The following is a 113,632-nucleotide window of genomic DNA, read 5'->3' as shown; positions in this document are numbered from 1 at the left end:
GGTGCTGGACCGACCCGTCGGCCGGCTGTCCGGAGGGCAGAAGCGCCGCGTCGAGCTGGCGCGGATCCTCTTCGCCGGTCACGGCCCGGAGGACACCCTGCTCCTCGACGAGCCGACCAACCATCTGGACGCCGACTCGATCGGCTGGCTGCGCGGCTTCCTGACCGCGCACCGGGGCGGACTGGTGCTGATCAGCCACGACGTCCAGTTCCTCACCGACACCGTCAACCGCGTCTTCCACCTCGACCCGGGGCGCGCCGCTCTCGACGTCCACAACACCGGCTGGCGCGCCTACCTCGCCCAGCGGGACGCGGACGAGCGCCGCCGAGTGCGCGAGCGCGCCAACGCCGAGCGGAAGGCGTCCGCGCTGCACGCGCAGGCGGAACGCATGAAGTCCCGGGTGGCGACGGCGACGACGGCCCGCAGCATGGCGCGCAGGGCCGACCGCATGCTCGCGGGGCTCGACCCGGCGCGGCAGGCCGAGCGGGTCGCCCGCATCCGGCTGCCCGAGCCCGCGCCCTGCGGCCGTACGCCGCTGGGCGCCGTCTCGCTCACCAAGGCGTACGGGGAACGCCCCGTGCTCGGCGGGGTGGACCTGGCGGTCGACCGGGGCAGCAGGCTGGTCGTCCTCGGGCTCAACGGAGCCGGGAAGACGACGCTGCTGCGGCTGCTTGCCGGGGCGGAGACGCCCGACGCGGGGCGGGTCGTGCGGGGGCACGGGCTGCGCCTCGGGTACTTCGCCCAGGAGCACGAGACCCTCGAGCCGGGCCGTACGGTCCGGGAGAACCTCGCGGGGGCGGCGCCGCACCTGACGGACGGTGAGGTGCGGGCGGTGCTCGGCGCCTTCCTCTTCCGGGGCGACGAGGCCGACAAGCCGGCCGGGGTGCTCTCCGGCGGCGAGAAGACCCGGCTGGCTCTGGCCGCGCTCGTCCACTCCGGCGCGAACGTCCTGCTGCTGGACGAGCCCACGAACAACCTGGACCCCGCCTCCCGGGACGAGGTCCTGGCGGCCGTGGGCACCTACCCGGGCGCGATCGTCATGGTCACGCACGACGAAGGCGCCATCCACGCGCTGCGCCCGGAGCGGGTCCTGCTGCTCCCGGACGCGGACGAGGACCTGTGGAGCGAGGAGTACCGGGAGCTCGTCACCCTGGCGTGAGGAGGCCGGGGCCCGGGACGTGGGACCCGGACCCTGACCTGTGTGTCAGGGTCCGGTCCGGGGTGCGGGAGGGACACCCCTGAGGCCCCGGCTCCCCCTGCCCGCCTAATGTGGCGTCATGATCGTCAATGCGCAGACCCACGTACGGATCGCCCGCCCCTCGCGGGACCTCGCCGCCGCCGAGCGGTTCTACGTCGACGGGCTCGGCCTCGCCGTGCAGTGGCGCTCCCCCGTGCGCGAGCCCGGCAAGCACGACCTGCTCATGGTCGGCCCGGCCGGCGGCGGCTGGCACTTCGAGCTGACGCGCGACCCCGACAGCCCGGTGGAGCCCGCCCCGACCGTCGAGGACCTGTTCGTCGTCTACCTCGGCGCGCCCGTCGAGGAGGAGCAGGTCGAGCGGCTGGTCGAGGCGGGCGGTACGCGGATACCCGCGCACAACCCGTACTGGGACGAGTACGGCGTCACCGTCGCCGACCCCGACGGCTACCCGCTCGTCCTCTGCTCCCGCACCTGGGGCTGACGCCTCAGCGGGGGTCTTCCCGGTCGGGCTGACGCACGGCCCGCAGGACCACGAACTTCGCGTCGCTCGCGACGAGCTCGCTGTTCCCGAAGATGCGGCGGAGGGTCACGTGGTAGCCGAGGTGCCGGTTGCCGATGATCCACAGCTCGCCGCCCGGCCGCAGTGCGCGCCGCGCGTCGGTGAACATCCGGCGGGCGGTGCGGTCGGTGGTGGCCTGGTGACTGTGGAACGGCGGGTTGTTGAGGACGAGGTCGACCGAGCCTGCGGGCAGGTCGCTGAGCCCGTCGCCGACGAGGAACTCGACCTTGCGGTCGTCGCCCACGTGGGCTCGGAAGTTCTCCCGGGCGGAGGCCACCGCCTGGTACGACTCGTCGGCGAGGACCAGCTCCGCCTCGGGCTCGGCGAGGGCGATGGCGAGGCCGACGACGCCGTTGCCGCAGCCGAGGTCGGCGACCCGGGCCCGGCCGAAGCCGCCGGGGAGGTTGGCGAGGAGGAAGCGCGTGCCGATGTCGAGGCGGTCGGCGCAGAACACACCGGCGTGGTTGGTGACGGTGAGCCCGGGAAGGCCGGGCGCGGGGGTGTCGGCCGGGAGGTCGTACCGGTAGGGCCAGGGGTTCCGGCCGGGCTTGAGGGCCGGGTCGGGGGTGGTGTGGATCAGTCGGGCCTTCTTCACCGCGAGTGAGGTGCGGGTGGGGCCGAGGATCCGCTCGAAGAGCTTGAGGGTGGAGGTGTGGATCTCCTTGACCATGCCGGCGCCGACGATCACGGTGCCTTCGTGGACGGCGGGCGCGATCCGGTGCAGCTGGTCCTCCAGGAGCGCGAGGCTCTTGGGGACGCGGACGAGGAGCACGTCGATCCGCTCGGGCGGCGGGTCCTGCGTCGTCAGCAGCCGGACGGCCCCCGGGGCGGCGCCGGCGCGCGCGAGGTTCGCGCGGGTGGCCCGGCCGCCGAGGTACGAGTCGGTGATCTGGACGAGTTCGGCGGGGCCGGCGGCCTGCAGGGCGGTGGCGAGGGCTCCCCAGCGGTCGCCGAGGACGGCGACGCGGCCGGACAGGTCGGTACCGCTCTCGGCCAGGTGGCCCAGGAGATATTCGTCGGCCGCGTCCCAGGCGCGCAGCTGCTCGCGCGGGTCCTCGGGGAAGCGGGTCAGCGTGAAGGCGCCCCATGACGTGCTCAAACGGTTCATCGTGCTCTCAGGCTAGCCGGTCGCGGCCTGCTTCCCCGCCGGATGCCTGCCGTCGTGCCCGCCGGATGCCACACGGGCACCCCCGGGTGCCGGTCGGTCGGGGAGGCGAGGCCGTCGTTCAGCGCAGGGCCGCGTCGAGCTGGAGGTGCCAGAGGCCGGGGCGGCCGGTGAGGGTGACGGTGGAGAGCGGGCGGACGTCGACGTTCCAGTACGTGGAGGGCGGCGCCTTCAGCGCGTACACGAGGGCGGCCCGGACGACGGAGGGTTCGGCGACGGCGACGATGGAGCAGTCCTCGGCGGGGCGGGTGTCGAGCCAGTTCCCTATCCGGGTGATGAAGGCGAGGAGTGGCTCGCCGCCGTGCGGGGCGGTGCGGGCGTCGGTGAGCCAGGCGTCGACGGCGGACGGTTCAAGGGCGGCGACCTCGGCCAGGGTGAGGCCGCGCCAGCGGCCCATGTCGCACTCGCGCAGCGCGGGCTGGGCCAGGGGCGCGTAGCCGAGGGCGGTGCCGGTGGCACGGCTGCGCGGGGTCGGGGAGCAGTAGCGCAGTTCCGCCGCGCCGAGCGGGATGAGCGCGGGCGCGGCGACCTGCACCTCGTACCAGCCGGCCTCGTCGAGCGGCCGGTCGTCGTCGAAGCGTTCGGCGAGCAGGGAGGAGCTGCGTGCCGCCGCGACGAGCGTCACCCGAAGACTCATGGCCGCGATCGTGAGGCCGGTGGCCTCCCAGGTCAAGGGGTCGATTCCCGGGACCGGAGAGGCGCCGGGTCACTGCTGTCCGAGAGCCATCCACTTGTCCGGATTCTGCAGTGGCGTGAAACCTACCTTCTCGTAGACGCCGTGCGCGTCGGCCGTGGCGAGCATGATGCGGCGCAGTCCGTGCGGGGCGAGGTGGTCGCGGACGGCGACGACGAGGGCCGTGCCGAGGCCGGTGCCGCGGGCCGCCGGTTCGACGTAGACGTCGCAGAGCCAGGCGAAGGTGGCGTAGTCGGTGACGACACGCGCGTACGCCGCCATCTCCCCGGTCTCCGCGTCATAGGCGCCGAAGTTGAGCGATCCCGCGATGGCCGCGTCCTGTTTCTCCCGAGGTCGGCCGAGGGCCCAGTAGGCGTCCGTGGAGAGCCAGTGGTGGACGCGGGCCGCGTCGACGCGCGCGGGGTCGGCTGAGATCTCGTACGCCCCGTGCATGACGGGGGCGCCGGAGGGGGCGGAGGCGGGGCCGGAGTTCATGGCCGCAGGGTTCCAGGTGCCGCGGGATCGTGTCAGGTGAATTTGCCGCGCACGGCCGGCGCGGTGCGGCCCGGTCCGGGCCCTCGCCCGGACCGGGGCTCGCTCAGGTGGCGAGCTCGTCGACGGCCGTCCGCAGGCGGCGCACCCCTTCCGCGATCTCGATGGGGCCCGCCACACCCGCGAAACTCAGCCGGATGTGGCCCGCGGGGGGTTCGGCGCAGAAGTAGGGGCGGCCGGGGGCGACGGCGACGCCGGTGCGCAGGGCGGTGGCGAGGAGCGAGGCCTCGGGCAGGGTGTCGGGGAGGCGCAGCCAGAGGTGGTAGCCGCCGGAGGGGACGCGGGGCAGGGCGAATTCGGGGAGGTGGAGGGCGACGGCGCCGGTCATGACCTCCCGGCGGTTCCTGAGCTCCTGGGAGACGGCCCGGAGGTGGCGGGGCCAGGCCGGGGAGCCGACGAGTTCGAGCGCGGCCTCCTGGAGAGGGCGGGGGACGAAGAAGCTGTCGACGACCTGGATGGCGCGCAGGCGTTCCAGGACGGGGCCGCGGGCGGCGAGGGCGCCGACGCGCAGATTGGGCGAGGTGGGCTTGGTGAGCGAGCAGACGTGGACGACGACGCCGTCGGGGTCCTCGGCGGCGAGGGTCGCGGGGAGCGGGCCCGCGCCCTCGTGGACGAGCCGGCGGGCGAAGTCGTCCTCGACGACGAAGGCACCGGCGGCCCGGGCGATGCGGACGACCTCCCGGCGACGGTCCGGGGCGAGCGCGGTGCCGGTCGGGTTCTGGAAGAGCGGCTGGCAGACGAAGACCCGGGCCCCGGTGGCGCGGAAGGCGGCTTCGAGGAGATCGGGGCGGACCCCGTCGGCGTCGCACGGTACGGGGACGGGCCGGAGTCCGGCGGCGCGGGCCACGGCGAGCATGCCCGGGTAGGTGGGCGACTCGACGAGGACGGGGGTGCCGGGCGGGGCGAGGGCACGCAGCGCGGTGGTGATGGCGGACTGGCCGCCCGCGGTGATCAGCACCTCGGCGGCGGTGACACTCCCGCCGATCTCGCGGGCGAACCACTCGCGCAGCTCGGGCAGACCGTCCGTGGGCGGTCGCCCCCAGGCACCGGGGCGTCGTCCGGCGCGGGCGAGGGCGGCGGCGAGGGCCCGTTCGGGCTGGAGGGAGTGGTGGAGGTATCCGCCGTTGAACTCGATCACTCCGGGCGGCGGCGCGGAGAGGGTGACGAGGACGCCGGAGGCGTCGACGGCCCGGGGGACGAGCTCGGTGGCGGTGTCGGCGCTGAGCGCGAGCTCCTGCCAGGAGGTGTCCCCGGCGACCGGGGTGGCGCGCGGCTCGGCACGGAAGGCGCCCGCGCCGGGGCGGGTGACGACGAGGCCCTCGGCGGCGAGCTGGGCGAGGGCTCGGGTGACGGTGACCGGAGAGACGCGGTAGCGCTCGACAAGCGCCCGGCTCGACGGCAGCTTTCCACCTGGAGAGTAGCGGTCGAGCTCCGCTTTCAGAGATTCCGCCAGTTCCGCGACACTGCTACGCTCATGCATGAGAGCACAGGATAGCGCTACCAAGCCCAGCACGATAGCGGTCAGCACCACCTCGACCGTGACTGCCACCGCGGTCACCGGCGGCGCGGTCACCGGCGCCACCGCGCGGCCGGCCTCCGGATCGCAGGCGCCCGCCCCCCGGACCCGTGGGACCCTGCTCGCCCTCCTCGGCGTGGTCTCCTTCTCCCTGACGTTCCCGTCGACCGTCTGGGGCCTGGAGAGCTTCGGGCCCTGGTCCCTGGTGGCCTTCCGCTCCACGCTCGCCGCTCTCATCGCAGGCGTCTTCCTCCTCGCCGGCCGGGTGCCGCTGCCGGAGCGCCGCCACTGGGCCGGTCTGGCCGTCGTCGCCGGCGGTGTCGTCATCGGCTTCCCGCTCCTGACCACGCTGGCCCTGCAGACCTCCACCACCTCGCACGCCGCAGTCGTCGTGGGCCTGCTGCCGCTCACCACGGCCACGCTCGCCGCGATCCGGACCGGGCGACGCCCGTCCCGTACCTTCTGGCTCGCCGCGGTCTCCGGGGCCGTCGTGGTGATCGGCTTCACCCTCCAGCAGAGCGGCGGCGCCGTGTCCACGGGCGACGTCTACCTCTTCGGGGCGCTGCTCGTGTGCGCCGCCGGCTACACGGAGGGCGGCCGGCTCGCGTCGCTCATGCCGGGCTGGCAGGTCATCGGCTGGGCCCTGGTCCTCTGCCTGCCGCTGATGGCCGTCGCCTCGGCGGTCACGCTGTCGATCGAGCCGGTCCACCTCAACGCCCACGGCGTCATCGGCCTGGTGTGGGTCGCCGCCGGTTCCACCTTCTTCGGCCTGTACGTCTGGTACCGGGGCATGGCGGAGATCGGCATCCCCAAGGCCAGCCAGCTCCAGCTCTCGCAGCCGCTCCTCACCCTGATCTGGTCGGTCTTCCTGCTCGGCGAGTCGCTGCCCCTGGCCGCCCCGCTCGCCGCCGTGGGCGTCCTCGTCTGCATCGCGGTCACCCAGCGGGCGAAGAGCTGACGCGACGAATCGGGGTGGCGCGGGTCACAATGGCAGACAGAGAGCCCGAACAGGACTAGCGCGTTCGCGAGGAGGTCACCCCGATGCAGGCGAGCGTGGGCGACAAGCTGCTGGTGCACGGCCGTACCGTCGGTCATCACGACCGTACGGCCGAGGTTCTGCAGGTGCTGGGGGAGAACGGCACTCCCCCGTACCGCGTGAAATTCGACGACGACGGTCACGAGGCCCTGATGTCGCCGGGCCCCGACACCGTCGTGCGTCACCGCCCCGAGGCGGGAGCCGGCTGAGCCCTCCCCTTCGGCGGACGGACCCTGGTCGGGTAGTGATCGGCCACCACGGTGGCCATCGCCCCGGCCCGGTCCTCGGCGACCTCCTTCGCCGCGAAGAAGCAGTGCCCGCCGACCGACCCGTACGTGGTGGCGAGCTCCAGATGGCGTGACAGCTCCCCCGGGTCCTGCCAGGCCTCAGGCTGGGCGGGATCGCCCGCCTTGTAGAGCGCCTCGCCGACGTACAGACCGACGCCGGTCCCCCGGACGACCGCGTCCCACCAGGGCAGCAGCTTCGCGTAGTCGGCCGCGGGCAGGCCGATGTTCCAGTAGAGCTGCGGCACGACGTGGTCGATCCAGCCCTCCCGGATCCACTTGCGCGTGTCGGCGTACAGGTCGTCGTACGTCTGGACTCCGGCAAGGGTGTCCGAGCCCTCCGGGTCGGTGGCGATGTTCCGCCACACGCCGAAGGGGCTCACCCCGAAGGCCACGTGCTTCTTGACCTCCTTGATCCGGGCCGCCATCTCGGAGACCAGCAGATCGGTGTTGTTCCGCCGCCAGGACGCCTTGTCGGGGAAGTCCGCCCCGTACCGCGCGTAGGCCTCGTCGTCGGCGAAGACCTGCCCGGCCACCGGGTACGGGTAGAAGTAGTCGTCCCAGTGCACGGCGTCGACGTCGTAGCGGCGCACCGCGTCCAGCATCGCGTCCTGCACGAAGCGGCGGACCTCGGGCAGACCGGGGTTGTAGTAGAGCTTGCCGCCGTAGGGCAGCACCCATTCCGGTCGGAGGCGGGCCGGATGGTCCGCGGCGAGCCGGGCGGGATCCGTGTGGTTCGCCACACGGTACGGGTTGAACCAGGCGTGCAGTTCGAGCCCTCGTGCATGGGCCTCCTCGACGGCCGTGCCCAGCGGGTCCCAGCCCGGGTCGCGGCCCTGCGTACCGGTCAGACACTGCGCCCACGGCTCGTGCGGCGAGGGCCACAGGGCGTCGGCGGCCGGCCGGACCTGGAGGACCACCACGTTGAGCCGGCGCTCGACGGCCTTGTCGAGGTGGGCGAGGAGTTCGGCGCGCTGTTCCTCGGCGGTCAGGCCCGACCGGGAGGGCCAGTCGCGGTTGGCGACGGTGGCCACCCACACGCCCCGGAAGTCACGCCGGCGGTGCGGTCCCTTCCGGGCCGGGGACCCGGTGGCGGTGGCTCTGCCGGTCCCGTCGGAGGCGGAGGCTCCGGCGGTCTCGCCGGTCCCTCCCTCCGACGCTCCCGTCACCGCGAGCGCCGCCCCGGTGGCGCCGGCCACGAACCCTCTTCTGCCGATAGGCCGCACTTGTACCCCTCCGCTGTCGGATACGTCACACCCACCCGGACAGCATGCCCGCCCCGGACGATCGATCATCGGTTAATGAGCGGTAACGTCGTGGGGGTCGAGGCGGACGCACCGGAATCACACGGGGCCCGCCGCCAGAGAAGAGCGAAAGGCACGAGGTGACGGACTCCATGGCCGACATTGAGCGCGTCGGAGTGGTGGGCTGCGGCCAGATGGGCGCGGGCATCGCAGAGGTGTGTGCCCGCAGCGGCCTTGAGGTGAAGGTCGCCGAGACCACCGGCGAGGCGCTGGAGCTCGGCCGCACGCGGCTCTACAACTCGCTGTCGAAGGCCGCCGAACGCGGCAAGATCAGCGAGGAGGAGCGGGACGCGACGCTCGCGCGCCTCAGCTTCACCACCGACCTGGGCGAGTTCGCCGACCGCGACCTCGTGATCGAGGCGGTCGTCGAGAACGAGCAGATCAAGACCGAGATCTTCCAGGTGCTCGACCAGGTGATGACCCGGCCCGACGCCATCCTGGCCTCGAACACCTCCTCCATCCCGCTCGTCAAGCTGGCCGTGGCGACCTCCCGCCCCGACCACGTCATCGGCATCCACTTCTTCAACCCGGCCCCGGTGCAGAAGCTGGTGGAGCTGATCCCGGCCCTCACCACCTCCGAGGGCACGATCAGCCGTGCGCAGGCCTTCGCCGAGAAGGCGCTCGGCAAGCACGCGATCCGCGCGCAGGACCGCTCGGGCTTCGTCGTCAACGCCCTGCTCGTGCCGTACCTGCTCTCCGCGATCCGGATGTTCGAGTCGGGCATCGCGAGCCGCGAGGACATCGACAACGGCATGGAGTTCGGCTGCGCCCACCCGATGGGCCCGCTGAAGCTCTCCGACCTCATCGGTCTGGACACGATCGCCTCGATCGCCGACTCGATGTACGCCGAGTTCAAGGAGCCGCTGTACGCCGCTCCCCCGCTGCTCCAGCGCATGGTGGACGCGGGCCGGCTCGGCCGGAAGACGGGCTCGGGCTTCTACCCGTACGCCTGACCTCCGCCTCCCCCCGGAACCCCGGACGGCCCGTACACACGCACAGGTACGGGCCGTCCGGCACATCTCCGGGCCGCGGCCTCAGCCGAGGCGCAGATGGTGGAGCATCAGCAGCCCTGCGGCCATGTTGGCCGCCGGGATCTCACCGCGGGCGATCATGTCGGGGACCCGTTTGAGCGGGATCCAGGCCCGCCGCGAGGACTCGAACGCGTCCTCCGGCGGACCGGTGTACGTGGCCCGCTCCGCCCAGTAGAGGTGGTGGCGGGCGTCGGTGAGGCCGTTCGACGGCTCGACGGTGAGGAGATGGCGCAGCGGCCCCGGCCGCCAGCCGGTCTCCTCCTCCATCTCGCGGGCGGCGGCGGTCTCGACGTCCTCCCCGTCCTCGACGACACCGGCGGCCAGTTCCCAGCCCCAGCTGTCGGTGATGAAGCGATGGCGCCAGAGCATCAGGACTTCGTCGGCCTCGTTGACGGCGGTCGCGACGGCGACCGGGCGGAGCCGGATCAGATAGTGGTCGAGGTGGCGGCCGTCCGGGAGTTCGACGTCCGCGAGGTTCACCTGGAACCAGCGATTCTCATAGACAGAGCGTTCGCTCAGTTTCGTCCACTGCACGTTCTTGCCACCTTCCGACTGGTCGGTGCTTGTTTGGTGGCAATATCGCAGCAGTCGACGGTCTACAGGGGAACGCGCAGAGCCCCGTCGATGAGAGCCGCCGCTTCCAGGGCGTCGCCCCCGCCGCTCGCGAGGAGATGCTCCCGCACCTGCCGCAGGCGGTCCCGCAGCCGCCGCGACTCCATGCCCCGGGCCCGCTCGGTCATCTCCACCGCCGTCCGCGCGGCCCCGTCGACCTCGCCGCGCCGCAGCTCGATCTGGCACAGCATGGCCAGCCGGTGCACCCGGCCCCGGTCGTGCGAGGGTGTCAGGACCGCCGCCGAGGCGTGCTCGTGGGCCGCCGGGAGGTCACCCAGACTGAGCAGGGCCTCCGCGACCTGCACGTTGACCAGCCCCGGCTGGACGTACCCCGTCTCGGCGGGCTCCGCGCCCGGGCTGATCCGCTCCGCCTCCGCCTCCGCACGCCGGATGCAGGCCAGCGCGGCCGCGCCGTCGCCCAGATGCGCGTACGCCTTCGCCTGCATCGCCGTCAGATCGGCGGCGAGCGCCGGGGTGATCTGGCGGCCGGCGGCCCGCAGCGCCGCCTCCGCGAAGGCCACCGCCTGCCGGTACTCCCCCATGAACAGCGACTGGTTGACCAGGAGCGCGATGACATAGGCGCCGAGCCCCCGGTCCCCACTGGCCTTCGCGAGCCGCAGTGCCTGATGGAAGTAGCGCTGGGCGAGACCGTGCGCGTCCGCGTCGTACGCACAGATTCCGGCCACCGCCACCAGACCGCCGGTGGCCCGGTGCAGCCGTCGGCCGAGCGCGTCGCTGTACGCGCCGCGCAGCAGGGGCGCGGTCTCGGTGGTGAGGAAGCCGACGATCCTGGCGCGGGTCGCGATGCCCCCCGCCTTGCGGTACATCTGCTCGTAGTGGGACCGGGCGGCGCTCAGTACGGCGATGTCGGCGGCGGAGACCGCGGTCCCCCGGCCGTCGCGGGAGACGTCCACGTCCTCCGGCGGGTTCTCCCACTCCCACACCGGCATCACCGCGGGTGTACCCGTCAGGGCGTGCGCGCCGACTATGTGCGGGCGCTGCTGCTCGTCGGAGCGCCACAGGGCGGCCGCGCGCTCGACGAAGCCGGAGAGCGGCGTACCGAAGGCAGGCGGTGCTCCGCCCGGCACTCCGAGGCCGATGTCGTCCAGGGTCACCTGGCGGTGCAGCCGGGCGGCGAGCACCTCGCAGATAAGGTCGGGCACCTGGCCGCGCGGCCGCTGGCCCTTCAACCAGCGGGCCACGGCCGTGTGTTCGTAACGCAGGGGGATCCCCCTGGCCCGGCCGGCCCGGTTCACCCGGGCGGCGAGCCCGGCGTGGGAGACGCCCGCTTCGTCGAGCAGGGCGTCGAGCAGGGTGTTGGGCTGCATGCCCCCTCCGGTCGTTCGGTGGACTCAGCCTAGGGCTGTCGGACGTGACCTGTGGCCGAAACCGTACGGGGGGATTTCGCACGGGGTGTGAACGAAGTACCCGTTCTTCCGGTCCGCGTACTCTGCCCGGCCCGGCCCCGCACCGCTTGACTGTGCTTCTCGCCGCAAGGCGACGACCGGGCCGCCGGCTCCCCCTCGTACAGTGCGGCCGCCCGGTCCGCGTCGCCCGCCCCGCTGATCTGCCCGACACTCCGTGGCGGGGCGGGCGACGCCCGTTCCGGCCCCTTCGCTCAACAGTGGGAGGAGGGGGCGGGCCGGGGGCGGCGCAGCCCGGGTTCGGCGGGCTGCGCCGGCACCCGGACACGGTCGTTGCGTACGACGAGGAGCGCGATGTCGTCCGCGAGCCGGCCGCCCGTGTGGTCGAGGAGGGCCGCGTGGAGCCGGCGGACCAGCGCCGCGGGTGCCTCACCGGCCAGCCGTACCAGGGCGTCGTCGAGGGCGAAGAAGCGGCCGCGGTGATCACGGGCCTCCTCCGCGCCGTCGGTGTACAGCACCATCGTCTCGCCGGGAAGCAGCCGGGAACCGGCGTACGGCACGAGCGCGCCGGGCAGCGGAAGGACGCCGAGCGGTGGCAGCGGGTCGCCGAGCGGCAGCAGCTCCACCCGCCGTCCGATGCGGTACGGGCCGGGGTGACCGCAGTTGAGCACGGCCAGCCGCCCGTCGGCCGCGACCTCCAGGAGCAGCAGGGTCACGAACTCCTCGGCCGCCGGATGTTCCGGCTCCACCCCGCTCCGCGCCGGGTGCTCGTCACGCGCCCGCTCCCGCAGATGCCGCTCGAGGGCTCGCTCCAACCTCCGCAGGACACCGCCGAGTTCGGGCTCGTCATGGGCGGCCTCACGGAAACTCCCCAGCACGGCCACCACGGCCCCGAGCGCGGCGAGCCCATGCCCCCGCACGTCCCCGACGACGATCCGCACGCCGTACGGAGTGGCCACCGCCTCGTACAGGTCCCCGCCCACGGACGCGCCCCGCGAGGCCGACAACTGCCCGGCGGCCAGCGCCAGTCCGTCGAGCCTGGCGGGCGGCGGCCGCAGCAGCACCTGCTGCGTGGCGTCGGCGACGGCCCGCACCCGGGCCAGCTCACGTGCGAGGCCCCGCCGGACACCGAGGACGAGCCCGGTGCCGACGGTGAGGAAGACGACGCTGGTGGCGATCCGCATGGGCAGCCCCGGCTGCCGGGCCAGCGGACAGCCGAACTTCCACACCACGGCCACCGCGCCCCAGGCGGTGGGAAGAGCGAGCGGGGCCAGCCGGCGGAGCCGGGAGCCAGCGGAGACCAACGACCTGGAACGGATCATGCACGGCCCTTCCCGAGCCACCGACAGCGCCCGAAGGCCCTGCGGCCCACAGGTCCGCCCCTGCGGCCGCGTCGATTCTGCCGACCGTACGGCCCACGGGGGAACACCCCCCGGCGATCTCACCCGAAGGAGTGAGCACCCCCGGCGCGCCGCCCTTCGCCAGCCCTCCGCCACGCGCACGCGCGGCCGAATACCGGTCCGGCGTACGCACCGAGGGCCGGTGGGCGGCCGCGCGAGCGAGATGAGGTGCGCGGGCATAGCCTGAAGAAAGAAGAAGTCTTGATGAGGCCCCGTGATCGTCACATGTGAGGCCGCTCATGATGAAGCTCCGCAACCCCTCCCGTGTCCTGGCCACGTCGGTCGCCCTGACCGCCGCGCTCGTGTGCGGATCGCCGGCCACCGCGGCACCGGCCCCGGCCTATGCCGCCGAAGGGACGACCGGGCAGCCCGGTCAGGTGGTACTGCCCCAGGTCCAGGTGTCCGAGGTCGGCACCAGCGAGCAGGACCAGCGACTCACGTTCCACGCCAACACCATGCCCCGGGTGTTCCGCTCCCACGCCGTGTCGACCGAGGTCCCGCAGAATGTGGTGGCCGCCTACGACCTCCAGCGGTGGAACGGCTCCCAATGGGTCACCGTCGCCCACCAGATGGCCGAGGGTCAGCTCATCCCCGGCGAGAGCGAGATCCCGCTCGCCATGGTCTGGATGCAACCGCCCACGAGCGAGGGCAGGTACCGGATCACGTTCAGCTTCGGCTGGAGCCTGTCGAGCGCACCCGATCGCGCTCTGGGCGGGCAGAGTTGGACGTCCAGCACGGCGGACGACCTCACGTGCGGCGGAATCCTCCGGGCGTGCGACGCCCGCTCCGGACACCTCGTGATCGGTCCGCCCGCCCCCTAGACCGAACCGGGCGTGCGCGTGGGGAACCCTTCGGAGGGAGGCCTCGTGTTCCGCTCACTCCGCATCATCGCCGCCGTCGTTGCAGCCCTGCTCTGCGCGCTCATCCTGGGCGGCGCCGCTCCCTGGCCTCCACCGACCCCGGTCTGGATGAGGAACCTCGACGACGTCCTGAACCGGAGCAAGAGCCTCGTGGAGACGTACCGCCCCGGAGAGACGGCCGCGCTGACCGAGCTGAAGTCGAAGCTGGACGAACTCCTGGAGGCGGTCCCCGCCCAGCCGTCGGAGGAGGTCACGGCGGCCATCGTCCGAGGACGGCAACTGGCGGAGCGGATGGAAGCGATCAACGTGTGGTCGACCTTGGACGACGACGCCGCCGCGGTGACGTACGCCGCTGTCGTCCCCCTCGAGAACACCGATCTCGAGACACGGATCGCACTGCAGCTCGACATGAGGAAGGCGGCGAGAGGGGTCATCGAGGACGTGGTGTGCGGCGAGGTGTGGACCCTGCTCTCGAACGACCAGAAGGAGCGGCTCGGCATCCCCGTCGAGAGCCACGACCACCTGAACAGCACGCTGGAGGCCATCGACGGACAGGCCCGGTCGGTCCTGGCCGAGAACTGGTATCCCGCGTCCCTGGACCGGGCCATCAAGTGGCAGACGTACGCGAAGGGCATGCAGGAGAAGGCCTTCGCGATGGTCGGCTTCCTGGAGGGCGGCCAGATCGACGCGACGGACACCCGCGCCTTCTACTACTACTTCCACTACTGCGCGAAGCCCCCGCGCTGAGGTGCCCCGGCAACGACGGAGGGCCGCCCCGGGATCCCCGGGGCGGCCCTCCTCTCGCGTGCGCTACGGCGCTCAGGCGCCGCGCAGGACGGCGCCCGTGCGCTCGGAGGCCAGGGCGACGGCCGCGTCGCGGGCCGCGGTGGCCTCGTCGACCGTGAGGGTGCGGTCCGTGGCGCGGAACTTCAGCGCGTACGCCAGGGACTTGGTGCCCTCGTCCAGCTGGTCGCCCGTGTAGACGTCGAACAGACGGACGGACTCGAGGAGTTCGCCCGCGCCCTCGCGGAGCGCGGTCTCGACCTCGGAGGCCGGGACCTCGGCGGCGACGACCAGGGCGACGTCCTGGGTGGCGACCGGGAAGGAGGAGATACGGGGAGCCTTCAGGGGGCCCTCGTTCGCCTTCTCCAGGAGGTCCAGGTCGATCTCCATGGCGCAGCTGCGGGCCGGGAGGCCGAAGGCCTTCACGACGCGCGGGTGGAGCTCGCCGGCGTGGCCGACGAGGACCTTCTCGCCGTCCACCTCGACGTGGAACGCGGCGCAGCGGCCCGGGTGCCACGGGGCGTGCTGGTCGGCGCTGATGATCAGCTCGACCCCGGCCTCGGCGGCCACGGTCCGGCCGGCCTCGATCGCGTCCGCCCAGTCGGCCGGACGGCCCTTGCCCCACCAGCCGGCCTGCTCGCGCGCACCGGCGAGGACGACGGCGGCGCGGCGCGGCTGCGCGGGCAGCGCGGCGTTGACCTCGGCGACCTCCTCGTCGGTGGGACGGCGGTCGACGGGCAGCCGGACGGCGATGCCGGGCTGCCCCTCGGGCCGGAAGACGAGACCGGTCTCGAAGAGCGCCAGGTCGTGGCTGCCGCGGCTGTCGTTGCGACGGAGCGCGCCGAGCAGGCCCGGGAGCAGCGTCGTACGGAGCGCGGGCTCCTCGTCCGAGAGCGGGTTGACCAGGGTCACGAGCCGGCGACGGGCGTCGTCCGCGTCGAGACCGAGGTTGTCGAGGGCCTGCGCGCCGATGAACGGGTAGTTCAGCGCCTCGACGTAACCGGCGCCGGCCAGGGCGCGGCCCACGCGGCGGTGGGTGCGCTGGCGCTCGGTGAGGCCGCGGCCGGCCGGGGGCTTCGGCAGCGTGGAGGGCAGGTTCTCGTAGCCCTCCAGGCGGATGACCTCTTCGGCGAGGTCGTTCGGCTCGTTGAGGTCGGGGCGCCACGAGGGCACGGTGACGACGAGCTCGTCCTGGCCGTAGACGTCGCAGCCGACCTCCTGGAGGCGGCGGACGACGGTCTCCCGGCCGTAGTCGACGCCCGCGACCTTGTCCGGGTGGTTCGCCGGCATGGCGATCGTGCGCGGCGCGGACGGGGCGCTGATCTCGGTGACGCCGGCCTCGGCCGTACCGCCCGCGAGCAGCACGAGGAGGTCGACGGTGCGCTGCGCGGCAGCGGCGGCGGCCTGCGGGTCGACACCGCGCTCGAAGCGCTTGGACGCCTCGGAGGACAGCTTGTGCCGGCGGGCCGTGCGCGCGATCGAGATCGCGTCGAAGTGCGCGGCCTCGATGACGACCTCGGAGGTGCCAGTGACGAGACCGGTCTCCGGGTCGGTCACCGGATCGGCGATCTCCGTGTTGGCACCGCCCATGACGCCCGCGATGCCGATGGGACCGCGGTTGTCGGTGATGACGAGGTCCGCCGCGTCCAGGACGCGCACGGTGCCGTCGAGGGTGGTGATCTTCTCGCCGGCCTCGGCGCGGCGCACCCCGACGGGGCCGTCGAGCCGGTTCCGGTCGTAGGCGTGCAGCGGCTGGCCGAGCTCCAGCATCACGTAGTTGGTGACGTCCACGGCCAGCGAGATCGGGCGCATGCCGGCCTTCTGCAGGCGGCGCTGCAGCCAGATCGGGGAGCGTGCCTCGGGCGCGAGGCCGACGACGGTCCGCGCGGTGAAGCGGTCGCAGCCGATCGGGTCGGAGACCTGGACCGGGTAGCCGTACGCGTTCGGCGCGGGCACGTCGAGGAGCGCCGGGTCGCGCAGCGGCAGGCCGTACGCGGTGGCGGTCTCGCGGGCGACGCCGCGCATCGAGAGGCAGTAGCCGCGGTCCGGGGTGACGGCGATGTCGAGGACCTCGTCGTACAGCTCCAGGAGGACCGTGGCGTCGATGCCGATCTCATACTCCGGCGGGAGCACGATGATGCCGTGCGTGCCGTCGTCGCCCATGCCCAGCTCGTCGCCGGAGCAGATCATGCCGCGGGACACCCGGCCGTACGTCTTGCGCTCGGCGATCCGGAAGTCACCGGGGAGGACGGCGCCGGGCAGCGCCACGACGACCTTGTCGCCCACGGCGAAGTTCCGGGCGCCGCAGATGATCTCCTGGGGCTCGCCGGTGCCGTTGGCCTGGCCGACGTCGACGGTGCAGAAGCGGATGGGCTTCTTGAACTCCGTCAGTTCCTCGATGGTCAGGACCTTGCCGACCACGAGGGGACCGGTCAGGCCGGTGCCGAGCTGCTCGACGGTCTCGACCTCGAGGCCCGCCGAAATGAGTTTGGCCTGGACGTCGCGGCCGGTCTCCGTCGCCGGCAGGTCGACGTACTCCCGCAGCCAAGAAAGCGGGACCCGCATCAGATCTCCATCCCGAACGGTCGGGTGAAACGGACGTCACCCTCGACCATGTCTCGCATGTCGTCGACGTTGTGGCGGAACATCAGCATCCGCTCGATGCCGAACCCGAAGGCGAATCCGCTGTACTTCTCGGGGTCCACACCGCAGGCGACGAGCACCTTCGGGTTGACCATGCCGCAGCCGCCGAGCTCGATCCAGCCCTCGCTGCCGCAGGTGCGGCAGGGACGGTCCGGGTTGCCGACGGACTCGCCGCGACAGACGTAGCAGAGCATGTCCATCTCGGCGGACGGCTCGGTGAAGGGGAAGAAGTTCGGGCGGAGCCGGGTCTTCATGTCCGGGCCGAAGAGCGCCTGGACCATGTGGTCCAGGGTGCCCTTGAGGTCGGCCATGGTGAGGCCCTCGTCGACGGCGAGCAGCTCGATCTGGTGGAAGACCGGGGTGTGCGTGGCGTCGAGCTCGTCGGTGCGGTAGACGCGGCCGGGGCACACCACGTAGACCGGGGGCTCCCGGTCGATGAGGGTGCGGGCCTGGACCGGCGAGGTGTGCGTGCGCAGGACGACGCCGGACTCGTCGCCCGTGGTGCCTTCCGGCCCCTGGACGAAGAACGTGTCCTGCATCTGGCGCGCCGGGTGGTCCGGGACGAAGTTGAGGGCGTCGAAGTTGAACCACTCCGCCTCGACCTCGGGGCCCTCGGCGACCTCGTATCCCATGGAGACGAAGACGTCCGCGACGCGCTCCATGAGCGTCGTCAGCGGGTGCCGGGCGCCGGCCGGGACACGGTCGTACGGCAGGGTGACGTCGACGGCCTCCTCGACGAGGACGCGGGCGTCCCGCTCGGCCTCCAGCTCGGTCTGGCGGGCGGCGAGCGCCTTGGAGACGACGCCGCGGGCCTGGCCCACGATCTTTCCGGCGGCGGCCTTGGCCTGCGGGGGCAGCGCGCCGATCTCGCGGTTGGCGAGCGCCAGCGGCGAGGTGCCACCGGTGTGCGCGGTCTTCGCGTGCGCGAGCGCGTCGAGGTCGCCGGCGGCCGCGAAGGCGGCGAGCGCCTCGTCCCGCATGCGCTCGATCTCTTCCGGTTTCAAGGCCTCGACCTCGACCGGGTCGTACGACTTATTCGGTGCCGACATCTCTTCCCGTGCTTCCGTTTGGCTGGCTGGGCGCGGCCCCGCTCGACGACAAGGGCGCAAACGTGCCAAAGGTCGAGTCTAACGGGGCGCTCGGACGGTAATGAGCCCGTGGGCAGGCCGGGCGGCGTCGGATCTCGTCAGATGAGATGGGCCGGGGTGCCTACGGGCAGGGTAAATCGGAACTCGGCCCCGCCGCGGGGGCCCCGTCCGACGGTGATGGTCCCGCCGTGGGCCTCGACGATGCCCTTGACGATGTAGAGGCCGAGGCCGGTGCCGCCGCGTTTGCTGCCCCGCCAGAAGCGGGTGAAGACACGGCTCATCGACGCTTCGGGGATGCCGGGGCCCTCGTCGCTCACGGTGACCTCCGTCCCCTCTTCTTCTCCGTCGTCACCCGCCGAGCGGGGTGCCACCTCGATGGTGACGGTTCCGTCGCCGTGGCGCACCGCGTTTTCCAGGAGGTTGCCGAGGATCTGGTCGATCTTGTCGGGGTCGGCCCACAGCGCGGGCAGGTCCGGCCTGATCCGTACGAAGAAACGGTCCGGGGACTGGCCGCCGGTGGTGTGGACCTGGATGTGGCGGCCGATGGCGGCGGCGAGGTCGACGGGCTGGCGGCGCACCTCCAGCCGGCCGGAGTCGATCCGCGAGATGTCGAGGAGTTCGGCGATGAGGCGCTTGATGCGGCCCGCGTCGGCGTCGACGGTCTCCAGCATGAGCCGCTTCTGCTCGTCGGTGAACCGCTCCCACTTGTCGAGGAGGGTCGCGGTGAAGCCCTTGACGGAGGTGAGCGGGGAGCGCAGCTCGTGGGCGACGGTGGCAATGAGCTCGGCGTGGCTGCGCTCGGTGCGGCGGCGGGCGTCGGTGCCGCGCAGGGAGACCACGACGCGGCGGACGGGGCCGGTGGGGTGCTCGCGGACGTACCGGGCGGAGACGAGGACCTCGCGGCCGCCGGGGAGGAGGAGATTGCGCTCGGGCTGGCCGCGGCGGGTGGCGAGTCCGCCGTACGGGTCGGTCAGCGCCCACCAGCGGCGCCCCTTGAGGTCCTCCAGGGGGAGCGCCTCGTCGAGGGGGAGGCCGAGGGCCCGGTCGGCGGGTACGGCGGTGATGCGGCCCGCTGCGGCGTTGAAGCAGACGACCCTGCCGGTCTCATCGGCGATGACGAGGCCGTCGGGCAGGTCGTCGGGCAGGACCCCGGCGAAGGTGACGTCGCCGGCGGAGACGGCGGAGGCTGTGCCGTCCGCGGGTGTCCGGGCGGTTCCGGGCTGCTCCGGGGCGTGCGGCTCGGCGCTCCGTGCCTGTGCGGGACTGTCCGTGCCGACCGTCATCCCCGTATCCCACCCCTCCGTGTAGCGCAGTGGGCCCCCGAGTGCGTCACTCTACTGGGCACGGACGCCGGAATGGACCCCTCAGGCGGAGGTTCGGGGGCGCTGGGCACGGGCGGAGGCGTACAGGCAGACGGCTGCCGCGGTGGCGAGGTTGAGGCTCTCGGCCTTGCCGTGGATGGGGACGCGTACGACGGCGTCGGCGAGGGCCCTGGTCTCCTCGGGCAGTCCCCAGGCCTCGTTGCCGAAGATCCAGGCGGTGGGCCCGCCCATGGTGCCGGCGTCCAGCTCGTCGTCGAGGTCGTCCTGGCCCGCTCCGTCGGCGGCGAGGATCCGTACGCCCGCGCTCTTCAGCCCGGCGACGGCCTGCTCCACGGGGACGCCGACGGCGACCGGCAGGTGGAAGAGGGAGCCGACGGAGGCGCGGACGGACTTGGGGTTGTAGAGATCGACGGAGGCGTCGGTGAGGACGACGGCGTCGGCGCCGGCGGCGTCGGCGCAGCGCAGCACGGTGCCGGCGTTCCCGGGGTCGCGGACGTGTGCGAGGACGGCGACCAGCTTGGGCCGGGCGGCGACGATCTCCTCGAAGGGCGAGTCCAGGAAGCGGCAGACGCCGACGATGCCCTGCGGGGTGACGGTCTGGGAGACCTCGGCGAGGACGGCGTCGGACGCGTGGTGGACGCGGGCGCCGGAGGCGAGGGCGGCCTCGATGATCGGGGCGTACCGCTCGGCGGCCTCGACGGTGGTGAAGAGCTCGACGAGGGTGGGTTCCCCGCCTGCGCCGCGATGCTCGACGGCCTCCCGGACGGCCTGCGGGCCCTCGGCGATGAAGAGGCGGTCCTTGCCCCGGAAGTTGCGCTTGGCGAGCCGCCGGGCGGCGACGACGCGCGGGGAACGCGGGGAGATCAGCTCGGGGGTGACCATGAGGTGCGGCGGTTCTCTCTATCGAGGGGGACGGCGACTTCGGGGGCCGACGCACCCGGACCCGCAGGCGCGAGCGCCTGCGGGTCCGGGCAGAGGTACTGCGGCCTGGAAGATCAGGCGGCGGCCTTCGGGGCGTTGACGTCGGCCGGCAGAGCCTTCTGCGCGACCTCGACCAGCGCGGCGAACGCGTTGGCGTCGTTGACGGCCAGCTCGGCGAGGATCTTGCGGTCCACCTCGATGTTGGCGGCCTTCAGACCCTGGATGAGGCGGTTGTACGTCATGCCGTTCAGACGGGCAGCCGCGTTGATGCGCTGGATCCACAGCTGCCGGAAGTCGCCCTTGCGCTTCTTGCGGTCGTTGTAGTTGTAGACCAGCGAGTGGGTGACCTGCTCCTTGGCCTTGCGGTACAGGCGCGAACGCTGACCGCGGTAGCCGGAGGCCGCCTCGAGGATCGCCCGGCGCTTCTTGTGGGCGTTGACTGCCCGCTTGACGCGTGCCACTTGTTAACTCCTTGTAGCGGGGTCGTGGTTGGACTCACACGACCCGAAAAACGAATGGGTCCCGGTCTGACCGGATGGCCCTCGTGACCGAGGGCGCGAGACGATCTGTCAGATGCCCAGCATCTTCTTGATGGTCTTGGTGTCACCCGGGGCCATCTCCGCGGTGCCGGTGAGGCGACGCGTCAGCTTGGACGACTTGTGCTCGAGCAGGTGGCGCTTGCCGGCGCGCTCGCGCAGGATCTTGCCGGAGCCGGTGACCTTGAAGCGCTTCTTGGCACCGGAGTGCGTCTTGTTCTTCGGCATAGCGCCGTATCTCCTCGTCAGTGGCGCTCCCCCGGTGCGGACACCGGACTGCCGGGAGCGTCAATTCTTGGTTTTGGTGGTTCCGGGCGGGCCCGGGGCTGCCTGGATGGCAGCCCGTGGGTCACGCCTCGGGGTTCTCGACCGGAGCGTCGGCCTGAGCCTCGGCGACCGGAGCGTCGGTGGCCGGAGCCTCCTCGACCGGAGCGTCGGACGCCTCGTCGGCGGCGACACCCTGGCGCTCGGCCTTGCGCGCGGCCTGGGCCTCACGCGCCTCGGCCATGGCCTCGGTCTTCTTCTTGTGCGGGCCGAGAACCATGATCATGTTCCGGCCGTCCTGCTTCGGGTTGGACTCGATGAAGCCAAGCTCCTCGACGTCCGACGCCAGCCGCTGAAGCAGCCGGAAACCAAGCTCGGGGCGGGACTGCTCACGACCACGGAACATGATCGTGATCTTGACCTTGTCGCCCTGCTTGAGGAACCGGACGACGTGACCCTTCTTGGTGTCGTAGTCGTGCGGGTCGATCTTCGGCCGGAGCTTCATCTCCTTGATGACCGTGTGCGCCTGGTTCTTGCGCGCCTCACGGGCCTTCATGGCCGACTCGTACTTGAACTTCCCGTAGTCCATGAGCTTGCACACGGGCGGACGGGCGTTCGCCGCGACCTCGACCAGGTCGAGGTCGTACTCCTGTGCGAGCTCCAGGGCCTTGGCAAGCGGAACAATCCCGACCTGCTCGCCGCTGGGTCCGACAAGTCGCACCTCGGGAACGCGAATCCTGTCGTTGATGCGGGGCTCGGCGCTGATGGATCCTCCTCGGTAGCACCACGCGACCGCCTGGCGGACGGACGCGCAACGTCTGTTCACTGAGACCAACCGACCCGGCACATGAAAAACGCCCCGGACGGGACACAGGCGGGGCTCCACGGAAATACCGGAGCACCGCCGCGGTCAACCGCGGGGCGCAAACTCGGGCGGTTCCATCGTCCGTACGGAACGATGGGCACCACCTGACCGGTGACCCGCCACCCGCGAGGGTGGTCAGGTGGGAGTACGGAGCCTCCACTTGTGGGCCGGGCACACAAGTGTCCGGCCGGTCGTTACACAAGGTTAGCAGGACCCGGCGGTCTCCGCTAACCGAGGACCGGCCTATCGTATGAGGCATGAGCGAGACCCCCCAGAACGAGTCCGCGGACTCCCCCGAAAACCCCGACTTCGACGCCATGACCCGCGACATCGCGGAGGTCCCGGCCGTCGAGGTGATCGTGACGGTCGCCGTCAACCTGATGAGCGCCGCCGCGGTGAAGCTCGGGCTCACCGAGGAGGGCGACAAGTACAAGGACCTCGACGAGGCCCGCAAGCTGGTGCACGCGCTCGCGGGCCTGCTGGACGCCGGTGCGACGGAGGTCTCCTCCTTCCACGCCGCTCCCCTGCGGGACGGCCTGAAGTCCCTCCAGCTCGCCTTCCGCGAGGCGTCCCTGATCCCGGACGAGCCGGGTCAGGGGCCGGGCGAGAAGTACACGGGTCCCGTGTACGGCTGAGTCGCCCCGTACGTCTTACTTCTTCACGTAGAAGGGCTCGCCCGGAGGCGTGGCCGAGGCCGGCAGGAGTGCCAGGTCGAGGCCGCGCACCAGGCGGGCCCTCAGTGTTTCGTCGGCGGCCAGGGCGCGGGCCACGCGCTGGGCGGCCTCCGCCGGGGCGGCGTCCCCGGCGAGGACCAGGGCGAGGGTGCCGTCGGCGCTGCCGGGGCCCAGGTGGGCGCGGAGGACGGAGGGCTCGGCCGCGACCGCGGCCCGTACGGCCTCGCGGACGGCCGGGTCGTCGAGCGGGTCGGCGCTGGCGCGGCCCTCGGCGAGGGCGAGCAGCGCCGGTCCCGTCAGCTGGTACGGGACGGGGCCCGCGAGGTCCAGGACGACGGTGTCGGCCTTCTCGTGCGCCGCGGCCTGGAGCGCCTGGTGGAGCGGGACGGCCACGGGCCGGGCCTCGGGGTCCCACAGGGCGAGCGAGGCGAGCGAGGTGAAGGCGGGCAGGGCCCGGCGGTCGCCGGCGGTGAGGGTGGGGACCGCCATGTCGCTGGTCTTCTCGCGGCGCAGGCCGTTCTCGTCGGTCTCCACCTCGCCGAGGACGGCGACCACGGGGACGAGGAGCCGGGCGCCCTTGAGCGCTTCGAGGACCGGGCCGTGCGCGGTCCTGTCCTCCGCCCAGGCCGCGAGGGCCGCGGCGAGCCGCGGGTCGGCGGTGCCGTCGTCGTCGGAGAAACCGGGGTCCGGGATGTTCTTGAGCGCCACGCACCGAGCCTAACCGGCGGCGTGAGGCTCACCGGCCGCCGGGTGGTGGTGGGTGGGTGGTGGGTGGGTGGTGAGCGGTGGGTGGGTGCGGTGACCGTGCCTCGGGCGGGCCTGGTGTGTCAGCGGGTGCGCTTCGAGCGTCCGAGGGCGAAGGCGGTCAGGAGCAGCAGGGCGCCGAGTCCGCCGGCGACGGGGGCCAGCAGGCCGAGGGGGCGGCTCTCCTCGACGGGGGCTGTCGGGCCTGGGCCGAAGTACGGCCGCCGGTAGCCGGTGGTGGCGTTCTTGGGGTCGCCGCCCTTGCGCTTGGCCCCCGCCTCGATGGCGGCGGCCGGGTCGACCGTCCCGTACCCCTTGGCATCGCTGCGGCCGCCCTTGGGGCGGTTGCGGGCGGTGTCGACGAGCAGCTGCTTGATCTGCGCCGGGGTGAGGTCGGGGTGGGCGGATCTGACGAGGGCGACGGCGCCGGAGACGAACGCGGCGGCGGCGCTGGTGCCCCAGCCCTCGTAGTAGCGGCGGTCGGGGTCGGCGATGACGATGTCGACGCCGGGGGCGCTGACCGTGGCGTACCAGCGGCGGGTGGAGAAGGAGGCTCGGGTGCCGTAGCGGTCGACGGCGGTCACGGCGATGACGCCGGGGTAGGCGGCGGGGTACGAGATGTGGTCGCCCTTCTCGCCGCCGTTGCCGGCGGAGGCGACGACGGAGACGCCCTTGGCGAGGGCGTACTGGACGGCGGCGTCCTCGCCGGCGTCCGGGTGGGCGGACTTGGAGTCGTCCCCGAGGGAGAGGTTGATGACGTCGGCGCCGTGGTCGGCGGCCCAGCGGATGCCCTCGGCGAGGGCGGTGCCTCGGGTCTTGCGGGCCTTGTCGCGGGCCTTGTCGCTGCTTTCCAGGATGACCCGGACGGGCAGGATCTCGACGTCGGGGGCGATGCCGAGGACGCCGCTCTCGTTGCCGGGGCCGTGGCCGTGCCCGGCGATGATGCCGGCCATGGCGGTGCCGTGGCGGGCCCAGGCGCGGTCGCCCTCGGAGGCGCCGAAGCCGATGAGGTCGCGGCCGGGGAGGACGGAGCCGGCCAGGTCGGGGTGGTCGGCGTCGACGCCCGTGTCGAGGACGGCGACGGTGATGCCCTTGCCCTTGGTGGTGCGCCAGGCCTCCGTGGTGTGCATGGCCTCCAGGCCCCACTGGCGGGCCCGGATGGTGTCGGCGTGGGCGGGGGCGGTGGTCGCGGGCAGGACGGAGAAGGCGGCGGCGAGGAGCACGACGGCGGTCGCGCGGACGGGTCCTGAGGCGCCCGGCCGGGCGAGGGACGTCGGCCGGGTGGGGGAGGTCGGCCGGGTGGGGGTGGGGCTGGTCACCGGGCGTTCTCCTTCTCCTTGACGGTCGCCGCGACGGCCTTGCGCAGCAGTGCTTCGAAGCGCGCGGTGATGCCCTTGGCCTCGTGGCCGAGGCCGGACTGGGCGGTGGCGTCGGTACGGCCACGGGCCATGGCCCGGTCGGCGGGCTGCGGGCGGTCCATGGCGCGGCCGTCGGCGAAGCCGGAGACGGCGGTGACGACGACGGGGAGGTCGGCGGGGGCGCTCAGCCACCAGCTGGCGCGCTGCCGGGCGCCGAAGCGGGCCGCGACGGTGGAGGGGCCGGAGAGCGCCGGGGGGACGTCCTCGCCCAGACGGGCGGTGAGGCCGCCGCCCTGTCCGAGGGCGCGCTGCGCTTCGGGATCGGCGCGGGTGAAGACGAGGCTGACGGTGATCACGCTGCTGGCGGTGGCGTCGGTGTACGTGGCGCGCAGGACGCTCTCGCAGCCGAGCGGCGTGAGGGTGGCGAGCAGGCCCTTGGCGAGGACGGCCTTGGAGCAGGCCGTGTCCGGGGCGACGACGATCCGGGTCCAGGTGCGGGCGGCGGCGCCGGGGCCCGCGCCGGGGCCGGGGAGGGTGCGGGGGAAGAGGGTGTCGACGGGGGCGTTGTGCCAGAGGTCCTTCGCCTCGGTGTACCCGGCGGGTTCGGCCGGCCGCGAGGGTTCGGCGGAGGCCAGCCATATCCCGGCGAGGGCCCCGCCGATGAGCCCGCCGCCGAGGACGACGCAGGCCGTGACCGCGAGCACGCGCCCGGTGCGGCGCGGGCGTACGGGGCGCAGCCGGGTGGTGGTCTCGACGGGTGCCTCGGGCGGCAGGGTGGCGGCGAGCCCGTAGCCGTACGTGGGCGCGGTCGCGCGCGTGGGCGGCGACGCGGGCACGGTCGCGCGCGTGGGCGGCGACGCGGGCACGGTCGCGCGCGTGGGCGGCGACGCGGGCACGGTCGCGCGCGTGGGCCGTTGTGTGCCGGAGGTGTCGCGGATCGGGCGGAGCCGGGTGGTCGTCTCGACCTCCGGCAGGTCGCCCGCCCCGTTCGGCGCCGACCGGGCGCGGGCGGTCCCGGGCGCCTGACGGGGCGACAGCGGTGCGTTCTCCTGCGGGAGGGGCGCGGAGACCACCGTCCGGCCGGATGCCCCGGCCCCCGGTCCGGCGGCAGGCGGGGACGCGGGCGGCGCCGGCAGGGGCACGGCCTGCGGCTGCGGCTGCGGCTGCGGCTGCGACGGCGACGGCGTGGCACCGGCGGCCTTGGCCGGCCGGGGCGCGGCGGGGGCGGCTGCGGACGTCGCCGTGGGCCGCTCTGCGGTGCCGTGGGCGGTCGGCGCGGGGGCAGGTGCCGGTGCGTTCCCCTGCGCGGGGCGCTCGGAAGTCTCCCCGGTCGTCGCTGCCGTGACGCGCGGCGCGGGGGCCGGGGCGGCCGACGGCGGCGTCGGCAGGTTCGGTGGGAGGAGGGCGTCGGTGATGCGGGACGTGGGGCGTGGGTGTTCTGCGGTCATCCCCGTCCCCCGGCGCTCGTGTCGACAATGCCCGTCACTCTACGGGCTGTTCCGCTGCATGGAGGAACCGGGCGGACCGAGGTCGGGGGCTACCCACCCGTATAGCTGTCTGGCAAGCTCGGGCCATGACTCCCCGCGCCGCCGACCGGGCCCGTTACGACCGTGCCACCGCTCACCTCGACGCGCCCGTGGCGATCGTCGATCTGGAGGCCTTCGACGACAACGCGGCGGATCTCGTCCGCCGGGCCGCCGGCAAGCCGATCCGCGTCGCGAGCAAGTCCGTGCGCTGCCGCGCGCTCCTTGAGCGGGTGCTCGCGCGGGAGGGGTTCGCCGGGATCATGTCGTTCACGCTCGACGAGTCGCTGTGGCTGGCGCGTGCCGGGTTCGACGACGTGCTGCTCGCCTATCCGTCGGCGGACCGCGCCGGATTCGCCGAGCTCGCGCGGGACCCCAAGCTCGCCGCCGCCGTGACGGTGATGGTCGACGACGTGGCCCAGCTCGATCTGATCGACGCCTCCCGCGCGGGCGGGGCGGAGGAGGTCCGGGTCTGCCTGGAGCTGGACACCGCGCTCCACCTCCTCGGCGGGCGGGTCCGGATCGGAGCCCGGCGCTCGCCGCTGCGCACCCCCGCCGACCTGGCCGAGGTGGCCCGCTCCGTGGTGCGGCGTCCGGGCTTCCGGCTGGTCGGGATCATGGCGTACGAGGGGCACGTCGCCGGTGTCGGCGACTCGGTCGCGGGTCGGCCGCTGCGCTCGCGGGCGATCCGGCTGATGCAGTCCGCCGCCCGCCGGGAGCTGGCGGAGCGCCGCGCGGCCGTCGTCCGGGCCGTCCGGGCGATCGCCCCGGACCTGGAGTTCGTGAACGGCGGCGGCACCGGCAGTGTGCAGTACACGGCCGCCGAGGACGCGGTGACGGAGATCGCGGCCGGTTCGGGGCTCTTCGTGCCGCGCCTCTTCGACAACTACACCTCCTTCGACGGACGCCCGGCCGCGCTCTTCGCGCAGCCCGTCGTCCGCCGTCCCGGTGTGGGCGTGGTGACCGTGCTCGGCGGTGGCTATCCCGCGTCCGGGGTGGCGGGCCCGGACCGGCTGCCCGTGCCGTATCTGCCGGAGGGGCTCCGGTACGACCCGCAGGAGGGTCCGGGCGAGGTCCAGACCCCGCTGCTCGGTTCGCCGGCCGACGACCTGCGGATCGGCGACAAGGTGTGGTTCCGGCACGCGAAGGCCGGCGAGCTGTGCGAGCGGTTCGATCAGCTCCGGCTGGTCGAGGGCGACCGGATCACGGCCTCCGTGCCGACGTACCGGGGCGAAGGGCAGACCTTCCTCTAGCGGCTCTCAGAAGACGGTGTCCCGCTGGTCCGGGATCACCGTGCCGTCCGGGCGGCGGACCGGTTCCGCCGTGCCGTCGCCCGCCGTGTAGCCCGTCGTGGCGCAGGGGTACGGGGTGGCCTTCCGCCCCTTCGGCTCGATGAACATGGGGTTGACGAGCCAGCGGCCGTCGCCGTTCTCGTACGCCCGGCACATGACCTCGTTCTTGTTGCGGTTGAGGACCAGGCGCAGTCCGGTCGCGTCCCGCAGGAACGAGACGTCCGTGTCGGAGTCCCCGGCGGCGAACACCTGCCGCCGCGAGGCCGGCTGTACGCGCTCGGCGGCGGGTCCGCGCACGCCGAGGATCTCCTGGTTGATCCAGCAGCGTTTGCCGTCGATGTACGTGATCATCTCGTCCTCGCCGTCCCGGACCGTGCCGCAGCCCTTGAGGTGGGCGGTGAGCCTGCCGTGCTCGGTGGTGTTGCGGATGCCGAGGGTGTGGGAGGGGTCGACGCCGACGCCCTTCGCCCAGACGTCGACGACGGGTTCGGGCGAGGCGGAGACGACCCAGACGTCGAAGCCGGCGCGCCGGAGGGTGCCGATCAGGTCGCGCTGCTGCTCGTAGTAGCGGACCCAGCCGGTGACCCGGGCGGTACCGACCTGCTGGGTGGCGCCCTGCGGGGCGGCGAGGTTCTCGGCGCGTGCGGCGGCGGCGAAGGACTCGACCTGGCGGGTGGTCCAGCCGCGCAGGAGCTGGGCGAGCCAGGCGTACTGCGGCTCCATGCGGCGGTGGTCGTGGCCGGCGAAGGCGGCCTTCCCGCCGGTGGTGGAGCCCGCGCCGTAGACGGAGAGGAGTTCGTCGGCGCAGCGGGTGTCCGTGGAGGTGGGGAGGGTGCCGCGGACGCCGGTGGGACAGGCGTCGCCGAGGGCGGTGGCGGCCTCGGGGGTGAGGTGGCGGCTGGTGGTGGACCAGTCGCCGCCGCGGGGCGGGCGTATGCGGTCGTTGCGCAGCAGCCAGTAGAAGGTGGCGTCGCCGACGTCGTTCTTGATGACGGTGTTGTCCCAGTCGAAGACCGCGACGGGCTTCTTCCCGGTTCCCTTCCGGGCCCCTCTGTCGTCGCAGTGGTCGGCGATCAGGGCGTCGATGCGCGCCTTGTTGTCGCCGTACCAGCCTGCGGAGGTCATCAGGGTGGGGCATCCGGCGGGCCCGGCATGGACCTCGGCCTGGACGTCGGCCCGGGCCTGGCCCGCGGAGGCGAGGCCGGTCGCGGCGAGGGCCAGTGCGGCGGCGGCCGCGGACGTACGGAGTCGGTGGTTCATGATCACTCTCCAGATCGGTACGCCGAACAGCCGGGCGCCTTGCGACGCCCGGCTGCCGGGTGGGGATGTGGGGGGGTGTGGGGGGTGTGGCGGCGGTCTAGAGGGGCGTCACGTACGCGCCCGAGATTCCTCCGTCGACGAGGAAGTCGCTGGCGTTGACGAAGGAGGAGTCGTCGCTGGCGAGGAACGCCACGGCGGCGGCGATCTCCTCGGCCTCGGCGAAGCGGCCGACCGGGATGTGCACGAGGCGGCGCGCGGCGCGCTCCGGGTCCTTGGCGAACAGCTCCTGGAGGAGCGGGGTGTTGACCGGCCCCGGGCAGAGGGCGTTGACACGGATGCCCTCGCGGGCGAACTGGACGCCCAGCTCGCGGGACATGGCGAGGACGCCGCCCTTGGAGGCCGTGTACGAGATCTGGCTGGTGGCCGCGCCCATGATCGCGACGAAGGAGGCGGTGTTGATGATGGAGCCCCGGCCCTGGCGGCGCATGTACGGGAGGGCGGCCTTGCAGCACAGGAAGACGGAGGTGAGGTTGACGTCCTGGACGCGCTTCCAGGCCTCCAGGCCGGTGTCCAGGATGGAGTCGTCGTCGGGCGGGGAGATGCCGGCGTTGTTGAAGGCGATGTCGACGGAGCCGTAGGTCTCGAAGGCGGTACGGAAGAGCGCCTCGACCTCCTCCGGGTCCGTGACGTCGACCTTCACGAAGGTGCCGCCGACGGCCTCGGCCGCGGCCTTGCCGGCCGTCTCGTCGATGTCTCCGCAGACGACGTTGGCACCCTCGGAGGCGAGCCGCCGGGCGGTGGCGAGTCCGATGCCGCTGCCGGCTCCGGTGATGACGGCGGTACGGCCGACCAGGCGGCGGCAGATGATCTCGTTGCTCACAGTGCGGGACCCTCCGTGCTGATGAAGACGTTCTTGGTTTCGGTGAAGGCGGTCAGGGCGTCGGGGCCCAGTTCGCGGCCGAGGCCGGACTGCCGGTAGCCGCCGAACGGGGTCCAGTAGCGGACGCTGGAGTGGGAGTTGACGGAGAGGTTGCCGGCGCGGACGGCGCGGGAGGCGCGCAGGGCGCGGCCGACGTCCCGGGTCCAGATCGAGCCGGAGAGGCCGTACTCGGTGGCGTTGGCGAGCCGGATCGCGTCGGCCTCGTCCTCGAAGGGCAGGACGACGGCGACCGGGCCGAAGATCTCCTCGACGGCGCAGGGGGCGTCCTCGGGCACGTCGGTGAGGACGGTCGGCGGGAACCAGAAGCCGGGGCCCTCCGGGGCCTTGCCGCGGATCCCCTTGAGGTCCTCGGTGACGTAGGAGCGGACGCGGTCGAGCTGGGCGCGGGAGATGAGGGGGCCCATCTGGGTGCGCTCGTCGAGCGGATCGCCGACGACGATCTCCTCGATCGCCGGGGTGAGGAGCTCCAGGAAGCGGTCGTACGCGCTCCGCTGCACGAGGATGCGAGTGCGGGCGCAGCAGTCCTGGCCGCTGTTGTCGAGGAAGGCCATCGGCGCCGCGGCGGCGGCCGCCTCGATGTCCGCGTCGGCGAAGACGATGTTGGGGCTCTTGCCGCCGAGTTCGAGAGTGAGCCGCTTCACCTGGTCGGCACACTTGGCCATGATCGACTTGCCGACCCGGGTGGAGCCGGTGAAGACGATCTTCGCGATGCCGGGGTGCTCGACGAGGGCGTTGCCCGCGACCGGTCCCGTGCCGGGGAGGACCTGGAAGAGGCCTTCGGGCAGGCCCGCCTCCAGGGCGAGTTCGGCGAGGCGGAGCGCGGTGAGGGGGGTGGTCTCGGCGGGCTTGAGGAGCACCGCGTTGCCGGCGGCGAGGGCGGGTGCGGTGGCCCAGGCGGCGATCGGCATGGGGAAGTTCCAGGGCGCGATCACGCCGACGACCCCGAGGGGTTCGAGGATCGTGACGTCGAGGCCGCCGGCCACCGGGATCTGGCGGCCGTTGAGGCGCTCCACTCCCCCGGCGGCGAAGTCGAGCAGGTCGCGGACGTTGCCGGCCTCCCAGCGGGCGTTGCCGATGGTGTGGCCGGCCTCGGCGACCTCCAGGTGGGCGAGTTCCTCGATGTGTTCGTCGACGACGGCGGCGAAGCGGCGGAGCAGCCGGGCCCGGTCGGCGGGCGCGGCGGCGGCCCAGCCGCGCTGGGCGGCGGTGGCGCGGGCGACGGCGGCGTCGACGTCGGCCGGGGTGGCGGCGGGGACGGTGGCGACCAGCTCCTCCGTCGCCGGGTTCAGTACCTGGAGCAACTCGTTCCTTTCTCTGCTCACTTCTCGACTCACTGACTCAGAGGCGTTCGAAGGAGCGGCGCAGCTCCCAGTCGGTCACCGCGGCGTCGAAGGCGTCGAGCTCGACGCGGGCCATGTTGCGGTAGTGGGCGACGACCTCGTCGCCGAAGGCGGCCTTGGCGATCTCGCTGGTCTCCCAGAGTTCGGCGGCCTCGCGCAACGTGGTGGGGACGTGCGCGTACTCGGCGGTGTAGGCGTTCCCGGTGCAGGGCGGCGGCAGTTCGAGGCGCTGCTCGATCCCGTACAGGCCGGCGGCGACCAGGCCTGCGACGGCGAGGTAGGGATTGACGTCGCCGCCGGGGAGGCGGTTCTCGAAGCGGGTGGAGCGGCCGTGGCCGACGATCCGCAGCGAGCAGGTGCGGTTGTCGTGCCCCCAGGCGACGGCGGTGGGCGCGAAGGAGCCGGGCTGGAACCGCTTGTAGGAGTTGATGTTGGGGGCGTAGAGGAGGGAGAAGTCGCGGAGGGCGGCGAGCTGTCCGGCGAGGAAGTGCCGCATGGTCTCGGACATGCCGTGGTCGTCGTCGCCCGCCATCACGTTCTCTCCGTCGGCGTTCTGGAGGGAGAGGTGGATGTGGCAGGAGTTGCCCTCGCGCTCGTTGTACTTCGCCATGAAGGTGAGGGAGTAGCCCTCCTGGGCGGCGATCTCCTTGGCGCCCGTCTTGTAGACGGCGTGCCGGTCGCAGGTGACGAGGGCCTCGTCGTACTTGAAGGCGATCTCGTGCTGGCCGGGGTTGCACTCGCCCTTGGCGGACTCGACGGTGAGTCCGGCGCCGGTCATCTCGTTGCGGATGCGGCGCAGGAGGGGTTCGATGCGACCGGTGCCGAGGACGGAGTAGTCGATGTTGTACTGGTTGACGGGGGTGAGGCCGCGGTAGTTCGCGTCCCAGGCCTGCTCGTAGCTGTCCTTGAAGACGATGAACTCCAGCTCGGTGCCGACGTGGGCGGTGAAGCCGTGTTCGGCGAGGCGCTCCAGCTGGCGGCGCAGGATCTGGCGGGGGGCGGCGACGACCGGGGTGCCGTCGGCCCAGGCGAGGTCGGCCGTCACCATGGCGGTGGCCTCGTTCCAGGGGAGGCGACGGAGGGTGGTGAGGTCGGGGTGCATCGCGAAGTCGCCGTAGCCGCGGTCCCAGGAGGACATCTCGTAGCCGTCGACGGTGTTCATCTCGGTGTCGACGGCCAGAAGATAGTTGCAGCCCTCGGTGCCGTGGCCGAGGACGTCGTCCAGGAAGAACTGCGCGGCGAACCGCTTGCCCTGGAGCCGTCCCTGCATGTCGGGGAAGGCCAGGACGACGGTGTCGATCTCGCCGCTCTCGACGAGGGAGCGCAGCTCCTCGACGGTGAGCGGGGGTGTGCGGTCTGCCACGGGATTGCTCCTCCTTCGGCCTGCCGGGAGCCATAAGGTATTGCTGAAGACCATTGCTTGGGAAGTCCTTGAGAAAGGGAAAAGAGGAACGTGGCCAGTACGAGTGAACCGGCGGACCGGCTGACGCCCGTGCTGCGACCGGTGCGGGCGGGCAACGGCTTCGAGGAGGCGCTGCAGCAGATCCTCCAGGTGGTGAGGCTCGGTCTCGTGCCGGACGGGGAGCGGCTGCCCGCCGAGCGGGAGCTGGCCGACCGGATGGGGATCAGCCGCGTGACCCTGCGCGAGGTCCTCAAGGTCCTCCAGGAGCAGGGGCTCGTGGAGAGCCGGCGCGGCCGATACGGCGGAACGTTCGTGCTGCCCCGCGTCCAGACCGCCGACGAGGACGAGCTCCGCCGCCGGATCGCCTCGGTCGACATGGAGGACACCCTGCGCTTCCGTGAGGTCCTGGAGGTGGGGGCCGCCGGGCTCTGCGCGGCCCACGGGCTCGACGCGGCGGGCGCCGAGCGGCTGCGGGCCGCCGTGGCGGCGACCCATGACGCGCCGCTGGCCGAATACCGCCGCCAGGACACCCTGCTCCACCTCACGCTCGCCGAGCTCTCCGGCTCGCCGACGCTGACCGCCCAGTACGCCGCCGTACGGGCGACGGTGAACGACCTCCTGGACTGCATCCCCCTGCTCGTACGCAATCTGGAGCACTCCCAGCACCAGCACACCGCACTGGTGGAGGCGGTCCTCGACGGGGACGCGGACGCGGCGCGCGAGGTGATGCGGGAGCACTGCGCGGGCACGGCGGCGCTGCTGCGGGGATTCCTGACATGAGACGGGCGCGCCCGGGTACGTAACCCGAAAGTAACGCACGGGGGTTGCGCTCCCCCGTCGGCCACCGCAAAGGTATGGCTCCAATCCATTGGGCCCGTTGCGGGGAGCTGACGCTGCCATGACGCTCGAAGACACCACCGGCACACCCGGGGGCACCACCCCGCCGAAGGACGACTATCTGGAGCGGCGCGCGCTGCGCCGCGGCAGCGCCGGCTGGCTGCTGCTCACCGGCCTCGGCGTCGCCTACGTCGTCTCCGGGGACTTCTCCGGCTGGAACATCGGCCTGTCGAAGGGCGGCTTCGGCGGGCTCGCCGTCGCCATGGTCCTCATGGGCGCGATGTACGCCTGTCTGGTCTTCGCTCTCGCCGAGCTCTCCGCCATCCTGCCCACGGCGGGCGGCGGCTACGGCTTCGCCCGCCGGGCGCTCGGCACCTGGGGCGGTTTCCTCACCGGCACGGCGATCCTCATCGAGTACGTCCTCGCCCCCGCCGCGATCTCCATCTTCATCGGCGACTACGTCGAGTCCCTCGGTCTCTTCGGCCTGGAGTCCGGCTGGCCGGTCTACCTCGTCTGCTTCGCCCTCTTCATCGGGATCCACCTGTGGGGCGTGGGCGAGGCACTGCGCTTCAGCCTGATCGTGACGGCCATCGCGGTCGCGGCGCTCGTCGTCTTCGCCCTCGGCGCGTTCACCGACTTCCACGTCGACGGCCTGAACGACATCCCGGTCGACGACGAGGCCTTCGGGTCGAACTCCTGGCTGCCCTTCGGACTGCTCGGGATCTGGGCCGCGTTCCCCTTCGGCATGTGGTTCTTCCTCGGCGTGGAGGGCGTGCCGCTCGCCGCCGAGGAGGCGAAGGACCCGGTCCGCTCGATGCCGAAGGCGCTCGCGATCTCGATGGGGATCCTGGTGCTCCTCGCCGTCGTGACCTTCCTCGCCGCCAGCGGCGCGCGCGGCTCGGCCGCCGTCCAGGACGCGGGCAACCCGCTCGTCGTGGCCCTCCAGGGCGACGGGGAGCCGACGGCCCTCAGCCGCTTCGTGAACTACGCGGGCCTCGCGGGCCTCGTCGCCTCCTTCTTCTCGCTCATCTACGCCGGATCACGCCAGCTCTTCGCGCTCTCCCGGGCCGGCTACCTGCCCCGGTTCCTCTCCCTCACCAGCCGCCGCAAGTCCCCGTACCTGGGGCTGCTCATCCCGGGCGCGATCGGCTTCGCGCTCGCCGCCGGCACCGGCGACGGGGCGCGGATGCTGAACATCGCGGTCTTCGGCGCCACCATCTCGTACGCCCTCATGGCGCTCTCGCACATCGTGCTGCGGCGCCGCGAGCCGGGGCTGCACCGTCCGTACCGGACGCCCGGCGGGATCGTGACCTCGTCCGTCGCCTTCGTCCTGGCGCTCTCGGCGCTCGTCGCGACCTTCCTGGTGGACCGGACGGCGGCCTTCATGGCGCTCGGGGTGTACGTGATCGCTCTCGCCTACTTCGCGTTCTACAGTCGGCACCATCTGGTGGCCGGCGCGCCGGAGGAGGAGTTCGCGGCGCTCGCCGCGGCGGAGGCCGAACTCGCACGCGACTGATCCACCGGGTCACCGACGTCCGTACCGCTACGCGCCTTTCGGAGGAAGCACGTGTCCAAGCCGCTCATCGGCGTGACCACCTACCTGGACCAGGCCCGCTGGGGGGTGTGGGACATGCAGGCCGCGCTGCTGCCCGCGCAGTACCCACGGCTCGTCCGGGAGAGCGGGGGGCTCGCCGTGATGCTGCCGCCGGACGATCCGGCCGCCGCGGCGGAGGTCCTGGCCCGGCTCGACGGGCTGGTCGTCGCGGGCGGGGCGGACGTCGAGCCCGTACGGTACGGAGCCGAGCCCGACCCCCGCACCGGCCCGCCGGCGCGCGCCCGGGACTCCTGGGAGCTGGCCCTGATCGACGCGGCCCTGTCCTCCGGCACGCCGCTGCTCGGGATCTGCCGGGGGATGCAGCTGCTGAACGTGGCGCTCGGCGGGACGCTGGTCCAGCACCTCGACGGACACGTGGAGGCGGTCGGCGTGATCGGCCGCCACGCGGTCAAGCCGGTGCCGGGCACGCGCTACGCCTCCCTCGTGCCCGAGCTGGCCGAGGTGCCGACCTACCACCACCAGGCCGTGGACCGGCTGGGCACGGGGCTCGCGGTCTCGGCCCACGCCGAGGACGGCACGGTGGAGGCGGTGGAACTGGCCGCCCCCGCCTGGGCTCTCGGCGTGCAGTGGCATCCGGAGATGGGCGAGGACCTGCGCGTGATGCGCGGGCTCGTCGAGGCGGCGGGGGCTCCACGGGGCTGAGCGGCGTTCCGCCGCGCTGAGCTCGGCGGAACGCCGCTCAGCCCGGGGGTGCGGTGAGCCGGGGGCCGGACCAGCTCAGCCCGCCGGTGCGGTGAGCCGGGTCCAGGTGGACGGGCCGGCCGTGCAGGGGCCGCCGTCGTGGACCAGCAGGCGTCGCTCCGCCGGGTCGACCGCGACCGTCGCCAGGGTCGCCCACCTGCCGCCCAGGGTCCCCTCGGCGGGGGCGTGGCAGCAGACCTCGGCACCGTCGTCGCGGTGGGCGGCGAGCAGGCCCACGAGCGCGTCGGAGCCGAGCGGGCCGGCGTGCTCGCGGACGCGCGCGGTGAGGAGACGGTGGCGGTCGTACGTCTCCGGCTCCCGCCGCCCGCGCAGTTCGCCTGCGGCGAGGTCCGGATCGAGGAAGTGGTTCGTACGGACCAGCCAGCCCCGGTCGTCCGGGGTGATGACGGCCGAGCGGCCGGGGGCGAGTTCGACGGAGGCGGCGCGGTCCGCCGTCACCACGGTGATGACGGTGGACGCCGAGACCGGGGCGGCCGCGAGCAGAGCGACCGCCTCCGCGAACGAGCCGGCGGCACCGAGCACCTGGCGGGCCACGAGGTGGACGGGGACGCCGGTGGCGGCGTCGCCCGTGTGGCCGAGGATGTTGAAGAGCACGCCCACACCGGCGTCGTTGACGCCGATCTTCCCGAGGATGCCGTGCTCGGTGATCCCCGCGAAGCCCCGGGCGTCGCCGGTCACGGTCTGGAGGTGCCAGGCGTCGGCCAGCTCCTGGTGCCAGTCCCAGCACTGGCCCCCGGCCGTGGTGGTCCCGGTGTCGCCGGTACGGACGAGTGTGGAGCACTCCCCCGCCCTCGGTGCGCCGGCCTCGGCGAGGATCTCGGTGCGCGCGTTGAGCGCGGCGATCGTCCGGAACGGCATCCCGGATCCCTCGGCGACCCCCTCCATCTCCTCGACCAGCTCGGGCGCCCATGCCCGGGTCGCTTCGACGGTACGGAGCGCGAGGGAGGGCACGTCGAGCGTCCGGCCGCTGCCCGCGGCGACGGCCGCGAAGAGCTCCTCGTACACCTTCCGGGCGCGCGCGATGCCCTCGCGGGCCTGCCGGCCCCGGTCCTCGCCCCGGCGCCTCGGCGAGTCCCCGCCGATCCGGAGGACCGTACGGCCGGTCACGCGGACGCCCGGGCGGCGAGCACCGCGGAGTCGTTCCGCATCAGGAGGGCGTAGAGGCCCGCCGCGACGGTCATGCCGACGGGCAGGGAGAGGTCCAGGCCGCCCAGGGCTCCGGCGACCGGGCCCACGTAGAGGGTGTTGACGCAGAGGGCGGCCGAGGTCACGCCCGCCACGAGGGCGAGGGCGCCCGCGAGGTTGACGCCCCCGGTGTACCAGAACGGGCCGCCGGGGGTCTCGTCCGAGAGTGCGGGACCGTCGTAGCGGCAGCGGCGGAGCACGATGTCGGTGGCGTAGACGGCCATCAGGGGGCCGCTCAGGACCACGATCACCTGGAGGGCGTTGCTGACGGTGTCGAGGAAGTTCGAGACGAGCAGCCCGTAGAGGGTCAGGGCCACCGCCACGGCGCCGTCGAAGAGGACGCTGACGGTCCGGCGGATGCGGAGGCCGACGGCCTGGAGGGCGAGGCCGGCGCTGTAGGCGGTCAGGGCGTTGATGGAGATCGTGCCGAGGACCAGCGCGAGCAGGAAGACGGGGGTGAACCAGCCGGGCAGGATCGTCTGGAGCGCGTTCTGCGGGTCGCTCATGTCGACGGCGGTCGCGGCGAACGCGCCCAGCGAACAGACGACGACGCTGGGCAGGAAGGCGCCGAGCGCCGTCCAGGCGACGATCGCCTTCTTCGAGGCCGTACGGGGCAGGTAGCGGGAGAAGTCGGCGCTCGTGGTGTAGGAGAGCGGCCCCGAGGCGATCATCGTCGTCCCCGCGACGAGGAGCGTCCAGAGAGGGGCGCCGCCGAGCGGTTCGGCGGGGGCGTACGAGAAGTCGGCGTGGCGCAGGACGGCGAGCGCGACGACGACGAAGGCCGCGACCAGGGCGAGGGTGATCGGCAGGTACAGCTTGATGATCAGTGCGTGCCCGTAGACGCTGATGACCAGGGTGAGCGCGGCGATGACCACGATCACGGCCACCTTGACGGGGGTGTTCGCCGTGATGCCGGTCTTCTCGACGAGGGCGAAGGCGGCGGTCGCGGCGGCGGCGAGGTTGAGGGCGAAGTAGCAGACGGAGACGAGCCAGCCGCCGACGGCGTTGTTGACGCGGTTGCCCAGGACGCCGTAGACGGCCCGGGTGATCACCTCGCTGGGCGCGCCCGCGGCGGGCCCCGAGGTGGCGAGCAGGCCGGTGAGCAGCCAGAAGAGGTTGCCGACGACGATCACGGCGACGGCCTGCCAGAGGGTCAGGCCCATGAGGACGAGGGCGCCGCCGATGACGAGGCTGAGGTAGTTCACGTTGGCCGCGGCCCACACGGAGAAGAGCTCGCGGGGGTGCCCGTGGCGTTCGCCGTCGGGGATGTGGTCGATGCCGTGCGCCTCGATGCGGCCGGGCCTGTCGGCGGCGGCCGGAGGAGTGACCTGAGCCCCCTGGGAGCGCGGGATCGGGTCGGGGATCGTGGCAGCCATGCGGCCCTCCGGATGCGGGTGGTGCCCACCAGGTGACCGTTCGGGGCCCGCCTGGTTGCTTATTGGTCGCACACTCAATAGCATCCCGGGTATGTCGTCAAGCGTCCAGCGCAAGCGAATTCGGAAGTCCCCGGAAGCCCGGCGGGCGGAGATCGTGGAGACCGCGGCCAGGGTCGCCCTGACCGAGGGCCTCGAGTGCGTCACCCTGCGGCGGATCGCCGAGGAGCTCGCCGTCCGGCCCGGCCTGATCAGCCACTACTTCCCCTCGGCGGAGGACCTGGTGGCCGAGGCCTTCAGCGTCGCCTCCACCGGCGAGCTCGACGCGCTGCTGCCCGCGCACCGGCCGCACGGGACGCCCACGCAGTACCTCGCCCGGTACTTCGCGCTCTCGTCCGGCGAGGCGTACGACGACATCAGCCGTCTCTGGATCAACGCCCGGCACCTCAGCCGCTACCGTCCCGTCCTGCGGGACCGGGTCGCCGTCCAGGAGCTCGCCTCCGACGACCGGCTCTCGGAACTCATCCGCGAGGGCGTGGAGCGGGGCGAGTTCCGCACGGACGACCCGCGGGCGACGGCCATCCAGATTCTGGTGGTCCTCGACGGCCTGGGCGCCCATGCGAACACCGACCGGAGCGATCGGCCGGAGGCCGTGACCCGGATGGCCGTCACGACGGCGGAACGCGAACTCGGCCTGGCGCACGGCACCTTGACGGACGTCACGCCGCTGGTGGAACCGGCGGGGTCGGGCGGGTCCTTCGCCGTGGGGACGGACGCTCCCGGCGAGAGCGGCGAGTCGGCCGAAGGCGGCGAGTCGGCCGAGCCGGCCTAGTCCAGTGGGTCCGGGACCCCGATGGTTTCGGGGATTCCTGCGCTTCCTGCGCTTCCTGCGCTTCCTGCGCTTCCTGGGCTTCCGGTGAGGCGCCGGGTAGTCCCGGAACTGCCGGGACACCCCGGACTGCCCGGAATCCCCGGACTGCCCGGCCCGGATCTGCCGCTCCGGCCTCTCCCCGCTGACGGCCTGCGCCCCTCCCGGCCGCTGCCCGCGCCCGTACCCCTCCCCTCCTCCCTCTTCCCCGCCTCCCCCGCCTTCCCCGGCCACGTACCTCCGTCTCCTCCCCCTCACCCTCCCCCCTGGAGTCCTCGTGCGCACCACCACCCGACTCGTCCTGCTCTCCGCCCGGCTGCTCGACCCCGGCACCGGGGCGTTCCTGCCGCAGACCGCGCTGGCCGTCTCCGACGACGGCCGGATCTCGGCCCTGGGCGACGAACGTGAGATGCGCGCCCTCGCGGGGGCCGGCACCACCGCCGTCGACCTCAAGGGCGCCGTCGTGACCCCCGGGCTCGTGGACGGTCACGTCCACCCGGTCACCGGCGCCGAGCTCACGGGCGGCCTCGACCTGTCGCACTGCGCCGGTCTCGACGACGTACGGGATGCGCTCGCCCGGGAGGTGCGGCGCCTCGGCCGTGGGGAGTGGCTGTTCGCCTGGGGGCTCGACCCGAACGTCTTCGGCGACCGGCCCGTCGGGATCGCCCCCTTCGACTCCGTGCTCGACCGGGTGCCCGCCTTCCTGCTGCTCTTCGACGCCCACTCGGCGCTGGCCAGCCGCCGGGCGCTCGAACTCGCCGGGGTCGACGGGCCGCGTACCTTCGCGCAGGCCTCCGCCGAGGTCGTCTGCGACGCGGACGGGCGCCCGACCGGACTGCTCCAGGAGGACGCGGCCTGCGCGCTGGTCGAGCGGGTCGCCCCGCAGCCGACGCGCGCGGAGCGCCGGGAGGGGCTCGCGGCCGCTCTGCGGGCGATGGCGGCGGCCGGTCTGACCGGCGGCCACGTCATGGACGCGAACGGCGACAGCCTCGCGCTGTACGGGGAGCTCGACGCGGCCGGTGAGCTGCCGCTGCGGCTGCGCGTCGCGCCCTGGTGCCAGCCCGGCACCGACGCGGACGGGGTGCGCGCGCTGATCGAGCAGCAGGGCACGGGCGGCGCGCTGTGGCAGGTCGCGGGCGTGAAGCTCTTCATGGACGGGACCATCGACAACGGCACCGCGTGGCTGGAACGGCCCGACCGCAACGGCGAGTCGACGGCGGCGTTCTGGCCGGAACCCGCCGCGTACACGCAGATCGTCGGGGAACTGCACCGGGCGGGCGTGGCCACGGCGACGCACGCGATCGGGGACGCGGCCGTACGGCACGCCCTCGACTCCGTCGAGAAGGCCCAGGCCTCCGGGGCGGTCCGGGTACGCCACCGGGTGGAGCACATCGAGACGGTTCCGGACGACACGCTGCGCCGCTTCGCCGAGCTGGGGGTCGTCGCCTCCATGCAGCCCACCCACTGCTGCGACTTCACCCGCGCCGACCACACCGACAACTGGTCGCGCCGCCTCGGCGAGGAGCGGGCCTCGCGGGCCTGGCGCTGCCGTGACCTGCTGGAATCCGGGGCGACCGTCGTCCTCGGCTCCGACTGGCCCATCGCGCCGTTCCCGCCGCTCGGCGTGCTGGCAGGGGCCCGGCACCGGCGCCCGAGCCGCGACCTCGGCCAGGCCCCGCACGGGCCGGAGCAGGCGCTGACGGGACTGGAGGCGCTGCGGGGCATGACGACGGGGCCGGCGTACGCGGCGGGCGAGGAGCGGGAGGCGGGCCGGCTCGCGCTCGGCCACCGCGCCGACCTCACGGTCTTCGCGGACAGCCCGGTCAGCACGTCGGCGACCGAACTCCCGGACCTGCCGGTCCTCCTCACGGTCCTGGACGGCCGGATCACCCACCGCGCCGCGGGGGTCTGAGCCCGGCACAGCACCGGCCGGAGCGGCCCGAGCCCGTCCGGGCCGGGCCGACTCGGCCGAGGCGCCCGCCCGCCGCTCAGCCCGTCGGGCGGGCGCGGGTCAGCGACAGCAGGTCTCGGGCCGGGCCCGTCGGGCGGTGGCCGGCGGGCCAGACCGCGCGGAGGTCGCGGCGGAGCAGGACGCCCTCGACGGGGATGGCGACGAGGCGGCGGGAGGCCAGTTCCTCGGAGATCGCGAGTTCGCTGAGGACCGCAGGCCCCGCCCCGCTGACGGCCGCGCCCTTCACCGCCGTCGTGGAGGCGAGTTCGAGGAGCGGCTCGGAGAGACCGCCGTGCCCGGCGAGCGCAGCGTCCAGGACCTGCCGGGTGCCCGATCCGCGCTCCCGCAGGATCAGCGGGGTCGCGGCCAGCTCCGCCGGGTCGAGGGGGCCGCGGCGCCGCGCCCAGGGGTGCGAGGGCGCGGCGACGAGCGCGAGCCGGTCGTGCGCGACGATGGCCCCGTCGAGCCCGTCCGGAACGGCGAGCCCCTCCACGAAGCCGACGTCCGCGTCGCCCGCGAGGAGCTGCTGCGCGACCGTCGCGGAGTTCCCGGCCTGGAGCGAAACGGCCGTGTCGGGGCGCTCGGCGCGCAGCGCGATCAGCCAGCCCGGCATCAGGTACTCGGCGATGGTCATGGACGCGGCCACCCGCAGCCGCGAGTCACGCCGCCCGCGCAGCGCCTGGGCCCCCGCGTCGAAGGCCTCCGCCGCCTCGACGATCCGTCGCGCCCAGTCCGTCACGAGTGCGCCCGCGTCGGTGAGCCGCGAACCGCGCGGCGAGCGGTCGACGAGGGCCACGCCGAGCTGCCGCTCCATCGAGCGGATCCGGCTGCTCGCGGCGGGCTGGGTGATCCCGACCTCACGGGCCGCCGCGCCGAGGCTGCCGTGCCGGGCGACGGCGATGAGCAGCTCGAGAGCGCCGAGATCCGGCACCCGGTGGGACAGGTGCGGCCGCGGATCGTCGCCCTGTGGCCCTGACCGCCCTGCTCTCTCGCTGCTCATAAACCCAGCTTATGACGTCATAGTCACAAGATCCCTGGTGGGTGCGGCGAAAGGGCGCGACGGTGGGGTCATGGCAAGCCTCGCAGCACCCCGCACGGCCCCCGGTCCGGACTCCCGCGCCACCACCCCCGGCGCGCACACCTCCTCCCCGGCCATCTCCCCGGCCGCCACCCCAGCAGCCTCCCCGGGCCGCTCCGTCCGTCACCTCGGACCCAACTGGTACGCCTCCGTCATGGGGACGGCCATCATCGCCAACGCGGGCGCGGCACTCCCCGTGGACGTCCCCGGGCTCCGCACCGTCTGCGCCGCGGTCTGGGCGCTCTCGCTCACGATGCTGCTCGTCCTCGTCGCCGCCCGGACGCTGCACTGGATCCACCACCGCGACCAGGCCCGCGCCCACCTCATGGACCCCGCCATGGCGCCGTTCTACGGCTGCCTCTCGATGGCCCTGCTCGCCGTGGGCGGCGGCACGATGATCGTGGGCCAGGACTGGATCGGGCTCCCCGCGGCCCTGGCGATCGACACCGTCCTGTTCACCGCGGGCACGGTGATCGGGCTGGCGGCGGCCGTGGCCGTCCCTTACCTCATGGTCGTGCACCACAAGATCGAGAGCGCGTCCCCGGTCTGGCTGCTGCCGGTCGTGGCCCCCATGGTCTCCGCCGCGCTCGGCCCGCTGCTGGTGCCCCATCTGCCCGCCGGGCAGGCCCAGCAGACGATGCTCATCGCCTGCTACGCGATGTTCGGGCTCAGCCTGCTCGCCACGCTGGTCATGCTGCCCCTGGTCTTCGGCCGGCTCGTGACCGGTGGCCCGCTGCCGCTGGCGCTCACCCCCACGCTCTTCCTGGTCCTCGGCCCCCTGGGCCAGTCGACGACCGCCGCGAACAAGTTCGCCGACGTGGCCCCTGGCGTGCTGCCCGCCCCGTACGCGCACGGTTTCGCCGCCTTCGCCGTCCTCTACGGCGTGCCCGTGATGGGCTTCGCCCTGCTGTGGCTGGCACTCGCCGGGGCGATGGTGCTGCGGGCGCGGCGGCGGGGCATGGGCTTCGCCATGACCTTCTGGGCGTTCACGTTCCCCGTCGGGACCTGTGTGACCGGCGCCGAGGGACTCGCCGCGCACACCGGTCTGGCCGCCTTCCGGTGGCTCGCCGTCGGTCTGTACGTGGTCCTCCTGGCGGCCTGGCTGGTGGCCGGTTTCCACACGGTGCGCGGGCTGCTCAGCGGCGCGCTGCTCGCAGGGCCCGGGTCAGCTCCCACGACAGCGCCCGCGGCGCCTCGGCCAGTGACGGCCCGTACCAGGTGAGCAGACGCCCGTCGACGAGGGCGGCGGCGGTCCCGGGGAAGGCCTCGGGGCCGTCGTTCGCCGTGAAGCGGTAGGGCTCGTCGGGCAGGACGACGAGGTCGGGGGCGGCGGCGCGGAGCTCGTCGAGGGGGATCCGCGGGTAGCGTTCGAGATGGTCCTCGTAGGCGTTGCGGACGCCGAGGCGGGCGAGCAGGTCGCCCGCGAAGGTGTCGCTGCCGAGGACCATCCAGGGGCGGCGCCAGATCGGCACGACGGCGGTCGGCGGCCTGCCGTCCGGTCCGGGCTCCACGGGTGTCACCGACTCCCAGGCGGCCTCCGCCTCGGCGAGCCAGCGCGGCCGGCGCGGGGCGCCGCAGGCGGCGAGGACCCGCTCCAGTTCGCTCAGACCCTGGTCGAGCGTGCGGATCTCGGTGACGAGGACGTCGAGCCCGGCGGCCCGCAGGGCGGCGAGGTCCGGGGCGCGGTTCTCCTCCTCGTTGGCGAGGACGAGGTCGGGCGCGAGCGCGGTGATCGCGGCGACGTCGGGGTTCTTGGTGCCGCCGACCCGTGCGACGTCGAGGCCGGCGGGGTGGGTGCACCACTCCGTCGCACCGACGAGGACGCCGGGCGCGGAGACGGCGACGGCCTCGGTCAGGGAGGGGACGAGGGAGACGACCCGCGGTCCCGCGCCGGCGGCCCTCACTCCTCCTCGACCTCGACGTGGTCGGCGACGGCGACGACGAGGAGGCGGGTGCCGGGCTCGGTGGCGCGCCAGCGGTGCCGTACGCCTCCGGACAGGTAGAGCGTGTCGCCGCGGCCCAGCCGGTGGGCGCGGCCCTCGGCCTCGACCTCGGCGGCGCCGTCGGCGACATACAGCAACTCGTCGTTCCGGTGCTGGAATTCGCGGCCCGCGTCCTGCTCGCCGGTGAACTCCAGGGCGTGCAGCTGGTGGCGGCCGCGGACGAGCCCGCGGACGCCGTCGGGCAGCGCCGAGGACCGCTCGTCCGCGCGGACGACGTCGACGGTGCGGGAGGCCTCGGCGGCGGCGAGGAGCTCGCCGGCGCTGGTCTCCAGGGCCTCGGCGACGAGTTCGAGGGAGCGGCGGCTGGGGCGGGCGCGCTCGTTCTCGACCTGGCTGAGGAAGGGCACGGAGAGGCCGCTGCGGGAGGCGACGACGGCCAGGGTGAGCTGCAGGGCTCGGCGGCGTCTCTTGACGGCCGCGCCCACGCGGGGCGCTTCCTTCTCGTCCATGTCGGCTCCCTCCCTCGTGCCTCGTGCGTATCCGTACCGGGCGGTTACCTGAACCTTACGCAGCTTTGGGGCGGGGTTTCGCGTCGTGACGAAAAGGGGTGGTCGCCGAACACGTTCGGCGACCACCCCTTTTCGGCCAGTGAGCGAACGGCCTCTACTGGGGAGCGAGTTTCTCCGCGAGGCCGGGGTTGCGGTCGAGCCAGGTACGGACGGCCTGCTGCTCCTTGCCCTTGCCGGTCTCCTGGATGACGGCTTCGAGGTCCGTGAGCTGCTTCTCGGTGAGCTCGAAGTCCTTCAGCCAGGCGCCGATCTCGGGGTTGTCGGCGGCGAAGCCCTTGCGGGCGAGGGTGTGGACGCCGTCGCCCTTGCCCCAGCTGCCCTTGGGGTCGGTGAGCTTCTTCAGGTCATGGGCCGAGTAGGCCCAGTGCGGGGACCAGAGCGTGACGACGACCGGCTCCTTGCGCTCGTACGCGCGCTTCAGCTCGGCCAGCATGCCGGGGGTGGAGCCGTCGACGACCTCGTACTCGCCCTCCAGGCCGTACTCCTTGAGGACCTTGTCCTTGAGGATGCCCATCATTCCGGCGCTGGGCTCGATGCCGACGATGCGGCCCTTGAACCGTCCCGACTTGCCCCTGAGGTCGGCGAGCGAGTCGACGCCCTTCACGTACGAGGGGACGGCGAGCTCCAGGGAGGTGGGGCCGTACCAGGAGCCGAGGTCCTCGAGCTTGTTGCGGTACTTCTCCCAGTACTGGGCGTGGGTGACGGGGAGCCAGGCGTCCGTCTGGAAGTCGAGCTGCCCGCCGGCGAGGCCGGTGTAGAGGGCGCCGGCCTCCAGCTGCTTGGTGTCGACCTCGTAGCCGCGCCGCTCCAGGAGCTCCTTCCAGAGGTACGTGGAGGCGATGCCCTCGTCCCAGGGGATGTAGCCGATGCTGATCTTCTTGCCGTGGCCGCTGTTGGGGCCGGAGGCGGTGGTGGAGGTGGCGCCGGAGCCGCCGAGGAAGCCCGTGCCGCCGGCGACGAGGGCGAGGACGACCACGCCGACGAGGGCGGTGACGGGCTGCGGGCGGTGGGCCCAGAGCTTCGCGCCGGGCCGCTTGGCGCCGAGCGCGGCGCGCGCCTTGGCGGCGGCGCGGCGGCCCAGCGGGGAGACCTGGCGGCCGAGGGCGCCGGTCATCCGGTCCAGGTACATGGCGAGGACGACGATGGAGACGCCCGCCTCGAAGCCGAGGCCGATGTCGACGTTGCCGATGGCGCGGTAGACCGCGCCGCCGAGGCCGCCGCCGCCGACCATGCCGGCGATGACGACCATGGAGAGGCCGAGCATGATGACCTGGTTGACGCCCGCCATGATCGTCGGCAGGGCGAGCGGGAGCTGCACGCGCAGGAGCGTGTCGCGCGGGGTGGTGCCGAAGGCCTCGGCGGCCTCGACGAGGTCGCCGTCGACCTGGCGGATGCCGAGCTCCGTCATCCGGACGCCCGGGGGCAGCGCGAAGACGATGGTGGCGATGATGCCGGGGACGACTCCGACGCCGAAGAAGATGATGCCGGGGATGAGGTAGACCATCGCCGGCATGGTCTGCATGAAGTCGAGGACGGGCCGCAGGACGGCGCTGACCGTCTGGGAGCGGGCCGCCCAGATGCCGAGCGGGACGGCGATCACCAGGGTGACGAGGGTGGCGACGAGGACGAGCGAGAGTGTCGCCATCGCCTCGTCCCACAGCTGCACCGAGTCGACGAGCGCGAAGCCCGCGAAGGCGAGGACGCCGGCCGCGAGGCCGCGCAGCCACCAGGCGACGACGGCGAGGATGCCGGCGAAGAGCAGCGGCTCGGGTGCGGACAGGACGGCGTCGATGCCGTCGTAGAGGCCGGTGACGCCGGTGCTGACGGCGTCGAAGAGCCAGGAGAGGTGGGCCTGGAGCCAGTCGACGGAGCTGTCGGTCCAGTCACCGAGGGGGAGCCTAGGCACGGGCCGTCACCTCCTCGCTCGCGAGCCCGCCCATGACGGCGAGGAGACGTTCCGTCGGTACGACTCCGAGGACGGAGCCGTCGGGGTCCTGGACGGTCACGGGGTGCGGGGCCAGGGCGGCGACGGCACACAGGTCGGCGACGAGCGTGTCGGGTCCGACGGCCCGGCAGGCGCAGCTCTCGGGGCAGTCGTCCGGGACGGCGCCTTCGGTCATGACGGCGGCGGCGGTGAGCACCCGGGAGCGGTCGACGTCCTGGATGAAGGAGGCGACGTAGTCGTCGGCGGGGCGGACGAGGATGTCCTCGGCGGTGCCGAGCTGGACGATCCGGCCGTCGCGCATGACGGCGATGCTGTCGCCGAGGCGCATGGCCTCGTTGAGGTCGTGGGTGATGAAGACGATGGTCTTCTTCAGCCGCTGCTGGAGGACGAGGAGCTGGTCCTGCATGTCGCGGCGGATGAGCGGGTCGAGCGCGCTGAAGGACTCGTCCATGAGGAGCAGGTCGGCGTCGGTGGCGAGGGCGCGGGCGAGGCCGACGCGCTGCTGCATGCCGCCGGAGAGCTCGTCCGGCCAGGACTTCTCCCAGCCGGCGAGCCCGCAGAGTTCGAGGGCCTCGGCGGCACGGGTCTCGCGCTCGGCGCGCGGGACGCCCTGGACCTCCAGGCCGTAGGCGGCGTTCTCGAGAACGTTTCGGTGCGGGAAGAGCGCGAAGTGCTGGAAGACCATGCTGATCTTGGTGGCCCGGACGGCACGCAGCTCGCGGGGGGAGAGCGCGGTGAGGTCGCGGCCGTCGAAGAGGACCCGTCCCGCGGTGGGTTCGAGCAGACCGTTGAGCATGCGGAGGAGGGTGGACTTCCCGGATCCGGACAGGCCCATCACGACGAAGATCTGACCGGGTTCGACGACGAATCCGGCGTCGACGACGGCGGCCGTCGTCCCTTCGCCGCGCAGTTCGTCGCGGTCGGCGCCGTCGGCGAGGCGCCGGACGGCTTCATCGGGTCGTCTGCCGAACACCTTGTAGAGGTGATCGGCCTGGAGCCTGGACACATAGACCTCACGGGTAGCAACGAGAACGGCCCGCCACCCCCCGCGCGGCCGGGCCGTGGAGCGGGCGGGATCGGCCCGCGGCCCGTCGCGTACGGGGATTCTCGTAGTTGAATTCCGTACCGGGGTCCGCTCCGGGCTCGCGCCTGCCCTGCTTCGCAGGGTGCAAACGCAAAGGTGACGGGGGTCACTCCGATCTCGTGGAGCCCCTGGCGAGCCCCGTGACGCGCGGGCGCGGCCGGGGGTCCGCCGGTGGCGTGCGGAACGTCCGCGGGTCTGTCGGTGGCGTGCGGCATGATCGGGCGGGTGACCCGACGTTTGATGCTCCTCGACACCGCCAGCCTGTACTTCCGCGCCTACTTCGGTGTGCCGGACTCGGTCCGCGCGCCGGACGGCACCCCGGTGAACGCCGTGCGCGGACTCCTCGACTTCATCACCCGGCTCGTCCAGGACCACCGCCCCGACGAGCTGGTGGCCTGCTGGGACGAGGACTGGCGGCCGCAGTGGCGGGTGGACCTGATCCCCTCGTACAAGGCGCACCGGGTGGTGACCGAGACGGAGACCGGCCCGGACGTGGAGGAGATCCCCGACACGCTCTCCCCGCAGGTGCCGGTGATCGAGGACGTCCTCGCGGCGCTCGGGATCGCCCGGGTCGGGTCCGCGGGGTACGAGGCGGACGACGTCATCGGGACGCTCGCGGGCCGCGCCGCCGGGCCGGTGGACATCGTCACGGGCGACCGGGACCTGTTCCAGCTCGTCGACGACGCGCGCGGGATCCGCGTGCTGTACCCGCGCAAGGGCGTCGGCGACTGCGACCTGGTGGACGACGAGCTGATCCGCACGAAGTACGGCGTGCGCCCCGACCAGTACGCCGACTTCGCGGCGCTGCGCGGGGACGCGAGCGACGGGCTGCCGGGGGTGAAGGGCATCGGCGAGAAGACGGCCGCGCAACTGATCACGGAGTACGGCGATCTGGCGGGGGTGCGGGCGGCGGCCGAGGACCGGACGTCGAGGCTGACGCCGGCGAAGCGGCGCGGCATCGTGGAGGCGGCCGCCTATCTGGACGTGGCGCCGACGGTGGTGCGGGTCGCCGGCGACGTACCGCTGCCGGAGTTCGACCCGGCCCTGCCCGCGGAGCCCCGCGACCCGGCGGCGCTGGACGCACTGGTGAAGCGGTGGGGTCTGGGCGGGGCGGTGGGCCGGCTGCTGCCGGTGCTGGCACGCTGATCACCTCGATCCGCCCTGGGCGGCAGCGCGACGGAGTGCTAGCTTAGGCATACCTAAGTTCGTTGAGTCAGGAGAGCCCCTGTGGCAGAGCAGCCGGCCCGCAAAGCACCGAAGGCCACCGAAGCGCGCGTGGTGCGCACCGAGCGGATCACGCCGCACATGGTGCGGGTCGTCCTGGGCGGCCCCGGGCTCGACGGCTTCGAGGCCGGCGAGTACACCGACCACTACGTGAAGCTGCTGTTCGCCCCCGAGGGGGTCGCCTACCCGGAGCCCTTCGACATGGAGCGGATCCGGGAGGAGTTCCCCCGGGAGCAGTGGCCGACGACGCGGACGTACACGGTACGGGCGTGGGACCCGGTCCACCGCGAGCTGACCGTCGACTTCGTGGTCCACGGCGACGAGGGACTCGCGGGCCCCTGGGCGGCGCGGGCGCAGGCGGGCGAGACCGTGCGCTTCCTCGGCCCCGGCGGCGGCTACGCGCCGGACCCGGCGGCGGACTGGCACCTGCTCGCGGGCGACGAGAGCGCGCTGCCGGCCATCGCGGTGGCGCTGGAGCGGCTGCCCTCGGGTGCACGGGTGCATGCCTTCGTGGAGGTCTCGGACGCCGCGGAGGAGCAGAAGTTCGCGACGGCGGCGGGCGTTGACGTCACATGGCTGCACCGGGGCGACCGTCCGGCGGGCGAGGCCGTCGTGGAGGCCGTGCGGGCGCTGGACTTCCCGGCGGGCGACGTCCACGCCTTCGTCCACGGCGAGGCGGGCTTCGTGAAGGACCTCCGCCGGCACCTGCGGATGGAGCGCGGGGTGGCGCGCGAGCGGCTGTCGATCTCCGGGTACTGGCGCCTGGGGAAGACCGACGAGGCCTGGCGCGCGATCAAGCGCGAGTGGAACGACCAGGTGGAGCGCGAGCAGGAGAACTGACGCTCCGGCACATGTGAGAGGGGGGTGGGGCCAAGGGCCCCACCCCCCTCTCACATCACTCACCTCACTCACCTCACGACGCCACGTCAGCTCACGACCCCACGTCATTCCATGTCGTCGCCCGGCCGGCCGAAGACGCGGTTCGAGGCGTCCACGTGGGCCAGCCGCCGCAGCGCCGCGAAGATCGCGTCGCCGAGGACCGTGCCGACGACCGCGCTCTCGACGAGCGCCTCGCGCGCCACATGGTGCGCCACGTAGTCCATGTCCGCGCGCGCCACCCGCTCCGCCGCGTCCGCGTAGGCGTCGAGGATCTCGACGAACCCCCCGTGACCGACGTCGTCGAGCGCGGCGAGGGCCGCCGCCAGTGCCTCCCCCGCCGGGTTCTCCGGATAGGCGTGCCAGCCGCGCGCGGCGACCAGCTCCGTGACCCTCTTCCGCGCCTCCTCGATCACGGCGTCCTGCTCACGGTCGCAGCGGGGCACCAGCCGGTTCGCCGTGACGCCCAGCACCTTGTGCATCGACCACTCGGGGTCCTCGACCGCCACGATCACGTCACGGATCGTCGCGACCGGCATGCCGCCCACGTCGAGGAGCGCCCGGATCAGCCGGAGGCGCTGGACGTGCGTCTCCCCGTACGAGGCCTGGTTCGGGCTCGTCAGCTCGCCGGCCGGCAGCAGCCCTTCCCGTACGTAGAACTTGATCGTCGGTACGGACACCCCGGTCCTGCGACTCAACTCTCCGATGCGCACCGCGTGTTCACCTTTCCGGCCTTCAACGGCCTTGCCGACCGACACCCCCATCATAGATAGTGGCGCTATCAGATAGCGGCAAGTGCCACTATCCATACTTTCCCACGGGGGGATCCGTATGCCTTCACTCGGCCTGTCCACACTCAGCCCGCTCGCCCGGCTGCACCGACCGCTGGTCTGGTTCGCCGGCTCGATGGTCGCCCTCGCACTCGTCTCCGCTGTCGGCCTGGCCGTCGACGACCGGATCCTGGTCGGCGTGCCGATCTGGACCAAGCCGTTCAAGTTCGCGGTCTCGTTGGTCGCCTACACGCTCTCGCTCGCCTGGATGATCTCCCTGCTCCCCACGACCCACCGCGCCCACCGCGTCGGCTGGTGGGCCGGAACCGTCGTCGCCGTCTCCTTGACGGTCGAGATGGTGCTCATCACCCTCCAGGTGGTCCGCGGCACCCAGAGCCACTTCAACCACGCGACCCCCTTCGACGACGCCGTCTTCCAGATCATGGGAGCCAGCATCGCCATCCTGTGGCTGAGCGCCCTGGTCATCGCGGTACTCCTGCTGCGCGCCCGGATCCTCGACCGCGCCACCGCCTGGGCCGTACGCCTCTCCTCACTCATCGCCCTCGTGGGCGCCGCCGTGGGCTTCCTGATGGTGCGTCCCACCCCGGAGCAGCTGGCGGTCGACGAAGCCCCGATCACCGGTTCCCACAGCGTCGGGGTCCCGGACGGCGGCCCCTCGATGCCGCTGACGGGCTGGTCGACCACCGGTGGCGACCTGCGCATCCCTCACTTCTTCGGCATGCACGCGCTCCAGCTGCTCCCGCTGCTCCTGCTCGTCCTGGCCGCTCTCGCACCGCGCTTCGCCCGGCTCGCCGACGAGCGCGTGAGGCTGCGCCTCACCCTCACGGCCGCCGGCACGTACGCGGCGGTCTTCGCCCTGCTGACCTGGCAGGCGCTGCGCGGCCAGGCCCTGTTCTCACCGGACACCGTGACGCTCGCGACGGCGGGAGCGATCGTCCTGCTCGGCGGGGCCGCGACCACACTCTCCCTCCGGGCCCCCGCACCCCACCCGTCCCCGTCCCCGTCCCCCACCGAGGAAGTCTCGGCATGACCGCCTTCCTCTTCGAGCTGACGTTCCTCCTCGCGGCGCCCGTCTGGCTCCTGATGATCCTCGCGCCGGGATGGCGGGTCACCGAACGCGTCGCCGCGTCGCCGCTGACCGTCCTCCCGCTCCTCACGGTCTGGGCCGTCCTGGCCGCCCCCGTACTGCCGGAGATGTGGACGGCGGTCAGCAGCCCCGACATCGACACCTTCCGCGAACTGACGGCACTCCCGAACGGCGCGGGCGCGATCTGGGCTCAGATCCTCGCCTGGGACCTGCTCCTCGGCCAGTGGATGTACCGCGAGGCCCGCCGCCTCGCCCTCTCGCCCCTCCTGATGGGCCCGATCCTCATCCTGACGATCCTTCTCTCCCCCATCGCCCTCCCGCTCTTCCTCGCGGCACGATCCTGGAAGGCCCGGGGCGCGGACCAGGGCCCGTCTTTGACCTCACGGTGATCGGGCCGCGTGCGAGAGTGGCGGCCATGTCGCAGCTTGGCCACCGTCTCCGATCCGTCAAGTTCACGTTCGGGCTTGCCCCGACGGGCTTCACCGCATGCCGGGAGACGGTTGGCCCTGCGCTGGAGCACGCCCTGACGGACAGGGCGACGCTCTGTGGCATCCCTCAGCGCCAGGTGACGGCATATCGGCATCTGTTCGTCGCGAAGAGGTCCGGACGGTGCTCGGCCTGCAGGGTGAAGGCAGTCGACGCCACGTCAAGGCCCTGAGTCAGTCCTTCCCTGACAAGCGGGCGGGCGGCCACGGCCCACCTGGTCAGCGCGAGCGCAGCCGCGTCGCCGCCCCTGCGGCCCGGCGTCCTCGTGATCGACGAGGTCGGCTACGGGTTGAGCCCTGCTGGGGCGGGTGATCAGTCGTCGGCAAAAGAGAGGCATACCGCGCGCGGCTCCAGGATCACCTGGTTGTCGGTATAGCAATCTGCCTGCCGGGTGCCGACCTCGCTTGCACAGCCCATGCAGACGAGGTTCGGACCATCGGTGCCAGAAGGACCCTGGCAGCAGCCGGTCGATCGCATGATGTCGGGGTGCCGTTCCGTGCCGATCACGTCGTCAGGGTGCACGGTGAAGCCAGGGACGTCGATGCCGAAATCGCATACCTGAAAATTCCTGGCGTAGGTGCCGCGGGGCATCCGGGCCGGACGTGTCCGGACGCCCGGGATCTCCGACATCGGGACCGGCGGCGGCAATCTCACCTTGGTGACTGGGCCGGTGAGGGGATGTCGGCAGTGGTCACACAAGAAATGCGGCATTCTGCTGATTTTGCAGATCGAGCACTGCCTTGACCAGCGAATTTACCTCGTCCGTCATGGAGCCGGCATGGCGCACCAGGATTCGGAAACAGCTGGGGGGAGAAGTGCGTACGCCGACATCCCGTCTGCTGGCGTCGCGTCGCACTTCCTGCCCGCCTGTGCCGGCGGGCAGGATCCGGACGGTGTGCACGGCGGTCGCGGCAGGGCTGTTCCGCGAAGTTACCGTCGTAGGCGCAAGGTCGGTTTGTCGAGCCCGTACCTCCTGTCGTACGGGCGGGCTCGTGGTACGCGGATGGGCAAGCCGGATCGCGTGTAGCCGGCGATCGGCAACGCCAGGCGCGGACCAGTGTGCCTGCGGGTCGGAGTGAATACCTGAGGGAGTAGTCCTTGGCTGCGTAGTGGTGTGAGATCGCTCGGTGCCAGACCGGGAGCGAGTGCCCAGGCAGCATGCACTGCCGACTCAGCCGCGATGGCCGCGGTCCCGATCCCTATGTCGTCATCGTCGATCAGGAACCCTCTGAGGAGCACAGGCTGGTCAGCAGGGACCGCTGGATAAGGGTGGCTCCGATTTCGCGCACGGCGTCGTTCAGGAGGGGCCTGCGCTGCGGTACGTTCCTCAATCCGGTCCCATGCCCGCTCCCACAAAGCCACCTTTCCCTCGCCGAGGCCGAGGGCACGGGTGAAGGCCGTGATGTGGCGCCTCAGGGGAACCGAATGGCCGTGCAGAACGGAGCTGAGGCTGCTCTTGGGAAGGAGATGGTGGCGGCCATCGGGCGCGCGACCCGCTCTGCGTTGCAGTTCGTCCAGTGAAGGTTGGCCTTCCCTGGCCCGCAGTTGAATCATGGCCCGCCGCATTTGGGCGAAGTCCTCGAGGACCTCGGGGTGCGTGACAAGTTGCTCGACTTTGTCCGCCAGGTGCCGGTCCTGTACATCACCCGGCGCGGCGGGCTTTCGAGGATCTTGTTGCGCGGCCCACCGAGCGGCTTTCCAGAGCCGACGAGCCTCGGCCATGTCGGCTTCGCACGCCTGCGCGTAAGCCTCAACGACTCGGCGCGAGGGAACACCCTGCCCGCTCGCCGCACGCGACAAAGCAGATGCCGTCACCTCGCCGTCAATCTTGAATGCCATCTCCGCGTAGGTCAGCCCGAGTCGCTGACGCTGGTGCCGTAGCCACCGGGCCAGCGCCTCGGACTGACGCGTACCTGCTGCGACGGCTCTCTCTTGCCGTCCCATCACATGCCGGCTGGCACCGGTTATGCCTGGACGGGGTGACGCAGAGTGGCCAGAACCCGACAGGCGAGGTAGAGAGCTGCCGCGAGCAGCTCGACTACACCGAAGGCAGGAAAGCCAACCGTGGTCATGACTGCCGCGCAGGTCACCACCACCACGATGATGACGGCCTCAACAGCGGTGACCGACCCACCGGGCCGGGGATGTAACACGGAACTGATCGTACGCAACGCATCTCCTGTGGTCTGGCGGCCGGCCGTCGAGCCGGCACGTGAATCGGGGCTGCACCTATTTCGTCGGCGGAGGCTTCCAGTCCTGACCGCCGACTTTCCAGATCCTCTCACTGGCAATCCGCTGCCCACAATCCGCTCCATCGCAGATCAGCGCGTTGATTCCTAGTTGTTCACGCGAGGAGTCCCAATTTCAGACATAGCGCCCCATTGACGTTTCGTGAACCGCGGAAACTCCCTGGTCAGCCGAGTGCAGAGGGCTAAATTGATTCACTTTCGTCCGTAGAGCGTTGCGGAAGAGGCGCCATCAATGCCACTCTCCCTACAACGCTGACTCCTGCCCCTTCGGCCGGAGCCCCTGGCGTCGTGGCTGCACCATGAAACAGGGACCGGGCAGTCCGCGTCTTCCAGCGCGATGCCCCATGGATGGCCGTGCTCCGCGCGGGGCACGGCCATCCGAGACGAAGCCTCCGATCGCCTGCCCACCTCGGCAGCTACGGCGGCGGTCGGCCCACCGTCGGCTGCGGACCGGATCGACCGGCGTCAGCGGCGCGATCCGGTCCCACGCCGTCGCTCCCGCCCCCACCCCCGGCCCCCGTCGAGGCGTCAGCGCCGGGCCTGGACCATGGCGATGACCTCGCGGTCCGGCTGGAGGGTGAGGCTCGGGACCGGGCGTATGTCCCTGGTGTAGAGCTCCAGCTCGAAGCGGCGGGCGAGGACGGCCAGCACCAGGACGGCTTCGACGAGGGCAAAGCGGGTGCCGAGGCAGACGCGGGGGCCGCCGCCGAACGGGAACCAGGCGTACTCCGGTATGTCCTCGGCGGGCAGGCCGTCCTCGGTGGTGAGCCACCGCTCGGGGCGGAAGGCCTCGGCGTCGCCGTACCAACGGGGGTCGCGCTGCGTGGCCCACTGGCTGGACCAGACGCGGGTGCCGACGGGGACCGGCCTGCCGCCGAGGGTGGCGCCCTCCTTGGCGATCCCGGTGATGAGCCAGATCGTCGGGTAGAGACGGAGGGTCTCCTTGACGACGGCCTGGGTGTACGGGAGGGACGCGTAGTCGTCGTAGCCGGGTTCGTGGTCGGCGAGGACCCGGTCGAGTTCCTCGGCGAGGGCCTCGCGGACCCGCGGGTTGCGGGAGAGCAGGTACCAGGCCCAGACGAGGGTCGAACTGGTCGTCTCGTGGCCCCCGATGTAGAGGGTGACGGTCTCGTCCCGTATCTCCTGGTCGGAGAGCCGGGCCCCGGTCTCGTCCCGGGCGGCGAGCAGGCGGCTGAGGAGGTCCGGGCGCTCGGTGTCGCCGTCACGGTGCCGGGAGACGACGCGGGAGACCTCCGCGTCGATGACGGCGGTGGCGCGCTTGATGCGGGCGCGGCCGGGCGTGGGGACCCAGTCGGGCAGGAGCGCTCCGATGCCGCTGAACTCGGCGCCGATCTCCTGCTGGGCGATGTCCATGGCCCGGCCGATGGCCTCGGCGTCGGCGGCGGTGTCGACGCCGAAGATGGTGCGGACGGCGATGAGTTGGGTGAGGGCCGCCATCTCCCTCTTGATGTCGATGGGCTGTCCGTCGCTCCACCGGTCGGCGAGCGCGACGGCGCATTCCGTCATGGTCGCCGCGTAGGACCGGACCTGCTTGGGGCGGACGGAGGGCTGGACGAGGGATCGCTTGCGCCGCCAGTCGGCGCCCTTGGCGACGACCACCCCGTTCCCGAGGAGGGTGCGGAAGGCGATGCCGAGGTCGGGCTGGTCGAAGGTGCGCTCGACCTCGGTGAGGAGTTCGCCCACGGTGTCGGGGTGGGCGATGAAGAGGGCGGGGCCGCGGCCGAAGCGCCAGCGGACGAAGTCACCGCGCTCCCGCAGCTGTTCGAAGAAGGCGAGGGGGTCCTTGCCGAAGGCGGGCAGGTTCCCGAGGAGGGGCATTCCGCGGGGGCCGTCGACGATCTCCGGCGTCGGCTGTGCCGTGTCGCCGCTTGCCTCGGCGTCCTGACCGGCTTGCGTGGTCATGTGCGTCCCCTCCCCAACTGGCCTTCCCCGTGTGCGAGTCCATGCAAGCGGAAGGGTCCACCCGGGCGCCACCCCTGTGGACAACGCCCTGTGGACAACCCCGCGCACAGGGGACGGAACGACAGGTGCCCGTGGCCTGATCGCCACGGGCACCTGTCTGAAGAGAACCGGAAGGGTCAGCCCACCGAGCTGTAGGCGACGACACCCCGCAGCAGCGCTTCGACGGCCTTGCGGGCGTTCTTGGAGACCGTGCTGTTCTCCTTGGGCGCCGCGGCGGCGATCTGTCCGAGGACGTCGATGACCTGCTTGCACCAGCGGACGAAGTCGCCGGCGGGCATGTCCGCCTCGCGGAGCACCTCGTCGAGGCTCTTGTCGGACGCCCACTGGTAGGCGGCCCAGGCGAAGCCGAGGTCGGGCTCGCGCTGGCCGACCCCCTCCGCCTGGTTGATCTTGAACTCCTCCTCGAGGGCGTCGAGACGCCCCCAGATCCGGACCATCTCGCCGAGCGCCGCCTTCGCGTTGCCCGTGGGCAGCTTCGGCGCGACGGCGTCGTCGGCCTGGCGCGACTCGAACACCAGGGCCGAGACGCAGGCGGCGAGTTCGGCAGGGGTGAGCCCCTCCCAGACGCGGTCCCGGAGGCATTCGCTCGCCAGCAGGTCGAGCTCGCCGTAGAGCCGGGCCAGCCGCTTGCCGTTGTCCGTGACCTCGTCGCCCCGCAGGTAGTCGAGCTCGGTGAGGAGCGCGACGATCCGGTCGAAGGTCCGGGCGATCGTGTTGGTACGGCCCTCGATGCGCCGCTCCAGCTGCTGGGTGTCGCGCTGGAGGCGGTGGTAGCGCTCGGCCCAGCGGGCGTGGTCCTCGCGCTCGTCGCAGCCGTGGCAGGGATGCGCGCGCAGCGCGGTGCGCAGCCGGGCGATCTCGCGGTCGTCGGCGGCGGCCGCACGCTGCTTGTGATGGCGCTCGGGGTGGACGTGTCCGGCCTTGGTCCGCAGTGCGGAGGCCAGGTCCCTGCGGGACTGCGGCGAGCGCGGGTTGAAGGACTTGGGGATCCGCATGCGGTCGAGCGCCTCGACGGGGACCGGGAAGTCGATGGAGGCGAGCCTCTTGACCTGCCGCTCGGCGGTGAGGACGAGGGGCCGGGGTCCGTCGTGGTGCTCGAAGCCGCGGTGCCCGTTGGTCCGGCCCGCGGGGATGCCGGGGTCGAGGACGAGGGCGAGGCCCGCGAACTTGCCGGTGGGGACGTGGATGATGTCGCCCGGCTTGAGCTTCTCCAGCGAGCCGGCGGCCTGGGCGCGCCGCTGGGCGGCGCCCTGCCGGGCCAGTTCCGTCTCGCGGTCCTTGAGGTCGCGGCGGAGCCGCGCGTACTCCTCGAAGTTTCCGAGGTGGCAGGTCATGCCCTCGCGGTAGCCCTCCAGGCCCTCCTCGTTCTTCTGGACCTGGCGCGAGATGCCCACGACGGAGCGGTCGGCCTGGAACTGCGCGAAGGAGGTCTCCAGGAGCTCGCGGGAGCGGTGCCGGCCGAACTGGTCGACGAGGTTGACCGCCATGTTGTACGAGGGCCGGAAGCTGGAGCGCAGCGGGTACGTGCGCGTGCCCGCGAGTCCGGCGAGGTGGCCGGGGTCGAAGCCGCGCTGCCAGAGGACCACGGCGTGGCCTTCGACGTCGATGCCGCGGCGGCCGGCACGGCCGGTGAGCTGGGTGTACTCGCCGGGGGTGATGTCGGCGTGCTGCTCGCCGTTCCACTTGACGAGCTTCTCCAGGACGACCGAGCGCGCGGGCATGTTGATGCCGAGGGCGAGGGTCTCGGTGGCGAAGACGGCCTTCACGAGGCCACGGACGAAGAGCTCTTCGACGACCTCCTTGAAGGTGGGGAGCATGCCGGCGTGGTGGGCGGCGATGCCCCGCTCCAGCGCTTCGAGCCATTCGTAGTAGCCGAGGACGTGGAGGTCTTCTGCCGGGATGGAGGCGGTCCGCTCCTCGACGATCTCGCGGACGCGCTGGCGTCCTTCCTCGTTGTTGAGGCGGAGCCCGGCGTGGAGACACTGCTGGACCGCGGCCTCGCAGCCGGCGCGGCTGAAGATGAAGGTGATGGCGGGCAGCAGCCCCTCGGCGTCGAGGCGGTCGATGACCTCGGGGCGGCCCGGCGTCCAGATGCGGGAACGCTGGCGGCGCTCGCGCTCGCGGTCGGCCTCGCGGACCATCTTGCCGCGGCGCCGGTCACGCGGGTTGTACGTCGAGTTCTCGGTGCGGGCCAGGCGGACGAGGTCGGGGTTGACCTCGCGGCGGGCGGAGCCGCGGCCGCCGTGGTCGGTCTCCTCCTCGAAGAGGTCGTACATCCGGCGTCCGGCCAGGACGTGCTGCCAGAGGGGCACGGGACGGCTCTCCGAGACGATGACCTCGGTGTCGCCGCGGACGGTGTCGAGCCAGTCGCCGAACTCCTCGGCGTTGGACACGGTCGCGGAGAGTGAGACCAGCGTGACGGATTCGGGGAGGTGGATGATCACTTCCTCCCAGACGGCGCCGCGGAAGCGGTCGGAGAGGTAGTGCACCTCGTCCATGACGACGTAGCCGAGGCCGGAGAGGGCCTGGGACCCCGCGTACAGCATGTTGCGGAGGACTTCGGTGGTCATGACGACGATCGGCGCATCGCCGTTGACGCTGTTGTCGCCGGTGAGCAGGCCGACCTTCTCCGCGCCGTACCGCTTGACGAGGTCGGCGAACTTCTGGTTCGACAGCGCCTTGATGGGTGTCGTGTAGAAGCACTTGCGGCCCTGGCTGAGGGCGAGATGGACGGCGAACTCGCCGACGATGGTCTTGCCGGAGCCCGTGGGCGCGGCGACGAGCACGCCCTTGCCCGCTTCGAGGGCCTTGCACGCCTCGATCTGGAAGGGGTCCAGATCGAAGTCGTACAGCTCGCGGAAGGGGTACAGCGCGGTGGCCTGCTCGGCGTTTCGGGCGAGGGCGGCCGCGTACGCCTCGGAAGGTGTGAGGTCCTCTGTCATCTTGTGTCGAGCCTACCCGCCACCTCTGACAGTGACGCGATCTTTATCGGGGCAATGCTCCGAGGGCCCGACGGGCCGTGTGCGAGGCCGCGAAGCGCAGGGCCGAGGAGGGATCTCGCTGGTCATGCAGGCGTCCCCCCGGACCGGGTCCGGGGGGACGCTGCACGATCAGGTGATGTCGTCGTAACCGTTGAGCCGGTGCGCTGCGGCTCCCCCGGTCTCTCCCGGTCCGGTGGCCTGCCCGGGCAGGGCCCGTGCGGCGGGGACGGGTTCGACGGCGTCCACTGCCTCGGGCGTGAGGTCGAGGACGGAGGCCTCGTCGTCGTCGAGTGCGGCGTCGGGGTTCTTCCGGTTGCGGCGCCGGTCGTTCAGGAGCGAGAAGCCGACGGCCCCGAAGTACAGGATCGTGATGGGTCCCGCGAGGGCGATCATGCCGACCGGGTCGGTGGTGGGGGTGATGACGGCGCCGAAGACGAAGACGCCCATGATCACGCCGCGCCACCAGCCGGCCATGCGGCGACCGGTGAGGACACCGGTGAGGTTGAGCATCACCAGGACCAGCGGGAGCTCGAAGGCCAGGCCGAAGACGAGCACCATGCGCAGGGTGAAGTCGAGGACGTCGTTCAGCGCCAGGAGGTTCGCGGAGCCGCCGGGCGTGAGGCTGATGAGGACCTTCACGCTGACGGGGAGAATGAGGTACGCGAGGTAGGCGCCGGCGCCGAAGAGCGGCACGGCCGCGCCGACGAAGGCGTACGTGTACTTCTTCTCGCTCTTGTGCAGCCCGGGCGCGACGAAGGCCCACAGCTGGTAGAGCCAGACGGGACTGGCGAGGACGAGGCCCGCCGTCAGGGACACCTGGATCGTCGTGCTGAAGGGGGCCATCAGCGTGTTGAAGGTGACGACCGCGCAGTTTCCGCCGTCGCTGGTGACGCCTTCTGGGCATTTGGGCACCGACTGCGACAGGAACTGCAGCAGTTCCTCGCTGTACACGAGGGCGACGATCGTCACCGCCGTGATGGCGATGAGCCCCTTCGCCAGTCGGTTGCGGAGTTCACGCAGGTGCTCCACGAGGGGCATACGGCCCTCGGGATCCTTCTCCTGCTTGCGGGCAGACTTGGGCAACCCACGTCCTCATCTCGTGCGGCAGCCGCCGCACGGTGCGGCGGCCGCGGCGGACCGGGTCAGCGCTTGGTGGTGTCCGAGGGCTCGGTCACCGGACGCGAGCTGGTCACGTCTCCGGGAGCGGCCTGGATCGTGCGCGGCGCGGGCTGCTGGTCCTGCGCTCCGGTTCCGGCGTGCGGCGGGTCGGCGGGCGCGCTCTGCTGGTCGTCCGACTTCATCGCCTTGGCCTCGCTCTTGAGGATGCGGGCCGACTTGCCCAGCGAGCGGGCCATGTCCGGGAGCTTCTTGGCGCCGAACAGGAGAATGATGACGACGAGAATGAGAATGATCTCGGTGGGGCCGAGCCTACCCATAGCTGTTTACCTTCTTCACCGAGGCGACATGGAGTGCGTGCCCGGCGGGTCGGACATGCGTCCGGCCACCGCGCTGCCTGCGATCGTAACCCGCAGGAGTAAACGCGAGGCAATGCCCGTGCATACTCCCGATTGCGTCCCACGAGCCCGGACCGAGGCCGCTTCCTGCAGCGTACGGCACCGACTCAGCGCAGTGACTCGCCGGTTCGGGCCAGTCCGACGGCGGCTGTTTCGAGCTCCTCGGCGGCCTGGGTGATCCGCTCTGTGGTGCGGGCCACTTGACGGCCGAGGCGCTGGACCTCCAGGAAGACCCTGATGCCGAGGACACCGAGGACGGCGATGCCGAGGAAGCCGAGGGCGATGGCGAGCATGGGCCAGAACATGGTCAGAGCCTAGACCTTGAGCGGGTACGGGTCGTTCAGACGGTGGTGTGGAGGCGCAGCGTGCGGACGCCGCCGCCGGTGAGGAGCTCGACGATCCGCTCGCCCGCGGGCTTGCGGACGGAGCTGCCGCACTCCGGGCAGGTGAAGGAGTAGAAGGTGGTACGCCGGCTGGCGCCGATGGCGAGGCGCAGGGCGCTCGCCGAGAGTTCGAAGCGGGAGCGGCAGTCGGGGCAGGCGGCCTTGAAGAGGACCGGGGCCATCGTCGCGGCAAGACCAGGCATGACGGACATCTCCCTCAATTCCCACGGCAACATCCGAATCGGCACTACATCAGCAACAGCGTCCGCGCGGCGGAGAACGTCACACGCCCTCGTACGCGGCGAGTGCGGCGGTCGCCGCCTCGCGGGCGCTGTCGGCGAGCTCGCGCGGTGCGACGATCCGCCCGTCGCTGCCCAGCCGCAGCGCGAGCCGCCGCAACGAGGCGGGGTCCGGTGTCCGCAGGGTGATCCGCAGGCCGCCGTCGGGCAGCTCCTCGGCCCGGTCGTGCGGGTAGTACTCGGCGACCCACCGGCCGCCGGGGCCGACCTCGACGACGACCTCGGGGTCGTCGGCGGAGGGCTGGACAAGCCCCTCGGAGAGGTCGCGCAGTTCCAGTTCGGGCGGGGCCGCGTGCTCGTCGAGGAGCCGGATCTCGACGACGCGGTCGAGCCGGAAGGTGCGGCGGGCCTCGGAGAGCCGGCACCACGCCTCCATGTAGGTGTGGCCGACGGCGAAGAGCCGGATCGGGTCGACCTCGCGCTCGGTGAGTTCGTCGCGCGCTGGCGAGTAGTAGCGGACCCACAGCCGTCGGCGCTCGGAGATGGCCCGGTCGACCTCGGCGAAGACGCCGCCCTCGGACTCGAAGGTGACCGAGAGCCGGGAGCTGGCCCCGGCGGCCTCGCCGGCCGCGGCCTCCAGCTTGGCGGTGGCGCGGACCAGCGCGTCCCGGTCGCTCTCGCGGAGCCCGGGGAGGGTGGCGACGGCGCGGGCGGCGACCAGGAGGGCGGTCGCCTCGTCGGCGGCGAGCCGCAGGGGTGCGGCGACGTCGTCGGGGTTGTGCCACCAGATCCGGTCGCCGTCGGTGTCGATGTCGAGGAGATCGCCGCCGCGGAAGCTGGTGCCGCACATGGGCAGCACGTCCAGGTCGGAGATCAGCTCGTCCTCGGTGATCCCGAAGGCGCGCGCGACGTCAGCGACGTGTGCGCCGGGGCGCTCGCGGAGATAGGTGACGAGGGACAGCATCCGCCTCGTCTGGTCGATCGCGTTGGCAGCCATGCGTACGTCTCCCCCTCAGCCCTTGGCCACGGCGCGCAGCCGGTCCAGTACATCCGCCCGCAGATCGGCGGGTTCCCGTACGACGACGTCGGGTCCGAACTCGACGAGCCAGGCGTCGAGCCCGTGCCCGTACGGGATCTCCAGCTCGTCCCAGCCGTCGTCGCCCACCTGTACGGACTGGGCGCGGGCCCGCAGCGGGTAGCCGCAGCCGGCGCGCAGCCGGATCCGGGCGGAGCGGGTGGCGGTCTCGCCGGCCCAGCTCTCGACGGTCTCGCGGACGGTGACGACGTCGGGCACGGGCGCGGTGAAGGCGCCGGCCCGGGAGCGGACCTTGCCGGTGATCCGGGAGAGGCGGAAGACTCGCTCGGCGCCCCGGTCGCGGTCCCAGCCCGCGAGGTACCAGTGGCCGCGCCAGCATTCGAGGGTCCAGGGCTCGACCTGGCGGGTCTCGGGGCGGGCGGCGTTGGCCTTGCGGTAGTCGAAGACGACGGGCCGGCGGTCGCGGCAGGCCAGCATGAGGGGCTCGAAGGCGGCCTCGTGGACCGGGATGCGGGGTTCGAGGGCGCTGGGCTGGACGTCGTACGAGTCCTCGGCCTCGGGCATTCCGGCGGCGCGGAGCTTCTGGAGGGCGCCGCTGGCGGCGCCGGCGAGGCGGGCCTGCTGCCAGACCTTGGCGGCGAGGCCGAGGGCGGCGGCCTCCTCGGCGTCAAGGGTGATCGGCGGGAGACGGTTGGAGTCGCGGCGGGCGAGGTAGCCGGTCTCGCCCTCCAGGTTCTCGACGGTCTCGATGACGAGGCCCAGCTCGCGCAGGTCGTCCTTGTCGCGCTCGAACATCCGGTTGAAGGCGTCGTCCCCGCTCGCTTCGAGGTAGGCCTCGATGGACCCGCGGAGTTCGCGCTTGCTCAGCGGGCGTCGCGTCCCGAGCAGGCACAGCGCGAGATTCATCAGCCGCTCGGACTTGGCAATCGCCATCGACGCCCCGCACCTCTTTTGCCGGTTCCACTTGTCGGACGTCCGACCGTACCGCCCCGGGGTGTCGGGACAAAAGCCGAGGGCCCCCGCCACGGGTGGCGGGGGCCCTCGGAGCGACCGGTACCGGTCGGCACGACCGATCAGACGGCGACCAGGTCGCAGACGAAGATCAGCGTCTCGCCCGGGGCGATCGCGGAGCCGGCACCGCGGTCACCGTAGGCGAGGTGGGCGGGGATGATCAGCTCGCGACGGCCGCCGACCTTCATGCCCTGGACACCCTGGTCCCAGCCGGAGATGACCTGGCCGATGCCGAGCTTGAACTGGAGCGGGGTGCCGCGGTTCCAGGAGGAGTCGAACTCCTCGCCGGTGGAGAAGGCGACGCCCACGTAGTGGACGGAGACGGTGGCGCCGGCCTTGGCCTCCGCGCCGTCGCCCACCCAGATGTCCCTGATCTCCAGGTCCTTCGGCGGCTCGCCACCCGGGAAGTCGACCTCGGGCTTCTCGATGCTCACTGAACTGCTCCTCATACTGATGAACTGCGCGATCGGGACAGTCTTACATCTTCGCCAGGATGTCCACGGCGAACACCAGCGTGGAGTTCTTCGGGATGCCCTGCTGCTCCTTGTCGCCGAAGGCCTCGGCCGGCGGGGCGACGATGAGGACGCGGCTGCCGACCTTCTTGCCGACGAGGCCCTTCTTCAGGCCCGGCAGCGTGAGCTGCGGGAGCGGGAAGTTCGCGGGCTTGCCCGTGGTGTAGGTGGAGTCGAAGACCTTGCCGTCCTTCCAGAGGGCGGCGACGTAGTTCACGACGACCGTGTCGGTCTCCTTGACGACCTCGCCCTTGGACTCGAGAACGTAGTTCGAGACGAGCTTGGTCGGCGCGGCGACCTTGGGGACGGTCAGCGAGGGCGCCTTGCCGTCGGTGTTCGTGCCGACCTTCGGCAGCTTCGCGTCCTCCTGCGGGACGACGGTGCCCGTGGCGGACTTCGGGATCGTGACGGACTTCAGGATGTCCACGACGAAGACGAGGGTGGCGTTCGGCTTGATGTTCGGCGGGGAGCCGGCCTCGCCGTAGCCGAGCGCCGGCGGGATGCCGACCTCGATGCGGCTGCCGACCTTCTGTCCTTCGAGGGCCTGCTCCCAGCCCTTGATGACCTGGCCGTCACCCAGCGTCACGCTGAAGGGCTGGCCGCGGTCGAAGCTGTTGTCGAAGGGGGTGGTGGAGTCCCAGGCCTGGCCCAGGTAGTTCACCTGGAGCGCGTCGCCCTTCTTCGTCACCGGGCCGTCGCCCTCGCTGATGATGTTGACCTTCAGGTCCTTGGGCGGGTCGCCCTCGCCCTTGGAGAGGGTCGGCTTCTCGCCGAACTTGACCCCCGCGGTGATGGCGGGCAGCCCGTTCTTCATCGAGGCGGAATCGGAGCCCTTGTCGTCGCTGCCGCACGCCGCTGTCGAGAGCAGCAGCAGCGGGACGACGAGAAGGCCGGCAAGTCGGCGCACGTGTTCCTCAGATCTCAGACGGCACAGTAGTTGTGCCGACACTCTAGGCGCTCCTCCTGTCACGTCGAGGGCCCCGCACGTCAATCGTGCGGGGCCCGGGGGGCTCGTACGCGCCGGTCCTACATTCCGGCGATCAGCTTTTCCACCCGGTCGTCGACGGAGCGGAACGGGTCCTTGCACAACACGGTGCGCTGTGCCTGGTCGTTGAGCTTCAGGTGGACCCAGTCCACGGTGAAGTCCCGGCGCTGCTCCTGGGCGCGGCGGATGAAGTCGCCGCGGAGTCGCGCCCTGGTGGTCTGCGGGGGCACCGACTTGCCCTCGAAGATCTTCATGTCGTTGCAGATCCGGGCCGCCTGCCCGTTCTTCTGCAGCAGGTAGTAGAGCCCGCGCCGGCGGTGGATGTCGTGGTACGCGAGGTCTATCTGCGCGACACGCGGGTTCGACATGGTCATGTTGTGCTTGGCCCGGTAGCGCTCGATGAGCCGGTGCTTCATGACCCAGTCGATCTCGGTCTCGATGCGGTCGAGCCGCTCGCTCTCGATCGAGTCGAGCGTGCGGCCCCAGAGCTCCAGGACCTGCGCGACGGTGCCGGAGCGGATGCCGCGCCGGTCGACGAAGTCGACCGCCTTCTCGTAGTACTCGCGCTGGACCTCCAGGGCGGAGGCCTCGCGACCGCTGGCGAGTCGGACCTTGCGCTGGCCCGTGATGTCGTGGCTGACCTCGCGGATAGCCCGGATGGGGTTCTCCAGGGTCAGGTCGCGCATGACGGTGCCGGCCTCGATCATGCGGAGCACCAGGTCGGTGGCGCCGACCTTGAGCAGCATGGTCGTCTCGGACATGTTCGAGTCGCCGACGATGACGTGGAGGCGGCGGTAGCGCTCGGCGTCGGCGTGCGGCTCGTCCCGGGTGTTGATGATGGGCCGCGAGCGGGTCGTGGCGGAGCTGACGCCCTCCCAGATGTGCTCGGCACGCTGGGAGACGCAGAAGACCGCGCCACGCGGGGTCTGGAGGACCTTTCCCGCGCCGCAGATGAGCTGCCGGGTGACGAGGAAGGGAATGAGGATGTCCGCGAGCCGGGAGAACTCCCCGTGGCGGGCGACGAGATAGTTCTCGTGGCAGCCGTAGGAGTTTCCGGCCGAGTCGGTGTTGTTCTTGAAGAGATAGACGTCGCCCGCGATTCCCTCCTCGTGCAGGCGGCGTTCGGCGTCGACGAGCAGGCCCTCGAGAATGCGCTCGCCTGCCTTGTCGTGGGTGACCAGTTCGGTCACGTCGTCACATTCCGGTGTTGCGTATTCCGGATGCGAACCCACGTCCAGGTACAGGCGGGCGCCGTTCCGCAGGAAGACATTGCTGCTGCGGCCCCATGACACGACACGGCGGAAGAGGTAGCGCGCCACTTCGTCAGGAGACAGTCGGCGCTGTCCCCTGAACGTGCACGTGACGCCGTACTCGTTCTCCAGCCCGAAAATGCGGCGGTCCATGTCTGAACATTACGCCTGACGGCGTGTGATGAAACCGGGTTGGGCGTTCCCGTTTCGATCATTTTCCGATCAGTGCGTGTTCTTTTCGGTGTGTACGGAGGTGGGGCCGCCCGCGCCGACGGCGTGTCGCGCGTCCGGTTCGGCCGGGACCGCCGGGTTCGCCGGGCTCACGGGGACGTGGAGGACGCGGCCGGTGGCGAGGAGGACGAGGAGGGCGACGAGGCCGCCCGCTCCGGCCACGGCGAATCCGGCGACGGTCCCGGCGAGTTCGACGGCGGGTCCCGCGACCGCGGAGCCGAGGGCCGAGCCGACACCGAAGGTCGTGACGAGCCAGGAGAAGGCCTCGGTCACGGTGCCGGCCGGGGCGTGCCGGTCGACGACGATGAACGCGCAGGCGAGGACGGGGGCCAGGAAGACGCCGGAGAGGGCCGCGAGGCCGGTCATGGCGACGGGGCCGGGGGTGAGGACCAGCGGCAGGTAGCAGACCGCGAGGAGCAGCACGAGGACGCGCAGCCGCCGCTCGGGGGCGCCGGACCACTGGCGGGCGCCGTAGGTGACGCCGCCGACGAGGGCGCCGAGGCCGAGGGCGGCCATGAGCCAGCCGTAGACGGACGGGGTGCCCCGGTCGTCGGCGTAGGAGACGGCGGCGACGGTGATGGAGCCGAGGGCGAGGCCGACGAAGAAGAACGAGCCCAGGAGGGCGAGGAGGCCGGGTGAGCGCAGGGCTCCCAGCCAGTGGGCCTCGCGGGGCGCGGAGCGCCAGGTGCGGGAGGGCTCGGAGAGGACCACGGCGAGGGCGCCGAGGACGCCGAGAGCGTTGATGACGAGCAGGGCCGCGGCGGGCGACCACAGCGAGACGAGGAGGGTCAGCAGCAGCGGGCCGACGGTGAACATGACCTCCTGGGCTACCGCGTCCATGGCGTACGCCCGGTGCACCCGGTCCTCGCGGCCGAGGACGCTCGGCCACAGGGCCCGGAGGCCGCCCTCCAGGGGCGGGGTGAAGAGGCCGGCGACGACGACGGCCGCGTAGGCGAGGGCCAGGTGACCGATGCCGGTGAGCGCGAGCAGGGCCATGCCGAGGGCGGAGAGGACCGCCGCGGGGAGCTGGACCCGCGGCTGCCCCTTGAGGTCGACGGCGCGGCCGAGGAGGGGCTGGCCGACGGCGGTGGCGACGCCGTAGGCGGCGATGAGGCCGCCGGCGAGTGTGTAGCTGCCGCCCTGGTCGCGGACGAAGAGGGTGAGGGCGATGGGGCCGACGCCGTTGGGCAGCCGCCCGATGAGCGTGCCGGCCAGCAGCCGGGCGGCGTGCGGTGCCCGGAGTATGTCGAGATAGCCGCCGTGTGCCGTGGCCTCGGTGGCCATGTCGGTCTCCCCTCATCCCCGGACCCCGCCGAGGTTTTACGTATAACGTCCGAGGTCATACGTACCATGTCCGCAGCGCGTGGGTCCACCCCGCGCCAGGCCACCCCCGGGTGACCGGCTCGTGAACCGTCCGACGCGGAGGCTTGTGTGCAGACCCCGGAGCCGCTCGGCGGCGCCCGCCCCACCAGCAGGGACGTCGCCCGGGCCGCGGGCGTCTCGCAGGCCACCGTGTCGCTCGTGCTCGGCGACAAGTGGCGCGGCCGTGTGTCGGAACGCACCGCCGAGGTCGTGCGGGAGGCCGCCCGGAGCCTCGGCTACCGGCCCAACCTCGCCGCCCGCAACCTCCGCCTCGGCCACACCCGTACGGCGCTGCTCGTCGTCCCGGCGCTCACCAACGAGTTCTTCGCCCGCGTCTACACCGGCGCGGCGACCGTCGCCGCCCGGCACGGCTTCGGTGTCGTCCTGTACCCCTCCCCCGACGGCGTCGGGCCCGCCAAGGACCCCTTCGCCTCGGCCCGCGCGGCCCTGGACGGGGTCATCGCCTCCTCGATGGCCTCGGACGCCCTGAAGGCCTTCCGGGGCACCGACCTGCCGCTGGTCATGCTCGACAGCGACCCCGCCGACACCGGCGCCGCCGCGCACGTCAACCTCGACATCGCGGACGGCATGCGCCAGGTCACGGGACACCTGCTGGCTCTCGGCCACCGGCACTTCGTCCACCTGGCCTCTGCCGTGGCGTCCTGGACCTTCGACGTCCGTGCCGCCGCGCTCACCGAGGCCCTCGCCGGCGTCTCGGTGCGGACGGTCCGCGCACCCCTGGACGTGCACGGCGCCATGGCCGCCACCGAGCGCGCCATGGCCGCGCCCGGCCCCCGCCCCACCGCTCTCGTGTGCGACGACGACATCCTCGCGGCGGGCGCCTGCAAGGCCCTGCGGCGGCTCGGGCTGCGGGTCCCCGAGGACGTCTCGGTCACCGGTTTCGACGACCTCGCGCTCGCGACCGCCGTCGAGCCGGAGCTGACGACCGTCTCGCTGCCGGCCGAGCGCATCGGCGAGCGGGGCATGGCGGCCCTCCTGGCCGTCCTCTCGGGCGAACCGCCACAGCCGGACGATCTCCCGGTCACGCTGGTCCCCCGGGGCTCCTCGGGGCCCGCACCGGCTTCCTGAGGCGGACACACGGAAGGGGCCCCGGTCCGCTCGCGCGCACCGGGGCCCCTCCGACAGGAAGCGCCTACTCCTCCGGAACCTCGTCCGAGGGCTCGTCCGTCTTCGCCACGGCCGCGTTGTCCGCCTGCAGGAGGCGGGACAGCTGGCGGCCGACGATCCGCTTGAACTTGCGCTGCTGCGGGCGCGTGCGGTCCAGGACCGCCACCTCCAGGCGCTCCGCGGGGATCTCCCGCTCGCTGCCGTTGGTGTCCCGCGAGAGCGCCTGCACGGCCAGCTTCAGGGCCTCGGCCAGGGACATGCCGTCCCGGTGCCGCTGGTCCAGGAAGGAGCTGATCTGCTCCGCGTTTCCGCCGACCGCGACCGAGCCGTGCTCGTCCACGATGGAGCCGTCGTGGGGCAGCCGGTAGATCTGGTCGCCCTCCGGCTCGGCGCCGACCTCGGCGACGACCAGCTCCACCTCGTACGGCTTCTCCCCCGCGCTGGAGAAGATCGTGCCGAGCGTCTGGGCGTAGACGTTGGCCAGGCCGCGCGCGGTGACGTCGTCCCGGTCGTAGGTGTAGCCCCGCAGGTCGGCGTAGCGCACGCCGCCGATGCGGAGGTTCTCGTACTCGTTGTACTTGCCGGCGGCGGCGAAGCCGATCCGGTCGTAGATCTCGCTGAACTTGTGCAGCGCACGCGAGGGGTTCTCGCCGACGAAGACGATGCCGTCCGTGTACTGGAGGACGACGAGGCTGCGGCCTCGGGCGATGCCCTTGCGGGCGTACTCCGCCCGGTCGGCCATGGCCTGCTGGGGTGAGACGTAGAACGGAGTGGACACCGGCGGTCCGTCCCTTTCTTCTGGGCTCCTACAGAGCGACGAGTGGTCAGAGCAGGGCGGCGCGCGGCCCGTCGGGCTGCGTGAGGCGCCGCTCGGTGACCGACCGGGCCAGCTCGGAGGACTCGGCCTCGGTGAGCCTGCGGAAACCCTCCTCGGTGATGACGGTGACGAGCGGGAAGATCCGGCGGGCCATGTCGGGGCCACCGGTCGCCGAGTCGTCGTCCGCCGCGTCGTAGAGCGCCTGCACGACCAGGGTCGTGGCCTGGTGCTCGGTGAGGTCGGGACTGTAGAGCTTCTTCATCGACCCGCGCGCGAAGATCGAGCCGGAGCCGGTGGCCGCGTAGCCCTGCTCCTCGGAGCGACCGCCGGTCACGTCGTAGGAGAAGATCCGGCCCTTGCCCTTGCCCTCGTCCCAGCCGGCGAAGAGCGGCACGACGGCGAGGCCCTGCATGGCCATGCCCAGGTTGCCGCGGATCATGGTGGACAGGCGGTTGGCCTTGCCCTCCAGGGAGAGCGTGGCGCCCTCCACCTTCTCGAAGTGCTCCAGCTCCAGCTGGAAGAGCTTGACCATCTCGACGGCGAGACCCGCGGTGCCGGCGATGGCGACGGCGGAGTACTCGTCGGCCGGGAAGACCTTCTCCATGTCGCGCTGCGCGATCATGTTGCCCATGGTGGCCCGCCGGTCGCCGGCGAGGACGACCCCGCCGTCGAAGGTGACCGCCACGATGGTCGTGCCGTGCGGGGCGTCGAGGACGCCCTCCGGCAGCTTGCGGTGGCTCGGCAGCAGCTCCGGCGAGTGTGCCGACAGGAAGTCCAGGAACGAGGACGATCCCGGCGTCAGGAAGGCCGCCGGCAGACGCCCGGTGCTACGAGGGTTGGCTTCCACGCGATTCCTTCCGGGTGGGAAAGTCGGCCCGTCGTGGGACGCGCGGGCCGATCTTGCTGTTGTGCACGGACCATACCCGTGCCACCGCCTGTCATCCGTCCCCGGACCCACGGCTTTTGCCGGGGCTCCGGGGACGGAGGAGTACAGGCGCGAGAGGCGGCTACTCGCCGCCCTTCTGGACGAAGCTACGAACGAACTCCTCCGCGTTGGACTCGAGGACGTCGTCGATCTCGTCCAGCACGGAGTCCACGTCGTCGCTCAGCTTCTCCTGGCGCTCCTGGAGATCGGAGCTCGCCTCCGTGGTGGTCTCCTCGACCTCCTCCGTGGAACGCGTCGCCTTCTGCTGTCCGCCGCCGGTGTCCTTGGTCGCCATATCCCTCACCCCGCTCGAAATCGGCCCGCTCGGTTGAGTCCGTACAAGATCAGACCCTATAGGTCGGGTCTGACTTCGGCCCCGCAGTTTCCACATCGCCCGGGCACTGATTCCATGATTCCCAGTGCCGGGGCATTTCAGGCCCGTGCCGGGCCCCCGATCATCCGCCGGACAGGACGCGGACCAGTTCCTCCGCGGTCCGGCAGCGGTCCAGGAGCGCCTTGACATGGGCCTTGGTGCCGCGCAGCGGCTCCAGGGTCGGCACACGCTGGAGCGAGTCCCGGCCGGGCAGGTCGAAGATCACCGAGTCCCAGGAGGCCGCGGCGACGTCGTCGGCGTACTGCTCCAGGCAGCGGCCCCGGAAATAGGCCCTGGTGTCCTCCGGAGGCACCGTCTCGGCCTGCCGCACCTCGGGTTCCTCCAGGAGCCTCTTCATGCGCCCCCGGGCCACCAGGCGGTTGTACAGGCCCTTCTCGGGGCGCACGTCCGCGTACTGGAGGTCCACCAGGTGCAGGCGGGCCGCGTCCCAGTCCAGGCCGTCCCGGCGCCGGTAGCCCTCCATGAGCTCCCGCTTGGCGATCCAGTCGAGCTCGCCGGCCAGGCTCATCGGGTCGTTCTCGAGCCGGTTGAGGGTGTCCTCCCAGCGTGTGAGGACGTCCTTCGTCTGCTCGTCCGCGTCCGAGCCGTACCGCTCGTCGACGTACTTCCTGGCCAGCTCGAAGTACTCCATCTGCAGCTGGACCGCGGTGAGCGTCCGGCCGCTGCGGAGCGTGACCAGGTACTGGAGGGACGGGTCGTGCGAGACCTGGTGGAGCGTCCTGACCGGCTGGTCGACGGCGAGGTCCACGGTGATGAACCCGTCCTCGATCATCGACAGGACCAGCGCGGTCGTGCCGAGCTTGAGGTACGTCGAGATCTCCGAGAGGTTCGCGTCCCCGATGATCACGTGCAGGCGGCGGTACCGCTCGGCGTCCGCGTGCGGCTCGTCGCGCGTGTTGATGATGGGCCGCTTGAGGGTGGTCTCCAGACCCACCTCGACCTCGAAGTAATCGGCGCGCTGACTGATCTGGAAGCCGTTCTCCCGGCCGTCCTGACCGATGCCGACCCGGCCCGCCCCGGTCACGACCTGGCGGGAGACGAAGAAGGGGGTCAGGTGGCGCACGATGTCCGAGAAGGGGGTCTCCCTCTTCATCAGGTAGTTCTCGTGCGTGCCGTAGGAGGCGCCCTTGTTGTCGGTGTTGTTCTTGTAGAGGTGGATCGGCTGGGCGCCGGGGAGCTGGGCGGCGCGGACGGCCGCCTCCGCCATGATCCGCTCGCCGGCCTTGTCCCACAGGACGGCGTCCCGCGGGTTGGTGACCTCCGGCGAGCTGTACTCGGGGTGGGCGTGGTCCACGTAGAGCCGGGCCCCGTTGGTGAGGATCACATTGGCCAGGCCGATGTCCTCGTCGGTGAGCTGACTGGAGTCGGCGGCCTCGCGGGCGAGGTCGAAGCCGCGGGCGTCCCGCAGCGGATTCTCCTCCTCGAAGTCCCAGCGGGCGCGGCGCGCCCGGTGCATCGCCGCCGCGTAGGCGTTGACGATCTGGGACGAGGTGAGCATGGCATTGGCGTTCGGGTGCCCGGGGACGGAGATCCCGTACTCCGTCTCGATGCCCATTACTCGCCGTACGGTCATGCGGCCCTCCTTGCCCGGCGTCGCTCACTGTGCGCGACTCGGCGTTACCGAAGAGCCTAGAACGGCTCCGCGCTGGTGGGGAGATCACTTGCGGTAATTTCCCGTGCTGCCGGAAGAAACCCGTGCTGCCGGGAGAATTTCCGGACGGAATACACCGGCTGCGGATGCCCGGTTTCCGGACATCCGCAGCCGGTGTGCGTTTTACAGGTACTGACCGGTGTTGGCCACCGTGTCGATGGAGCGTCCCGTGTCCGCGCCCTGCTTTCCGGTGACGAGGGTGCGGATGAAGACGATCCGCTCGCCCTTCTTTCCGGAGATCCTGGCCCAGTCGTCGGGGTTGGTGGTGTTGGGCAGGTCCTCGTTCTCCTTGAACTCGTCCACGCAGGCCTGGAGGAGGTGGGAGACGCGGATGCCCTTCTGGTTGTGGTCGAGGAAGGCCTTGATGGCCATCTTCTTGGCCCGGTCGACGATGTTCTGGATCATCGCGCCGGAGTTGAAGTCCTTGAAGTAGAGGACTTCCTTGTCGCCGTTGGCGTACGTGACTTCGAGGAAGCGGTTCTCCTCGGATTCCGCGTACATCTGCTCGACGACCGACTGGATCATTCCGTGGGCGGCGGCGGCCTTCGAGCCGCTGTGCTCGGAGATGTCGTCCGTGTGGAGCGGCAGGGTGGCCGTGAGGTACTTCGCGAAGATGTCCTTCGCGGCCTCCGCGTCCGGACGCTCGATCTTGATCTTGACGTCGAGCCGGCCGGGCCGAAGGATCGCGGGGTCGATCATGTCCTCGCGGTTGGAAGCGCCGATGACGATGACGTTCTCCAGGCCCTCCACGCCGTCGATCTCGGCGAGCAGCTGGGGGACGATGGTGTTCTCCACGTCCGAGCTGACACCGGATCCGCGGGTGCGGAAGAGGGATTCCATCTCGTCGAAGAAGACGATGACGGGGGTGCCCTCACTCGCCTTCTCCCTCGCACGCTGGAAGACGAGGCGGATGTGCCGCTCGGTCTCGCCGACGTACTTGTTGAGGAGCTCGGGCCCCTTGATGTTGAGGAAGTAGGACTTCCCCGCGGGCTGGCCGGTCACCTCGGCGACCTTCTTGGCCAGCGAGTTGGCCACGGCCTTCGCGATCAGCGTCTTGCCGCAGCCCGGCGGCCCGTAGAGCAGGATGCCCTTGGGCGGTCGGAGTTCGTGCTCCTTGAAGAGATCGGGGTAGAGGTACGGGAGCTCGACCGCGTCGCGGATCAGCTCGATCTGGTTGCCCAGACCGCCGATCTTGTCGTAGTCGACGTCCGGGACCTCTTCCAGAACGAGCTCTTCGACCTCGCTCTTGGGGATGACCTCGTAGACGTAGCCCGACCTGGCGTCGAGCAGCAGGGCGTCGCCGGGGCGGATGGTGACGTCCAGCAGAGGCTCGGCGAGCCTCACCACCCGTTCCTCGTCGGTGTGCCCGACCACCAGGGCGCGCTCGCCGTCCTCGAGGATCTCCTTGAGGGTGACGATGTCCCCGGCGCGCTCGAACTCCATGGCCTCGACCACGTTGAGCGCTTCGTTGAGCATGACTTCCTGGCCACGCCGGAGCTCTTCGAGCTCGACGCTGGGGCTCACGTTCACCCGGAGCTTGCGGCCCCCGGTGAAGATGTCGCACGTGCCGTCCTCATTGGCCTGCAGGAAGACACCGAAGCCGGCCGGCGGCTGCGCGAGCCGGTCGACCTCCTCCTTGAGGGCCACGATCTGGTCGCGGGCCTCACGGAGTGTATTGGCGAGCCGCTCGTTCTGCGCGGACACGCCGGCCAGGTTCGTCTGCAGCTCGACGATCCGCTCTTCGAGAATCCTCGTGTGTCGCGGAGAGTCGGCGAGCTTGCGGCGCAGGACGGCGATTTCCTGCTCGAGATAGGCAACCTGACCGGCGGGGTCCTCAGACCCTCGCCCCGGCCGGATGCCGCGGTTGATGTCGTCGTCGTGGGCTGCCACGGTCCTCACCTCCTCCAAGGGGAGCTGGACGCTTCCTGACCCTACCTGCGTGGGTGGTGATTGAAACCCCTAGATCAAAAAGACTCCGGGCCGTGTCCGATCTTCACCCTTGCGCTTCCCCTCTCGCCAGCTGAATACCCACCCTTTCGCCGTCTGAAAGCGGGCGGTTGTATCGTCGTCATGGGTCAACACCCTTCAGAGGTGGCCCGACTTACCCGCGCGAAGCAGAAACGGCAGGAGAAATGACCGTGCAGAACGAGGCCCCGGCAACGGGCGTCGAAGAGGCCCTGGAGGTCTGGATCGACCAGGACCTGTGCACCGGGGACGGGATCTGCGCGCAGTACGCTCCCGAGGTCTTCGAGCTGGACATCGACGGGCTCGCGTATGTGAAGAGCGCCGACGACGAGCTCCTCCAGGACAGCGGGGCGACGACGCCGGTGCCGCTGCCCCTGCTCCAGGACGTGGTGGACTCGGCGAAGGAGTGCCCGGGCGACTGCATCCACGTGCGCCGGGTCGCCGACAAGGTCGAGGTGTACGGCCCCGACGCCGAGTGACGGGTCAGGCGCTGCGCGCCTCGGCACGGGCGACGCGGACGAAGGCGCCGCCCTGCCAGTTCCAGCTGACCTGCTCCTTCTCGTCGGGGCAGCACATGGGGACGTCCGGGGACGAGTAGCCGAGAAGCGTGGCGTGCACCGCTCCGTCGCGCACGGCGAGCCCGGTGACGCTCTTGCCGTCCTTCGGCGCGACGAGCGTGGCCACCACGCGCGCGGGGGCGGCCGAGCCCTTGCCGCGGGTCAGGACGTAGACGCCGCTCGGCGGCGTGCCGGAGCCCGCTTCGCAGTGCACGACCGCAACGGTCTCCGGGTTCCCGTCGCCGTCGAGGTCGCCGGAGGCGCGCTTCGCGACCTTGTGCGCGGCTCCCCGGCACTCCAGGGGGTAGACGGCCGTGGCGGCCTCGGGAGCGGCCGCCGGACGCGGGGCGGCGGGGGCCGCCGTGGCTCCGGCGGGGCCGGGCTGGAGCAGTCCGGCCAGGGCGACGACCGCGGCGGTCGCGGTGGCGGTCGCCAGCCAGTGCGCCGGCCTGGCATGGGTGTGCGCGAGGTCGGGCAGATCCGCGGGGTCCTGGGCGGCGGAGGGCTGCACGCGAGACGTCTCCTGTGGGGGCTGTGCGGAGGGTTTCGGGCATCGTGCCATACGTCACAGGGGGACGGAACAGGCGGGGTCTCAGCGAGCGTCGGCCGGGGCTTGCTTGTGCGTCGGCCGGGGCTGCCCGTGCGTCGCCGGCAGGCCGTTCGTCACCGGCGGGCCGTGCGTCGCCGGGCGAGGCGCGTCGCCGGGGCGGGCCGCGCCCCCGAACATGAGGACGCCGCCGTCGAGTTCCCCTCCGTGGGCGGGAACTCGACGGCGGCGCCGTGCGGGTGTCGGGACGTCAGCCCTTGTTGGGGCCTTCGTAGTCCTCGCCGTACGCGCCCTTCGCGGGGCGGCGGCGGCGCATCGGGGGCTCGACGCCGTCCGCCAGGCGGCGGGCGGTGACGAGGAAGCCGGTGTGGCCGATCATGCGGTGATCGGGCCGGACGGCGAGACCCTCGACGTGCCAGTTGCGGATCATGGACTCCCAGGGCTGCGGCTCGGCGTAGCAGCCGAACTCGCGGATGGACTCCACGGTGCGCGCGAGCTGGGTGGTGGTCGCCACGTAGCAGCAGAGGATGCCGCCGGGGACCAGGGCCTTGGAGACGGCCTCCAGGCACTCCCAGGGAGCGAGCATGTCCAGGATGACGCGGTCGACGTCCGTGTCGGACAGGTTGTCCTGGAGGTCGCCGACGGTCAGCTGCCAGGCCGGGTGGGGGCCGCCGAAGTAGCGCTCGACGTTGCCCTTCGCGATCTCGGCGAAGTCCTCGCGGCGCTCGTAGGAGTGCAGCATGCCGCTGTCGCCGATGGCGCGCAGGAGAAAGCTGCTCAGCGAGCCCGAGCCCACTCCCGCTTCCACGACGCGGGCGCCGGGGAAGATGTCGGCGAAGGCCAGGATCTGCCCCGCGTCCTTGGGGTAGACCACGGCGGCGCCGCGGGGCATGGACAGGACGTAGTCGGGGAGCAGGGGGCGCAGCGCGAGGTAGGCGACGTTTCCCGTGGTACGGACAACGCTGCCCTCGGGGGCGCCGATCAGTTCGTCGTGCGGGAAAGAACCCTTGTGGGTGTGGAAGTTCTTTCCCTCTTCGAGCGTGAACGTGTAGTGACGGCCCTTGGGGTCGGTCAGCTGAACCTGGTCCCCGACCTTGAAGGGCCCGCGTCGGCGGGCGGCACCGGTCGGTTCGGACATGTGAACAGAGTACCGGGGTTACGAAGACGGTCGCGCCATGGCCCGGACGAAGGCCCGCTCCACGTCGGTGGTGGCGAGGACCCCGTAGATCTCCCCGGTCTCCTCGACGACGAGGTACTCGGTGGCGGGGCTGGCGCGGAGGTGGTCGAGGAGGGGCTGGCCGGTGAGTTCCGCGGGGACGCGCATGCCGTCGGTGAGGTCCTGGGTGAGGGCGCTGACGGCGACCCAGGGGCGGCGGTGCTGGGGGACGGCGGCGATGGCGGCCTCGCGGACGATGCCGGTGGGGTCGCCTCCGCCGTCGACGACCACGAGGGCGCGGGCGCCGGCCTCGTTGGCGCGGCGGAGGGCCTCGGAGAGGGGGGTGGCGGGTTCGACGGGGATGGCGCGCCGGGTGAGGGTGCGGGCGCGGAGCTCGGGGAGGTGCTCGCGGAGCCGGGCCACGCGGAGGCTGTTGCCGGCGCCGGTCCAGATGATCGCGGCCAGGATGGCGGCGAGGAGGGCGTCGGTGACGGTGTCGAGGCCGCTGACGTCGTCGGTCGAGTTGCCGAGGAAGCCGGTGCGGGTGAGCAGGGGCAGGCCGACGAGGACGAGGACGGCGAGGGCGCGGCCGACCCAGGCGGCGGCGACGGTGCCGCTCATGGGCTTGCCGGTGATCTTCCAGACGACGGCGCGGAGCATGCGGCCGCCGTCGAGGGGAAGGCCGGGGAGCAGGTTGAAGGCGGCGACGATCAGGTTGGAGATCATCAGGCCTGCGAGGAGGACTCCGGGGACGGTGCCGGGCTCGACCGCGTACAGGGAGAGGTAGAACACGCCGGAGAGGACGAGGGAGAGGAGCGGGCCGACGAAGGCGAGGACGAACTCGCGGCCGGGGGTCTCGGTCTCCTTCTCGATCTCGGAGACGCCGCCGAAGAACTGGAGCTGGATGCGGCGCACGGGCAGCTTGAAGCGGAGCGCGGCGATCGTGTGGGCCAGTTCGTGGACGAGTACGGAGGCGTAGAAGGCGACCGCGAAGAAGAGGGAGACGAGGTAGCGGGCGGCGCCGAGTTCGGGCAGGACCCGCTCGATCTGGTCGCCGAAGACCCAGGTGATGAGGGCGGCGACCAGGAACCAGCTGGGTGCGACGTAGACGGGCACGCCGAAGGGGCGGCCCATGAGGATCCCGCCGCCGGGCTCCTCGGTCCGCTGCGGCTTGGGCTCGTCCTGGTTCACGGGTTCCTTTCGTCGCGGCGTGTGGCCCCACGTCGGTGCGTCACGGTTCGATCATGCAGTGCGACGGGGCCCCAGGTCGATGGTATTCCGCTCGCTGTCGGTGGCGGGTCGTAGGGTCTGTGTCATGAGTACGAGCGAGCAGGTGCCGGCGGAGCCCCGGGCGCCCATGTCGTTGTCGCCGTCACGGGCGAGCGATTTCATGCAGTGTCCGCTGCTGTACCGGTTCCGGGTGATCGACCGGCTGCCGGAGAAGCCGAGTCCGGCGGCGACCCGGGGCACGCTGGTGCATGCGGTGCTCGAGCGGCTCTTCGACGACGAGGCTGCGGAGCGGACGGCGCCGCGGGCGAAGGCGATGGTTCCGGGGCAGTGGGAGCGACTTCTCGAGTCGAAGCCGGAGCTGGGAGAGCTGTTCGCGGAGGATCCGGACGGGGAGCGGCTCGCGGGCTGGCTCGGCGAGGCGGAGCGGCTGGTCGAGCGCTGGTTCACGCTGGAGGACCCCACGCGTCTCGAGCCGGCCGAGCGCGAGCTGTTCGTGGAGACGGAGCTGGATTCGGGGCTGCGGCTGCGCGGGGTGATCGACCGGGTCGACGTGACGCCGTCGGGTGACGTGCGGATCGTCGACTACAAGACGGGCAAGGCGCCCCGGCCCGAGTACCGCGAGGGCGCGCTGTTCCAGATGACGTTCTACGCGCTGGTGGTGTGGCGGCTGAAGCGGGTGCTTCCGCGGCGGCTGCAGCTGGTCTACCTGGGCAGTGGGGACGTCCTGACGTACGACCCGGTGGAGGCGGACCTGCTCCGGGTGGAGCGCAAGCTGCTGGCTCTGTGGGACGCGATCCGGCTGGCGACGGAGACGGGCGACTGGCGGCCGCGGCCGACGAAGCTCTGTGGCTGGTGCGACCACCAGGAGGTCTGTCCGGAGTTCGGGGGGACTCCCCCGGTGTATCCGCTGAAGATCGTTTCCGCGCGCCCGCCGGAGTCGGGCGAATCCGGGCAGGGCAGAATGGACCCGGTGCCGCCGGCACCGTGACGGCGGCCCCTGCCGTGAGCTCAGCCCGCCCCGTGAAGGAGTCCTTGTGACGATCCGCGTCCTCCTGGTCGACGATCAGCCGTTGCTGCGCACCGGCTTCCGGATGATTCTGGAGGCGGAGCAGGACATCGCGGTGGTGGGCGAGGCCGGTGACGGTCTCCAGGCGCAGGAGCAGGTGCGCGCGCTGCAGCCGGACGTGGTGCTGATGGACATCCGCATGCCGCGGATGGACGGTGTGGAGGCGACGCGGCAGATCACCGGTCCTGGCCGGGACGGTCCGGCGAAGGTGCTGGTGCTGACCACGTTCGATCTGGACGAGTACGTGGTGGAGGCGCTGCGGGCGGGGGCGAGCGGCTTCCTGCTCAAGGACGCCCCGGCGAACGAGCTGGTGCAGGCGATCCGGGTGGTGGCGGCGGGCGAGGCGATGCTGGCGCCGTCGATCACGCGCCGGCTGCTCGACAAGTACTCGGCGCATCTGCCGACGGGCGAGGAGCAGGTGCCGGACACCCTGGGCACCTTGACCGATCGCGAGGTCGAGGTGCTGAAGCTGGTGGCGCGGGGTCTGTCGAACGCGGAGATCGCGGCGGACCTGTTCGTCAGCGAGACGACGGTGAAGACGCATGTGGGCCATGTGCTGACGAAGCTGGGCCTGCGGGACCGGGTGCAGGCCGCGGTGTACGCGTACGAGAGCGGTCTGGTGCGGCCCGGCGGCAATCAGTAGCCCGGGGACGGACACGGCGGAGGGGCCCGGTGCGCGTGTCGCGCGCCGGGCCCCTCCGCCGTTCGGGCTCAGCCCTTCTTCAGCTCCCAGAAGCGGAAGACGGTGGACGCGTCGAGGGTCCACTCGAGGCCGGTGACGTCGTCGCGGGCGACGGCGTACTGCTTGCCCTGCCAGAGCGGGAGGATCGGGAGTTCCTCGGCGACGAGGTCCTGGAGCTGCCCGTACTCGTCGGCGGTGGCGGCGCGGTCGGCGATGCCCGCGGTCTTCGGGAGGATGTCGCCGGTGATGGTGGCGTTCTCGAAGTGGTTGCCGAGGACGTTGCCCTCGCCGAAGAAGGGGGCGGTGAAGTTGTCGGCGTCGGGGTAGTCGGGGACCCAGCCCTTGACGTAGACGCCGTACTTGCCGGCGGCGATGTCCTTCTCGTACTGGTCGAAGGCGACGGACTTGACGTCGGCGTCGAAGAGGCCGCTGGCGTTGAGCTGGCCGGCGATGGCCTTGAGCTCCTGGTCGGTGGCCGGGCCGTAGCGGCTGGGCGTGGACCAGAGGGTGAGCTTCACCTTGCCGGTGATGTCGGCGTCGCGCAGGGCCTTCTTCGCCTTGGCCTTGTCGGGGCTGCCGTAGGTGTCGAAGAAGGCGGTGTTGTGGCCGGCGATGCCCGCCGGGACGATCGAGTAGAGCGGCGTGGCCGTCGACTTGTAGACGTCCTCGACGAGGGCCTCGCGGTTGACGAGGTGCGCGATGGCCTTGCGGACGCCGAGCTTGCCGACGACGGGGTCCTTCACGTTGAAGACGAGGTGCTGGACCTCGGCGCTGTTGCCCTGCGTGACCTCGATGCCCCGGTCGTCGGTGGTCTCGGAGGTCTCCAGCTCGGAGATGTCGCCGGCGGAGAGCCCTCGGTAGGCGACGTCGATCTCGCCGTCGGCGAGGCCCTTGGAGAGGGCGGTGCGGTCGCCGCCGTAGAGCTTGAGGGTGACCGCCCCGTTCTTCGGCTTGGCGGTGCCCCGGTAGCCGGAGTTGGCGGAGAAGGTGGCCTCGGTCTCGCTGAAGGAGTCCAGCTTGTAGGGGCCGGAGCCGGTGGCCTTGCCGTCGGTGCGCAGGGCGTCGGCCGGGTAGTCGCGGTGGTCGACGATGGAGCCGGCGCCGGAGGCGATCTTGCTGGGGAAGGTGGCGTCCGGGACCTTGAGGCGGAAGACGACGGTCCGCTCGTCGGGGGTGTCGATGGAGGCGATGGAGGCGAGCAGCGGCGCGGGACCGGACGGGTCGGCGATCTTGAGCGCCCGCTCGAAGGAGAACTTGACGTCCTTCGAGGTGAGCGGGTTGCCGTTGGAGAAGGTGAGGCCGTCCCGGAGGGTGCAGGTGTAGACCTTGCTGCCCGAGCTGAAGCCGCACTTCTCGGCGGCCTCGGGCTCGGGCTCGGAGCCGCCCTTGGGGAAGGCCATCAGGGACTGGAAGACGTTGTTGAACAGCAGCCAGGAGCCGGGGTCGTAGCCGGCCGCAGGGTCGGTGGCGAGGATCTCGTCGGACATGCCGACGCGTATGCCGTCGCCGGAGGCGGAGCCTCCGCCCTGCTCGGTGCCGCAGCCGCTGAGGAGGGCGGCGGACAGCCCCGCGGCGAGCGGAGCCGTCAGCCACTTGTTGTGTGCCTTCACAGAACTTGCCTCTTGATCTCTTGCCAGGTCGGCCGCGCGCTGGTGCGCGGCCGGTTACCGATCCAGTCGAGGGGGTTATGCGGTGCCGCGGCCCAGTTCCCAGAGCAGCAGGTCGGAGGACGTGTTGAGTGCGTACTCGACCCCCGTGAGGTCGTCGCGGGCGGCGACGTACTGCTTGCCCTGCCACAGCGGCAGGACGGGCACGTCCTCGGCGACGATCTTCTGGATCTGCGCGTAGACGGGGCTTGCGGCGGTGCGGTCGGCCTGGCGGCGCGACCGCGGGATGAGCTGGTCGCGTACGACGTCGTTGACGTACGGGGTGTTGAGGAAGTTGTCGCTGTCCAGGAAGGGAGCGATGTAGTTGTCCGGGTCCGGGTAGTCCGGGAACCAGCCGAGGCCGTAGACGGCGTAGTCGCCGCGCTTCTGGGCCGGGCGGAAGGTGGACCACTCCGACCCGCGGGTGGTGGCGTCGAAGAGGCCGCTGGCGACGAGCTGCTTCTTGAGGGCCTCGAACTCCTCGGCGGTCTCGGAGCCGTAGTGGTCGGTGGTGTAGTTGAGGGTCACCTTGACCGGGGTGCTGACGCCGGCGTCCTTGAGGATCTTGGCGGCGCGGGCGGGGTCGGAGTCGCCGTACGCGTCGTAGAAGGGGGTCGCGTGGCCGGTGATGTTGGAGGGGATCAGCGAGTAGAGCGGCTCGGCGGTGGGGCCGTAGACGCCGTTGACGAGGGCGCCCCGGTCGACGACGGCGGCCATGGCCTGGCGTACGGCCTTCTCCTTGACGGAGGGGGCCTTGGTGTTGAAGCCGAGGTAGCGGATCTCCAGGCCGGGGACCTCGGTGACCCGGATGCGCTCCTTGGGGGTCTCGGTGAGCTCCCTGATCTGCTTCTGTGACAGCGAGCGGGCCATCATGTCGATGTCGTCGCTCTCCAGGGCCGCGCCCATGGCGCCGGCGTCGGCGAAGGCCCGCAGCTCGACCTGCTCGTTGCGCGGGACGATGTCGCCCTTGTACTTCGGGTTCCTGGTGAAGACGAAGCGGGCGGCCTTCTCGCCCTCGCGCTCGACCTTCATGGTGTACGGGCCCGAGCCGTCGACGTCGAAGCCGTCACGGAGCTTCCCGGCGGGGTACTTGTCCTTGCTGAGGATGCCGGCGACCGGGGTCGAGAGCTTGTACGGGAAGGTGGCGTCGGGGGACTTGAGGTGGAAGACGACCTCGTCGGTGCCCTTGGTCTCGACGGTGTCGATGCCGGCGAGGAGTGCGGCCGTTCCGTTGTCCGACTTGATCTTCAGGACGCGCTCGATGGAGTACTTGACGTCCTGGGCGGTGACCGGCGTGCCGTCGGCGAAGGTGAGCCCTGAGCGGAGCTTGCAGCGGTAGCTCTCGCTGGCCTTGTCGGAGAAGCCGCAGCTCTGGGCGGCCTCGGGGACGGGCTCGCCGCCGCCGCGGGGCACGTGCAGCAGCGTCTGGACGGTCTGCCGCAGGATGTTCCAGGTGCCGGTGTCGTAGGCGAAGGCCGGGTCGAGGGGGGCAGGGGCGTCCTCGGTCGCGATGAACTGGTCCGTGGTGCCGACGACGATGGCTCTGCCGTCCTCCGCTCCGCCACAGGCGGCGAGCAGGGGGGCCAGCAGTACGGCCGCGGCGGGCAGCACCAGGGTCTTGCGGTTCATCAGGGACGTTCTCCTCATCCGGCACTGGGATACAGCGGTCTGGGACACTCCGCCGCCGGCCGCCCGGTCGGGGCGGGAGCGATCGGGCCGGGTGTTGCGATCGATCCTGTGTTCACGGCGACTTGGGTGTGCGCCGGTGCACGCGGTTATACGGCGAAGTACTCGCGAAAGATTAGTGGGCGCCGCCGCTATTGCCCGACCGCGGGCAGGCTCGGGGTAATCGCACAGTGATCATGAATACGGAACGCTCGATAGTCATGCGGTGCCGCGATGCGGACGCGGGCCATCGAACCGGGACAGATGGGATCACCAAAACCGCATGATTCCGGTCACGAAACGCATCCAGGCCACCCACCGGCGGGCACTCTGGGTGACGAAGGTCACGTGGAGGCTTTATCGGTGAATGGCCTGGCCGATTTCCGCGCGGGAAAGCGCGGTCCATCGGGAAAGCTCAGACGAAGCTCAGATTCCGGTGATCAAAGTGCGCAGGAAGGGCACGTCGACTTCCTCCAGGGAACGCACCACGACCCGGCCAGGGGAAGGGGCGATGGGGGCGACGGAGGGCACCGCGACGACCCGGCAGCCCGCGGCCTCGGCGGCCGCCACACCGGTCGCCGTGTCCTCGATGACGGCGCAGAGCGCCGGGTCGGCGCCCACGCCGCGCGCGGCCGTCAGGTAGGGCTCGGGGTGCGGCTTGGTGCGGCCGACCTCGTCCCCGGCGACGGTGAGCGCGAAGCGGTCCCGGCCGAGCGAGCCGAGGATCCGCTCGATGATCCGCCGGTGCGAGGCGGAGACCAGGGCCGTGGGGATGTTGTGCCGGGCCAGCTCGGTGAGGAGCCGCTCGGCCCCGGGCATGAGCGGGACGCCCCGCTCGATGCGCTGCTCGAACTTCTCGTTGAGGAGGACCGTCAGCTCCGCGACGGTGATGTCGGCGCCGGTGGACTCGATGAGGTAGCCCGCGCTGCGGGTCATCGGGCCGCCGACGACGATGTCCCGCCAGGCCTCGTCCAGTCGGTGTCCGAGGTCGGCGAAGACCTCGACCTCGGCGTCCCACCAGAACCCCTCCGTGTCGACGAGGGTCCCGTCCATGTCGAGGAAGACGGCCTGCAGGGCGGAGCTTCCGTTCGCACGGAACAGGGACGCGGGGACCGTACTGGTCATCCGGCACACCTTCCTTGGAGGGACGAGAAGGCCGGCCCCCCTCCCCGGTACGGGGAGGAGGACCGGCCTGCACTGGACCGACAAGTGTACGTCGCACGCGGCGACGGCGCGCGGATTTACCTCGTGGCGGTCACCGAGCGTTGAAGTACGTCGCCTCCGGGTGGTGGATCACGATGGCGTCGGTGGACTGCTCGGGGTGGAGCTGGAACTCCTCCGACAGGTGCACGCCGATCCGCTCCGGCTGCAGCAGGTCCGCGATCTTCGCGCGGTCCTCCAGGTCGGGGCAGGCGCCGTAGCCGAGGGAGAAGCGCGCGCCGCGGTACTTCAGCGCGAACATGTCCTCGACGGCCTCCGGGTCCTCGCCCGCGAAGCCCAGCTCGGCGCGGACGCGCGCGTGCCAGTACTCGGCGAGGGCCTCGGCGAGCTGGACGGAGAGGCCGTGCAGCTCCAGGTAGTCGCGGTAGGAGTCCGACTCGAAGAGCTTCGCGGTGGCCTCGCCGATCTTCGAACCGACGGTGACGACCTGGAGGCCGACGACATCGGTCTCGCCGGACTCCTCCGGGCGGAAGTAGTCCGCGAGGCAGAGGCGGCGGCCCCGGCGCTGGCGCGGGAAGGAGAAGCGGGTCCGCTCGTTTCCGGCCTCGTCCAGGATGATCAGGTCGTCACCCTTGGAGACACAGGGGAAGTAGCCGTGGACGACGGCCGCCTCCAGGAGGTTCTCCGTGTGGAGGCGCTCCAGCCAGCCGCGCAGCCGCGGCCGGCCCTCGGTCTCGACGAGCTCCTCGTACGAGGGTCCGTCCCCGGCCCGGTTCTGCTTGAGGCCCCACTGGCCCTTGAAGAGGGCGCCCTCGTCGAGCCAGGACGCGTACTCCTTGAGCGGGATGCCCTTGACGACCCGCGTGCCCCAGAAGGGCGGGGTCGGCACCCGGTTGTCGGTGGCCACGTCGGAACGGCCGCCGGGCTCCTGCTCCTCGACCTGGAGGGCCGCGGTGTCCCGCTTCACGACGCGGCGCTGCTTGAGCTCGGGCAGCGCGGCTCCGGGGACGCCCCGCTTGACGGAGATGAGGGCGTCCATGAGGCGCAGGCCCTCGAAGGCGTCGCGGGCGTACCGGACCTCGCCCTGGTAGATCTCGTGGAGGTCCTGCTCGACGTAGGCCCGGGTGAGGGCCGCGCCGCCGAGGATCACGGGGTACTTGGCGGCCAGCTCGCGCTGGTTCAGCTCCTGCAGGTTCTCCTTCATGATCACGGTGGACTTCACGAGGAGACCGGACATGCCGATGACGTCGGCCTTGTGCTCCTCGGCGGCTTCCAGGATCGCGGAGACGGGCTGCTTGATGCCGATGTTGACGACGTTGTAGCCGTTGTTGGAGAGGATGATGTCGACGAGGTTCTTGCCGATGTCGTGGACGTCGCCTCGGACGGTCGCGAGGACGATGGTGCCCTTCCCCTCAGCGTCCGACTTCTCCATGTGCGGCTCCAGGTACGCCACCGCCGTCTTCATGACCTCGGCGGACTGGAGCACGAACGGCAGCTGCATCTGGCCCGAGCCGAAGAGCTCGCCGACCGTCTTCATGCCGTCGAGGAGGGTCTCGTTGACGATGTCGAGGGCGGGGCGCTCGGCGAGGGCCTCGTCGAGGTCCGCCTCCAGGCCGTTCTTCTCGCCGTCGATGATCCGGCGCTTGAGCCGCTCGTCGAGCGGCAGCGCGAGGAGCTCCTCGGTCTTGCCGGCCTTCATCGACTTGGTGTTGACGCCTTCGAAGAGCGCCATCAGCTTCTGCAGCGGGTCGTAGCCCTCGGCACGGCGGTCGTAGATCAGGTCGAGGGCGGTCGTGACCTGCTCGTCGTCGAAGCGGGCGATCGGCAGGATCTTCGAGGCGTGCACGATCGCCGAGTCGAGACCGGCCTTGACGCACTCGTCGAGGAAGACCGAGTTGAGGAGGATGCGCGCGGCCGGGTTGAGGCCGAAGGAGATGTTCGACAGGCCCAGCGTGGTCTGGACGTCCGGGTGGCGCCGCTTCAGCTCGCGGATCGCCTCGATCGTGGCGATGCCGTCCTTGCGGGACTCCTCCTGACCGGTGCAGATCGTGAAGGTCAGGGTGTCGATGAGGATGTCCGACTCGTGGATGCCCCAGTTGCCGGTGAGGTCGTCGATGATCCGCTCGGCGATGGCGACCTTGTTCTCGACGGTACGGGCCTGGCCCTCCTCGTCGATGGTGAGGGCGATGAGCGCGGCACCGTGCTCCTGCGCCAGCCGGGTGACCTTCGCGAAACGGGACTCGGGGCCGTCGCCGTCCTCGTAGTTGACGGAGTTGATGACCGCGCGGCCGCCGAGCTTCTCCAGACCGGCCTGAATGACGTCGACCTCGGTGGAGTCGAGGACGATGGGCAGGGTGGACGCGGTGGCGAAGCGGCCTGCCAGCTCCTCCATGTCGGCGACGCCGTCACGGCCGACGTAGTCCACGCACAGGTCGAGCATGTGCGCGCCCTCGCGGATCTGGTCCCGCGCCATCTCGACGCAGTCGTCCCAGCGGCCCTCCAGCATGGCCTCGCGGAACTTCTTGGAGCCGTTGGCGTTCGTCCGCTCGCCGATCGCCATGTACGAGGTGTCCTGGCGGAAGGGGACCGTCTGGTAGAGCGAGGCGGCGCCGGGCTCGGGGTGCGGAACGCGCTCGGGGGGCGTGACGCCGCGCACCCGGTCGACGACCTGGCGCAGGTGCTCGGGCGTCGAACCGCAGCAGCCGCCGATCAGCGAGAGTCCGTAGTCGCGGACGAAGTTCTCCTGGGCGTCGGCCATCTCGACCGGGGACAGCGGGAAGTACGCGCCGTCCTTGGTCAGCACCGGCAGGCCCGCGTTCGGCATGCACATCAGCGGCGTACGCGAGTGGCGGGCGAGGTAGCGCAGGTGCTCGCTCATCTCGGCCGGGCCGGTGGAGCAGTTCAGGCCGATCATGTCGATGCCGAGGGGTTCGAGCGCGGTCAGCGCCGCGCCGATCTCCGAGCCGAGCAGCATGACGCCCGTGGTCTCGAAGGCGAGCGAGCAGATGAGCGGCACGTCGACGCCCAGGGCGTCCATGGCGCGGCGCGCGCCGATGAGGCTCGACTTGGTCTGCAGCAGGTCCTGGGTCGTCTCGACGATCAGGGCGTCGGAGCCGCCGGCGAGCAGGCCCTCGGCGTTCTGCTGGTAGCCGTCGCGGAGGACGCCGTACGTGGTGTGGCCGAGCGACGGGAGCTTGGTGCCCGGGCCGATGGAGCCCAGCACCCAGCGCTGACGGCCGTCCTTGGCGGTGTACTCGTCGGCGACCTCGCGGGCGATCCGGGCGCCCGCCTCGGAGAGCTCGAAGATGCGGTCGGCGATCTCGTACTCGCCGGCGGCCGAGTGGTTGGAGCCGAAGGTGTTCGTCTCGACGCAGTCGACGCCGACCTCGAAGTACGCCTCGTGGACCGAGCGGACGATGTCGGGGCGGGTCACGTTCAGGATCTCGTTGCAGCCTTCGAGGTTCTGGAAGTCCTCGAGGGTGGGGTCCTGGGCCTGGAGCATGGTGCCCATGGCTCCGTCGGCGACGACGACTCGGCTGGCGAGTGCCTCACGGAGGGCTGCGGCGCGGTTCCGGCTGTCAGCGGAAGGGGTCGGCAACGAGGCCATGGATGAGCTCCCTGGGATGCGACGGCTGTCGGCTTTGCACTCTCGGTGGAGGGTGCACTGGGCCAGCGTAACCGCGCTTGCCCCGGGGTGGACATGGCGTCCCACGAGGCGGACGGCATCCTGTGTGCGAGGACTCCCGGTACGGCCCGCTCTTGCCCGACACTGTCATGTGTGAGCCAAGGTCGGCATCGACCGATAGTGTTCAGCATTGTCGAACAGCGTGAGAGGGAGAAGGGCCGGGCGATGGCGAAGAACATCCAGTCGCTTGAACGGGCGGCGGCGATGCTGCGACTGCTCGCCGGCGGCGAGCGCCGGCTCGGCCTGTCCGACATCGCGTCCTCGCTGGGGCTCGCGAAGGGCACGGCCCACGGCATCCTGCGCACCCTCCAGGCGGAGGGCTTCGTGGAGCAGGAGGCGGCCTCGGGCCGCTACCAGCTGGGGGCCGAGCTGCTGCGGCTCGGGAACAGCTATCTGGACGTGCACGAGCTGCGGGCCCGGGCCCTCGTCTGGACGGACGACCTCGCGCGGTCGAGCGGCGAGAGCGTGCACCTGGGGGTGCTGCACCAGCGGGGCGTCCTGATCGTGCACCACGTCTTCCGGCCGGACGACAGCCGTCAGGTCCTGGAGGTGGGGGCCATGCAGCCGCTGCACTCCACCGCGCTCGGAAAGGTCCTCTCGGCCTACGACCCGGTGGCCCACAGCGAGGTGCTGGAGGTCGAGCGGGAGGCGTTCACGCCCCGGACGACCACGGAGCTGCCCGCCTTCGAGTCGCTGCTCGACCTGACGCGGGCCAAGGGCTGGGCCGAGGACGTCGAGGAGACCTGGGAGGGCGTGGCCTCGGTGGCGGCGCCGATCCACGACCGGCGGCGGATGCCGGTGGGCGCGGTGGCGGTCACGGGCGCGGTGGAGCGGATCTGCCCGGGCGGGGAGCTGCGCCCCGAGCTGGTGGCGGCGGTACGGGACTGCGCGCGCGCCGTCTCCCGGGACCTGGGCGCCGGCCGCTTCTGACGGCAGCGGCGGGCGCCGTTCCCGTACGCACCCCGCCCGCGCCGACACACGCCGCACCGACGCATCCGCAGGGACGACCCGCGTACGGACGACTCCCGCCGACCCGCATGAACGAACCCGCCGGTAACGATCCCGTTATCGGCGGGTTTTTCGCTTCCCCGACCCTTGACGCGCTGTTAACCAGGGGGCAAAACTTCCGTTCATCGGTCGGCATTGCCGAACACCTAACGGCAATACGCGCTAGAGTGTGGCAGTGCCAAGGGCCGACAACGCCCTCACACGAGGGCGCGGACCACCGGTGGGACCCGGGGTTCGCCTTCCCCTGGACGAAGGACAAAGGAGTCGCGGGTGTCCAGCTCCGACATCTTCCTCGGCGAGACCATCGGTACCGCCGTACTCATCCTGCTCGGCGGCGGTGTCTGTGCCGCCGTCACGCTCAAGAGCTCCAAGGCCCGCAACGCGGGCTGGCTCGCGATCACCTTCGGGTGGGGCTTCGCCGTCATGACGGCCGTCTACATGACGGCTTCCCTCTCCGGCGCCCACCTGAACCCCGCCGTCACGGTCGGAATCGCGATCAAGGACGGCGACTGGGGCAACGTCCCGGTCTACGTCGCCGGCCAGATGCTCGGCGCGATGATCGGCGCCGCACTGGTCTGGGTGACCTACTACGGACAGTTCCAGGCCCACCTCAGGGACCCGGAGACCGTCGGCGAGAAGCCGATCGAGGGCCCCGGCCCGGTGCTCGGCATCTTCTCCACCGGCCCCGAGATCCGGAACACCTGGCAGAACCTGGCCACCGAGATCATCGGCACCGTCGTGCTGGTCCTGGCCGTGCTCACCCAGGGCCTCAACGACAGCGGCAAGGGCCTCGGCGTCATAGGGGCGCTCATCACCGCCTTCGTCGTCGTCTCCATCGGCCTCTCGCTCGGCGGCCCGACCGGCTACGCCATCAACCCGGCCCGTGACCTCGGCCCGCGCATCGTGCACGCCCTGCTCCCGCTGCCGAACAAGGGCGGCTCCGACTGGAGCTACTCCTGGATCCCGGTCGCCGGTCCGCTGATCGGTGGCGCCATCGCCGCGGGTATCTACAACATCGCGTTCGCCTGAGCCGTCCTTCTCACAGACCTTCCTTGGAGCACACCGTGACCGACGCACACACGTCCGGCCCCTTCATCGCGGCCATCGACCAGGGCACCACCTCCTCGCGCTGCATCGTCTTCGACAAGGACGGCCGGATCGTCTCGGTCGACCAGAAGGAGCACGAGCAGATCTTCCCGAAGCCGGGCTGGGTCGAGCACGACGCCGCCGAGATCTGGACCAACGTCCAGGAGGTCGTCGCCGGCGCCCTCGCCAAGGCGGAGATCACCTCGGCCGACGTCAAGGCCATCGGCATCACCAACCAGCGCGAGACCACGCTGCTCTGGGACAAGAACACCGGTGAGCCCGTCCGCAACGCCCTCGTCTGGCAGGACACCCGCACCGACGCCCTCTGCAAGGAGCTCGGCCGCAACGTCGGCCAGGACCGCTTCCGCCGCGAGACCGGCCTGCCGCTCGCCTCGTACTTCTCCGGCCCCAAGGTCCGCTGGCTCCTCGACAACGTCGAGGGCCTGCGCGAGCGCGCCGAGCGCGGCGACATCCTCTTCGGCACCATGGACTCCTGGGTCATCTGGAACCTGACCGGCGGTGTCGACGGCGGCCACCACGTCACCGACGTCACCAACGCCTCGCGCACCATGCTGATGAACCTGCACACCATGGCCTGGGACGAGAAGATCCTGCAGTCCATGGAGATCCCGGCCGAGGTGCTGCCGGAGATCCGTTCCTCCGCCGAGGTGTACGGCACGGTCAAGGGCGGCGTCCTCGACGGCGTCCCGGTCGCCTCCGCGCTCGGCGACCAGCAGGCCGCCCTGTTCGGCCAGACCTGTTTCGCCGAGGGCGAGGCCAAGTCCACGTACGGCACCGGCACCTTCATGCTGATGAACACCGGTGACAAGATCATCAACTCCTACAGCGGCCTGCTGACCACGGTCGGCTACCAGATCGGCGACGCCAAGCCGGTCTACGCCCTGGAGGGCTCGATCGCCGTCACCGGTTCGCTGGTGCAGTGGATGCGCGACCAGATGGGCCTGATCAAGTCCGCCGCAGAGATCGAGACGCTCGCGTCCTCGGTCGAGGACAACGGCGGCGCCTACTTCGTGCCGGCCTTCTCGGGCCTGTTCGCCCCCTACTGGCGCTCCGACGCCCGCGGCGTGATCGCCGGCCTCACCCGGTACGTCACCAAGGCGCACATCGCCCGTGCCGTCCTGGAGGCCACCGCCTGGCAGACCCGCGAGATCACCGACGCCATGACGAAGGACTCCGGCGTCGAGCTGACCGCGCTCAAGGTCGACGGCGGCATGACCTCCAACAACCTGCTGATGCAGACGCTCTCGGACTTCCTGGACGCGCCGGTCGTGCGTCCGATGGTCGCCGAGACGACCTGCCTCGGTGCCGCCTACGCCGCCGGCCTGGCCGTCGGCTTCTGGCCGGACACCGACGCGCTGCGCGCCAACTGGCGCCGTGCCGCGGAATGGACCCCTCGCATGGACGCCGACAAGCGTGACCGCGAGTACAAGAGCTGGCTCAAGGCCGTCGAGCGGACCATGGGCTGGATCGAGGACGAGGAGTAAGACACATGACCACCCTGCAGAGCGTCCCTGCCCTTGGGACGCACCCGGCCTCCGGCTCCCTCCCGAGCCGGGCCGAGACCCGGGAACAGCTCTCCAAGGCGACGTACGACCTCCTGGTCATCGGCGGCGGCATCCTGGGCATCTCCACCGCCTGGCACGCCGCGCAGTCCGGTCTGCGGGTGGCCCTGGTGGACGCCGGCGACTTCGCCGGCGCCACCTCCTCCGCCTCCTCCAAGCTGCTCCACGGCGGTCTGCGCTACCTGCAGACCGGCGCGGTGAAGCTGGTCGCGGAGAACCACTTCGAGCGGCGTGCGGTCTCCCGTCAGGTGGCACCGCACCTCGCCAACCCCCTCACCTTCTACCTGCCCGTCTACAAGGGCGGCCCGCACGGCGCGGCCAAGCTCGGCGCCGGCGTCTTCGCCTACAGCGCCCTCTCGGCCTTCGGTGACGGCGTCGGGCACCTGCTCTCCCCCGCCAAGGCCGCGCAGGACGTGCCGGAGCTGCGGACGGACAACCTGAAGGCCGTGGCCGTCTACGGCGACGACCAGATGAACGACGCCCGCATGGCGCTGATGACGGTCCGCGCGGCGGTCGACGCCGGGGCCACCGTCCTGAACCACGCCGAGGTCACCGGGCTGCGCTTCACCCGGGGCCGGGTCACCGGCGCGGAGCTCAAGGACCGCACCAGCGGCGACGAGTTCGGCGTCACCGCCCGCCTCGTGCTCAACGCGACCGGCCCGTGGGTCGACCACCTGCGCAAGATGGAGGACCCGAACGCGGCCCCCTCCATCCGCCTCTCCAAGGGCGCGCACCTGGTCCTCAAGCGGACCTCGCCGTGGAAGGCCGCCCTGGCCACCCCGATCGACAAGTACCGCATCACCTTCGCCCTCCCCTGGGAGGACATGCTGCTCCTCGGCACGACCGACGAGGAGTACGAGGGCGACCCCGGCCAGGTCGAGGTCACCGAGAAGGACACCGCCCAGATCCTGGACGAGGCCGCCTTCTCCATCCGCGACCAGCAGCTCTCCCGCGATCTGATCACCTACGCCTTCGCCGGTCTGCGCGTGCTCCCGGGCGGTCCCGGCGACACCTCGAAGGCCAAGCGCGAGACGGTCGTCACCGAGGGCCGCGGCGGCATGCTGTCGGTGGCCGGCGGCAAGTGGACGACCTTCCGCCACATCGGCCGCACGGTGATGAAGAAGCTGGAGCAGCTCCCGGGCCACCCGCTGGGCGAGGACTACGAGTCGGTCTCGACGCTGCCGAAGCGGCTCCCGCTGCCCGGTATCGCCAACCCGAACGCGGTCGCGCACCGGCTGCTCGTCGACGGTCCCGCGCCCGGCCCGCGGATGTCCGCCGACACGGCCAAGCACCTGGCCACGCACTACGGCTCGCTCTCCTTCGACATCGCCCGCATGGCGAACGAGAACCCGGAGCTGGCCGAGCGCATCCACCCCGACGCGCCCGAGATCTGGGCGCAGGTCGCCTACGCCCGCGACCACGAGTGGGCCGAGACGGCGGACGACGTACTGCGCCGCCGTACGACGCTGACGATACGAGGCCTGGCGACGGACGAGATCCGCGCCGGCGTCGAGTCGATGCTGCGGAAGTAACACCCGTACACCCAGGGGCGGTTCCTCTTCGAGGGGCCGCCCCTGAGGCGTGCCACGCGCCGTCCACACCGCCGCAACACTCCGCGCGCAGAGTGGACACATGAAATTCCAGGTCCTCTCGATCGTCCCCCATTCCCCGCACCCGCTCACCGGCGAACTGCTGTCCGCAGCCGACCGGTTGGCGCAGGTCGTCGCCCTCGGCGAGACCGCCGAGCGCCTCGGATTCGACGCGTACGCCGTCGGCGAGCGGCACGCGGGCCCGTTCCTCTCCTCCGCCCCGACCGTGCTGCTCGCCGCGCTGGCGGCCCGTACCGGCCGGATCCGGCTCCTCACCGGCGTCACCGTCGTCGCGGTCCTCGACCCCGTCCGGGTCGCCGAGGACTACGCCACCCTCGACCAGCTCTCCAGGGGCCGGCTCGAACTCGTGGTCGGCAAGGGCGCGGAGGCGGGTCACTTCGACCTCTTCGGCCTGGACGAGGAGCGGCAGTGGGACCTCCAGAAGGAGAAGTACGAGCTGCTCCGCCGCCTCTGGTCGGAGGAGGGCGTCGACTGGGCGGGCGAGTTCCGGCCGCCGCTGAAGAACGTCACCACCATTCCCCGCCCGTACGCCGGTCCGCCGCGGATCTGGCACGGCTCGGCGACCAGCCTCAACTCCCCCGAGCTCGCGGCGAAGCACGGCGATCCCCTCTTCACCGCCAACGCGGTCCAGCCGAGGGAGGCGTACGCGCGGCTCATCGCCCACTACCGCGAGAAGTTCGAGGAGTACGGGCACGATCCGGCCCACGCGCGCGTGGCGGCCGGTTCGGGCGGGCTGCTCATCGCGGACACCGCCGAGCAGGCGGTCGCCCGCTACCGGGACCTGTACGAGGCGAAGGTGCGGCAGAGCTTCCGGCCGCACCTGGAGGGGAAGGCGGGCTACAACACCCCGTTCCGCACGATCGAGGACGCGATCGCGGGCGGGCCCCAGCTGATCGGTTCGCCGCAGCAGATCATCGACAAGATCCTCGGCTACCACGAGCACTACGGGCACGACCTCCAGTCCGTCACCGTCGACGCCTTCGGCCAGTCCACGGCCGAACAGACCGAGACGCTCCAGCGCTTCGCCGAGGAGATCGCGCCGGTCGTGCGGAGGGAGGCGCCGAGCACGCTCTGGGAGGAGTGAGAGCGCCGTGTGCGGAGGCGAGTTCCTGGGTAGTCGATCAAGGCCGCACGGGTTTTCGGGGCTGTCCGGGGGCTGCGGACGGACCGCCGGAAAGCCGTAAGGTTGGTCCGTACGACAGGAACTTCGAAAAGGAGGCGCTGGGTGATCGAGCTCGAGGGGGTACCCGAGCTGATCGACCCGGTCATGGTGGCCGCGTTCGAGGGCTGGAACGACGCCGGCGACGCAGCCTCCACCGCGGTCGCCCATCTGGACCGGGAATGGAAGGGCGAGGTGTTCGCGGCCCTCGACGCCGAGGACTACTACGACTTCCAGGTCAACCGTCCCACGGTCTTCCTGGACAACGGGGTCCGGAAGATCACTTGGCCGACGACCCGGCTCTCCGTGGTCCGGATCGGCGGCGACAAACCCCGTGACCTGGTGCTCGTGCGCGGGATCGAGCCCTCGATGCGCTGGCGCTCCTTCTGCAACGAGCTGCTCGCCTTCGCCCACGAGCTGGGCGTGGAGATGGTCGTGATCCTGGGCGCGCTGCTCGGGGACACGCCGCACACCCGGCCGGTCCCCGTCAGCGGGGTGACGTCCGATGCGGATCTGGCGCGGACGATGGACCTGGAGGAGACCCGCTACGAGGGCCCGACGGGCATCGTCGGCATCCTCCAGGAGGCGTGCACGCACGCGGGCGTGCCGGCGGTGAGCCTCTGGGCGGCGGTTCCGCACTACGTGTCGCAGCCGCCGAACCCGAAGGCGACGCTCGCGCTCCTCAACCGCCTGGAGGACCTGATCGGTCTGCGCATCCCGCTGGGCGAGCTGCCCGAGGACGCGCGGGCGTGGCAGCTGGGCGTGGACCAGCTGGCCGCCGAGGACAGCGAGGTCGCGGAGTACGTGCAGACGCTGGAGGAGGCGCGGGACACGGCGGAGCTGCCGGAGGCCTCGGGCGAGGCCATCGCGCGCGAGTTCGAGCGCTATCTGCGGCGGCGCGAGCCGGGCACCGGGCCCGGAGGCGGTCCCGGGGTGGCGACCGAGGGCGGCGAATCGCCGTTCCTGCGGGACACCGGGAGCGGCCGGACGAGGCCGCCGAAGCCGGAACGGCCGGAGAAGCCGGAGAAGCCGACTCCGGGACCGGGACCCGACGCGGGACCGGGACCCGACTCGGGACCGGGACCCGACTCGGCAGCGGGGTCCGGAGCGGGTCCGGACCGGGCCGACGAAGGCCCGGCGGACGAGTCGCCCGGCGAGAGCGGGGACGGCGACTCCCAGGAGTAGCGGTCGGTACGGGAGGGGTGCCCGAGGGCGCCCCTCCCGTACGCGTGTCGATCCGTCAGGCCGTCCGACCCGACGCGGTCACGCGCAGCTGAACCGGGCCGCCGCCCAGTCCCCGTGGTCGCCGCTCTTCGACCCGTTGGTGTCCGTGATCCGCAGCCGGACGTGCCGGGCCCCGGTCACGTCGACGTCCACCGGCAGGGTCGCGGAGGCGCCCGTCAGCCGGGGCGAGGTCCACAGGACCCTGCCGTCCGCCTCGACGGAGAAGGCCACGTCCCCGTAGCCGTTGATCTCGTCGTCGATGCCCACGTCGGCGGTGAAGGCCGTGCAGCGCCCGCCGAGGTAGACCTCGATGTCGGAGTCGGCGTGGCCGCCGATCCCCTTCTCGTAGGTCTTCCCGGCGAGGGTGAGCGTCCGGCCGTCGGCGGCGCCGGACTCGCCGTTGGAGCGGTCGCGTTCGGGCGGGCCCCAGCCGTTCGTGGAGCGCAGCCAGACCAGGTCGCTCGCCCAGGCGTCGGCTGTCGGCGGCGGGGGCATCACGCCGACCGAGAACCGCTGCGTGGCGGTGCGGTCGGTGCCCGCGGAGCGGTGGCGCGCGCTCGCGGTGAGGGTGGCCTCGCCGGGCTTCGCGTCCGCGGCGGGGGTGACGGCGACGTCGACGCGCCGGGTGGTGCCGGCCGGGATCCGGCCGATCGGTGCGGCCGGGGTGACCTGCCAGCCGGCCGGGGCGGCGAGCGTGACGCGGACGTCGGTGGCGTCCCGGGTGCCCGCCGTGACGTCGACGGCGACCGTGCCCCGAGCGCCCGCGCCGAGCTCCTGCCCGGTGGGTGCGGCGAGCACGGCGGACGCGCCCGGTACGGCGCCGCCGACCGCGCTGGTGTCGGTCAGCCGCAGCTCGAAGGCGCGGTCGGTGGAGAGGGCGGCGGTCTTGATGCGGACCACTCCCCCGCGCTCGTCGCGGTCGTACCACCAGCCCTGGGCGGCCGCGTCGAAGGCGGCGCGGGAGGTGAGGGCGGGCAGTCTGGTCCCGTCGAGCCGGACGGCGCCGGGGGCGTCGCCGGTGTGGACGGTGAAGGCGTACGGCCGGGCGGCGGGCTTTCCGGTGTACGTGCCCTTGCTCGCGCCGATGCGGACGGAGACGTCGCCGGGGCCGCCGTTCGGGGCGCGGACCTCGGCGCGCTGGGTCGCGTAGCGGCCGTCGCGGTGCTCGCGGGTCACGCCGTCGTCCTCGTACAGCTCGAAGGAGGAACTGCCCTTCGGGTAGACGTCCCAGGCGATCGGGTCGCCGGGGGCGCGGTCGGTGTACGAGCGGATGTCACCGGGCCACATGGGGACGGTCGCCCCGGCCCGGACGAAGAGGGGCAGGGTGTCGAGCGGGGCGCTGTAGTCGTCGACGGTGACGGGGCCCTCGTAGGTGCGGCCGCTCCAGTAGTCGATCCAGGTGCCCTTGGGGAGGTAGATGCCGTCTCGTTCGACGGCGTCCCGGTAGACGGGGGCGACCAGGAAGTCCTCGCCGCTGAGGAACTCGTACTTGGCGGCGTCGGTGGAGGCCTTCGGGTCGTCCGGGTACTCCAGGGCGAGCGGCCGGGCGAGGCCGACGCCGGTCTTCGTCGCCTGGTGGGCGTGGCTGTAGATGTACGGGAGCAGGGCCTCGTGGAGCTTGAGGGAGGCTCGGTTGATCGAGGTGTACGGCTCGCCGTACCGGAAGGGCTGCTTGTCGTTGGCGGCCCAGCCGTCCATGGTCATCGTGACCGGCAGGAAGGTCTTCCACTGGAGGTCGCGGGTGTACGTCTTGGCGCTGCCGCCGAAGATGCCGTCGACGTCGCCGGTGGTGTAGGCGAGGCCGGACATGGAGGCCCCGGCGTAGGTGGGGATCTGCCAGCGGATGTACTCCCACGTACCGGCCTGGTCGCCGGACCACTGGACGCCGCAGCGCTGGGCCCCGGACCAGCTCTCGGGGGCCCAGGTGAAGCCGCGGGCGTCGCTGTTGGCCTCGATGCCCGCGTGGGCGTCCTTGCAGCCGTCGAGGGCGAACTTGTAGCCCGCTCCGACCCAGGCGACGTCGAGCTTGGCGACCCGCTGGCCGGCCTTGACCTGGTCGGCGAGCTTGTCGAGGCCGTCCTCGGTCCACAGGCCGAGCTTCATGCCGCGCTCGCCCAGGCCGGTGGAGGCCTCGGCGAGGTTCTCGTAGCCGCAGCCGTAGCCGTCGTTGACGAGCATCCAGCCGTTGGGCATGTCGTTCTCGATGTAGCCGTCGGCGACCTTCAGGGCGTCGAGGGTGCGGCGTTCGCCCCGGTTGGCGTTGTGGAGGTAGCAGTCGGCGTCGCCGATCTCCAGGCCGTAGACGGGCGGCAGGAAGGGCTTGCCGGTGAGGCGGGTGTACTGGCCGATGACGTCCTTGAGCGCGTCCCGTCCGGTCCCGGCGAAGTAGTAGGCGTCGAAGCGCCGTTCCTGCGCGGTCGTGGTGACGGGCTCGGTGAAGGCGTAGGTGTTGGGCGCGTAGGTGTTGCGGTAGACGCCGTAGCCGGCCGAGGAGAGGTAGAACGGCACGGAGTTGGGGTGGCCGCCGTCGTTCCAGTTGTAGTCGACGCCGACCTCGACGGTCTTGTCGCGGTGGGTGGTGTTGCCGCGGCCGTTCTGCATGCCGGCGCCGTAGAACTGCTCGTCGGCGCCCCGGGCGAGGGTCTGGGTGGTGCGGTCCTGGTTCCAGGTCAGGCCCTGGGACTCGGACCAGAGCGGGGTGCCGTCGGCGCGTACCGCGGAGAAGCGCAGCGGCGACTTGGTGACGCGCAGGGTGACGGCGGAGGTGCCGAGTTCGTACCGGTCGCCGAGGTCCCGCCAGCGGGTGGCCGGGGGCGGGCCCTGGGGCAGGACGATGTCGGTGCCGGTGGGGTCGGTGAACCGGCCGTCGGGGGCGAGTTCGATACGGAAGGTGTCGGCGGTGACGAAGGAGACGCGGGCCTCCGCCTGGCCCGCGGTCAGCCGGTAGGAGGCTCCGTCCGCCGTGAATCCGGTGACGTCGCCGACGGTGGTGTCGGACGGGTCGGCCGAGGCACTGCCACCAGGTCCCGCGAAGGCGGTGAGCAACCCGAGCAGTGCACCGGCGACTGCAGCTCTCATGCGCATTGATGATTGCATGACGCCTATTTAGCGCAGATTCGAGCATCGCGACAGGACAAAAAGGAACCGCCCTCGGACTTCGTCAGGAAGTCCAAGGGCGGTTGCCCGGAAGGATGTTGCTCCGAAGCACCCCTTACAGGGCGACGCCCAGGAGCGCGTCGACGGTGCGGGAGACGAGACCGGGGGCGGACTCGTCCGTGCCGCCCTCGGCGGTCTGGAGCGCGGCCCAGCGGTCGACCGCGGCCAGGGCGGCCGGGGCGTCGAGGTCGTCGGAGAGGGCCTCGCGGACCTCCTCGACGAGCGCGTCGGCGGACGGGCCGTCGGGGCGGGAGACCGCGGCGCGCCAGCGGTCGAGCCGCTCCACGGCGTCCTGGAGGACCTGGTCGGTCCACTCCCAGTCGGCACGGTAGTGGTGGGAGAGGAGCGCGAGGCGGATGGCGGCCGGGTCGACGCCGTCGCGGCGCAGGCGCGAGACGAAGACGAGGTTGCCCCGGGACTTGGACATCTTCTCGCCGTCCAGGCCGACCATGCCGGCATGGACGTACGCCTTGGCCATCGGGAACTCGCCGGTGAGGGACTGGGCGTGGGAGGCGCCCATCTCGTGGTGCGGGAAGATCAGGTCGGAGCCGCCGCCCTGCACGTCGAAGCCCATGCCGAGGTGGTCCAGGGCGATGGCGACGCACTCGATGTGCCAGCCGGGACGCCCGGCGCCGAGGCTGCCGCCGTCCCAGCTCGGCTCGCCCTCGCGGGCGGCCATCCACAGCATCGGGTCGAGCGGGTTCTTCTTGCCGGGGCGCTCGGGGTCGCCGCCGCGCTCGGCGGAGAGGTGGCGCATCAGCTCGGCGGAGTAGTTCGAGACCTGGCCGAAGTGCGGGTCGGCGTCCACGGAGAAGTAGACGTCGCCGTCGAGCTCGTACGCGGCCCCGGAGTCCCTGAGCCGCTCGACGAGCGGGATGATGCCCGGTATGGCCTCGACGGCGCCGATGTAGTGCTGCGGGGGCAGCATCCGCAGGGCGGTCATGTCCTCGCGGAAGAGGGCGGTCTCCCGCTCGGCGAGGCCGACCCAGTCGATGCCGTCACGGATGGCGCGTTCCAGCAGCGGGTCGTCCACGTCCGTCACGTTCTGGACGTACAGCACCTGCCGCTTGGTGTCGAGCCACACGCGCTGAACGAGGTCGAACGCGTTGTAGGTCGCCGCGTGACCCATGTGGGTCGCGTCGTACGGCGTGATGCCGCAGACGTAGATACGGGCGACGGGGCCGGGGGCGAGGGTGACTCGTCCGCCGGTCGCGGTGTCGTGGATCCGGAGGTCGCGGCCCTTGCCGGGAAGGGCGGGGACCTCAGAAGCGGGCCAGGCATGCATGACCCGAGCGTAACCGGACAGGTGTTCCGGATACGAACCGGATCCGGGATCTTGACCGATTAGGCGCTCTTGCGGGTCGGAGGCTTGCGTGCATACCCCCCAGGGGTGCAGGTGCTCTCCCCCTGTGATGGCCGAAACTTTTCTGCCTGGTCTCAGACCGGCGGCCAGGGGATCGGCGGCCACAGACCCGAGGGCTCCGGGTGCCTCCCGCTCGCCCGCAGCGCCGCCACCCGCGCGCGTACGGCCGCCACCTCGGCACCGGTCAGCAGTTCCGCCAGACGGGTCACGAGGGGCGCTCCGGGCGCCAGGGACCGGTCGAGGTCGTCCAGGACCGCGACCGCCTCGGCGGGCAGCTCCTCGCCCGCCCAGCCCCACAGGAGCGTGCGCAGCTTGTCCTCGACGTGGAAGGTGACCCCGTGGTCGATTCCGTACAGGCGCCCGTCGGGGGCCGGCAGCAGGTGTCCGCCCTTGCGGTCGCCGTTGTTGATGACGGCGTCCAGGACGGCGAGCCGCCGCAGCTCGGGGGTGTCGGCGTGGACGAGGAGCGCGGTGCGGTCCTCGGCGATCTGCGCGGGCCCGACGGCCTTCCAGCCCTCCCCCGCCTCGTCCTCCTCCGTGAGCGCGAGGAGCCGCGCCTCCGGGTCGGACTCGATCCACAGCTGGACCATGCCCTCGCCGTACGGACCCTCGCGGAGCACCGTCGGCGGGATCAGGCCCCAGCCGGTGGCCTCGGAGATCTCGTACGCGGCGACCTCGCGCTGCGCGAGGGTGCCGTCCGGGAAGTCCCACAGGGGCTGCTCCCCCGCGACCGGCTTGTACACACAGGCCGCCTCGCGGCCCTCGTGGGCGACGGAGCAGTACAGCACGGCGTTGGACGCCTCACCGACCCGGCCGCGCACGGTGAGCTCACCGTGGGCGAGCAGCTCGGCGGCCGGCAGGGTCTCGGGGCTGCTGCTCATGCTCCGCGGCGGTATCCGTTCTGGCGCGGGCAGACGTGCCCCTCGGGGTCGAGCGGCAGGCTGCACAGCGGGCACGGCGGCCGGCCGGCGTTGACGACGTCCAGGGCCCGCTTGGCGAAGGACCGGGCCTGGGAGCCGGTGAGCCGGACGCGGAGCATCGGCGGACCGTTCTCCTCGTCCTGGAGCAGCCGCTCCTCGGCCTCGGCGAGGTCCTCCTCGGACTCCACGTCGAGCTCGACGAGCGCCTGCGCCTCGACGATCAGGCGCTGCTCCTCGCCGTCCCAGGCGAGCGCCATGGTGCCGACCCGGAACTCCTCCTCCACGGGGGCGTCCAGCGGGGCGGTGTCCGCGCTGTCGGCGGGGGCGATCGAGGGGACGGGGGCATTGCCGCCGGTGCGGCGCACGACCTCGTCCAGAAGCTCGTCGATGCGCTCGGCCAGCGCGGCGACCTGCGCCTTCTCCAGCGCGACGCTCGTGACCCGGCCGCTCGCGGACGCCTGGAGGAAGAACGTACGGCGGCCAGGCAGCCCGACCGTGCCGGCCACGAAACGCTCCGGTGGGTCGTAGAGGAACACCTGACGGGACACGTTCCCGGCTCCCTAAAGTCTCGACAGTCGTACGACAACGGCGCGTCCACCCTACTGCGCGAAGGGATCACGGTGCGCCCGCACCACCCCCGACCTCGGCCGCACCGCTGCTGTCGGGGCTCTCCCGGGGGACGAGTCCGGCGAAGTCGCCGGTGTCGCCGAGGCGCAGGAGGAAGGGGCGCAGCCGCGTGTAGCGGATGACGGTGACCGAGCAGGGGTCGACGTGGATGCGCTGGAAGAGGTCGAGGTGGAGGCCGAGGGCGTCCGCCACGATCGACTTGACGATGTCCCCGTGGGAGCACATGACGTACGTGGCGTCCTCGCCGTGCTCGGCCTCGATCCGGGCGTTCCAGTCCCGTACGGCCGCGACGGCACGGTTCTGCATGGCGCGCATGGACTCGCCGCCGGGGAAGGCGGCCGCGGAGGCGTGGGCCTGGACGACCTCCATGAGCGGATCGTCGCTCAGCTCGGCCAGCTTGCGGCCCGACCAGTCGCCGTAGTCGCACTCGCTGATCCCCTCCTCGACGTGCAGCGGGAGGTCCGGGCGCGCGTCGAGCAGCGGCCGCAGGGTCTCCCGGCAGCGCTGGAGGGGGCTGGAGACGGCGGCGGCGAGCGGGACGCCCGCGAGCCGCCCGGGCAGCGCGGCGGCCTGCGCCGCCCCACGCTCGTCGAGCGCGACCCCGGGCATGCGCCCGGCGAGGACTCCGGAGGTGTTGGCGGTGGAGCGTCCGTGCCGGACGAGGATCAACGTGGCCATGCCGGCCAGCCTAGGTGCACGCGCGCGCGTGTGCGTGGCGGATGGAAACGGGACTTCGGCACCACGCGCGCGTGCATGGTGGAGGGCGGCGAGGGAGAATACGGCGCGTGATCGTGGACTCAGCCATCTATCGGGACGGGCGCCGGACTCCGGGGCCCGCCGACCTGTCCGACGCGCTGGACGAGGCGCGGGTGACGGGGGACGCCTTCCTGTGGGTGGGGCTGCACGAGCCGTCGGAGGCGGAGTTCGACCACGTCGCCTCGGAGTTCGCGCTGCACCCGCTGGCCGTCGAGGACGCCTTGAAGGCTCATCAGCGGCCCAAGCTGGAGGTCTACGACGACTCGCTGTTCGTGGTGCTCAAGCCGGTCGTCTACGAGCCGGAGAGCGACCGGGTCTCCTCGGGCGAGCTGATGGTGTTCATCGGCGACTGCTTCGTGGTGACCGTCCGGCACGGCGAGGGCGCCGCGCTGGCGGCGGTGCGCAAGCGTCTGGAGGCGGAGCCCGCGGTGCTGCGGCACGGGCCGACGGCGGTGCTGTACGCGGTGAGCGACGCCGTCGTGGACCACTACCTCGACGTGGCCGGCGAGCTCCAGGTCGACCTGGAGGAGCTGGAGGCGGACGTGTTCGCGCCGACCGGCGGCAATCCGGCGAACACCGCGGAGCGGATCTACACGGCGAAGAGGCAGGTACTGGAGTTCCGGCGGGCGAGCGGCCCGCTGGCGGGGCCGCTCGCCCGGCTCGCGACCGGCTCGGTGCCCTTCGTGAACGAGCACGCCCAGCCCTTCTTCCGCGACGTCAACGACCATCTGCTGCGCTCGAACGAGCAGGTGGAGGGGCTCGACCGGCTGCTGTCCGACGTGCTCTCGGCCCACCTCGCGCAGATGGGCGTGCGCCAGAACGACGACATGCGGAAGATCTCGGCGTGGGCGGCCATGGCCGCGGTCCCCACGATGATCGCGGGGATCTACGGCATGAACTTCGATCACATGCCCGAGCTGACCTGGACCTGGTCGTACCCGGCGCTGATCGTCCTGATGGCGGGGATCGTCACCGGGCTGTACCGGCTGTTCAAGCGGCGCGGCTGGCTGTGAGGCCGCGCCCTCAGTAGGCGGGGGCGGGGGTCGCCGGTCCTCCGAGGGCGTCGCGGCGCTCGGGCATCCTCAGGTCGATCATCTTGTGCCAGCCGGCGACGCGCTCGTACGCGTACATCCCGCGGATCCCTGCGGCGAGCGCGGCGGCCTTGGGCCGGGGCCAGCGCAGGATGCGGCCCATGTGGCCCATGACGGCCAGGCTGACGTCGCGGTAGACCTGGATCTCGGCGAGCGCGGACTCGCGCAGGGTGCGCTGGATGAGGCGGCCGTGTCCCTCGCGGGCCAGCCGGAGCAGCTCCTCGTGGCAGTAGGCGAGGTGGTTCGCCTCGTCGTTGTCGATCATGTGGATGGCCCGGCCCAGTTCGGGGTGGTCGCCGAAGTGCGTGACGAGCATGTCCATCTGGTCGGCGGCCCGCTGCTCGGTGACCCGGCTGTGGGCGAGGTAGACGATGATGTCCGCCTCGGTCAGCGGCTCCTCGCGGCGCAGCTTGTCGTGGGCGAGGCCGATCCCGCGCTGTTCGAGCAGCATCGTGTAGTCGGTCTCGGGCGGTACGGGGACGGGTTCGAGGCCGCGCTTCTTCAGCAGGGCCTTGAAGATCCGGCCGTGCTTGTCCTCGTCGGCGCCGTGCCGGGTGATCTTGGGCGCGAGTTCGCGCATGCCCGGGGCGACGAGGGCCGCGATCCGCGCGTTCTCCCAGCCTCCCTGGGTCTCGCCGCTCGCGGCTATCGAGCAGAAGAGCCGGAAGGACTCGTCGTCGTCGATGATTTCCTGGAACAAACTCTTGGCCGTGAGCATCGCCGCCACCTCCGTGCGCGTGTCCGCACTCCGTACGCCCCCGGAACAACGAGTCAAGTGCGGTCCGCGGGGAGCGGCAACAGGAGGGCCGGACGGCTCGGCCGAAAGAGTGAGGCCCGGAGGCGTAACCCGGGGCCCTGTGGAGCCGTTGTTCTGGGTGACGGCCGTGGCGGGGAAGACCCCCGAGCCCCCACCACGGCCGCAGGCTCGGGCCCGCGGGATCATCCCGCGGGCCTTCTTTCTTCTACGGAGTCGGGCAGCGCCTCACGCGAGGCCCGCGTGCTCCATCGCCTCGACGCCCGCCCGCAGGGCCGCCAGCCGCTCGTCGAGCGTGAAACCGGCCGGGGCGAGCGTCAGGGTGGTGACCCCGGCCTCCGCGTAGGCGGTCATCCGCTCGGCGATCCGCTCGACGGAGCCGAGCAGCGTCGTCTGGTCGATCAGGCTGTGGGGCACGGCGGCCGCGGCCCCCGTCTTGTCGCCGGCCAGGTACTTGTCCTGGATCTCGGCGGCCTCCTTCTCGTAGCCCATGCGCTGCGCGAGCTGGTTGTAGAAGTTCTGCTTGCGGCTGCCCATGCCGCCGACGTACAGCGCGGTGTACGGCCGGAAGACGTCGGCGAGGGCGTTCACGTCCTCGCCGAGCGCGAGCGGCAGCGTGGGGCAGACGTCGAAGCCCTCCATCGTCAGCCCGGCCTTCTCACGGCCCGCGCGCAGGTGGCGCAGCGCGGTCTCCTCCAGGTGCTCGGCGGAGGGGAAGATCAGCAGGGCGCCGTCGGCGATCTCGCCCGTCTGCTCCAGGTTCTTGGGGCCGATGGCGGCGATGTAGAGCGGGATGTGCTCGCGCTGCGGGTGGACGGTGAGCTTGATGGGCTTGCCGGGGCCGTCGGGCAGCGGCAGGGTCCAGTGCTCGCCCTCGTAGCTGAGGCGCTCGCGGGTCATGGCCTTGCGGACGATCTCGACGTACTCGCGGGTCCTGGCGAGCGGCTTGTCGAACTTGACGCCGTACCAGCCCTCGGAGACCTGGGGGCCGGAGACGCCGAGGCCGAGGCGGAACCGGCCGCCGGTGAGCGAGTCGAGGGTGGCGGCGGTCATCGCCGTCATCGCGGGCTGACGCGCCGGGATCTGCATGATCGCGGAGCCGACGTCGATCCGCTCCGTCTTCGCCGCGACCCAGGCGAGGACCGTGGGGGCGTCGGAGCCGTAGGCCTCGGCGGCCCAGCACACGTCGTAGCCGAGGCGGTCCGCCTCCTGGGCGACGGCGAGGTTGTCGCCGTCCATGCCGGCGCCCCAGTAGCCGAGGTTGATGCCGAGCCGCATTCCACACACCCCTTACCCATCGGTAACGTCCCTGTGTGCCGGACTCTAGCGCGCGGCTCCGCCATCCGTCAGGGGCCGGTTGTCCACAGGCTCTCTCCGCGTGGTGCCCTGGCCAGTAATCTCGCGCCCATGGAGCAGAGGCATCTCGGACGTACCGGCCTGCGCGTGTCGCGCATCGGACTCGGCACGCTCACCTGGGGGAGGGACACCGACGAGCACGACGCCGCCGAGCAGCTGAAGGCGTTCTGGGACGCGGGCGGCACGCTCGTGGACACCGCCGACGTGTACGGCGGGGGCGAGGCCGAGTATCTGCTCGGGAGGCTGATGGAAGGGCTCGTGCCCCGGCAGGACCTCGTCCTGTCGACCAAGGCGGGCAGCGTGCTTGACCCCGACCGGCGCACCGACGGCTCGCGCGGGCACCTGCTCGCCGCCCTCGACGCCTCCCTCTCCCGGCTCGGCACCGACCACGTCGACCTGTGGCAGCTGCACGCCTTCGATCCGTACACGCCCCTGGAGGAGTCCCTCCAGGCCCTCGACATCGCCGTACGGAGCGGGCGCGCGCGGTACGCGGGCGTGGCGAACTTCTGCGGCTGGCAGCTGGCCAAGGCGGGCACCTGGCAGCTCGGCGGGGACCGGACCCGGCTCGCGGGCGCGCAGCTGGAGTACTCGCTGCTCCAGCGCGGCGTGGAGCGCGAGGTCCTGCCGGCCGCCCTGGACCTCGGCATAGGCCTGCTGCCCTCCTCGCCCCTCGGCCGCGGCGTCCTGACGGGCAAGTACCGCAGCGGGACCCCGACGGACTCGCGGGGCGCTTCGGAGACCATGGCCCCCTTCGTGGAGCCGTACCTGGACGAGGCGGCGAGCCGGATCGTGGAGGCGGTCGCGACCGCCGCCGACGGACTCGCCACGACCCCGCTGGAGGTGGCCCTCGCCTGGGTCCGCGACCGGCCGGGAGTGACCGCGCCGATCGTCGGCGCGCGCACGGCGCGGCAGCTCACGGCCGCGTTGTCGGTGGAGAGCCTTAGTCTTCCTGACGAGATCTGCCGGGCGCTGGACGATGTGTCGGCGCCCGTGCACCGCTATCCGGATCACGACTGGAGCACCCTGTGACCGAGCCTGCCGGGGAGACCGCGCCCGAGGCACCCGAGGCCGTTGCCCCCATCGACGAGGCCGCCGAGGAGGCCGTCGCGGAGCCCGCCGAGGACGTACGGGAGGGAGCCGGGGCCGCCGGGCCCGCCGCAGACTCCGGTGAGACCGCCGAGTCGGAGACGCCCGACGCCCAGGCCGACGAGGCTGAGACCGAGGCCGGGACGGACGCCGCAACCGGGGCCGCCCAGGCCTCCGACACGCCCGAGCTGAGCGAGGCGCAGGCCGAGCTCGCCGCGCAGCGCGAGCTGCGGGCCCGGATCGAGGCGCGGAAGGCCGAGAAGGAGGGCCCTGTCGCGAGCGGCGCCAAGCTGAGCGGCACGGCGGCCGACCTCCTGGCGGCGGTCCGGGCCGTCGAGGGCGGCTCGGCCGCGGGCAGCGCCTTCTACGAGGCACCGGAGCCCGCGCCCCGGCGTCCCGCCCCCGAGGCCGCCCCGGCCATGACCGTGCGGCCCCCCGTGCAGAGCGCGGCGCCGGTTCCGGCGCCGGGCACCACGGCGGCCGTGCGGGAGGTGCTGGCCCGGGGCGGCGCGCCCGAGAGCCTCGCGGGACAGGTCGCCGCCGTGCTCGGCGAAGGCGCCGCCGGGGCGCTGGGCGAGGACCCCTGGCAGCTCCTCGCCGTGCCCGGGGTACGACCGGAGCAGGCCGACGGTTTCGCCCGGGCGCTGCTCGGCGCCGCGTGCGGGCCCGACGACCCGCGCCGGATCGTCGCCCTGACCGTCTGGCTCCTGGAGCAGGCCGCGCTCCAGGGGCACACCGCCCTGGAGCTCCAGGCCCTGCGCGCCGGGCTCGCCCGGCACTCGGTGGCCGACCCGGACAAGGCCGTCGAGGTGGCCGTCTCCGAGGGCGCCGTGCTCGTCTTCCAGGAGGAGCAGGAGGGGGCGGCGGCGGAGCCCGACACGGACGAGGAGGAATCCGCCGAGCCCAGCGAGGCGGCCGAGGCGCCGGCCGGGCCCGTACTGCTGGGGCTCGACCGGTACGCCCTCGCGGAGGAGAGCCTCGCGGACGGTCTCGCCCGGCTCGTGAGGACGGCCACCGCCCGCACCTGGGAGGGTGCCGAGCTCGACCGCGCCGCCGGTGAGCACGGGCTCGTCCTGCACACGGGCGGCGAGGCGGCCCGCGCCGAGCCGGTCGCGCTCGTAGCGGCGGCCCGCGAGCGCGGCCTGCGGGCCCTGGTCGCGGTCCACTCGGAGGAGGGACGGCGGGCGCTCGGCGCCGCCGGGGCGGACGCGGTGACGGTGGCCGCGCTGCTGTCCGGCACCGCAGGTCCCGGCCGCGACGAGGAGGGCGCCTTCGCCCTGGACGTGCTGGCCGTCCTCGACGCGCCGCAGCTCGACGTGGAGACGGCCGCGATGCTGGTGGAGTCCCTGCCGGACGGCTGCCGGCTGGTGCTGAGCGGCGACCCCGAGGTCCTGGGGGCACCGGGCGCGGGGCGGGTCTTCACCGACGCGCTCGCCGCCCGGGTGTGCCCGCGGATCTCCTCGCGCGTGCCCGATCCGGGGCCGCTGGGCGAGCTCGTGTCGGGCATCGGCGTCGGCGAGCTGAACCAGGTCGAGGCGCCCGGCAAGGAGGTCGTGATCGTCCCCGTGCGGGACGCGGGCGAGGCCGTGCACCGTACGGTCCAGCTGGTGGCGGACTCGGTTCCCCGGGCGATCGGGGTGCCGTCCGAACAGACCCAGGTGGTCACGGTCGGCCACGGCGGCTCCGCGGGCACGCGCGCGCTGAACGCGGCCCTCAAGCAGCGGCTCAACCCCGGTCCCGGCCGCTTCGGCGGCTACGACCCCGGCGACCGGGTGGCCTACGCGCAGGTGCCGGGCCGGACGGTGACGGGGACGGTCGTGTCGGCCGACGCCGAGGGCCTGCGGCTGCGGTGCGGCGACGAGGACGTCCTCGTACCGAAGGACCGGGTGGAGTCGGCTCTGCGGCACGGCTGGGCGCTCACCGCGCACCAGGCCGCCGGGACGCGCTGGCCCGCGGTGGTCGCGGTGCTGCCCGGGGACGCGGCGGCGGGCCTGAGCCGCGCGTGGGTGTACACGGCCTTCGGCAGGGCGGAGCGCCATCTGTCGGTCGTGCACGGTGTGGACCAGGCGCTGCCCCGCGCCGTGGCGGAGGGGATCGCCCCGGAGCGCACGACGCGGCTGCGTCCGCTCCTGGAGGGGCTCCTCGCCACGCCCGCGGAGTAGCGGCGCAGGCGCCGGGGAGCCGGGAAGCGGCGGAGGGCCGGTGCACCGATTGCGGTGTCCCGGCCCTCCGCCGTCCTCAGGAGCCGTCGACCGCCGCCGCGGGCGCGGCGGCCCCGTACGGGTTCCCGTCGTCGTGCTCGTCCTCGTGACCGTCCTCTTGCTCGTCGAAGACGGAGCTGACGTCGAAGCGGCAGACGATCCGCTCCGGATCGGCGTGCTCGAAGGGGGCGTTGAGCCACTCCCCCGGCTCCGGGAGCTCCTCGGCCGCGGTGACCCAGAGCGTGGAGTCGCCCTCCTCCAGGCCGAACTCCTTGTGCCGGGAGGCGATCTCGTCGGGTTCGTACTCGCCGAAGAGGACCCCGAGCGCGGCGAGGGGGGAGACGCCGGCCCTGGCCGCCGTCCCGGTCGGATCGGCCTCGCCGTCGAGCTCGGCGACGCGCCGCGCCTGGGCGAGCAGACGCTGCGGCTCCGCCACTGCGTAGTCGCGGCGGATCAGGAGGCTGAGGGCGTGAGGTTCGTCAGGTCCGGCATAGGGCGGCAGCGCGCCGTCCGCTCCGGGGATCTCGAAGGGGGTGACCTCGTCGTAGCGGTCGTAGAGCAGTTCGTCGTACTCCTCGGCCGCCGCCGCGAGGGCGTTGAAGGCCTCGTAGACGGCCTTGTCGTCGTCCCCCGTGCGACGTTCGACCGCCGCGAGGTGACGGTCCAGTGCGGCTTTCACCGCCTCGGCGGCGGCGCGTACCTCGGCAGCGGTGGGCTGCGCAGCATCAGACATGGGACGCACGCTATCCGTAGCGGGCCGGTGCCCGCACAATAGATGCGATGCCGGAATACGAATTTGTCGACGTGTACGTGCCGCGCGGTGTCTCCCGCAAGGAGGCGACGCGGCTGCTGACCGACCATGCCGAGTACGGACACTGGGAGTTGGACCGTCTGAGCCTGCACCGGGACGGGAGCCGCAGAGTGCGGTTGAAGCGGAGGATCATCCGCCAGATCCGGGCGACCTGGTAGGAGAACGAGAAGGGGCCCCGCCGTGTGCGGGGCCCCCGTGCGTGGTGCGGTCCGATCAGGCCGCGCTGCGGGCGCGGCGGTAGATCAGCGCACCGGCGAGCAGCAGACCCGCGCCGGCGGGAATGATCGCTCCGAGCGGGCCGGACCCGGTCTCGGCGAGCTCCTCGACGGCATGCGGCTGCGTGAGGCCGTGAGTGTCGGGCGTGTTCGCACCGGGAGTGTGCGTGCCGCCTTCGCTCCCCGGACCACCGGGGTTGCCGGGCGTGCCCGGGGTTCCGGGGTTGCCGGGAGTCCCGGGGGTGCCCGGAGTACCGGGGGTCCCAGGGTTACCCGGAGTGCCGGGGTTACCGGGGTTGCCAGGATTCCCAGGGTTGCCGGGGTTGCCGGGGTTACCCGGATTCCCCGGGTTACCGGGGTTCCCAGGATTGCCCGGGTTACCGGGGTTCCCCGGGTGCGTCGGCTCGATGCCGTTGCCGCAGTCGTTGCCCGCCGCGGCGTTGCCCAGGCCGATGCCTGTGACGCTGTTGCCGCACACGTTCACCGGGACGTCGACCGGCACCTGCACCGTGTTGCCCGAGCCCACGCCGGGAGAGTTGCTCGTGTGCCCGCCGGCGGAGGAGCCGCCGCCCGGCTTGCCGGGCTTGCCCGGCTTGGAGGTGTTGGCACACTTGTTGCCCATCGCCGGATTCAGCAGTCCGACGACGTTCACGGTGTTTCCGCAGGCGTTCACCGGTGCGTGCACCGGGACCTGGATGGTGTTTCCGGACGCGACGCCCGGGGAATTCGTTGCCGTACCGCTCGCACCGGAATCGGCGTGTGCGTAACCGCCGCCGACGGCGGCGAAAACGCCACCCGCGGCCGCTACGGTGATGAGACCTTTGCGCGTGACCTGTCGCATAGCTTGCTCCCTGCCTTTTCGGCTCTCGCCTTCTCGGCTTCGAAAGAGCGCCACCGGGTGGAGAACCCGGGGCGGAAATGGCCACCGGCCCCGGAGTGCATGGCACGCACTCCGGGGCCGGACCGGCTCACGCCCTCACAGGGCGAGGCACAACGTCAGGCGTTGACGCAGGTGTTGCCGAAGGCGGGGTTCAGCAGGCCGATCACGGAGACCGTGTTGCCGCACACGTTCACCGGGACGTGAACGGGAACCTGGACGACGTTGCCCGAGAGCACGCCGGGGGAACCGATGGCGGCACCCTGAGCGCCCGCGTCGGCAACGGCCATGCCCGCACCCGCGAGAACGAGACCGCCGGTGGCAGCCGCAGCAGCGACGACCTTCTTGATCATTATTCCTCCTAGTTGCCAATGCGATCCCAGCCGCGGACCGCACCACCTGTAACGAGGGGGAATGGAGGGGGCTACGAGCCCCCGAGTTCATTCACTCTTTCCGGTCACATGCGAAAGGGTGGACGAATTCAGCAGGCGTCGAGGAAACGGTCCAGGACACGGACGCCGAACTTGAGGCCGTCGACCGGCACGCGCTCGTCGACGCCGTGGAACATGCCGGCGAAGTCGAGCTCCGGCGGCAGCTGGAGCGGCGCGAAGCCGAAGCAGCGGATGCCGAGGTCGTCGAAGGACTTGGCGTCGGTGCCGCCGGACAGCATGTACGGCACGGCGCGGGCGATCGGGTCCTCGGCGCGCAGGGCCAGCTGCATGGCGTCGACCAGGGCGCCGTCGAAGCTCGTCTCCAGGGCCTTGTCGCCGTGCACGTCCTCGCGCTTCACCCGGGGTCCGAGGATCCGGTCGAGATCGGCCAGGAACTCCTGCTCGTACCCGGGCAGGAAGCGGCCGTCGACGTGCGCCGTGGCCTGGCCGGGGATCACGTTGACCTTGTAGCCGGCGCCGAGCATGGTCGGGGCGGCCGAGTTGCGGAGGGTGGCCCCGACCATCTTGGCGATACCGCCGAGCTTGGCGAGGGTGCCGTCCATGTCCTCGGGGTCGAGCGGGGTGCCCAGCGCGTCCGAGAGCTCGTCGAGGAAGGACCGCACGGTCTTGGTCACCCTCACCGGCCACTGGTGGCGGCCGAGGCGGCCCACGGCCTCGCAGAGCTCCGTGATCGCGTTGTCGTCGTTGGTCATCGAGCCGTGGCCGGCCGTGCCCTCGACGGTCAGCCGCATCCAGTGCATGCCCTTCTGGGCCGTCTCCACGAGGTAGAGCCGCAGGTTCTCGTTGACCGTGAAGGAGAAGCCGCCGACCTCGCCGATCGCCTCCGTGACCCCGTCGAAGACGTCCCGGTGCTTGTCGACCAGATGCCGGGCGCCGTACGTGCCGCCCGCCTCCTCGTCGGCGAGGAACGCGAGGACGATGTCGCGCGGGGGCTTGCGTCCGCTGCGCATCCGGTCGCGGACGACCGCGAGGGTCATCGCGTCCATGTCCTTCATGTCGACGGCGCCGCGGCCCCAGACACAGCCGTCGGCGATCTCGCCCGAGAAGGGGTGGTGGGTCCAGTCCTCGGCGTTGGCCGGAACGACGTCGGTGTGGCCGTGGATGAGCAGGGCCGGGCGGGACGGGTCCTCGCCCTCGATCCGGGCGACGGTCGAGGCCCGCCCCTTGTGCGACTCGATGATCTTCGGCTCGAGTCCGACCTCCGCGAGCTTCTCGGCGACGTACTCGGCCGCCGCCCGCTCGCCCGGGCCGGAGTGGTCGCCGTAGTTGCTGGTGTCGATGCGGATGAGGTCGCGACAGAGGTCGACGACCTCGTCCTCGCCGGCGATGCTCCGTGCCGTCTTCGACTCGCTCACGCTGCTTCCTCCCACTACGTGCCCCACGTGCTTCCTGGTGATCGCCCCTATCCTCCCGCGTGGCCCCCTCCCCGCCCAAGGGCGACGGTCGGCCGACATACCGCCGTCACACGACGGGGTCGCCGCGGGGGCGGTCGGGGGTGGTGATCGACCCCCTCAGATGTTTGCTATTGTTTTCCTCGTCGGAAGGGCCGAGCGGCCCGGAAGACAAGACACCTTGTCCGGGTGGCGGAATGGCAGACGCGCTAGCTTGAGGTGCTAGTGCCCTTTATCGGGCGTGGGGGTTCAAGTCCCCCCTCGGACACCATCGAAAGACCCCACATCATGTGGGGTCTTTCTTGTTAGGCGGTAGGACCGGTGCGACGCAGATCCAAGGCCCCCACTTCGCCCCTTCCCCAGCGGAACGGGATCGATCCGGTGCGGGTGCGGTTGCCGGAGGATCCCGAGGGGCACTGGGGGACCGTGCGGGACCATCTGCTCGACCGGTACTCCGGCGCGATCGGTGCCGGGCGGGTCGAGGACATGCTGCTGAGCGGCCGTTTCGTGGGGACGGACGGTCCCGTCGGCGGGGACGAGCCGTACGCCGTGGGGCGGTATCTCTGGTTCCACCGGGACTTTCCCGCCGAGACACCGGTGCCGTTCCCGATCGGGGTGGTGTACCGCGACGAGCGGATCCTGGTCGTGGACAAGCCGCATTTTCTGGCGACGATGCCGCGGGGGCGGCATGTGACGGAGACGGCGACGGCGCGGTTGCGGCGGGAGCTGGCATCGCCTCGGCTGCAGCCCGCGCACCGGCTGGACCGGCTGA

General features: G+C 71.9%; 101 protein-coding genes and 1 tRNA gene (2 of these 102 running past the window's edge). 35 read left to right on the top strand and 67 right to left on the bottom strand.

Features of this window, described 5'->3' with window-relative positions; genetic code table 11:
* Together DEJ46_RS32145 and DEJ46_RS32140 are read left to right on the top strand one after the other, a co-directional pair.
* Positions 1-1,159 carry the 3' portion of an ABC-F family ATP-binding cassette domain-containing protein gene (locus DEJ46_RS32145; protein WP_190623001.1) on the top strand. The gene continues 440 nt to the left of window position 1, outside the view, so the window shows 1,159 of its 1,599 coding nt (coding positions 441-1,599); the start codon falls outside the window, past its left edge; its stop codon occupies positions 1,157-1,159.
* A 118-nt stretch (positions 1,160-1,277) separates the two neighbouring features.
* Positions 1,278-1,679 (top strand): VOC family protein, encoded by a 402-nt coding sequence (locus DEJ46_RS32140; protein ID WP_150271987.1) that lies wholly within the window; start codon positions 1,278-1,280, stop codon positions 1,677-1,679.
* 4 nt (positions 1,680-1,683) lie between these two features.
* Here DEJ46_RS32140 and DEJ46_RS32135 read toward each other — a convergent pair whose 3' ends face one another.
* The 4 genes from DEJ46_RS32135 to DEJ46_RS32120 form a co-directional block, all read right to left on the bottom strand.
* A complete protein-coding gene (locus DEJ46_RS32135) occupies positions 1,684-2,865 on the bottom strand; it encodes a methyltransferase (protein WP_150271985.1) in 1,182 nt (393 codons plus the stop codon).
* Positions 2,866-2,983: 118 nt separating this feature from the next.
* The gene (locus DEJ46_RS32130; RefSeq protein ID WP_150271983.1) at positions 2,984-3,559 is read right to left on the bottom strand and encodes a histidine phosphatase family protein; all 576 of its coding nucleotides are present in this window, start codon (positions 3,557-3,559) and stop codon (positions 2,984-2,986) included.
* A gap of 69 nt (positions 3,560-3,628) precedes the next feature.
* Positions 3,629-4,090, bottom strand: coding sequence for a GNAT family N-acetyltransferase (locus DEJ46_RS32125; RefSeq protein WP_223835243.1), 462 nt, complete (start codon positions 4,088-4,090; stop codon positions 3,629-3,631).
* A 103-nt stretch (positions 4,091-4,193) separates the two neighbouring features.
* Entirely contained in the window at positions 4,194-5,627 is a 1,434-nt protein-coding gene (locus DEJ46_RS32120; protein WP_150271981.1) for a PLP-dependent aminotransferase family protein, read from the bottom strand.
* Between DEJ46_RS32120 and DEJ46_RS32115 the strand changes: the two genes are divergently transcribed.
* Both DEJ46_RS32115 and DEJ46_RS32110 read left to right on the top strand, forming a co-directional pair.
* Positions 5,626-6,621 (top strand): DMT family transporter, encoded by a 996-nt coding sequence (locus DEJ46_RS32115; RefSeq protein ID WP_150271980.1) that lies wholly within the window; start codon positions 5,626-5,628, stop codon positions 6,619-6,621. The genes DEJ46_RS32120 and DEJ46_RS32115 overlap by 2 nt on opposite strands.
* An 83-nt stretch (positions 6,622-6,704) precedes the next feature.
* Positions 6,705-6,908: a DUF1918 domain-containing protein gene (locus tag DEJ46_RS32110; protein WP_150271978.1), complete on the top strand. Its 204-nt coding sequence runs from the start codon at positions 6,705-6,707 to the stop codon at positions 6,906-6,908.
* Here DEJ46_RS32110 and DEJ46_RS32105 read toward each other — a convergent pair.
* Complete coding sequence (locus DEJ46_RS32105; protein WP_190622999.1) at positions 6,881-8,182, bottom strand: glycoside hydrolase family 10 protein; 1,302 nt, start codon at positions 8,180-8,182, stop codon at positions 6,881-6,883. The two genes, DEJ46_RS32110 and DEJ46_RS32105, sit on opposite strands and share 28 nt — an antisense overlap.
* 197 nt (positions 8,183-8,379) lie before the next feature.
* On the opposite strand from DEJ46_RS32105, the gene DEJ46_RS32100 reads away from it, so the two are divergent.
* Positions 8,380-9,240, top strand: a complete 861-nt coding sequence (locus DEJ46_RS32100; RefSeq protein ID WP_150271976.1) for a 3-hydroxybutyryl-CoA dehydrogenase — start codon at positions 8,380-8,382, stop codon at positions 9,238-9,240.
* A gap of 81 nt (positions 9,241-9,321) precedes the next feature.
* Here the strand turns inward: DEJ46_RS32100 and DEJ46_RS32095 are convergent, their stop codons facing one another.
* The 3 genes from DEJ46_RS32095 to DEJ46_RS32085 all read right to left on the bottom strand — a co-directional run bounded on the left by DEJ46_RS32095 (position 9,322) and on the right by DEJ46_RS32085 (position 12,616).
* Positions 9,322-9,852 (bottom strand): NUDIX hydrolase, encoded by a 531-nt coding sequence (locus DEJ46_RS32095; RefSeq protein WP_190622997.1) that lies wholly within the window; start codon positions 9,850-9,852, stop codon positions 9,322-9,324.
* Positions 9,853-9,914: 62 nt separating this feature from the next.
* A complete protein-coding gene (locus DEJ46_RS32090; RefSeq protein WP_150271974.1) occupies positions 9,915-11,258 on the bottom strand; it encodes a transcriptional regulator in 1,344 nt (447 codons plus the stop codon).
* A 290-nt stretch (positions 11,259-11,548) separates the two neighbouring features.
* Entirely contained in the window at positions 11,549-12,616 is a 1,068-nt protein-coding gene (locus DEJ46_RS32085; protein WP_150271972.1) for a PP2C family protein-serine/threonine phosphatase, read from the bottom strand.
* Between the two features lie 317 nt (positions 12,617-12,933).
* Between DEJ46_RS32085 and DEJ46_RS32080 the strand changes: the two genes are divergently transcribed.
* Together DEJ46_RS32080 and DEJ46_RS32075 are read left to right on the top strand one after the other, a co-directional pair.
* On the top strand, positions 12,934-13,515 hold the full coding sequence (locus DEJ46_RS32080; protein ID WP_150271970.1) for a hypothetical protein: 582 nt from the start codon (positions 12,934-12,936) through the stop codon (positions 13,513-13,515).
* 45 nt (positions 13,516-13,560) lie between these two features.
* A complete protein-coding gene (locus DEJ46_RS32075) occupies positions 13,561-14,301 on the top strand; it encodes a hypothetical protein (RefSeq protein WP_150271968.1) in 741 nt (246 codons plus the stop codon).
* Positions 14,302-14,373: 72 nt separating this feature from the next.
* Here DEJ46_RS32075 and pheT read toward each other — a convergent pair whose 3' ends face one another.
* From pheT to infC, 7 genes are all read right to left on the bottom strand, one after another.
* Positions 14,374-16,902, bottom strand: a complete 2,529-nt coding sequence (pheT, locus tag DEJ46_RS32070) for a phenylalanine--tRNA ligase subunit beta (RefSeq protein WP_150271966.1) — start codon at positions 16,900-16,902, stop codon at positions 14,374-14,376.
* Positions 16,902-18,029, bottom strand: coding sequence for a phenylalanine--tRNA ligase subunit alpha (pheS, locus tag DEJ46_RS32065; protein ID WP_150271964.1), 1,128 nt, complete (start codon positions 18,027-18,029; stop codon positions 16,902-16,904). Before pheS ends, pheT begins: the two co-directional genes overlap by 1 nt.
* Before the next feature lie 137 nt (positions 18,030-18,166).
* Positions 18,167-19,351: an ATP-binding protein gene (locus DEJ46_RS32060; RefSeq protein WP_150271962.1), complete on the bottom strand. Its 1,185-nt coding sequence runs from the start codon at positions 19,349-19,351 to the stop codon at positions 18,167-18,169.
* Positions 19,352-19,432: 81 nt separating this feature from the next.
* Positions 19,433-20,272: a TrmH family RNA methyltransferase gene (locus DEJ46_RS32055; protein ID WP_024760683.1), complete on the bottom strand. Its 840-nt coding sequence runs from the start codon at positions 20,270-20,272 to the stop codon at positions 19,433-19,435.
* Positions 20,273-20,385: 113 nt separating this feature from the next.
* Positions 20,386-20,772: a 50S ribosomal protein L20 gene (gene rplT, locus DEJ46_RS32050; protein ID WP_015032398.1), complete on the bottom strand. Its 387-nt coding sequence runs from the start codon at positions 20,770-20,772 to the stop codon at positions 20,386-20,388.
* 108 nt (positions 20,773-20,880) lie between these two features.
* Positions 20,881-21,075: a 50S ribosomal protein L35 gene (gene rpmI, locus DEJ46_RS32045; RefSeq protein ID WP_055644484.1), complete on the bottom strand. Its 195-nt coding sequence runs from the start codon at positions 21,073-21,075 to the stop codon at positions 20,881-20,883.
* 121 nt (positions 21,076-21,196) lie between these two features.
* Entirely contained in the window at positions 21,197-21,937 is a 741-nt protein-coding gene (gene infC / locus DEJ46_RS32040) for a translation initiation factor IF-3 (protein ID WP_223835241.1), read from the bottom strand.
* Between the two features lie 296 nt (positions 21,938-22,233).
* On the opposite strand from infC, the gene DEJ46_RS32030 reads away from it, so the two are divergent.
* Complete coding sequence (locus DEJ46_RS32030; RefSeq protein ID WP_055644482.1) at positions 22,234-22,611, top strand: DUF1844 domain-containing protein; 378 nt, start codon at positions 22,234-22,236, stop codon at positions 22,609-22,611.
* Positions 22,612-22,626: 15 nt separating this feature from the next.
* Here the strand turns inward: DEJ46_RS32030 and DEJ46_RS32025 are convergent, their stop codons facing one another.
* The 3 genes from DEJ46_RS32025 to DEJ46_RS40605 form a co-directional block, all read right to left on the bottom strand.
* The gene (locus DEJ46_RS32025; RefSeq protein ID WP_150271958.1) at positions 22,627-23,358 is read right to left on the bottom strand and encodes an SseB family protein; all 732 of its coding nucleotides are present in this window, start codon (positions 23,356-23,358) and stop codon (positions 22,627-22,629) included.
* A 119-nt stretch (positions 23,359-23,477) separates the two neighbouring features.
* Positions 23,478-24,617: a type VII secretion-associated serine protease mycosin gene (mycP, locus tag DEJ46_RS32020; protein WP_150274948.1), complete on the bottom strand. Its 1,140-nt coding sequence runs from the start codon at positions 24,615-24,617 to the stop codon at positions 23,478-23,480.
* Positions 24,618-24,709: 92 nt separating this feature from the next.
* Positions 24,710-26,200: a hypothetical protein gene (locus tag DEJ46_RS40605; protein WP_263411765.1), complete on the bottom strand. Its 1,491-nt coding sequence runs from the start codon at positions 26,198-26,200 to the stop codon at positions 24,710-24,712.
* A 125-nt stretch (positions 26,201-26,325) separates the two neighbouring features.
* Here DEJ46_RS40605 and DEJ46_RS32010 point away from each other — a divergent pair, with 125 nt between their 5' ends.
* Positions 26,326-27,528 (top strand): amino acid deaminase/aldolase, encoded by a 1,203-nt coding sequence (locus tag DEJ46_RS32010; RefSeq protein ID WP_150271956.1) that lies wholly within the window; start codon positions 26,326-26,328, stop codon positions 27,526-27,528.
* A 6-nt stretch (positions 27,529-27,534) separates the two neighbouring features.
* On the opposite strand, the gene DEJ46_RS32005 is transcribed toward DEJ46_RS32010, so the two are convergent.
* From DEJ46_RS32005 to DEJ46_RS31990, 4 genes are all read right to left on the bottom strand, one after another.
* Positions 27,535-28,827: a haloacid dehalogenase-like hydrolase gene (locus DEJ46_RS32005; protein WP_150271954.1), complete on the bottom strand. Its 1,293-nt coding sequence runs from the start codon at positions 28,825-28,827 to the stop codon at positions 27,535-27,537.
* 97 nt (positions 28,828-28,924) lie between these two features.
* The gene (locus DEJ46_RS32000) at positions 28,925-29,707 is read right to left on the bottom strand and encodes a 3-oxoacyl-ACP reductase (protein WP_150271952.1); all 783 of its coding nucleotides are present in this window, start codon (positions 29,705-29,707) and stop codon (positions 28,925-28,927) included.
* The gene (locus tag DEJ46_RS31995) at positions 29,704-31,068 is read right to left on the bottom strand and encodes an aldehyde dehydrogenase family protein (protein ID WP_190622994.1); all 1,365 of its coding nucleotides are present in this window, start codon (positions 31,066-31,068) and stop codon (positions 29,704-29,706) included. Before DEJ46_RS31995 ends, DEJ46_RS32000 begins: the two co-directional genes overlap by 4 nt.
* Before the next feature lie 37 nt (positions 31,069-31,105).
* Positions 31,106-32,470 (bottom strand): glutamine synthetase family protein, encoded by a 1,365-nt coding sequence (locus DEJ46_RS31990; protein WP_150271948.1) that lies wholly within the window; start codon positions 32,468-32,470, stop codon positions 31,106-31,108.
* A gap of 90 nt (positions 32,471-32,560) precedes the next feature.
* Here DEJ46_RS31990 and DEJ46_RS31985 point away from each other — a divergent pair, with 90 nt between their 5' ends.
* From DEJ46_RS31985 to DEJ46_RS31975, 3 genes are all read left to right on the top strand, one after another.
* Positions 32,561-33,289 (top strand): FadR/GntR family transcriptional regulator, encoded by a 729-nt coding sequence (locus tag DEJ46_RS31985; protein WP_150271946.1) that lies wholly within the window; start codon positions 32,561-32,563, stop codon positions 33,287-33,289.
* Between the two features lie 118 nt (positions 33,290-33,407).
* Positions 33,408-34,862 carry an ethanolamine permease gene (gene eat, locus DEJ46_RS31980; RefSeq protein WP_150271945.1) on the top strand — a complete coding sequence of 485 codons (1,455 nt, stop codon included), beginning with the start codon at positions 33,408-33,410 and terminating at the stop codon, positions 34,860-34,862.
* A gap of 51 nt (positions 34,863-34,913) precedes the next feature.
* Entirely contained in the window at positions 34,914-35,603 is a 690-nt protein-coding gene (locus DEJ46_RS31975; RefSeq protein ID WP_150271944.1) for a gamma-glutamyl-gamma-aminobutyrate hydrolase family protein, read from the top strand.
* A 75-nt stretch (positions 35,604-35,678) separates the two neighbouring features.
* Here DEJ46_RS31975 and DEJ46_RS31970 read toward each other — a convergent pair whose 3' ends face one another.
* Positions 35,679-36,770 carry a C45 family autoproteolytic acyltransferase/hydolase gene (locus DEJ46_RS31970; RefSeq protein WP_150271943.1) on the bottom strand — a complete coding sequence of 364 codons (1,092 nt, stop codon included), beginning with the start codon at positions 36,768-36,770 and terminating at the stop codon, positions 35,679-35,681.
* Entirely contained in the window at positions 36,767-38,224 is a 1,458-nt protein-coding gene (locus DEJ46_RS31965) for a purine-cytosine permease family protein (protein ID WP_150271942.1), read from the bottom strand. The genes DEJ46_RS31970 and DEJ46_RS31965 overlap by 4 nt, the downstream gene beginning before the upstream one ends.
* Before the next feature lie 91 nt (positions 38,225-38,315).
* On the opposite strand from DEJ46_RS31965, the gene DEJ46_RS31960 reads away from it, so the two are divergent.
* Entirely contained in the window at positions 38,316-39,053 is a 738-nt protein-coding gene (locus DEJ46_RS31960; RefSeq protein WP_223835239.1) for a TetR/AcrR family transcriptional regulator, read from the top strand.
* A 313-nt stretch (positions 39,054-39,366) separates the two neighbouring features.
* Entirely contained in the window at positions 39,367-41,001 is a 1,635-nt protein-coding gene (locus tag DEJ46_RS31955) for an amidohydrolase (protein WP_150271941.1), read from the top strand.
* A 76-nt stretch (positions 41,002-41,077) separates the two neighbouring features.
* Here DEJ46_RS31955 and DEJ46_RS31950 read toward each other — a convergent pair whose 3' ends face one another.
* Positions 41,078-42,040, bottom strand: coding sequence for a LysR family transcriptional regulator (locus DEJ46_RS31950; protein ID WP_190622992.1), 963 nt, complete (start codon positions 42,038-42,040; stop codon positions 41,078-41,080).
* Positions 42,041-42,110: 70 nt separating this feature from the next.
* On the opposite strand from DEJ46_RS31950, the gene DEJ46_RS31945 reads away from it, so the two are divergent.
* On the top strand, positions 42,111-43,340 hold the full coding sequence (locus DEJ46_RS31945; RefSeq protein ID WP_150271939.1) for a TDT family transporter: 1,230 nt from the start codon (positions 42,111-42,113) through the stop codon (positions 43,338-43,340).
* On the opposite strand, the gene DEJ46_RS31940 is transcribed toward DEJ46_RS31945, so the two are convergent.
* The 4 genes from DEJ46_RS31940 to DEJ46_RS31925 form a co-directional block, all read right to left on the bottom strand.
* Complete coding sequence (locus DEJ46_RS31940) at positions 43,255-44,022, bottom strand: helical backbone metal receptor (RefSeq protein WP_150271937.1); 768 nt, start codon at positions 44,020-44,022, stop codon at positions 43,255-43,257. The two genes, DEJ46_RS31945 and DEJ46_RS31940, sit on opposite strands and share 86 nt — an antisense overlap.
* Complete coding sequence (locus tag DEJ46_RS31935) at positions 44,019-44,570, bottom strand: helix-turn-helix domain-containing protein (RefSeq protein ID WP_150271935.1); 552 nt, start codon at positions 44,568-44,570, stop codon at positions 44,019-44,021. Before DEJ46_RS31935 ends, DEJ46_RS31940 begins: the two co-directional genes overlap by 4 nt.
* A gap of 154 nt (positions 44,571-44,724) precedes the next feature.
* Entirely contained in the window at positions 44,725-46,536 is a 1,812-nt protein-coding gene (locus DEJ46_RS31930) for an ABC transporter permease/substrate binding protein (RefSeq protein WP_150271934.1), read from the bottom strand.
* Positions 46,529-47,581, bottom strand: coding sequence for a glycine betaine/L-proline ABC transporter ATP-binding protein (locus DEJ46_RS31925; protein ID WP_150271932.1), 1,053 nt, complete (start codon positions 47,579-47,581; stop codon positions 46,529-46,531). The genes DEJ46_RS31930 and DEJ46_RS31925 overlap by 8 nt, the downstream gene beginning before the upstream one ends.
* Before the next feature lie 291 nt (positions 47,582-47,872).
* On the opposite strand from DEJ46_RS31925, the gene DEJ46_RS31920 reads away from it, so the two are divergent.
* Positions 47,873-48,805, top strand: a complete 933-nt coding sequence (locus DEJ46_RS31920) for a 5'-3' exonuclease (protein ID WP_150271930.1) — start codon at positions 47,873-47,875, stop codon at positions 48,803-48,805.
* Between the two features lie 81 nt (positions 48,806-48,886).
* Positions 48,887-49,723 carry a siderophore-interacting protein gene (locus DEJ46_RS31915; RefSeq protein WP_190622990.1) on the top strand — a complete coding sequence of 279 codons (837 nt, stop codon included), beginning with the start codon at positions 48,887-48,889 and terminating at the stop codon, positions 49,721-49,723.
* 104 nt (positions 49,724-49,827) lie between these two features.
* Here DEJ46_RS31915 and DEJ46_RS31910 read toward each other — a convergent pair whose 3' ends face one another.
* A complete protein-coding gene (locus DEJ46_RS31910) occupies positions 49,828-50,472 on the bottom strand; it encodes a MerR family transcriptional regulator (RefSeq protein ID WP_150271929.1) in 645 nt (214 codons plus the stop codon).
* 193 nt (positions 50,473-50,665) lie between these two features.
* Here DEJ46_RS31910 and DEJ46_RS31905 point away from each other — a divergent pair, with 193 nt between their 5' ends.
* Entirely contained in the window at positions 50,666-51,580 is a 915-nt protein-coding gene (locus DEJ46_RS31905; RefSeq protein ID WP_150274942.1) for a hypothetical protein, read from the top strand.
* Positions 51,577-52,026, top strand: a complete 450-nt coding sequence (locus DEJ46_RS31900; RefSeq protein WP_150271927.1) for an ABA4-like family protein — start codon at positions 51,577-51,579, stop codon at positions 52,024-52,026. Before DEJ46_RS31905 ends, DEJ46_RS31900 begins: the two co-directional genes overlap by 4 nt.
* Before the next feature lie 409 nt (positions 52,027-52,435).
* Here the strand turns inward: DEJ46_RS31900 and DEJ46_RS31895 are convergent, their stop codons facing one another.
* The 14 genes from DEJ46_RS31895 to DEJ46_RS31825 form a co-directional block, all read right to left on the bottom strand.
* The gene (locus DEJ46_RS31895) at positions 52,436-52,834 is read right to left on the bottom strand and encodes a hypothetical protein (RefSeq protein WP_150271925.1); all 399 of its coding nucleotides are present in this window, start codon (positions 52,832-52,834) and stop codon (positions 52,436-52,438) included.
* A 219-nt stretch (positions 52,835-53,053) separates the two neighbouring features.
* Positions 53,054-53,962: an XRE family transcriptional regulator gene (locus DEJ46_RS40970; RefSeq protein WP_359685470.1), complete on the bottom strand. Its 909-nt coding sequence runs from the start codon at positions 53,960-53,962 to the stop codon at positions 53,054-53,056.
* Between the two features lie 938 nt (positions 53,963-54,900).
* Positions 54,901-56,295, bottom strand: coding sequence for a cytochrome P450 (locus DEJ46_RS31880; protein ID WP_411757793.1), 1,395 nt, complete (start codon positions 56,293-56,295; stop codon positions 54,901-54,903).
* Between the two features lie 176 nt (positions 56,296-56,471).
* Positions 56,472-59,297, bottom strand: a complete 2,826-nt coding sequence (locus tag DEJ46_RS31875; RefSeq protein WP_150271919.1) for a DEAD/DEAH box helicase — start codon at positions 59,295-59,297, stop codon at positions 56,472-56,474.
* 168 nt (positions 59,298-59,465) lie between these two features.
* A complete protein-coding gene (tatC, locus tag DEJ46_RS31870) occupies positions 59,466-60,374 on the bottom strand; it encodes a twin-arginine translocase subunit TatC (protein WP_190623295.1) in 909 nt (302 codons plus the stop codon).
* A gap of 104 nt (positions 60,375-60,478) precedes the next feature.
* Positions 60,479-60,772: a Sec-independent protein translocase subunit TatA gene (gene tatA, locus DEJ46_RS31865; protein WP_141298675.1), complete on the bottom strand. Its 294-nt coding sequence runs from the start codon at positions 60,770-60,772 to the stop codon at positions 60,479-60,481.
* Between the two features lie 185 nt (positions 60,773-60,957).
* Positions 60,958-61,155, bottom strand: coding sequence for a hypothetical protein (locus tag DEJ46_RS31860; RefSeq protein WP_150271915.1), 198 nt, complete (start codon positions 61,153-61,155; stop codon positions 60,958-60,960).
* A 35-nt stretch (positions 61,156-61,190) separates the two neighbouring features.
* A complete protein-coding gene (locus DEJ46_RS31855; protein WP_376314629.1) occupies positions 61,191-61,436 on the bottom strand; it encodes a hypothetical protein in 246 nt (81 codons plus the stop codon).
* Between the two features lie 79 nt (positions 61,437-61,515).
* Positions 61,516-62,469 (bottom strand): helix-turn-helix transcriptional regulator, encoded by a 954-nt coding sequence (locus DEJ46_RS31850; protein WP_055644457.1) that lies wholly within the window; start codon positions 62,467-62,469, stop codon positions 61,516-61,518.
* A 15-nt stretch (positions 62,470-62,484) separates the two neighbouring features.
* On the bottom strand, positions 62,485-63,441 hold the full coding sequence (locus tag DEJ46_RS31845) for a helix-turn-helix transcriptional regulator (protein ID WP_055644456.1): 957 nt from the start codon (positions 63,439-63,441) through the stop codon (positions 62,485-62,487).
* Between the two features lie 140 nt (positions 63,442-63,581).
* Positions 63,582-63,953, bottom strand: coding sequence for an FKBP-type peptidyl-prolyl cis-trans isomerase (locus DEJ46_RS31840; protein ID WP_055644455.1), 372 nt, complete (start codon positions 63,951-63,953; stop codon positions 63,582-63,584).
* A 43-nt stretch (positions 63,954-63,996) separates the two neighbouring features.
* On the bottom strand, positions 63,997-64,938 hold the full coding sequence (locus DEJ46_RS31835; protein WP_150271913.1) for an FKBP-type peptidyl-prolyl cis-trans isomerase: 942 nt from the start codon (positions 64,936-64,938) through the stop codon (positions 63,997-63,999).
* A gap of 119 nt (positions 64,939-65,057) precedes the next feature.
* Positions 65,058-66,419: a Pup--protein ligase gene (gene pafA / locus DEJ46_RS31830; RefSeq protein ID WP_150271912.1), complete on the bottom strand. Its 1,362-nt coding sequence runs from the start codon at positions 66,417-66,419 to the stop codon at positions 65,058-65,060.
* A gap of 69 nt (positions 66,420-66,488) precedes the next feature.
* On the bottom strand, positions 66,489-67,781 hold the full coding sequence (locus tag DEJ46_RS31825) for an MFS transporter (protein WP_150271910.1): 1,293 nt from the start codon (positions 67,779-67,781) through the stop codon (positions 66,489-66,491).
* A gap of 147 nt (positions 67,782-67,928) precedes the next feature.
* Here DEJ46_RS31825 and DEJ46_RS31820 point away from each other — a divergent pair, with 147 nt between their 5' ends.
* Positions 67,929-68,948 carry a LacI family DNA-binding transcriptional regulator gene (locus DEJ46_RS31820; RefSeq protein ID WP_150271908.1) on the top strand — a complete coding sequence of 340 codons (1,020 nt, stop codon included), beginning with the start codon at positions 67,929-67,931 and terminating at the stop codon, positions 68,946-68,948.
* A 64-nt stretch (positions 68,949-69,012) separates the two neighbouring features.
* On the opposite strand, the gene prcA is transcribed toward DEJ46_RS31820, so the two are convergent.
* The 5 genes from prcA to arc form a co-directional block, all read right to left on the bottom strand.
* Complete coding sequence (gene prcA, locus DEJ46_RS31815) at positions 69,013-69,765, bottom strand: proteasome subunit alpha (RefSeq protein WP_150271906.1); 753 nt, start codon at positions 69,763-69,765, stop codon at positions 69,013-69,015.
* A 46-nt stretch (positions 69,766-69,811) separates the two neighbouring features.
* Positions 69,812-70,651: a proteasome subunit beta gene (prcB, locus tag DEJ46_RS31810; RefSeq protein ID WP_150271904.1), complete on the bottom strand. Its 840-nt coding sequence runs from the start codon at positions 70,649-70,651 to the stop codon at positions 69,812-69,814.
* Between the two features lie 160 nt (positions 70,652-70,811).
* Entirely contained in the window at positions 70,812-71,024 is a 213-nt protein-coding gene (locus tag DEJ46_RS31805; protein WP_055644448.1) for a ubiquitin-like protein Pup, read from the bottom strand.
* Positions 71,025-71,184: 160 nt separating this feature from the next.
* Complete coding sequence (gene dop, locus DEJ46_RS31800; protein WP_150271902.1) at positions 71,185-72,696, bottom strand: depupylase/deamidase Dop; 1,512 nt, start codon at positions 72,694-72,696, stop codon at positions 71,185-71,187.
* Between the two features lie 201 nt (positions 72,697-72,897).
* The gene (gene arc, locus DEJ46_RS31795; RefSeq protein WP_055646423.1) at positions 72,898-74,664 is read right to left on the bottom strand and encodes a proteasome ATPase; all 1,767 of its coding nucleotides are present in this window, start codon (positions 74,662-74,664) and stop codon (positions 72,898-72,900) included.
* 242 nt (positions 74,665-74,906) lie between these two features.
* Here arc and DEJ46_RS31790 point away from each other — a divergent pair, with 242 nt between their 5' ends.
* On the top strand, positions 74,907-75,218 hold the full coding sequence (locus DEJ46_RS31790; RefSeq protein WP_024755477.1) for a ferredoxin: 312 nt from the start codon (positions 74,907-74,909) through the stop codon (positions 75,216-75,218).
* Between the two features lie 4 nt (positions 75,219-75,222).
* On the opposite strand, the gene DEJ46_RS31785 is transcribed toward DEJ46_RS31790, so the two are convergent.
* The 3 genes from DEJ46_RS31785 to DEJ46_RS31775 form a co-directional block, all read right to left on the bottom strand.
* The gene (locus DEJ46_RS31785) at positions 75,223-75,807 is read right to left on the bottom strand and encodes a hypothetical protein (protein ID WP_150271901.1); all 585 of its coding nucleotides are present in this window, start codon (positions 75,805-75,807) and stop codon (positions 75,223-75,225) included.
* A gap of 286 nt (positions 75,808-76,093) precedes the next feature.
* Complete coding sequence (locus DEJ46_RS31780; protein ID WP_015032448.1) at positions 76,094-76,981, bottom strand: tRNA (adenine-N1)-methyltransferase; 888 nt, start codon at positions 76,979-76,981, stop codon at positions 76,094-76,096.
* Positions 76,982-76,999: 18 nt separating this feature from the next.
* Positions 77,000-78,133 carry a site-2 protease family protein gene (locus DEJ46_RS31775; RefSeq protein ID WP_223835518.1) on the bottom strand — a complete coding sequence of 378 codons (1,134 nt, stop codon included), beginning with the start codon at positions 78,131-78,133 and terminating at the stop codon, positions 77,000-77,002.
* Between the two features lie 181 nt (positions 78,134-78,314).
* On the opposite strand from DEJ46_RS31775, the gene DEJ46_RS31770 reads away from it, so the two are divergent.
* Together DEJ46_RS31770 and DEJ46_RS31765 are read left to right on the top strand one after the other, a co-directional pair.
* Positions 78,315-79,217: a RecB family exonuclease gene (locus DEJ46_RS31770; protein WP_223835230.1), complete on the top strand. Its 903-nt coding sequence runs from the start codon at positions 78,315-78,317 to the stop codon at positions 79,215-79,217.
* Positions 79,218-79,263: 46 nt separating this feature from the next.
* Entirely contained in the window at positions 79,264-79,938 is a 675-nt protein-coding gene (locus DEJ46_RS31765) for a response regulator (protein WP_150271895.1), read from the top strand.
* Positions 79,939-80,006: 68 nt separating this feature from the next.
* Here DEJ46_RS31765 and DEJ46_RS31760 read toward each other — a convergent pair whose 3' ends face one another.
* The 4 genes from DEJ46_RS31760 to metH form a co-directional block, all read right to left on the bottom strand.
* A complete protein-coding gene (locus DEJ46_RS31760) occupies positions 80,007-81,587 on the bottom strand; it encodes an ABC transporter substrate-binding protein (RefSeq protein ID WP_150271893.1) in 1,581 nt (526 codons plus the stop codon).
* Between the two features lie 75 nt (positions 81,588-81,662).
* Entirely contained in the window at positions 81,663-83,252 is a 1,590-nt protein-coding gene (locus DEJ46_RS31755; RefSeq protein ID WP_150271892.1) for an ABC transporter substrate-binding protein, read from the bottom strand.
* Between the two features lie 462 nt (positions 83,253-83,714).
* Positions 83,715-84,413, bottom strand: a complete 699-nt coding sequence (locus tag DEJ46_RS31750; protein WP_150271890.1) for an HAD family hydrolase — start codon at positions 84,411-84,413, stop codon at positions 83,715-83,717.
* 130 nt (positions 84,414-84,543) lie between these two features.
* Positions 84,544-88,056, bottom strand: a complete 3,513-nt coding sequence (metH, locus tag DEJ46_RS31745) for a methionine synthase (protein ID WP_150271888.1) — start codon at positions 88,054-88,056, stop codon at positions 84,544-84,546.
* Positions 88,057-88,299: 243 nt separating this feature from the next.
* Between metH and DEJ46_RS31740 the strand changes: the two genes are divergently transcribed.
* The 6 genes from DEJ46_RS31740 to DEJ46_RS31715 all read left to right on the top strand — a co-directional run bounded on the left by DEJ46_RS31740 (position 88,300) and on the right by DEJ46_RS31715 (position 95,765).
* Entirely contained in the window at positions 88,300-89,064 is a 765-nt protein-coding gene (locus DEJ46_RS31740; protein ID WP_141298708.1) for an IclR family transcriptional regulator, read from the top strand.
* A 348-nt stretch (positions 89,065-89,412) separates the two neighbouring features.
* Positions 89,413-90,171 carry an MIP/aquaporin family protein gene (locus DEJ46_RS31735; protein WP_150271886.1) on the top strand — a complete coding sequence of 253 codons (759 nt, stop codon included), beginning with the start codon at positions 89,413-89,415 and terminating at the stop codon, positions 90,169-90,171.
* Between the two features lie 35 nt (positions 90,172-90,206).
* Positions 90,207-91,733, top strand: coding sequence for a glycerol kinase GlpK (glpK, locus tag DEJ46_RS31730; protein WP_150271884.1), 1,527 nt, complete (start codon positions 90,207-90,209; stop codon positions 91,731-91,733).
* Between the two features lie 5 nt (positions 91,734-91,738).
* Positions 91,739-93,343: a glycerol-3-phosphate dehydrogenase/oxidase gene (locus DEJ46_RS31725; RefSeq protein WP_150271883.1), complete on the top strand. Its 1,605-nt coding sequence runs from the start codon at positions 91,739-91,741 to the stop codon at positions 93,341-93,343.
* A 100-nt stretch (positions 93,344-93,443) separates the two neighbouring features.
* Entirely contained in the window at positions 93,444-94,505 is a 1,062-nt protein-coding gene (locus DEJ46_RS31720) for an LLM class flavin-dependent oxidoreductase (RefSeq protein WP_150271881.1), read from the top strand.
* A gap of 141 nt (positions 94,506-94,646) precedes the next feature.
* The gene (locus tag DEJ46_RS31715; RefSeq protein WP_150271879.1) at positions 94,647-95,765 is read left to right on the top strand and encodes a PAC2 family protein; all 1,119 of its coding nucleotides are present in this window, start codon (positions 94,647-94,649) and stop codon (positions 95,763-95,765) included.
* 78 nt (positions 95,766-95,843) lie between these two features.
* Here DEJ46_RS31715 and DEJ46_RS31710 read toward each other — a convergent pair whose 3' ends face one another.
* The 5 genes from DEJ46_RS31710 to DEJ46_RS31690 all read right to left on the bottom strand — a co-directional run bounded on the left by DEJ46_RS31710 (position 95,844) and on the right by DEJ46_RS31690 (position 102,548).
* Positions 95,844-98,900, bottom strand: coding sequence for an NPCBM/NEW2 domain-containing protein (locus DEJ46_RS31710; protein ID WP_150271878.1), 3,057 nt, complete (start codon positions 98,898-98,900; stop codon positions 95,844-95,846).
* Positions 98,901-99,015: 115 nt separating this feature from the next.
* Complete coding sequence (gene mshC / locus DEJ46_RS31705) at positions 99,016-100,245, bottom strand: cysteine--1-D-myo-inosityl 2-amino-2-deoxy-alpha-D-glucopyranoside ligase (protein WP_150271876.1); 1,230 nt, start codon at positions 100,243-100,245, stop codon at positions 99,016-99,018.
* Positions 100,246-100,397: 152 nt separating this feature from the next.
* Positions 100,398-101,237, bottom strand: coding sequence for an SCO1664 family protein (locus DEJ46_RS31700; RefSeq protein WP_190623293.1), 840 nt, complete (start codon positions 101,235-101,237; stop codon positions 100,398-100,400).
* Entirely contained in the window at positions 101,201-101,791 is a 591-nt protein-coding gene (locus DEJ46_RS31695; protein WP_150271872.1) for a DUF3090 domain-containing protein, read from the bottom strand. The genes DEJ46_RS31700 and DEJ46_RS31695 overlap by 37 nt, the downstream gene beginning before the upstream one ends.
* Positions 101,792-101,858: 67 nt before the next feature.
* Positions 101,859-102,548, bottom strand: a complete 690-nt coding sequence (locus DEJ46_RS31690) for a histidine phosphatase family protein (protein ID WP_150271871.1) — start codon at positions 102,546-102,548, stop codon at positions 101,859-101,861.
* 98 nt (positions 102,549-102,646) lie between these two features.
* Between DEJ46_RS31690 and DEJ46_RS31685 the strand changes: the two genes are divergently transcribed.
* Positions 102,647-103,639, top strand: coding sequence for a magnesium and cobalt transport protein CorA (locus tag DEJ46_RS31685; RefSeq protein ID WP_150274938.1), 993 nt, complete (start codon positions 102,647-102,649; stop codon positions 103,637-103,639).
* A 10-nt stretch (positions 103,640-103,649) separates the two neighbouring features.
* On the opposite strand, the gene DEJ46_RS31680 is transcribed toward DEJ46_RS31685, so the two are convergent.
* Positions 103,650-104,435: a ferritin-like domain-containing protein gene (locus DEJ46_RS31680; RefSeq protein ID WP_150271869.1), complete on the bottom strand. Its 786-nt coding sequence runs from the start codon at positions 104,433-104,435 to the stop codon at positions 103,650-103,652.
* A gap of 264 nt (positions 104,436-104,699) precedes the next feature.
* Positions 104,700-105,749: an LLM class F420-dependent oxidoreductase gene (locus DEJ46_RS31675; RefSeq protein WP_150271867.1), complete on the bottom strand. Its 1,050-nt coding sequence runs from the start codon at positions 105,747-105,749 to the stop codon at positions 104,700-104,702.
* A 129-nt stretch (positions 105,750-105,878) separates the two neighbouring features.
* On the opposite strand from DEJ46_RS31675, the gene DEJ46_RS31670 reads away from it, so the two are divergent.
* Together DEJ46_RS31670 and DEJ46_RS31665 are read left to right on the top strand one after the other, a co-directional pair.
* Complete coding sequence (locus tag DEJ46_RS31670; protein ID WP_150271865.1) at positions 105,879-106,856, top strand: aldo/keto reductase; 978 nt, start codon at positions 105,879-105,881, stop codon at positions 106,854-106,856.
* Positions 106,853-109,075, top strand: a complete 2,223-nt coding sequence (locus tag DEJ46_RS31665; RefSeq protein ID WP_223835229.1) for a helix-hairpin-helix domain-containing protein — start codon at positions 106,853-106,855, stop codon at positions 109,073-109,075. The genes DEJ46_RS31670 and DEJ46_RS31665 overlap by 4 nt, the downstream gene beginning before the upstream one ends.
* A gap of 76 nt (positions 109,076-109,151) precedes the next feature.
* On the opposite strand, the gene DEJ46_RS31660 is transcribed toward DEJ46_RS31665, so the two are convergent.
* Complete coding sequence (locus tag DEJ46_RS31660; protein ID WP_150271863.1) at positions 109,152-109,847, bottom strand: hypothetical protein; 696 nt, start codon at positions 109,845-109,847, stop codon at positions 109,152-109,154.
* A gap of 47 nt (positions 109,848-109,894) precedes the next feature.
* On the opposite strand from DEJ46_RS31660, the gene DEJ46_RS31655 reads away from it, so the two are divergent.
* On the top strand, positions 109,895-110,083 hold the full coding sequence (locus tag DEJ46_RS31655) for a DUF5703 family protein (protein WP_017241661.1): 189 nt from the start codon (positions 109,895-109,897) through the stop codon (positions 110,081-110,083).
* A gap of 55 nt (positions 110,084-110,138) precedes the next feature.
* Here the strand turns inward: DEJ46_RS31655 and DEJ46_RS40795 are convergent, their stop codons facing one another.
* The 3 genes from DEJ46_RS40795 to DEJ46_RS31640 all read right to left on the bottom strand — a co-directional run bounded on the left by DEJ46_RS40795 (position 110,139) and on the right by DEJ46_RS31640 (position 112,824).
* Complete coding sequence (locus DEJ46_RS40795) at positions 110,139-110,981, bottom strand: chaplin (RefSeq protein ID WP_150274935.1); 843 nt, start codon at positions 110,979-110,981, stop codon at positions 110,139-110,141.
* Positions 110,982-111,136: 155 nt separating this feature from the next.
* Positions 111,137-111,370 (bottom strand): chaplin ChpH, encoded by a 234-nt coding sequence (gene chpH, locus DEJ46_RS31645; RefSeq protein WP_015032475.1) that lies wholly within the window; start codon positions 111,368-111,370, stop codon positions 111,137-111,139.
* A gap of 128 nt (positions 111,371-111,498) precedes the next feature.
* Positions 111,499-112,824, bottom strand: a complete 1,326-nt coding sequence (locus DEJ46_RS31640; protein WP_150271862.1) for a M20/M25/M40 family metallo-hydrolase — start codon at positions 112,822-112,824, stop codon at positions 111,499-111,501.
* Positions 112,825-113,043: 219 nt separating this feature from the next.
* Here DEJ46_RS31640 and DEJ46_RS31635 point away from each other — a divergent pair.
* Both DEJ46_RS31635 and DEJ46_RS31630 read left to right on the top strand, forming a co-directional pair.
* A tRNA-Leu gene (locus tag DEJ46_RS31635) sits at positions 113,044-113,131 on the top strand.
* Positions 113,132-113,181: 50 nt separating this feature from the next.
* Positions 113,182-113,632: the 5' end (the start) of a pseudouridine synthase gene (locus DEJ46_RS31630; protein WP_150271860.1), read on the top strand. Its footprint extends 476 nt past the window's final position; the window shows 451 of its 927 coding nt (coding positions 1-451); it begins with the start codon at positions 113,182-113,184; its stop codon lies off the right edge, out of view.

The sequence above is a fragment of the Streptomyces venezuelae genome (assembly GCF_008642375.1).
Classification (GTDB): Bacteria; Actinomycetota; Actinomycetes; order Streptomycetales; family Streptomycetaceae; genus Streptomyces; species Streptomyces venezuelae_G.
This window is presented reverse-complemented; position numbering and strand designations above follow the sequence as displayed.

Excerpts from the sequence above, each read along its gene's own strand:
- DEJ46_RS32140 (WP_150271987.1), top strand. The coding sequence starts at position 1,278 with ATGATCGTCAATGCGCAGACCCACGTACGGATCGCCCGCCCCTCGCGG.
- DEJ46_RS32135 (WP_150271985.1), bottom strand. The coding sequence starts at position 2,865 with ATGAACCGTTTGAGCACGTCATGGGGCGCCTTCACGCTGACCCGCTTC.
- DEJ46_RS32130 (WP_150271983.1), bottom strand. The coding sequence starts at position 3,559 with ATGAGTCTTCGGGTGACGCTCGTCGCGGCGGCACGCAGCTCCTCCCTG.
- DEJ46_RS32125 (WP_223835243.1), bottom strand. The coding sequence starts at position 4,090 with ATGAACTCCGGCCCCGCCTCCGCCCCCTCCGGCGCCCCCGTCATGCAC.
- DEJ46_RS32115 (WP_150271980.1), top strand. The coding sequence starts at position 5,626 with ATGAGAGCACAGGATAGCGCTACCAAGCCCAGCACGATAGCGGTCAGC.
- DEJ46_RS32120 (WP_150271981.1), bottom strand. The coding sequence starts at position 5,627 with ATGCATGAGCGTAGCAGTGTCGCGGAACTGGCGGAATCTCTGAAAGCG.
- DEJ46_RS32110 (WP_150271978.1), top strand. The coding sequence starts at position 6,705 with ATGCAGGCGAGCGTGGGCGACAAGCTGCTGGTGCACGGCCGTACCGTC.
- DEJ46_RS32100 (WP_150271976.1), top strand. The coding sequence starts at position 8,380 with ATGGCCGACATTGAGCGCGTCGGAGTGGTGGGCTGCGGCCAGATGGGC.
- DEJ46_RS32090 (WP_150271974.1), bottom strand. The coding sequence starts at position 11,258 with ATGCAGCCCAACACCCTGCTCGACGCCCTGCTCGACGAAGCGGGCGTC.
- DEJ46_RS32085 (WP_150271972.1), bottom strand. The coding sequence starts at position 12,616 with ATGATCCGTTCCAGGTCGTTGGTCTCCGCTGGCTCCCGGCTCCGCCGG.
- DEJ46_RS32080 (WP_150271970.1), top strand. The coding sequence starts at position 12,934 with ATGATGAAGCTCCGCAACCCCTCCCGTGTCCTGGCCACGTCGGTCGCC.
- pheT (WP_150271966.1), bottom strand. The coding sequence starts at position 16,902 with ATGCGGGTCCCGCTTTCTTGGCTGCGGGAGTACGTCGACCTGCCGGCG.
- pheS (WP_150271964.1), bottom strand. The coding sequence starts at position 18,029 with ATGTCGGCACCGAATAAGTCGTACGACCCGGTCGAGGTCGAGGCCTTG.
- DEJ46_RS32060 (WP_150271962.1), bottom strand. The coding sequence starts at position 19,351 with ATGACGGTCGGCACGGACAGTCCCGCACAGGCACGGAGCGCCGAGCCG.
- DEJ46_RS32055 (WP_024760683.1), bottom strand. The coding sequence starts at position 20,272 with ATGGTCACCCCCGAGCTGATCTCCCCGCGTTCCCCGCGCGTCGTCGCC.
- rpmI (WP_055644484.1), bottom strand. The coding sequence starts at position 21,075 with ATGCCGAAGAACAAGACGCACTCCGGTGCCAAGAAGCGCTTCAAGGTC.
- DEJ46_RS32030 (WP_055644482.1), top strand. The coding sequence starts at position 22,234 with ATGAGCGAGACCCCCCAGAACGAGTCCGCGGACTCCCCCGAAAACCCC.
- DEJ46_RS40605 (WP_263411765.1), bottom strand. The coding sequence starts at position 26,200 with ATGACCGCAGAACACCCACGCCCCACGTCCCGCATCACCGACGCCCTC.
- DEJ46_RS32010 (WP_150271956.1), top strand. The coding sequence starts at position 26,326 with ATGACTCCCCGCGCCGCCGACCGGGCCCGTTACGACCGTGCCACCGCT.
- DEJ46_RS32005 (WP_150271954.1), bottom strand. The coding sequence starts at position 28,827 with ATGAACCACCGACTCCGTACGTCCGCGGCCGCCGCCGCACTGGCCCTC.
- eat (WP_150271945.1), top strand. The coding sequence starts at position 33,408 with ATGACGCTCGAAGACACCACCGGCACACCCGGGGGCACCACCCCGCCG.
- DEJ46_RS31965 (WP_150271942.1), bottom strand. The coding sequence starts at position 38,224 with ATGGCTGCCACGATCCCCGACCCGATCCCGCGCTCCCAGGGGGCTCAG.
- DEJ46_RS31960 (WP_223835239.1), top strand. The coding sequence starts at position 38,316 with ATGTCGTCAAGCGTCCAGCGCAAGCGAATTCGGAAGTCCCCGGAAGCC.
- DEJ46_RS31950 (WP_190622992.1), bottom strand. The coding sequence starts at position 42,040 with ATGAGCAGCGAGAGAGCAGGGCGGTCAGGGCCACAGGGCGACGATCCG.
- DEJ46_RS31945 (WP_150271939.1), top strand. The coding sequence starts at position 42,111 with ATGGCAAGCCTCGCAGCACCCCGCACGGCCCCCGGTCCGGACTCCCGC.
- DEJ46_RS31935 (WP_150271935.1), bottom strand. The coding sequence starts at position 44,570 with ATGGACGAGAAGGAAGCGCCCCGCGTGGGCGCGGCCGTCAAGAGACGC.
- DEJ46_RS31920 (WP_150271930.1), top strand. The coding sequence starts at position 47,873 with ATGATCGGGCGGGTGACCCGACGTTTGATGCTCCTCGACACCGCCAGC.
- DEJ46_RS31905 (WP_150274942.1), top strand. The coding sequence starts at position 50,666 with ATGGTCGCCCTCGCACTCGTCTCCGCTGTCGGCCTGGCCGTCGACGAC.
- DEJ46_RS31900 (WP_150271927.1), top strand. The coding sequence starts at position 51,577 with ATGACCGCCTTCCTCTTCGAGCTGACGTTCCTCCTCGCGGCGCCCGTC.
- DEJ46_RS31895 (WP_150271925.1), bottom strand. The coding sequence starts at position 52,834 with ATGCCGCATTTCTTGTGTGACCACTGCCGACATCCCCTCACCGGCCCA.
- DEJ46_RS40970 (WP_359685470.1), bottom strand. The coding sequence starts at position 53,962 with ATGGCATTCAAGATTGACGGCGAGGTGACGGCATCTGCTTTGTCGCGT.
- DEJ46_RS31880 (WP_411757793.1), bottom strand. The coding sequence starts at position 56,295 with ATGACCACGCAAGCCGGTCAGGACGCCGAGGCAAGCGGCGACACGGCA.
- DEJ46_RS31875 (WP_150271919.1), bottom strand. The coding sequence starts at position 59,297 with ATGACAGAGGACCTCACACCTTCCGAGGCGTACGCGGCCGCCCTCGCC.
- tatC (WP_190623295.1), bottom strand. The coding sequence starts at position 60,374 with ATGCCCCTCGTGGAGCACCTGCGTGAACTCCGCAACCGACTGGCGAAG.
- tatA (WP_141298675.1), bottom strand. The coding sequence starts at position 60,772 with ATGGGTAGGCTCGGCCCCACCGAGATCATTCTCATTCTCGTCGTCATC.
- DEJ46_RS31860 (WP_150271915.1), bottom strand. The coding sequence starts at position 61,155 with ATGTTCTGGCCCATGCTCGCCATCGCCCTCGGCTTCCTCGGCATCGCC.
- DEJ46_RS31855 (WP_376314629.1), bottom strand. The coding sequence starts at position 61,436 with ATGCCTGGTCTTGCCGCGACGATGGCCCCGGTCCTCTTCAAGGCCGCC.
- DEJ46_RS31850 (WP_055644457.1), bottom strand. The coding sequence starts at position 62,469 with ATGGCTGCCAACGCGATCGACCAGACGAGGCGGATGCTGTCCCTCGTC.
- DEJ46_RS31845 (WP_055644456.1), bottom strand. The coding sequence starts at position 63,441 with ATGGCGATTGCCAAGTCCGAGCGGCTGATGAATCTCGCGCTGTGCCTG.
- pafA (WP_150271912.1), bottom strand. The coding sequence starts at position 66,419 with ATGGACCGCCGCATTTTCGGGCTGGAGAACGAGTACGGCGTCACGTGC.
- DEJ46_RS31825 (WP_150271910.1), bottom strand. The coding sequence starts at position 67,781 with ATGGCCACCGAGGCCACGGCACACGGCGGCTATCTCGACATACTCCGG.
- DEJ46_RS31805 (WP_055644448.1), bottom strand. The coding sequence starts at position 71,024 with ATGGCGACCAAGGACACCGGCGGCGGACAGCAGAAGGCGACGCGTTCC.
- dop (WP_150271902.1), bottom strand. The coding sequence starts at position 72,696 with ATGACCGTACGGCGAGTAATGGGCATCGAGACGGAGTACGGGATCTCC.
- DEJ46_RS31790 (WP_024755477.1), top strand. The coding sequence starts at position 74,907 with ATGACCGTGCAGAACGAGGCCCCGGCAACGGGCGTCGAAGAGGCCCTG.
- DEJ46_RS31780 (WP_015032448.1), bottom strand. The coding sequence starts at position 76,981 with ATGTCCGAACCGACCGGTGCCGCCCGCCGACGCGGGCCCTTCAAGGTC.
- DEJ46_RS31775 (WP_223835518.1), bottom strand. The coding sequence starts at position 78,133 with ATGGGCCGCCCCTTCGGCGTGCCCGTCTACGTCGCACCCAGCTGGTTC.
- DEJ46_RS31770 (WP_223835230.1), top strand. The coding sequence starts at position 78,315 with ATGAGTACGAGCGAGCAGGTGCCGGCGGAGCCCCGGGCGCCCATGTCG.
- DEJ46_RS31755 (WP_150271892.1), bottom strand. The coding sequence starts at position 83,252 with ATGAACCGCAAGACCCTGGTGCTGCCCGCCGCGGCCGTACTGCTGGCC.
- DEJ46_RS31750 (WP_150271890.1), bottom strand. The coding sequence starts at position 84,413 with ATGACCAGTACGGTCCCCGCGTCCCTGTTCCGTGCGAACGGAAGCTCC.
- metH (WP_150271888.1), bottom strand. The coding sequence starts at position 88,056 with ATGGCCTCGTTGCCGACCCCTTCCGCTGACAGCCGGAACCGCGCCGCA.
- DEJ46_RS31740 (WP_141298708.1), top strand. The coding sequence starts at position 88,300 with ATGGCGAAGAACATCCAGTCGCTTGAACGGGCGGCGGCGATGCTGCGA.
- DEJ46_RS31725 (WP_150271883.1), top strand. The coding sequence starts at position 91,739 with ATGACCACCCTGCAGAGCGTCCCTGCCCTTGGGACGCACCCGGCCTCC.
- DEJ46_RS31720 (WP_150271881.1), top strand. The coding sequence starts at position 93,444 with ATGAAATTCCAGGTCCTCTCGATCGTCCCCCATTCCCCGCACCCGCTC.
- DEJ46_RS31710 (WP_150271878.1), bottom strand. The coding sequence starts at position 98,900 with ATGCAATCATCAATGCGCATGAGAGCTGCAGTCGCCGGTGCACTGCTC.
- mshC (WP_150271876.1), bottom strand. The coding sequence starts at position 100,245 with ATGCATGCCTGGCCCGCTTCTGAGGTCCCCGCCCTTCCCGGCAAGGGC.
- DEJ46_RS31690 (WP_150271871.1), bottom strand. The coding sequence starts at position 102,548 with ATGGCCACGTTGATCCTCGTCCGGCACGGACGCTCCACCGCCAACACC.
- DEJ46_RS31680 (WP_150271869.1), bottom strand. The coding sequence starts at position 104,435 with ATGCTCACGGCCAAGAGTTTGTTCCAGGAAATCATCGACGACGACGAG.
- DEJ46_RS31675 (WP_150271867.1), bottom strand. The coding sequence starts at position 105,749 with ATGCGGCTCGGCATCAACCTCGGCTACTGGGGCGCCGGCATGGACGGC.
- DEJ46_RS31670 (WP_150271865.1), top strand. The coding sequence starts at position 105,879 with ATGGAGCAGAGGCATCTCGGACGTACCGGCCTGCGCGTGTCGCGCATC.
- DEJ46_RS31660 (WP_150271863.1), bottom strand. The coding sequence starts at position 109,847 with ATGTCTGATGCTGCGCAGCCCACCGCTGCCGAGGTACGCGCCGCCGCC.
- DEJ46_RS31655 (WP_017241661.1), top strand. The coding sequence starts at position 109,895 with ATGCCGGAATACGAATTTGTCGACGTGTACGTGCCGCGCGGTGTCTCC.
- DEJ46_RS40795 (WP_150274935.1), bottom strand. The coding sequence starts at position 110,981 with ATGCGACAGGTCACGCGCAAAGGTCTCATCACCGTAGCGGCCGCGGGT.
- chpH (WP_015032475.1), bottom strand. The coding sequence starts at position 111,370 with ATGATCAAGAAGGTCGTCGCTGCTGCGGCTGCCACCGGCGGTCTCGTT.